Annotated in this window: 106 protein-coding genes, 4 tRNA genes and 1 rRNA gene; 25 read left to right on the plus strand and 86 right to left on the minus strand. The window is 59.0% G+C overall.

Annotated features, from left to right (window positions below; all coding sequences use genetic code 11):
- Positions 1-286 precede the first annotated feature (286 nt).
- Together PSJE_RS29540 and PSJE_RS29545 are read left to right on the plus strand one after the other, a co-directional pair.
- Positions 287-2,749, plus strand: a complete 2,463-nt coding sequence (locus PSJE_RS29540) for an AAA family ATPase (protein WP_090451623.1) — start codon at positions 287-289, stop codon at positions 2,747-2,749.
- Positions 2,746-3,513 carry an HNH endonuclease gene (locus PSJE_RS29545; protein ID WP_090451625.1) on the plus strand — a complete coding sequence of 256 codons (768 nt, stop codon included), beginning with the start codon at positions 2,746-2,748 and terminating at the stop codon, positions 3,511-3,513. Before PSJE_RS29540 ends, PSJE_RS29545 begins: the two co-directional genes overlap by 4 nt.
- A gap of 229 nt (positions 3,514-3,742) precedes the next feature.
- Here PSJE_RS29545 and PSJE_RS31860 read toward each other — a convergent pair whose 3' ends face one another.
- From PSJE_RS31860 to PSJE_RS29615, 14 genes are all read right to left on the minus strand, one after another.
- Positions 3,743-4,336 (minus strand): hypothetical protein, encoded by a 594-nt coding sequence (locus PSJE_RS31860; RefSeq protein ID WP_235863925.1) that lies wholly within the window; start codon positions 4,334-4,336, stop codon positions 3,743-3,745.
- Positions 4,333-4,905, minus strand: a complete 573-nt coding sequence (locus PSJE_RS29555; protein ID WP_090451627.1) for a hypothetical protein — start codon at positions 4,903-4,905, stop codon at positions 4,333-4,335. The genes PSJE_RS31860 and PSJE_RS29555 overlap by 4 nt, the downstream gene beginning before the upstream one ends.
- A complete protein-coding gene (locus PSJE_RS29560; protein ID WP_090451629.1) occupies positions 4,902-6,590 on the minus strand; it encodes a DUF3987 domain-containing protein in 1,689 nt (562 codons plus the stop codon). The genes PSJE_RS29555 and PSJE_RS29560 overlap by 4 nt, the downstream gene beginning before the upstream one ends.
- Positions 6,587-7,654 (minus strand): toprim domain-containing protein, encoded by a 1,068-nt coding sequence (locus PSJE_RS29565; protein WP_090451631.1) that lies wholly within the window; start codon positions 7,652-7,654, stop codon positions 6,587-6,589. Before PSJE_RS29565 ends, PSJE_RS29560 begins: the two co-directional genes overlap by 4 nt.
- A 3-nt stretch (positions 7,655-7,657) precedes the next feature.
- Positions 7,658-7,954 (minus strand): hypothetical protein, encoded by a 297-nt coding sequence (locus PSJE_RS29570; protein ID WP_090451633.1) that lies wholly within the window; start codon positions 7,952-7,954, stop codon positions 7,658-7,660.
- Positions 7,954-8,199, minus strand: a complete 246-nt coding sequence (locus PSJE_RS29575) for an AlpA family phage regulatory protein (protein WP_090451635.1) — start codon at positions 8,197-8,199, stop codon at positions 7,954-7,956. The genes PSJE_RS29570 and PSJE_RS29575 overlap by 1 nt, the downstream gene beginning before the upstream one ends.
- 111 nt (positions 8,200-8,310) lie before the next feature.
- Positions 8,311-9,207 carry a DUF6387 family protein gene (locus tag PSJE_RS29580; protein ID WP_090451637.1) on the minus strand — a complete coding sequence of 299 codons (897 nt, stop codon included), beginning with the start codon at positions 9,205-9,207 and terminating at the stop codon, positions 8,311-8,313.
- A gap of 99 nt (positions 9,208-9,306) precedes the next feature.
- Positions 9,307-10,551 carry a tyrosine-type recombinase/integrase gene (locus PSJE_RS29585; RefSeq protein ID WP_090451639.1) on the minus strand — a complete coding sequence of 415 codons (1,245 nt, stop codon included), beginning with the start codon at positions 10,549-10,551 and terminating at the stop codon, positions 9,307-9,309.
- Positions 10,552-10,790: 239 nt separating this feature from the next.
- On the minus strand, positions 10,791-11,603 hold the full coding sequence (locus PSJE_RS29590) for a YfaP family protein (RefSeq protein ID WP_090451641.1): 813 nt from the start codon (positions 11,601-11,603) through the stop codon (positions 10,791-10,793).
- Positions 11,604-11,606: 3 nt separating this feature from the next.
- Positions 11,607-13,226, minus strand: a complete 1,620-nt coding sequence (locus PSJE_RS29595; RefSeq protein WP_090451643.1) for a DUF2300 domain-containing protein — start codon at positions 13,224-13,226, stop codon at positions 11,607-11,609.
- Between the two features lies 1 nt (position 13,227).
- A complete protein-coding gene (locus PSJE_RS29600; protein WP_090451645.1) occupies positions 13,228-17,787 on the minus strand; it encodes an alpha-2-macroglobulin family protein in 4,560 nt (1,519 codons plus the stop codon).
- Positions 17,784-18,422, minus strand: coding sequence for a DUF1175 domain-containing protein (locus PSJE_RS29605; RefSeq protein WP_057713137.1), 639 nt, complete (start codon positions 18,420-18,422; stop codon positions 17,784-17,786). Before PSJE_RS29605 ends, PSJE_RS29600 begins: the two co-directional genes overlap by 4 nt.
- Complete coding sequence (locus PSJE_RS29610) at positions 18,419-20,131, minus strand: DUF2138 domain-containing protein (protein WP_090451649.1); 1,713 nt, start codon at positions 20,129-20,131, stop codon at positions 18,419-18,421. The genes PSJE_RS29605 and PSJE_RS29610 overlap by 4 nt, the downstream gene beginning before the upstream one ends.
- Positions 20,132-20,170: 39 nt before the next feature.
- Positions 20,171-20,959 carry a YfaP family protein gene (locus PSJE_RS29615; RefSeq protein WP_090451651.1) on the minus strand — a complete coding sequence of 263 codons (789 nt, stop codon included), beginning with the start codon at positions 20,957-20,959 and terminating at the stop codon, positions 20,171-20,173.
- Positions 20,960-21,368: 409 nt separating this feature from the next.
- Here PSJE_RS29615 and PSJE_RS29620 point away from each other — a divergent pair, with 409 nt between their 5' ends.
- The 4 genes from PSJE_RS29620 (at position 21,369) to PSJE_RS29635 (ending at position 26,526) form a co-directional block, all read left to right on the plus strand.
- The gene (locus tag PSJE_RS29620) at positions 21,369-21,611 is read left to right on the plus strand and encodes an exodeoxyribonuclease VII small subunit (protein ID WP_007970180.1); all 243 of its coding nucleotides are present in this window, start codon (positions 21,369-21,371) and stop codon (positions 21,609-21,611) included.
- Positions 21,608-22,495, plus strand: a complete 888-nt coding sequence (gene ispA, locus PSJE_RS29625) for a (2E,6E)-farnesyl diphosphate synthase (protein ID WP_057713134.1) — start codon at positions 21,608-21,610, stop codon at positions 22,493-22,495. Before PSJE_RS29620 ends, ispA begins: the two co-directional genes overlap by 4 nt.
- Before the next feature lie 91 nt (positions 22,496-22,586).
- Positions 22,587-24,485, plus strand: a complete 1,899-nt coding sequence (gene dxs, locus PSJE_RS29630; RefSeq protein WP_057713133.1) for a 1-deoxy-D-xylulose-5-phosphate synthase — start codon at positions 22,587-22,589, stop codon at positions 24,483-24,485.
- Positions 24,486-24,642: 157 nt separating this feature from the next.
- Positions 24,643-26,526, plus strand: a complete 1,884-nt coding sequence (locus tag PSJE_RS29635; RefSeq protein WP_090451654.1) for a TonB-dependent receptor domain-containing protein — start codon at positions 24,643-24,645, stop codon at positions 26,524-26,526.
- Between the two features lie 136 nt (positions 26,527-26,662).
- On the opposite strand, the gene PSJE_RS29640 is transcribed toward PSJE_RS29635, so the two are convergent.
- From PSJE_RS29640 to nrdR, 12 genes are all read right to left on the minus strand, one after another.
- The gene (locus PSJE_RS29640; RefSeq protein WP_090451656.1) at positions 26,663-27,463 is read right to left on the minus strand and encodes a cobalamin-binding protein; all 801 of its coding nucleotides are present in this window, start codon (positions 27,461-27,463) and stop codon (positions 26,663-26,665) included.
- Positions 27,463-27,882, minus strand: coding sequence for an MFS transporter (locus PSJE_RS29645; protein WP_090451658.1), 420 nt, complete (start codon positions 27,880-27,882; stop codon positions 27,463-27,465). The genes PSJE_RS29640 and PSJE_RS29645 overlap by 1 nt, the downstream gene beginning before the upstream one ends.
- Complete coding sequence (ribA, locus tag PSJE_RS29650) at positions 27,879-28,496, minus strand: GTP cyclohydrolase II (RefSeq protein WP_008053837.1); 618 nt, start codon at positions 28,494-28,496, stop codon at positions 27,879-27,881. Before ribA ends, PSJE_RS29645 begins: the two co-directional genes overlap by 4 nt.
- A gap of 163 nt (positions 28,497-28,659) precedes the next feature.
- Positions 28,660-29,400 (minus strand): substrate-binding periplasmic protein, encoded by a 741-nt coding sequence (locus PSJE_RS29655; protein ID WP_090451660.1) that lies wholly within the window; start codon positions 29,398-29,400, stop codon positions 28,660-28,662.
- 53 nt (positions 29,401-29,453) lie between these two features.
- On the minus strand, positions 29,454-29,957 hold the full coding sequence (locus PSJE_RS29660) for a phosphatidylglycerophosphatase A family protein (protein WP_007970166.1): 504 nt from the start codon (positions 29,955-29,957) through the stop codon (positions 29,454-29,456).
- A complete protein-coding gene (gene thiL, locus PSJE_RS29665; protein ID WP_057713128.1) occupies positions 29,954-30,919 on the minus strand; it encodes a thiamine-phosphate kinase in 966 nt (321 codons plus the stop codon). The genes PSJE_RS29660 and thiL overlap by 4 nt, the downstream gene beginning before the upstream one ends.
- Before the next feature lie 176 nt (positions 30,920-31,095).
- Entirely contained in the window at positions 31,096-31,596 is a 501-nt protein-coding gene (gene nusB / locus PSJE_RS29670) for a transcription antitermination factor NusB (RefSeq protein ID WP_057713127.1), read from the minus strand.
- On the minus strand, positions 31,593-32,069 hold the full coding sequence (gene ribH / locus PSJE_RS29675; RefSeq protein WP_003228649.1) for a 6,7-dimethyl-8-ribityllumazine synthase: 477 nt from the start codon (positions 32,067-32,069) through the stop codon (positions 31,593-31,595). Before ribH ends, nusB begins: the two co-directional genes overlap by 4 nt.
- Positions 32,070-32,160: 91 nt before the next feature.
- Positions 32,161-33,252, minus strand: coding sequence for a bifunctional 3,4-dihydroxy-2-butanone-4-phosphate synthase/GTP cyclohydrolase II (gene ribBA, locus PSJE_RS29680; RefSeq protein WP_090451662.1), 1,092 nt, complete (start codon positions 33,250-33,252; stop codon positions 32,161-32,163).
- 16 nt (positions 33,253-33,268) lie between these two features.
- A complete protein-coding gene (locus PSJE_RS29685) occupies positions 33,269-33,931 on the minus strand; it encodes a riboflavin synthase (RefSeq protein ID WP_007906836.1) in 663 nt (220 codons plus the stop codon).
- A 47-nt stretch (positions 33,932-33,978) separates the two neighbouring features.
- Positions 33,979-35,112 carry a bifunctional diaminohydroxyphosphoribosylaminopyrimidine deaminase/5-amino-6-(5-phosphoribosylamino)uracil reductase RibD gene (gene ribD / locus PSJE_RS29690; RefSeq protein ID WP_090451664.1) on the minus strand — a complete coding sequence of 378 codons (1,134 nt, stop codon included), beginning with the start codon at positions 35,110-35,112 and terminating at the stop codon, positions 33,979-33,981.
- Complete coding sequence (nrdR, locus tag PSJE_RS29695; RefSeq protein ID WP_003228656.1) at positions 35,109-35,573, minus strand: transcriptional regulator NrdR; 465 nt, start codon at positions 35,571-35,573, stop codon at positions 35,109-35,111. The genes ribD and nrdR overlap by 4 nt, the downstream gene beginning before the upstream one ends.
- Before the next feature lie 127 nt (positions 35,574-35,700).
- Here nrdR and PSJE_RS29700 point away from each other — a divergent pair, with 127 nt between their 5' ends.
- The 3 genes from PSJE_RS29700 to trxA all read left to right on the plus strand — a co-directional run bounded on the left by PSJE_RS29700 (position 35,701) and on the right by trxA (position 37,871).
- Positions 35,701-36,165, plus strand: a complete 465-nt coding sequence (locus tag PSJE_RS29700) for a YbaY family lipoprotein (protein WP_057713125.1) — start codon at positions 35,701-35,703, stop codon at positions 36,163-36,165.
- Entirely contained in the window at positions 36,162-36,815 is a 654-nt protein-coding gene (locus PSJE_RS29705) for a class I SAM-dependent methyltransferase (RefSeq protein ID WP_090451666.1), read from the plus strand. Before PSJE_RS29700 ends, PSJE_RS29705 begins: the two co-directional genes overlap by 4 nt.
- A 183-nt stretch (positions 36,816-36,998) precedes the next feature.
- Entirely contained in the window at positions 36,999-37,871 is an 873-nt protein-coding gene (gene trxA, locus PSJE_RS29710; RefSeq protein WP_090451668.1) for a thioredoxin, read from the plus strand.
- Positions 37,872-37,974: 103 nt separating this feature from the next.
- On the opposite strand, the gene PSJE_RS29715 is transcribed toward trxA, so the two are convergent.
- Positions 37,975-38,316 carry a hypothetical protein gene (locus tag PSJE_RS29715; RefSeq protein WP_057713122.1) on the minus strand — a complete coding sequence of 114 codons (342 nt, stop codon included), beginning with the start codon at positions 38,314-38,316 and terminating at the stop codon, positions 37,975-37,977.
- 135 nt (positions 38,317-38,451) lie between these two features.
- Between PSJE_RS29715 and PSJE_RS29720 the strand changes: the two genes are divergently transcribed.
- From PSJE_RS29720 to PSJE_RS29745, 7 genes are all read left to right on the plus strand, one after another.
- Positions 38,452-39,042: a DUF2796 domain-containing protein gene (locus PSJE_RS29720; RefSeq protein WP_090451670.1), complete on the plus strand. Its 591-nt coding sequence runs from the start codon at positions 38,452-38,454 to the stop codon at positions 39,040-39,042.
- Positions 39,043-39,177: 135 nt separating this feature from the next.
- Positions 39,178-39,888 (plus strand): ABC transporter ATP-binding protein, encoded by a 711-nt coding sequence (locus tag PSJE_RS29725; RefSeq protein WP_090451672.1) that lies wholly within the window; start codon positions 39,178-39,180, stop codon positions 39,886-39,888.
- Position 39,889: 1 nt separating this feature from the next.
- Positions 39,890-41,155, plus strand: coding sequence for an ABC transporter permease (locus PSJE_RS29730; RefSeq protein WP_090451673.1), 1,266 nt, complete (start codon positions 39,890-39,892; stop codon positions 41,153-41,155).
- A gap of 11 nt (positions 41,156-41,166) precedes the next feature.
- Entirely contained in the window at positions 41,167-41,685 is a 519-nt protein-coding gene (locus PSJE_RS29735; RefSeq protein WP_090451674.1) for a DUF3299 domain-containing protein, read from the plus strand.
- Between the two features lie 132 nt (positions 41,686-41,817).
- Positions 41,818-42,123, plus strand: a complete 306-nt coding sequence (locus PSJE_RS31865; protein WP_008047186.1) for an IS3 family transposase — start codon at positions 41,818-41,820, stop codon at positions 42,121-42,123.
- On the plus strand, positions 42,120-42,956 hold the full coding sequence (locus PSJE_RS29740) for an IS3 family transposase (RefSeq protein WP_235863926.1): 837 nt from the start codon (positions 42,120-42,122) through the stop codon (positions 42,954-42,956). Before PSJE_RS31865 ends, PSJE_RS29740 begins: the two co-directional genes overlap by 4 nt.
- 195 nt (positions 42,957-43,151) lie before the next feature.
- Positions 43,152-43,850 (plus strand): OmpW/AlkL family protein, encoded by a 699-nt coding sequence (locus PSJE_RS29745; protein WP_090451676.1) that lies wholly within the window; start codon positions 43,152-43,154, stop codon positions 43,848-43,850.
- 199 nt (positions 43,851-44,049) lie between these two features.
- On the opposite strand, the gene PSJE_RS29750 is transcribed toward PSJE_RS29745, so the two are convergent.
- Positions 44,050-44,979: an NAD-dependent epimerase/dehydratase family protein gene (locus PSJE_RS29750; RefSeq protein WP_090451678.1), complete on the minus strand. Its 930-nt coding sequence runs from the start codon at positions 44,977-44,979 to the stop codon at positions 44,050-44,052.
- A complete protein-coding gene (locus PSJE_RS29755; RefSeq protein WP_008053852.1) occupies positions 44,972-45,856 on the minus strand; it encodes a sugar nucleotide-binding protein in 885 nt (294 codons plus the stop codon). The genes PSJE_RS29750 and PSJE_RS29755 overlap by 8 nt, the downstream gene beginning before the upstream one ends.
- Before the next feature lie 355 nt (positions 45,857-46,211).
- Here PSJE_RS29755 and PSJE_RS29760 point away from each other — a divergent pair, with 355 nt between their 5' ends.
- Positions 46,212-50,528, plus strand: coding sequence for a DEAD/DEAH box helicase (locus PSJE_RS29760; RefSeq protein WP_090451680.1), 4,317 nt, complete (start codon positions 46,212-46,214; stop codon positions 50,526-50,528).
- Positions 50,529-50,680: 152 nt separating this feature from the next.
- Here the strand turns inward: PSJE_RS29760 and PSJE_RS29765 are convergent, their stop codons facing one another.
- Positions 50,681-52,810 (minus strand): mechanosensitive ion channel family protein, encoded by a 2,130-nt coding sequence (locus tag PSJE_RS29765; RefSeq protein WP_090451682.1) that lies wholly within the window; start codon positions 52,808-52,810, stop codon positions 50,681-50,683.
- Between the two features lie 231 nt (positions 52,811-53,041).
- Here PSJE_RS29765 and PSJE_RS29770 point away from each other — a divergent pair, with 231 nt between their 5' ends.
- The 5 genes from PSJE_RS29770 (at position 53,042) to PSJE_RS29790 (ending at position 58,115) form a co-directional block, all read left to right on the plus strand.
- Positions 53,042-54,253 (plus strand): MFS transporter, encoded by a 1,212-nt coding sequence (locus PSJE_RS29770; RefSeq protein WP_090451683.1) that lies wholly within the window; start codon positions 53,042-53,044, stop codon positions 54,251-54,253.
- Positions 54,254-54,456: 203 nt separating this feature from the next.
- Positions 54,457-55,059 carry a DUF72 domain-containing protein gene (locus tag PSJE_RS29775; protein WP_090451685.1) on the plus strand — a complete coding sequence of 201 codons (603 nt, stop codon included), beginning with the start codon at positions 54,457-54,459 and terminating at the stop codon, positions 55,057-55,059.
- Positions 55,056-55,853 (plus strand): endonuclease/exonuclease/phosphatase family protein, encoded by a 798-nt coding sequence (locus PSJE_RS29780; protein ID WP_057713111.1) that lies wholly within the window; start codon positions 55,056-55,058, stop codon positions 55,851-55,853. The genes PSJE_RS29775 and PSJE_RS29780 overlap by 4 nt, the downstream gene beginning before the upstream one ends.
- Positions 55,850-57,142 (plus strand): cardiolipin synthase ClsB, encoded by a 1,293-nt coding sequence (gene clsB, locus PSJE_RS29785; protein WP_090451687.1) that lies wholly within the window; start codon positions 55,850-55,852, stop codon positions 57,140-57,142. Before PSJE_RS29780 ends, clsB begins: the two co-directional genes overlap by 4 nt.
- Positions 57,129-58,115, plus strand: coding sequence for a lysylphosphatidylglycerol synthase domain-containing protein (locus tag PSJE_RS29790; protein ID WP_090451689.1), 987 nt, complete (start codon positions 57,129-57,131; stop codon positions 58,113-58,115). The genes clsB and PSJE_RS29790 overlap by 14 nt, the downstream gene beginning before the upstream one ends.
- Before the next feature lie 139 nt (positions 58,116-58,254).
- On the opposite strand, the gene PSJE_RS29795 is transcribed toward PSJE_RS29790, so the two are convergent.
- The 3 genes from PSJE_RS29795 to PSJE_RS29805 all read right to left on the minus strand — a co-directional run bounded on the left by PSJE_RS29795 (position 58,255) and on the right by PSJE_RS29805 (position 61,405).
- Positions 58,255-59,013 carry an alpha/beta hydrolase family protein gene (locus PSJE_RS29795; protein WP_057713108.1) on the minus strand — a complete coding sequence of 253 codons (759 nt, stop codon included), beginning with the start codon at positions 59,011-59,013 and terminating at the stop codon, positions 58,255-58,257.
- Positions 59,003-60,112 (minus strand): DUF3182 family protein, encoded by a 1,110-nt coding sequence (locus tag PSJE_RS29800; protein WP_090451691.1) that lies wholly within the window; start codon positions 60,110-60,112, stop codon positions 59,003-59,005. Before PSJE_RS29800 ends, PSJE_RS29795 begins: the two co-directional genes overlap by 11 nt.
- A gap of 300 nt (positions 60,113-60,412) precedes the next feature.
- A complete protein-coding gene (locus tag PSJE_RS29805; RefSeq protein WP_090451693.1) occupies positions 60,413-61,405 on the minus strand; it encodes a GlxA family transcriptional regulator in 993 nt (330 codons plus the stop codon).
- A gap of 101 nt (positions 61,406-61,506) precedes the next feature.
- Between PSJE_RS29805 and PSJE_RS29810 the strand changes: the two genes are divergently transcribed.
- The gene (locus tag PSJE_RS29810; RefSeq protein WP_057713105.1) at positions 61,507-62,067 is read left to right on the plus strand and encodes a cysteine hydrolase family protein; all 561 of its coding nucleotides are present in this window, start codon (positions 61,507-61,509) and stop codon (positions 62,065-62,067) included.
- A 221-nt stretch (positions 62,068-62,288) separates the two neighbouring features.
- Entirely contained in the window at positions 62,289-62,789 is a 501-nt protein-coding gene (locus tag PSJE_RS29815; RefSeq protein WP_057713104.1) for a YkgB family protein, read from the plus strand.
- A 30-nt stretch (positions 62,790-62,819) separates the two neighbouring features.
- On the opposite strand, the gene PSJE_RS29820 is transcribed toward PSJE_RS29815, so the two are convergent.
- From PSJE_RS29820 to PSJE_RS29830, 3 genes are all read right to left on the minus strand, one after another.
- A complete protein-coding gene (locus PSJE_RS29820) occupies positions 62,820-63,692 on the minus strand; it encodes an AraC family transcriptional regulator (RefSeq protein ID WP_090451695.1) in 873 nt (290 codons plus the stop codon).
- A 161-nt stretch (positions 63,693-63,853) separates the two neighbouring features.
- Complete coding sequence (locus PSJE_RS29825; protein WP_007984430.1) at positions 63,854-64,372, minus strand: single-stranded DNA-binding protein; 519 nt, start codon at positions 64,370-64,372, stop codon at positions 63,854-63,856.
- Positions 64,373-64,381: 9 nt separating this feature from the next.
- Positions 64,382-65,779 (minus strand): MFS transporter, encoded by a 1,398-nt coding sequence (locus tag PSJE_RS29830; RefSeq protein ID WP_090451697.1) that lies wholly within the window; start codon positions 65,777-65,779, stop codon positions 64,382-64,384.
- A 191-nt stretch (positions 65,780-65,970) separates the two neighbouring features.
- On the opposite strand from PSJE_RS29830, the gene uvrA reads away from it, so the two are divergent.
- Complete coding sequence (gene uvrA / locus PSJE_RS29835) at positions 65,971-68,805, plus strand: excinuclease ABC subunit UvrA (protein ID WP_057713101.1); 2,835 nt, start codon at positions 65,971-65,973, stop codon at positions 68,803-68,805.
- A gap of 65 nt (positions 68,806-68,870) precedes the next feature.
- Here the strand turns inward: uvrA and bfr are convergent, their stop codons facing one another.
- The 50 genes from bfr to rrf form a co-directional block, all read right to left on the minus strand.
- On the minus strand, positions 68,871-69,335 hold the full coding sequence (gene bfr, locus PSJE_RS29840; RefSeq protein WP_008053867.1) for a bacterioferritin: 465 nt from the start codon (positions 69,333-69,335) through the stop codon (positions 68,871-68,873).
- A 148-nt stretch (positions 69,336-69,483) separates the two neighbouring features.
- Positions 69,484-70,938: a catalase gene (locus tag PSJE_RS29845; RefSeq protein WP_090451699.1), complete on the minus strand. Its 1,455-nt coding sequence runs from the start codon at positions 70,936-70,938 to the stop codon at positions 69,484-69,486.
- Between the two features lie 237 nt (positions 70,939-71,175).
- Positions 71,176-71,562: a 50S ribosomal protein L17 gene (rplQ, locus tag PSJE_RS29850; RefSeq protein ID WP_007970429.1), complete on the minus strand. Its 387-nt coding sequence runs from the start codon at positions 71,560-71,562 to the stop codon at positions 71,176-71,178.
- A 42-nt stretch (positions 71,563-71,604) separates the two neighbouring features.
- Complete coding sequence (locus PSJE_RS29855) at positions 71,605-72,606, minus strand: DNA-directed RNA polymerase subunit alpha (protein WP_007970428.1); 1,002 nt, start codon at positions 72,604-72,606, stop codon at positions 71,605-71,607.
- Between the two features lie 22 nt (positions 72,607-72,628).
- On the minus strand, positions 72,629-73,249 hold the full coding sequence (gene rpsD, locus PSJE_RS29860; protein ID WP_003176404.1) for a 30S ribosomal protein S4: 621 nt from the start codon (positions 73,247-73,249) through the stop codon (positions 72,629-72,631).
- Positions 73,250-73,267: 18 nt separating this feature from the next.
- Entirely contained in the window at positions 73,268-73,657 is a 390-nt protein-coding gene (rpsK, locus tag PSJE_RS29865) for a 30S ribosomal protein S11 (protein WP_002555466.1), read from the minus strand.
- 30 nt (positions 73,658-73,687) lie between these two features.
- Entirely contained in the window at positions 73,688-74,044 is a 357-nt protein-coding gene (gene rpsM / locus PSJE_RS29870) for a 30S ribosomal protein S13 (RefSeq protein ID WP_009045849.1), read from the minus strand.
- A gap of 130 nt (positions 74,045-74,174) precedes the next feature.
- Positions 74,175-74,291 (minus strand): 50S ribosomal protein L36, encoded by a 117-nt coding sequence (gene rpmJ / locus PSJE_RS29875; protein ID WP_002555468.1) that lies wholly within the window; start codon positions 74,289-74,291, stop codon positions 74,175-74,177.
- Between the two features lie 24 nt (positions 74,292-74,315).
- Positions 74,316-75,644, minus strand: coding sequence for a preprotein translocase subunit SecY (gene secY / locus PSJE_RS29880; RefSeq protein WP_003210064.1), 1,329 nt, complete (start codon positions 75,642-75,644; stop codon positions 74,316-74,318).
- Positions 75,645-76,082: a 50S ribosomal protein L15 gene (rplO, locus tag PSJE_RS29885; RefSeq protein WP_003228720.1), complete on the minus strand. Its 438-nt coding sequence runs from the start codon at positions 76,080-76,082 to the stop codon at positions 75,645-75,647.
- Between the two features lie 3 nt (positions 76,083-76,085).
- On the minus strand, positions 76,086-76,262 hold the full coding sequence (gene rpmD, locus PSJE_RS29890; protein ID WP_003176408.1) for a 50S ribosomal protein L30: 177 nt from the start codon (positions 76,260-76,262) through the stop codon (positions 76,086-76,088).
- A 2-nt stretch (positions 76,263-76,264) separates the two neighbouring features.
- Entirely contained in the window at positions 76,265-76,765 is a 501-nt protein-coding gene (gene rpsE / locus PSJE_RS29895) for a 30S ribosomal protein S5 (protein ID WP_003186035.1), read from the minus strand.
- A 3-nt stretch (positions 76,766-76,768) separates the two neighbouring features.
- Positions 76,769-77,119, minus strand: a complete 351-nt coding sequence (gene rplR / locus PSJE_RS29900; RefSeq protein WP_003186037.1) for a 50S ribosomal protein L18 — start codon at positions 77,117-77,119, stop codon at positions 76,769-76,771.
- Between the two features lie 10 nt (positions 77,120-77,129).
- Positions 77,130-77,663 (minus strand): 50S ribosomal protein L6, encoded by a 534-nt coding sequence (gene rplF / locus PSJE_RS29905; protein WP_003176412.1) that lies wholly within the window; start codon positions 77,661-77,663, stop codon positions 77,130-77,132.
- Positions 77,664-77,675: 12 nt separating this feature from the next.
- Positions 77,676-78,068, minus strand: a complete 393-nt coding sequence (rpsH, locus tag PSJE_RS29910) for a 30S ribosomal protein S8 (RefSeq protein ID WP_003186040.1) — start codon at positions 78,066-78,068, stop codon at positions 77,676-77,678.
- A 209-nt stretch (positions 78,069-78,277) separates the two neighbouring features.
- On the minus strand, positions 78,278-78,583 hold the full coding sequence (gene rpsN, locus PSJE_RS29915; protein WP_003176414.1) for a 30S ribosomal protein S14: 306 nt from the start codon (positions 78,581-78,583) through the stop codon (positions 78,278-78,280).
- A gap of 13 nt (positions 78,584-78,596) precedes the next feature.
- Positions 78,597-79,136 carry a 50S ribosomal protein L5 gene (gene rplE, locus PSJE_RS29920; protein WP_003210069.1) on the minus strand — a complete coding sequence of 180 codons (540 nt, stop codon included), beginning with the start codon at positions 79,134-79,136 and terminating at the stop codon, positions 78,597-78,599.
- 22 nt (positions 79,137-79,158) lie between these two features.
- Positions 79,159-79,473, minus strand: coding sequence for a 50S ribosomal protein L24 (rplX, locus tag PSJE_RS29925; RefSeq protein WP_003176416.1), 315 nt, complete (start codon positions 79,471-79,473; stop codon positions 79,159-79,161).
- Positions 79,474-79,484: 11 nt separating this feature from the next.
- Positions 79,485-79,853 (minus strand): 50S ribosomal protein L14, encoded by a 369-nt coding sequence (gene rplN / locus PSJE_RS29930; RefSeq protein WP_002555479.1) that lies wholly within the window; start codon positions 79,851-79,853, stop codon positions 79,485-79,487.
- Positions 79,854-79,876: 23 nt separating this feature from the next.
- Positions 79,877-80,143 carry a 30S ribosomal protein S17 gene (gene rpsQ, locus PSJE_RS29935; RefSeq protein ID WP_003176419.1) on the minus strand — a complete coding sequence of 89 codons (267 nt, stop codon included), beginning with the start codon at positions 80,141-80,143 and terminating at the stop codon, positions 79,877-79,879.
- A gap of 2 nt (positions 80,144-80,145) precedes the next feature.
- On the minus strand, positions 80,146-80,337 hold the full coding sequence (gene rpmC, locus PSJE_RS29940; RefSeq protein WP_002555481.1) for a 50S ribosomal protein L29: 192 nt from the start codon (positions 80,335-80,337) through the stop codon (positions 80,146-80,148).
- Positions 80,337-80,750 carry a 50S ribosomal protein L16 gene (rplP, locus tag PSJE_RS29945; RefSeq protein WP_003228729.1) on the minus strand — a complete coding sequence of 138 codons (414 nt, stop codon included), beginning with the start codon at positions 80,748-80,750 and terminating at the stop codon, positions 80,337-80,339. The genes rpmC and rplP overlap by 1 nt, the downstream gene beginning before the upstream one ends.
- A 12-nt stretch (positions 80,751-80,762) precedes the next feature.
- Positions 80,763-81,449: a 30S ribosomal protein S3 gene (gene rpsC, locus PSJE_RS29950; RefSeq protein ID WP_007970424.1), complete on the minus strand. Its 687-nt coding sequence runs from the start codon at positions 81,447-81,449 to the stop codon at positions 80,763-80,765.
- 13 nt (positions 81,450-81,462) lie between these two features.
- Positions 81,463-81,795, minus strand: coding sequence for a 50S ribosomal protein L22 (gene rplV / locus PSJE_RS29955; protein ID WP_003103908.1), 333 nt, complete (start codon positions 81,793-81,795; stop codon positions 81,463-81,465).
- An 11-nt stretch (positions 81,796-81,806) separates the two neighbouring features.
- Positions 81,807-82,082 (minus strand): 30S ribosomal protein S19, encoded by a 276-nt coding sequence (rpsS, locus tag PSJE_RS29960; RefSeq protein ID WP_002555486.1) that lies wholly within the window; start codon positions 82,080-82,082, stop codon positions 81,807-81,809.
- Between the two features lie 16 nt (positions 82,083-82,098).
- Positions 82,099-82,923: a 50S ribosomal protein L2 gene (gene rplB, locus PSJE_RS29965; protein ID WP_008018194.1), complete on the minus strand. Its 825-nt coding sequence runs from the start codon at positions 82,921-82,923 to the stop codon at positions 82,099-82,101.
- Between the two features lie 14 nt (positions 82,924-82,937).
- Positions 82,938-83,237, minus strand: a complete 300-nt coding sequence (gene rplW / locus PSJE_RS29970) for a 50S ribosomal protein L23 (RefSeq protein WP_002555488.1) — start codon at positions 83,235-83,237, stop codon at positions 82,938-82,940.
- Positions 83,234-83,836 (minus strand): 50S ribosomal protein L4, encoded by a 603-nt coding sequence (gene rplD, locus PSJE_RS29975; protein ID WP_003228735.1) that lies wholly within the window; start codon positions 83,834-83,836, stop codon positions 83,234-83,236. The genes rplW and rplD overlap by 4 nt, the downstream gene beginning before the upstream one ends.
- A 12-nt stretch (positions 83,837-83,848) precedes the next feature.
- Positions 83,849-84,484: a 50S ribosomal protein L3 gene (gene rplC, locus PSJE_RS29980; RefSeq protein WP_007955641.1), complete on the minus strand. Its 636-nt coding sequence runs from the start codon at positions 84,482-84,484 to the stop codon at positions 83,849-83,851.
- An 80-nt stretch (positions 84,485-84,564) separates the two neighbouring features.
- Positions 84,565-84,876, minus strand: coding sequence for a 30S ribosomal protein S10 (rpsJ, locus tag PSJE_RS29985; RefSeq protein ID WP_003186070.1), 312 nt, complete (start codon positions 84,874-84,876; stop codon positions 84,565-84,567).
- Between the two features lie 157 nt (positions 84,877-85,033).
- Positions 85,034-86,227: an elongation factor Tu gene (tuf, locus tag PSJE_RS29990; RefSeq protein ID WP_008053875.1), complete on the minus strand. Its 1,194-nt coding sequence runs from the start codon at positions 86,225-86,227 to the stop codon at positions 85,034-85,036.
- Between the two features lie 30 nt (positions 86,228-86,257).
- A complete protein-coding gene (gene fusA, locus PSJE_RS29995; RefSeq protein WP_057713099.1) occupies positions 86,258-88,363 on the minus strand; it encodes an elongation factor G in 2,106 nt (701 codons plus the stop codon).
- Positions 88,364-88,393: 30 nt separating this feature from the next.
- On the minus strand, positions 88,394-88,867 hold the full coding sequence (gene rpsG, locus PSJE_RS30000; protein ID WP_007994653.1) for a 30S ribosomal protein S7: 474 nt from the start codon (positions 88,865-88,867) through the stop codon (positions 88,394-88,396).
- 108 nt (positions 88,868-88,975) lie between these two features.
- A complete protein-coding gene (gene rpsL, locus PSJE_RS30005) occupies positions 88,976-89,347 on the minus strand; it encodes a 30S ribosomal protein S12 (RefSeq protein ID WP_003186084.1) in 372 nt (123 codons plus the stop codon).
- A gap of 216 nt (positions 89,348-89,563) precedes the next feature.
- Positions 89,564-93,763, minus strand: coding sequence for a DNA-directed RNA polymerase subunit beta' (gene rpoC, locus PSJE_RS30010; RefSeq protein ID WP_008053876.1), 4,200 nt, complete (start codon positions 93,761-93,763; stop codon positions 89,564-89,566).
- Between the two features lie 64 nt (positions 93,764-93,827).
- Positions 93,828-97,901, minus strand: coding sequence for a DNA-directed RNA polymerase subunit beta (rpoB, locus tag PSJE_RS30015; protein WP_007984407.1), 4,074 nt, complete (start codon positions 97,899-97,901; stop codon positions 93,828-93,830).
- Between the two features lie 220 nt (positions 97,902-98,121).
- Positions 98,122-98,487 (minus strand): 50S ribosomal protein L7/L12, encoded by a 366-nt coding sequence (gene rplL / locus PSJE_RS30020; protein WP_007970414.1) that lies wholly within the window; start codon positions 98,485-98,487, stop codon positions 98,122-98,124.
- Positions 98,488-98,562: 75 nt separating this feature from the next.
- Positions 98,563-99,063, minus strand: coding sequence for a 50S ribosomal protein L10 (rplJ, locus tag PSJE_RS30025; RefSeq protein WP_007970413.1), 501 nt, complete (start codon positions 99,061-99,063; stop codon positions 98,563-98,565).
- Between the two features lie 198 nt (positions 99,064-99,261).
- The gene (gene rplA / locus PSJE_RS30030; protein ID WP_003186095.1) at positions 99,262-99,957 is read right to left on the minus strand and encodes a 50S ribosomal protein L1; all 696 of its coding nucleotides are present in this window, start codon (positions 99,955-99,957) and stop codon (positions 99,262-99,264) included.
- Positions 99,957-100,388 (minus strand): 50S ribosomal protein L11, encoded by a 432-nt coding sequence (gene rplK / locus PSJE_RS30035; protein ID WP_007933726.1) that lies wholly within the window; start codon positions 100,386-100,388, stop codon positions 99,957-99,959. The genes rplA and rplK overlap by 1 nt, the downstream gene beginning before the upstream one ends.
- A 117-nt stretch (positions 100,389-100,505) precedes the next feature.
- Entirely contained in the window at positions 100,506-101,039 is a 534-nt protein-coding gene (gene nusG, locus PSJE_RS30040; RefSeq protein WP_007984405.1) for a transcription termination/antitermination protein NusG, read from the minus strand.
- A 9-nt stretch (positions 101,040-101,048) separates the two neighbouring features.
- On the minus strand, positions 101,049-101,417 hold the full coding sequence (gene secE, locus PSJE_RS30045; protein ID WP_007984402.1) for a preprotein translocase subunit SecE: 369 nt from the start codon (positions 101,415-101,417) through the stop codon (positions 101,049-101,051).
- A gap of 45 nt (positions 101,418-101,462) precedes the next feature.
- Positions 101,463-101,538, minus strand: a tRNA-Trp gene (locus PSJE_RS30050).
- A gap of 174 nt (positions 101,539-101,712) precedes the next feature.
- Positions 101,713-101,788, minus strand: a tRNA-Thr gene (locus tag PSJE_RS30055).
- A gap of 26 nt (positions 101,789-101,814) precedes the next feature.
- Positions 101,815-101,888 (minus strand) — tRNA-Gly (locus tag PSJE_RS30060).
- A gap of 24 nt (positions 101,889-101,912) precedes the next feature.
- Positions 101,913-101,997 (minus strand) — tRNA-Tyr (locus tag PSJE_RS30065).
- 143 nt (positions 101,998-102,140) lie between these two features.
- Positions 102,141-102,581 carry a hypothetical protein gene (locus PSJE_RS30070; RefSeq protein WP_090451701.1) on the minus strand — a complete coding sequence of 147 codons (441 nt, stop codon included), beginning with the start codon at positions 102,579-102,581 and terminating at the stop codon, positions 102,141-102,143.
- A gap of 7 nt (positions 102,582-102,588) precedes the next feature.
- Positions 102,589-103,338 carry a pantothenate kinase gene (locus tag PSJE_RS30075; RefSeq protein ID WP_090451703.1) on the minus strand — a complete coding sequence of 250 codons (750 nt, stop codon included), beginning with the start codon at positions 103,336-103,338 and terminating at the stop codon, positions 102,589-102,591.
- Complete coding sequence (birA, locus tag PSJE_RS30080; RefSeq protein ID WP_057713096.1) at positions 103,328-104,287, minus strand: bifunctional biotin--[acetyl-CoA-carboxylase] ligase/biotin operon repressor BirA; 960 nt, start codon at positions 104,285-104,287, stop codon at positions 103,328-103,330. The genes PSJE_RS30075 and birA overlap by 11 nt, the downstream gene beginning before the upstream one ends.
- A 137-nt stretch (positions 104,288-104,424) precedes the next feature.
- Positions 104,425-104,499 (minus strand): 5S ribosomal RNA (gene rrf, locus PSJE_RS32355); the annotation flags it as partial.

Genomic DNA, 104,499 nt, shown 5'->3' on the forward strand with positions numbered 1-104,499 from the left:
ATAGTGCATAAAGACCTCGACTGGCGAGCCTTGGCCTGTTGCCTTGTCCAAACGCGACGGTGGTGGTTGTTTCGACAGCCATAACCGGCTATTTTTCATGCCGCTTTGCCTCCGCCCCGGCATTTGTAAGGCGCTGCGGCTCATCACGTGACTGTCCCCAGCCTCATTTTTACCGACGATCTTATCCCTGGATATAGCGGTTCCTGCAGCAACCAACCCGGGCTTGTGGGGCCACCCGCGGCGCAGGCCACTATCCATCTATAAGGCTATGCAAAGGTAATGCACGATGTTTGACGAAAAGGATTTTGCCGTCGCCCAATTCTGGAAGATGTTGAAGAAACGTATCGCCTCACACGAACGAAGCGACGATCGCCAGGTGGATAAGGCCCTGCTACAGATGCTATTTATCGTAGCTCTCGATCGGGGGCTGTTATCGATTTCTGCTCAGAAGCCTATCAACTTCAGGCATCTGTTGAGCGAGCGGCACGATCAGGAATTTGACCAGCAGTGGCGGGGCATCTGTGATGAGTTAATCGGCATTCTGGACTTGCCACCGCAGGCTGAGTTTTTTGGATCGATCATCGACAGATCCTTCTTCAAGGAAGCATTCGAAGCCATTGACCGAGAACTACCTCGTTCGCCGGACGAGGTGTTGAGACTGTTCGATTATCTGTTCTTCGCCAGTGCGGCCGCTGATCTTGGGGCCAGTCCACGCTACATGAGCATGGTCGCCAGATTTTCTAGCATGCTGGCTAGGCGAGCTGACAGACTAATCGAGGCATTCGCCTTGACGGGTGAGTTCCTGTCATTGAATCCCGACGGAACGCCTGCCATCCCACCTAGATGGGACACAGCCATTGTGCGATTCATCAAGGGGTGGGAGTTTGAGTTGCGGCTTCGCATGGCTTTTCTTCATGCCGGTACGAAACAACTCACTGAGAAGGACTTTGGCTTCATCAGGCCCCTGTCCGGGGATTTTTTCCTGATTGACGCTCCTCGGAAGCTGTCAAATCGTGCTTCAGGCGCTTTTCAGCAGCAGCGATCAGTATTCAATGCCGACAGCTCTGTGCAGATGGTGGAAGGGCTGCTGAACCACAATCTTTTTTTCGAAGGCGTGGTGATGGTTCGCGGATCAGAACGGATCGCTATCAAGCACGAGATTCAAAGAGTGCGAGAGTGGCTAGTGGAGTCGAAGATGCTGGTTGCAGTGATCGACTTTCCCTCGGGTAGCCGTAATCCGACTATTTCACATAGTGCGTGGGTGCTTCGCGCCCATCCGGCCTCGCCGCGAGAAGCGGTACTGATGGCGGACATGCGAGCGCTGCTACCTGCCAATCATCGTGATGGCTGGACCGCGCTGGCCGAGTTTGCGGCTCGTCTGGTCCTTGCGTGGGAAGGGGATCTACATCATGCCGACTGGTCGCTGCCCGAAAGGACCAACAGCAGCGACAAACGCCTGCACAATATATACCTGCGAGAATTCGGTGACGGCTATCGTGACGTGACTGGTGTGTGCGCTCGCGTGTCAAGGCAACAGCTGTTGGAAAATCATTCTCGCCTACAAGCCCGTGACTACCTGGCTTCTCAGACGCCCCGCATCTGGGCTTCCGGACTGGATAGCGCCGCTATCGCCCAACTACTAGCAGCAAAGCGAGCGCCCCGTGAGCCAATCTATGTGATTGGAAACAATGGTGAGGGTAAAAGCCTGCTACTGCGTGAAATTGCAGAACAGTCTGTAGACCAAGGGCGCGTCACGATTGGGGTGGCTTTTGGCTTTAGTGATCGGTTTGCCCATCGCGCTCAGAAGAATAAAGAGGACGTTTTTTTCCGTTATGAGGGTACCCGCAACGCCAATTCGACAGCGTCAGGCAAAAAGCTCGCATTGGACATGGGTAAGAAGATGTTTGACATTCATTGCGATCCTCATCGACTGGCGGCGTTCAGTATGGGATTGGAACTGTTGGATTTTAGGGCGCGGCGGTATTTGGTGCCTTTTACATCTGAATGGGACAGCCAGGATACCGATTTGCTGGTCAGCTCGACCGTTCTGCTGAGCGATCTTGCCAAGGATAATATAGGTTTAGTTGAACCGAGCGCGTTGGCGAGTATGCAGCCTGCGCTGGGGCGCATGAGCGCGCGCAGTGAGGTCGCGCCGTTCTCTGAGCTGAGTTCGGGAGAACAGCAAATGCTGGCTTTGCTGGTGAAACTGGCGGTTTCGGCGACGCCAAACGCACTTATATTGATCGATGAACCAGAGATTAGCCTGCATGTGAGTTGGCAGCGCTTGCTGCCCGTCATGCTGAGTAGGATGTGTGAGCACTTCGAGTGCGACATGGTGGTAGCGACACACTCTCCTCTCCTGGTAACGAGTGCGTTGACCGCCAGCAATCGTTGCTTTGTTGCCCGAGATCAGCAGTTGATCCCAATGCGAGTCCATGATCGCGGCTCTGTTGAGCGGGTGCTGTTCACTGGCTTTGGCACCCATACTGAAAATAACCGACAAGTACACGAACGCTGTGCTGCGATTGTCTCGGAGGCCATCAAAGCCGTGAACGCGGAGAATCAAAATCTACAGGCCGTCACCCGCTTAAAGGAGGAGCTGGTTGCGATGCGCCGTACCGTCCACTCGGCAACTGGGCAATTGCGCAGTTCATCCCTTGATAGCGAACTTGTGCTCATCGAAAAAACTCTCGAGGCATTGGGTCAGTTGCAAACCTGGGCTCAGGAGACTGGGGAGGGTGGGCGGTGAGTCTGTTACCCGCAGGTCGTGACCGGCAAGCAGAAGAAGCGGAGTATCTGGCGAAGAGCCACAAGAGGGTGAAGCGTCGGCCCCATGCGGCGAAAATCATGAAGAGCGAGAATTTCTTCGATGCTTCACGCAGGGAAAGCCGCGATGTCTGGGGCGAATTCTACGCGACTGAGTGGCAGACACCCGCAGGTCTAATAAAGGGAGCGGAGCTGATGGCTGCCCTTCGCGATCATTTGGCTGAGTTGCAGGACGAGCAGTGTTGCTATTGTCGGGAACCTCTCCTTAAAGGCGGTTACTCCCGCCCCATTGAACACGTCCTCCCCCGGTCCGAGCATCCAAGATTCACCTTGCATTTCTGGAATCTTGCAGTCAGTTGCGAGCGCTGCAACCGGCTCAAGGGCAAGACACAGTCCGAGACTTTTGCGCGTGTGCTCTCCAGTTACCCAGACCTTGCGGATTTCGTGTCTCAGTATCATCCAAGGTTGCATGATTATGATGTGCACATCAAATACACCGCCATTGTTCAGAATGGGGTCAATATTCCGTTGTATGCCGGACGGACCGTCCATGGTCGAAATCTTTGCTCGCAATTCCTTCACGCGGCCGCGCTCGAAATGACCCTTTTATCGCCCAAGTCAAAGTTTTATGGGGACGTGAACACCATTCAAAACTTTATCGTCAGTCATGACGAGGCTGCCATTGACAAGGTTCAGGCGGTTCAGACTGCATTGCTCGAGGCCATGGTCAATGCCGCCACCGGTTGAGAATGACGCGAGTGAAGTGACGAGATCGACCTGATCACAGGTCGGTGCTTGCAGAGGAGATCATCGAGCGATGAGGCGTCGCTCAGGCACTCGTGAGTAATGTTTCGCTCAATCCAGGATCTCACGACGAATCTTGTCCTGCTCTCGCAATTCCTCGGCCAGCTCTCGCAGCATCGGCCTCATCCCACCCGTCCAGGCATTGCGCGATGAAGCCGTCTTACCCTCGACGCTACGTGGTCCGGTGCTTTGCTCCCAAGGTCGCCATTGCCGGATCAGCTCCGCCTGCCTTGCCCGTCGCTCGGGTGTCCAGCCGTTCGCCATGCTCAACCTCCAATAGTTCGTTCTGCGCTTTTTTGGTTTTCCGCGTGCGCGCGGGCTTCTCTTGAATACCGTTGTTGACCTGGACCTGATTGCCGATATTCGCCTGCTTCACGAAAGCAACCTGCTTGGGGTTTTTGAGTTCGCCCAAGGTCTGCAAGGTGGCCCGGGCCTGGTTCTGAGCCTTTAGTGCGAGACGCATGTAGGACTCCAGCCCGCTCATTTGTTTAGCCGACAGTGCACGAGTCGTGAGCTGCGTAAAAAGAACGTTCAGAGTGTGCGCCTGCGCCACTAGCATGTTTTCTGCTTGAGTCATGTCACCGTTGTTGATTGCAGCCGTCTGCCGGCTCAATTCGAGGATGACCTCGGTAAACGGCGTCTCGCCGATCAGGTTGCTGCTGACAAGCAATGCGGCGCTCAGGCACTCCGGAGTCAGATAATTAATGGCGAGGGCCTGCTCCTCCGTCTCCGCCATAGCGAACTTCTTTGCCGGGATATTACTCATTCGCTCGTCTCCATCGGGGTGTTGTTATAACGCTGGCGCAGATCAACACCAGCCGCGCAGTAACGGCCCGTTGCCGAATAACATTCGTCGCAGCCCATCAAGTGGTTGGTGTGTGCCACGTCAGCCTCTCGCCATGCCTGTGACGCCGTAACAGCGGTGAGGATGATGTGCTGCGGCTTAACCTCCTCCACGGCGTGGACCTCGACCGATTGCTCGACCCGCCGCGGCCGGTCGATCCACGCCGGGCTAGTGCGGATGATGTTGGCCACCAGTACGACATCCGCATCGGCCAGTTCGACAAGGTCGTGCGACTCCAAATGCCGCTCTTCCAGCAGTACGGCTGAACGGGTCTCGAGCAGGTGTGCGACACGCGAAAGCCAGGGACTCCACGGCATCGAGTCGTTGGCCGCATTCAGAGCGATGATGATCTCGATCTTGTGCGCGGCCAACTCGACCAGAAGATCGTCAGACGGCGGATGAACCGCACGCAGTTGCAGGCAGCCATCCTGGCTGACCACCATCTCGACGCCGGCCGCACTCGCGCGGTGCATCAGCTCGGCGGCGCTCAAAGCTTCATCTCCCACATCTGTGCGCTTTTCGCATTTGCGGATGCAGGGAACTGCGGATTCTGCGGATTCTGCGGAAGGCCGAGCAAATGCTTGGCTTCAGCGTGCGGAAGCTCTGCGGAAGTTTGCGGAAGCGCTGCGGATGCTGGATGGACAGCGCGGGTAAACGGTGCAACTTCCGCAACGTTCCGCAGATCTTCCGCAATCGCAAAACCACGCAATTGCTGGGCTTCCGCAGAATCCGCAACTTCCGCAAGGGGGTTGATCTTGAATTGCTTGCCGTCGCTGCTCAGCAGGTGGTGGTGCTTCAGCAAAACGGCCAGAACCTTGTCACGCACCTTGGCCGAACGAACCGCAGGCGGCCCCGACTTGCCCAGATCATTAACGTGAAACTCTTGCCAGTCTGCCTTGTGCTTGTGACCGCGCAACCAGCTCATCAGCTCGGCGGCGAGCTTCATCTCGGGACCATTCGCGCCTGCGTCGATGTAGCGCAGCCACTCATCGAGGGAATAGCGCGCCAGCATGCAGGCGCGACGCATGCAGTCGGCATCGATCTGCTTGACACCCTCATAGCAGCCGAGCACCGCAGCCAGGCGCAAACCCTGTTCGGCGCTTCGGGCGGCGAACGGCTTCAGGCCAGCGAACATCCCGAGCGGCCCGCGCTCGCTTTCGATCTCGTTTCGGAAGTCCACCCATACCTGTTTAGCCTCTGCATCAGGCTCCAAAACGGGTGGGGCAACCTCACCGGTTTCCGGGTCGATATGTTCCGGGCTGGCGGCGATCTCTTTGCAGCGCGACCAATACGCTTGCAGACGCGGGTCTGCGTAGGCCTTGCGCTGCAGTGACTCAACAGAGATGAAGCAGGTGCCGGCCAGACTATCCGGCGCCGCGAGCAGGAAGCGAGCAAGGAAGCCCTGCCCGACCAACAACGGATTGCTTAATGCCTCCGCCACGGTTACAGCTTGCGCCATCAAGTGAATGCTCAGGCGGCGGTTGTAGGCTACGCCGGAGCCTTCCAGGTTGCCGCGCGAGCGGGTGCGCTCGAACTTCCCCGAACTGAAGGCTGTCGTCAGGCCGCCAAGGGTCGCGGCCACAGTGTCAGCCTTGAGCGAGTGACCGCCGAGCATTTGTCCGCCTTCGTCCGTGTCCCAGCTTGCAGCCGCCTTGCCCCGGATGAAATCACCAACCAGCGGCTCGAAAGTCGCATCGCTGTATTGGGTTTTCGGATCGGGCGGCAGTGGGTGAGCAGCCAAGAACTCTTCACGCGCCTTGCCCTTCAGGCCAGCAGCCATTGTCTCAATCTCCGCGCAGGCTTGGCGGTGGCGTGCGCGCGCATCCTTCTCCGCTTCGTCAATCGTCTTGAAGGCCAATTCACGCGCGCTCGACTTGCCCTCCCCCGAATCGAACAGCGACAGCATGAACAGCGAGCAGAGCGCGCCTTCAGGCTTGCCCTTTGGGTGCCAAGCGTTGACCCGGGTCTGCGCCAGATGGGTGGCCCCACCAATAACGCATTGCCCGGCGATGGCGGCAGGCACCATTGCATGCTCGACAATGGCTTCGACTGCGCCGCGCAGCACGTAGGGCAGGGCGTCCCAGGGATAAGACGTCGGCAGCGCGGTGTCCGGTAGCAGTGGCTTAGGCGCCAGTCCTGTCGGGGTCTGAATTTCGGTCATCAGGGGCGCATTCATTTCCGGCCCCCGAGCCAGACGGCCAAATCGTTGAAGTCGGACAGATGCAGCGGCGCATCCGCCGGCCAGGCCGGCAGGACATACCCGCAGTTGAGCATCGAAGCCGCATGGATGGCCGCCAGTTTGCCCGCGTTGGGCTTGCCCACCTCCTTGGCACGGTCGTCATCGCCGCCGACAATCAGCACGACATCGGGATAGCGGCGCTTCAGTTCCAAACCAGCCGGCAGCAAGTTACCGGCGCTCATTGCAGCGGCGACCGGCTTGCCGGTTAGCTCATGAAGCGTGGCAGCCGTGGCAATGCCCTCGACGATGAACAGCTCGACGCCGGGCTCGATATACCCGAACAGGCAATAGCAGCCTTTGAAACGACCTCCGCGAAGGAAAAGCTTGCCGCCATCGGCCTTGATACGCTGAAGGCTTACCAATTCGCCGCGCCAGAAGATCGGAGCAAGCAGCTCGCCGCCGCGCTGACGCAGATGGTGAGGCTTGATGCGCTTGCTGGCCAGGTAAGGATGGTTTGGATCAGCCTTGCCGGCGAGCGCCCAGTCGCGACGCGCACGACCGGAGGCCTGCTCCCACTTGGCCCGCGCTTCTTCATCGTCTTGCTGCTGAAGCTGTTCACGCCGGCGGGCCATACGCTGGCGCGCGACCTCCTCGTCAACAAGGTCACGCTTGTGGTCACCACCGAAGTGCAGCCCGAGTTGCCCGGCAAGGATGCGGGCAGCCTCGATCTGCGAGCAGCCGCGCAGGTAGGCCAGCAGCGACACAAGGTCGCCGCCTTTGTCGTCGCTGGCGAAGTCGTTCCATTTGCCGGTGTGCAAGTTGATGCTGAACGACCCGGGCTTACGGTCACCGCGTACCGGGTTGGTCGGCCAGTACTCTTTGCCCTTGCGAGTGCCATCCGGCAGCCAGTCGGCCAGCAGATTGTCGGCAGCGGGCAGAGCCGCACCGGCGATGCGCTGAATTTCAACATGGATAGATGCCAGTGCAGGCTGGCCAGCGCTGACTTTCTTCAGGCCGAACGCTGCCGGCCCGCGTTTATTCGCGGGTTGTTTGATGTGCATGGGTTACGCCTCCTGCGGGGTCAGGAAGTTGCCGAACACCACGGATTCGGACGAAATGCTGCTGCAGGCGTAGCCATCAAACAGCGAGAGAACCTCATCGAAGATAAAGTTCTCATCATCCTCGATACGGCAGTCGGTATTGGTCATCATCGCCCCCAGAACCAGCCAATACAGGGCGAACTGCGCCGTTGTAATCAGCAGGCTGGAGACGGAGCCACAAAGGAACAGGCGCTTGATCGGACTGACAATCCGGCCGCGAGTGCGGCCGCTCTGCCAGCAAAGGGGGTGGCCATTCTTCATTACTGGCCCTCCCCCAGTTGCTCGGAAATCCAGGCATCTACCTCCAGCGAGTCCCAGCCTACCGCATGGGCGCCAGCGATGCGCCGGGCCTTAGGAAAACGGCCCTCTTTCATCAGGTCATAGATTTTGGTGCGGCCCAGGCCCGTGACTTCTTTCACTGTCGGCAAGCGCAGGATGCGGCGCTGGGCGCGATCTGCACGTTGTGTGACTACTTGTGCGGCGTGTGCTTGGTTGGTTGCGGCCATCTTCGTCTTTCTCTCGACTTTGCAGCTCGCGCTGCGGATGGCTATGCATTGAATAGACCCAAGCGGGCGATTTCGATCCAAGTTTTATCGATCAAAAACTTACGGAAAATTTCAGTCCGCGAAAACTACCGAATCAGCCTGGGCTTGAGTCACAGCCTCGACGGCGGCTAGCGCTCTAAGTTCTGACAGGTCGCGCATCAGACCATTAGCCAGCGGAACGACTGTATTGTTGAACGAGCTGTCGCCTTTGACATAACCGACCGCATCGGCCATCACAACACGATTGATGCGGTTGCCGGTCAAAAGCTCCCAAATCCGAAGGTCAAGATACGGCAACAAGCCGTAGCGAACCCATCGTTCATACATCTTATTTTTCCCCTTCGGCCCGCAGGACTGCAAGGCCCTAGCCTCTTTTAGCAATGCCGCGAATGCTTTTTTCAGTACACTGTCTGGTACGCTTAGATCAACTTGTATAACAGGCGACGCAGGGGCACCTTTGTAATAGTCGATGGACAAAGGGGTTGTTTGGCCACTGGGAAGGACTCCGTGCAGGAGCGGAATTACTGGCGACCGCTCTGGCAGAGGTTGAATCTCAGAATTGATTGCCGCCCACTTATGGTACTGGCTCTTTTTCACCTTGCCGTCTCTCACAGCCTGCTTGTCTCGGGCCATTTGCTTGGCGAGATCATTCACACTGACTGGTTTGACAGGTAGACACGGACTATCTGAAATCCATTGGTTTGGCATGCTTTCTGGTTGATCCTCGATAGGAGTCTCCCAAATCTGACTTGCCCCTTCTTCCATGCCCCGCTGCCACGTCATGCAGAGAGTGTCTTGAAGGAATTCCGGTACATCTTGAGAGTAGTCACCCCCAGGGTAGTGCCTCAGAAGATCACTGCGTCGCTCAAGTTGTTTCATCCACTCAAACGCCCTGAACGATTCAGCTCCCTTGTATTTCTTTAGGTCGAACCACCTTGGCAGATTTTGCAGTCTTGTAATTTTGGCCACTGCTGCGCCTCCACAGGCAACCTACACAAAAAAGCGACCAGCCAACGAGGTAGGTAATCTCGCTTTTCGCCCCGTCGGGCTAGACTGGTCATAACTCGGTTAGGCGCGTTTGAAGTCGCCTTGAATGACGTTTGACGCTGGCGGAGTGGTAATGAATTTCGCCCAATCAGCCATCAAGGCGCGGCGCTTGTCGATGAAATCAGATCGAGAATAGGCGGCCTCGGTCTGGTCACGCTCGTCGTGGGCCAAGGCCAGTTCGCAGACTTCACGAGGATACTGAGTGTATTCGCTTGCCCAGTCACGGAAGCTCGACCGAAAACCATGACGAGTGACGTCATCATGCCCGAGGCCGTGCAACAGATTGCGGATGGCGTTGGCATGCATAACGCCTGTCTTGCCTTGACCAGGGAATAGGTGCGAGTTGTCCTCGTCGCGCGGCAGGCCTTCCAGCAGCTCGACAACCTCGGGAGCCAGGGGAATATTGAAGGCTTGGCGCATTTTCATCCGCTCGGCAGGCAGCGACCAGATACCGGCCTTCAAGTCGAACTCCGACCATTTTGCAAAGCGAACCATGAGCGCGCGCGCACCAGTTAGGATCAGCAGGCGGGCCGCCACAGAGGCTCGAGATTGGTCCACCGCCAGCCTGACCATAAGCGTCGGCACATCCTTCCACTTCATTGCGGGGAAATGCTGGCGCTGGCGGGCTTTCTTCTTTTCCACTTTGCTCAGCAGGCTGTCCAGATGCCCGCGCCAGCGTGCCGGGTTGTCGCCATCACGCAGCTTGTGCGCCTTGGCGGCATCTAGAATCTGCTCGATTTGTCCACGCACCTCGTCGGCGGTGCGGGTCTTGGTTACCCAGATTGGGCGAAGTACCTTCAGGACCTGCTCGGTCTGAACCTCAGCAGCAGGCAGCTTGCCGATGATAGGGAAGGCATACAGCTCCAGTTTTCGCAGCCAGCCTTTACGCCACTTTTCCGACCATGTGGAACCATGAGCGTTCCGGTATTCGGTCGCGAGCGACTCAAAAGTCACACGGCGCGATTGCGCTTGTCGCTCCGCTTCGCGCTTCACTTCTCGTTCGAAATCACGGGCGGCCAGAGGATCATTACCAGCAGCCAAGACCTTGCGTTGATCTGCAGCCAGTTCGCGGGCCTTCGCAAGAGTCACGGTTGGATACGGGCCGAGGCCCATTTCACGGGCTTTGCCTTCATGCTTGTAACGGAAAATCCAACTGGACACCCCAGCTTTGCTTATCTGGAAATACAGACCATCACCGTCGTTGGTTTTACCTGCGTCTCCAGACCGGACAAGTGATTCGATTGCCTTGATTGTCAGCTTGCCCATAAAGCCCCCGCCATTCCGACCCACACCCTGACCCACACCTAAATCGCGGCATGCTGCGATTTAGAACGGACATTTACGATCTGATAGTAGGCTTAAAGCCTTGTAAAATCTAGGCTTCGAGGAAATCTGCGAAAAGCTGCGGAAGAGAAGAATGCCGGCCACAAGCCGGCTTTTTAATGCCTGAAAAAAGTTAACTGCCCAGAACCTGCATTTGTCTCAGCAGCGCTGTCACTTCCCCCTCACGGATAACTAAACCCTTTCACCAATGTCAACTCCCCCACCGCACGCATCGGCACCAGGAACGTCTCCATCTTCTCGCTCGGCGTGCCTTCCTCGGTAATCACCGTTACCTGCGCGGTAGTCAGCGCTTGCACCGCATCTTCCTGCCCCTCCTCATCACTGCTGTACCCGCCACCGAAGTAGTTCACATACACCAGATATTGCCCCTTGATCGGCGCAGGCATGGCGAAGATTTCCGGGCCGTAGCCGGTGGTGACGTCGACGTCGAGCGCTGCGCCGTTGGGGACGACGCGGTCGCCGTACCAGATGTGCGCGCCGTCGGGGGTGATCAGGTGCAGGTCAAGGTCGGTGCCGTCGCTGTCCCAGGCCAGCAATACGCGCAATTTGGCCGGGGTCGCGCCGCCGCTGCTGTTGAGAAATTGCGTGCGCTGACGTTGTTGGCCATCAGGGCTGCGAACCTCGACGCTGTTGCTGCCGTTGGGGAATGAGAACGGGCGATCGAAGCGCCCCGCCGGGTCGATTTTCAGCGGCATGCTGACTCCGTTGACGATCAGACGGCCGGGCTCTGTGGATTTGGCTGTAGCTTTGATCTGCCCGCTGATGCGAGCCGTGTTGGCCTGCCCTGTCGGGGTATTCACCGATGAGGCCGGGTAGTTGACAGTCTGCCGGAAGTTTTCCCCTTCGCCCTCATGCGCGCCGGTGCGCCAGCCGCCTGCGGGGGTGTCGAGTTTGACGCTGTCAGCCGCCATCACCGATGGCAACGCCACCAGCGAACAGAGCAACAGCAAGACCTGTGGATAACGGAGTTTCATGGTCTATTCCAGCAAGAGGTGGCGGGCGAGCCCTTCGATGTAGGTTTCATCCTGGCCATTGGGGTGTGCTTCGAAGGCCAGGTGCAGGTATTCGTGGGTCAGGTCGAGGCGGTCTTGCAGTGTCTGCGCGCCACGCACGTAGATACGCTGGCGTTCGCGGTCGACATAGGGGCGGCCGAATGCCAGACGGCATACGGCGAAGGTGCTGACTTCGTTGTAGCCGGTTTCGCTTTCAAGTTTTTGGCGCCAGCCGCGCCGTTGTTTCTGCAGCCATTCTTGTGCGGCAGGTAACGCTTCGCAGGACGCGACCGGGTTGTCCCAGCGACTGAGACTGGCGCGTGGGTAGGCGTGCAGCAGGATGGCGTCGTAGCGCTGGCCGGCACGGGCCTGTTCGACGGCTTGCTGCCAGGACAGTTTGTCCGGGCCGGGTTGATCGGAATGGTAGGTGATGGTGCTGCCGGCCAGCACCAGGTCGCTGGTCCAGGCGGCGATGTCGCGAGACTCGGACGACGCCGGACGCGGTGCGACCCGCTGACGACTGCTGCTGTCGTCGATGCTCAGGCAGTCACCGCTGCGCGTGGCGTTTTGCAGCAGGTAAGTGCGGATGGCCACGGCCAGGGCTTTGGCGGCTTCGACCGGTTCGGTACTGGCTTCGCGCTGGAGCACACGGGCAACGTACTCTTCGCGATTCAGACGAGCCACGAGCTTGTCGCTCAGCAGAAACAGTTCACCGTCGCTGTGGATATCCAGCGCATTACCGTTGGCGAATTCGACGCGGTAGTCACCCTGCAATGCCCCGGAAGTCACTGCGGTGCCCCCTGACAGCACGCGCCGAAGTGGATAGCGAGAGAACAGGTCGACCTCTACGCACTGCCCTGCATCCACAGGCCATGCAACAGGAATCACGGTAGACAGTGCCTGCGCGTAATCACGCAGTACCCGTTGACTGGTACCGCGCCCGCCGGCCCAGACCGGTGTACCGTCCGCCGTCCAACCGGCAAACCCGCCCTGTCGCGATGTTGCATCCTGATCCGCCAGCCAGCTCCAGGTCTTCACCCGCAGACGGCTTCCGAGTTCGCCGACGACCTGGCCATCGGCGGCATTGAGCATCACATCGAGCAACACACGCCGGGCTTGATCCTGCGCCGGCAGCACGGCCAACATCTTCAACAGTTCCGCCACCGAAACCCGGGTAGCCGGTTGCAACGAAGGCAAATCCAGCAACCATTGCGGCGCCTGCCGCGTCTGCCAATAGGCTCGCCAGTCGGCATCGCTGATGCCCAACCGTGCGGGTTCGAAATACAGACCGCATGACTTCACCAACGCCTGATCACGCTCGATCCTGCCGCCCGCCGTGCAGCAATAAACCTCTTCCTTCGACTGGCCCCGGCATTCATAAGCCGGCTCACGTGCGCCGGTGTCCACCAGCCAGGCGTAGACGAACAACTTCCACACACTGCCCAATGGCGACTGCAACGTCTGCGGCAACGGCTCGCGGGTGATCACCTGCGTTCGACTCAGCGACAACAAATCGCCCTTGAAGGCCAGGCGCAAAGGTTCGTCCTGCGCCGTTGCCAGCACAGGGATCAAACACAACAACCAAGCTGTCAGCCGCCTGTGCACGTCAGTGAACCGTGACCTGGCCAAGGGCTGCCTTTTGTTCCATCGCCTGATGCTGCGGCGCATAAACCTGAGTGAAACGCACCGGCGGCAAGTTGAACTGCCCTTTCTGCGAGAAACGCACCAAATGCCTCAGGCGCAATTCACCACTCAAGGCATCGACCGGAATGGCGTAAGCCATTTGCCCCGGTTCGAAACGCGCCTTCTCCAGCGATGTCGGCTCGGTGCCGGCCTTGCCCATGAGTTTGATGCCCCAGGTCGTGCGCTCGACATCGGCGCCCGGTGGCAGCGGCACTTCCAGCATCCCGTAACGCAACGGTCTGGCGGCTTGGCTGGTGACGATCACCTCATCGAGATAGAGGTTGTCGCTGGACAGTGGCGCGTTGCCGACCGCTTCAAGTTTGAAGGTGAAAGCCTCATCCCCCGGCACCAATCGCGACAGGCGACGGGTGATGGTCACGGCCATCGGATCGACCGCCGGCTGTTGGCTGCGGTAACTCAATGCAGCGCGCAGCGGACGCTCTTGCGCGCCGGTCAGCGTCAATACCGTCGGCACTGGCGCAGCCCCCTGCCACGTCCAATACATCTCCCCAGAAGCCCCGTACTGCTTCTTCCAGCCCTCACCCGGCGCCAATGCAATGGTGGGCGATGCCTGCTCGATGCTGCGTTGCAGCCAGGTCAACGCCAACGCACGTTCCAGGGTCGATTGCTGAGGCAGCAAACGTTGCAGCAAGGCCTGGGCGTGAGCCTGATCGAAGGGTTGCAGCGACAGGTTCAGCGCTTCGGCAAACGGCTGGGAACTGACCGCCAGACGTTGCTGCGCGTCGGCCAGTTGCCGATTGAACGCGTCCGGTAAAGCGACCTTCGCTTGCCTGGCCAACGATGCCGTCAGCACGCGTGCAGCCGCCAGCCCCAAGGCTGAATCCGGATCACTCATGACGAGGCTGTCTTCGCCGTTCTCCATCAGGTTCGCCGCGGTGCCCTCGCCCGCTTTCGCCAGGTCGTCCATCAAGCCACTGAGCAAGGTGTTGACCGGCAACTGCATCTGTTTGGCGAACGACAGGATCAGCGCCCGCTGCAACAACGGCGTGTTCTTCGCCTGTTTGGCGTAGACCTCCAGCACCCGCTGCCAATGCTCCGGCGGCAGGCTCAGTTCCAGCACCTGGCTGGCGTGCCAGTCGGCGTAGTAGGCATAGGCGGTGAGGAATGCATCCGGCTCGCCATCCATGCCCCACCAGGTGAAGCTCGCCGAAGGGCCGGCCATTTGTACCAGACGCAAGCGACTGTTTTGCATGATCAGACGCAGGCGATCGCGGATCTGCGGATTCGCCGCCAGCGTCGGGTAGGCGATGCTCAATGGCAGCAGGCCGCTGGCGGTCTGCTCGACGCCACCGTAGGGGTAGCTCAACAGATCGTCGAGTGCAGAACGGAACAACGTTTGCGGACTGTCGTCCAGACGCAGGCGGATATCACTGGCGTCTGTCGGCAACGTCAGCGGCGTATCGCCCTCACCCACATCAAGGCTCTGGGTTTGAGTCACCTGCCAGCCTTCACCGGTCGCACTCAGGCGCACCGCCAGGGCATCAGCGATTTTGCCATCCTGCATCAGCTCGGCGCTCCACTCGCCATTGACCAGTTCAAAGGTCGGCAACGGGATGTAGTTGATGCCACTGTTCAGAGTTACAGGCACGCGCTGTTCGTTGCCGGCGTAACGGGTCACCAGTTCGGCCTTGACCGGTTTCTCGGCCTGACTGAAGGCGAACACACCGAGGTCCGGTTTGTCACCGGCGCGGAATCGGGTCGGCCCGCTCCACTTCAGGTACAGCGGTTTTTCCGAGCGTACGAACTGCTTCTTCTGCCCGACCTGACCGCCATCGGCGATGGCCCTGGCGGTGATGCGCCAGCGGGTCAGGGAGTCGGGCATCTTGAAGGTGAAGCGGGTTTTGCCGTTGGCATCGGTCAGCAATTCAGGTTGCCACGCCGCCGTGTCAACGTCCTCGCGACGCGGCCGCTCCAGCACTTTCACGCCGCGCTCACTGCGATTGGCCTTGCCCGGTGCGCCGGGGCTGCCCGGCAAGGCGACGTCATAACTGATGAACGACAAACTGGCGCTGGTGCGCACGTTGTTGCGCCGTGGGTGATAGAAGAACTGGTCGATGCTCGGCGCGACTTCCGGTTGCAGGGCGTAGACCATTTCATCGACCACGCTGACCGTCAGGTGCGCGGGGATCGCTTTGCCGGCGAACCCGGTGGTCAGGTCCACCGAGACGGTTTCACCCGGTAGGTAGGTTTCTTTGTCGGTGGCGATGGCCACGTCGATCTGTGGCGTTACCACCTTGATGCCGGCGTTCTGGAAACTGTATTGGCCGCCCTTGGTGTACAACACCGAGAAGGTCAGGTTCGGCGCGAAACCGTCTTTCACCGGGATGCGCGCGCGGTATTGGGTATCGCTGAGTTTTTCCATCGTCAGCCAGTCGCCGCCCTTGGAAAGTAGCGCAGTGGCTTCGACCTTGTCGCGTTCCAGAGATAACAGCGCATCACTCACTGGCTCGGGGAAAGTGATCAGCGCCAGCGCTTCATCGCCTGCGATGTACTCGGGCTTGTCGAGGACGATTTCCACGGTGCCGGGTACGGCTTTGACACCTTCGCCGGTCACCGAATGGCCGGTGGCGCCGACCGCCCGGCCATGATCATCCTTGAGCGTCAGGTTGTAGGTGCCTGGCCGGTCAAAGGCCAGGGTGAAACCTTTGTCGATTGCCGCGAGCTTGCCTTCGCCGGTGCTCTGGTCCTCCAAACGCACCCAGCCATAGCTGCCTGGCGTAACCGCATCGGCTTGCTCGCCTTCGCGGGCGTAGCTGAAGGCAACCTTGTCACCCACCGCGCTGAAGCGTTGAGGCGCGCTCAAGCGAAAATTCGCCGCGCCACGGTCGATGAGGATTTCCTTGGTGGTCTTGACCCGATACGCCGCACCGTCGCTGGCAAACACCGTGAGCATGTAGCGACTGGGCTTGTCCGCTGCCGGCAAGTCAAGGGACGCGCTGCCCTTGGCGTCGGTGGTCAATTCGGCGCTGGTCAGCTCCACCGGAAATTGCCCGAGGTATTGCAGTTCGTTGTCGACCATCGACAGCTGTTGGGCGCGCAGGCTCAGGCTCAGTTTCGCATTGGCCACCGGTTTTCCATCCGGGTACAGCAGCACCAGGCTGCCCTTGACCGGTTCGCCTGTGCGGTAATCCTGCTTGGCCAGGTTGAGCGAAATCTCGAAGTGCGGCTTGATGTATTCAGCCACGCGGAAGGCGCTGCTGTAAGCCTGATCCTTGTAGTTGAAACGCAGTTCATAGCCACCGGCCACAGCGTTATCGGGCAACTGGAATCGGCCCTGGGTGCCAGCCTTGGAATCGAGCTTCAGATCGAGGGATTGCAGCGCCGTGCCGGTCGCATCCAGCACGGTCACATTGACGTCGGCCGCGCTTGGCTGCACCGAGTCCCGCGCGTTCTTGAACTCCCGCCCGACGATTTTCAGCGACACCCAATCCCCCGGTCGATACAGCGGCCGGTCGGTGAAGGCATAGAGTTTGGTGTCGTAGATTTCGCTGTCGTAGTAGAAATTCTCGGAGACGAACACCCCGCCCTCTTCGTCTTCGCCGATCACGAACGAACGCTCGGGGCTGACGTGTTTCAAGCGCAGCAAGCCATCGGTATCGGTGGCGCCGCTGCTCATTACGCCCAGGCCATCGGTCCACAGCACATTGACCTTCGGCACCGAGCTGCCTTCGTGTTTGCGCGCGGCCCACACCAGCAATTCGTCACCGGCGATCTTGCTCACCGCCACGGTGTTGGAGACGAACACCATGGTGGTGGCGCGGTACTTGCCGATCAGCGCTTCCACCAGATAAAGACCCGGCTTGAGATTGCCCAACGGGATGTACACGTTGCCCGGCGCGACGCTGACGAACTCGCTGGAAGAACCGGCCAGGTTCACCCCGGCAGGTGGCTGGATCGGCTTGGCCTGCCACAACGGATAACGGAACTGGCTGACCACGGGCAAACCCGGTATCAGTGCAAATTGCGGCTGCGCATCGTAGGGCGTTGGCGCGGCCATCGCGTTGCCCATCTTCAGTTCCGGCACTTCCTCGGTGACTTGTTTACGCGACTCGTAGGAAAACGCCCGCTGCATCACCCGACGGGATTTGCGATACCAGTTGTCCCACAGGTAAGCGAGGGTGTTGGACAACCCTTCGCCCTTGAACTGGCCATCGCTGACCACTCGATGCAGGTTCTTCTGGCGCTTGAGGAAATCCAGCGGTTTGTCGATGCGATACACCCGAATATCGGCGCCGCCGTAGGGCTCCATGCGAAACCGACGATAGTCGCGACCCGGCGCTTCAAGGCGCACCATCGCCTGTTCATCGCTGGCAAAGCTGCTGTCGGCCAGCAGGAAAAAACTCTCGCCGGCCACTGGCGCATAGCCGCTGGCCGGGACCGAGTCTTCGGCGTTTACCGCCGAGAACGGCAGCACCAATACCAACATCAGAGACAGAAAACGCAGCATGCGGGCACCGGTCATTGGGAAAGAAAATTCAGTCGATAGACGCCGATGAAGTTGGGGTTGGCTGCGTCGGGTATCCATCGGGTGTCCTTCCATGTCATGAGTTGCTGCAGGCTTGCCGAACGCATGCCGTTGTCGGTGGGGGTGCTGGTGCCGGTGTGATAGGCGATGTAACGGCCCATCCAGATCATCAGGTGCTGGTCGTCGCCCTGGTCGAAAAACATCAGGTCGCCAGGGCGCGCTTGAGACACATCGCGGCTGACCAGATGGCTGTTGAACTGGATCAATTTGATCGCATTGACGTATGGCCCGACCTTGCCGCCGCCCTGCTGCCATTGCTGGGCAAGACCGCGCTGGGCGTCGCTCAATTGCAGTTCCGGCGGCAGGTAACGATTGGACAGGCCATTGCTGCGCAGCCATTTGTCGTCATGGACTTTCAGCGCTTCGTTAGCGGCGAAGCGCACCAGCCCGGCACAGTCTTGTTGATACCAGCGCGGGCTCGGGCCCTGGCTCAGTTGCTCCTGGGCAATGCGCACGAACCAGGCACGAAACACCTGGGATTGCTGTGGGTCGAGCGACGGTGCCTCGACAGCGCGGGCACCCGCGCTCAGCAACAACGCCAGCAGGCCGAGACTTCGGATCAATGCCGTCACAGGGCTTTCCACTCCAGCGGCAGCCACTGCCAGTGGCCGTCTGGCTCGCTGCCTTCGGGCAAGGTCAGGGCGTATTTACCGTAGCCGCCGAGCTTGCGCAGCTTCGGGATCAGGTAGGTTTGCGCGGCGTTATAGAACACCGGTTCCATGTCCTGGGGCAGGCTGTCGAGGGTTTCCTGCTGCATCAGTTGCGCCATGGAATCCGGGCCGAAATAGACCGGCATCAGCAGGTCTTTAGGTACCACGTCGGCCATCGGCGGGAAGCGTTTGTCGAGGGTGCCAAGAGCCTTGTCCACCAACTTGTCATCGAGGGAAAAAAGCAACGTCGAACCATGCCGCGCCAGGCTGACTTTCATGAACGTCTTGCCGGTGATCGCGTCGGGGTTTTCGGCCTCTTTGGCCGCATAGGGACCGAAACTGGAGCTGACCTGGCGTTGCCACTGGTGGCTCTGGCCTTCCTGTTTTTCCACCACCGGGAAGGCGCCGTCCTCGACCTTGCTCTCGTAGGCACCGACCATCGTGTCGAACAGGCTGCCCAGATCTCCATCGAGTTTGCCGCTGTCATCATCGTTGAGGCTGGCCACCAGCAAGGGTGTGTACAACCGCGAATCGGCATACCAGCACAAGCCCGCCACGCCGGCCATGTGTTCGGTCAGCGCCTGGGCCACTGACTCTTGCGCACCGAGCTTCACCAGCAGCGGTTTCTGTTGTTCGGCCGCCAGCGGCAACGCCACGCAAGCGCTGGCGCCCATGGGCATGGCTTGCCAGATCGGTTTGAAATCGAAGTCTGGCTGATTCTCCAGTTCATCCATGGCCAGGAAGCTGTGCCAGCCCTTGTCGTCCATGTCAAAACGCAGGCCGGCGAAGTTAGGGATGAAACGCTGGTAACCCATGGCCAGCACGCTGGCATTCACCGACAGGCGTTGTTTCACTTGCGGCTCACGAGGTGCCAGGCCGAAGGCTTCGGGAAACAGTTTGTCGCCATTGAGCAGCGCAGCAATGGCCGTGGTCGACACGCTGCCCGATTCTTCCGTTGCGCCACTTTGCGGGTCGTAGAGTTTCGCCGGATTGGACAACACCACCAGTTTGTCGCCATGGGACGCGAACAGCAGCGCCTTGCTCGCGTTGTAGTTGAGTTGATAGAGCGCCACGTCGTCGGTACCGACCTTCACGTCAGCGACCTTGCTCAGCTGCGAGTCGCCCAGCGCCACTTTGGCCAGCGGCTCCAGCACCTTGGCCAGCCCGCCGCGATCCATCACCAGCAGGAACTCCTTGAGCCGCCCATCCGCCCCGCGCCACAACGCTACATCGGCAGGCTGATCGAACAACTGCTCGATCAAGGTGTCCTGCAGTTTCAGGTCGTGTTCGTAGATGATCCGCCGCAAGCTGCCGATCAAGCCCAAGCGATCGGCATGGGTTTCGTAATAGAAGACGAAATCTTCGGTCAGGGTTTCCTTGAGGAACGGCACCGCCAGCAAGTCCTTGGGCAACTGGCTCAGGGAGTGGGTTTCCAATAGGCCATCCGGGCGGCTCATGCCCAGCTTGTCACTGGCCAACACGGGGGCCGGGGCCTTGGGCTTGTGCATGAACCACCCCAACCCACCGGCCACGACAACGACCAGGCATATTCCGATCAGCAGCGTCGGCCAATGCAGGGGAGGTTTGGCCGCGGGTGCGCCAGCGGCCGGAGTAACAGTGCTATCACTCATGTTCACAAAACCCGAATTTCATCCGTGGAGCGGGGATGCTTAGTAGTTGAAAGTCTTGACCAGCAGCAGATCGCCGATCGCACGCAGGGGCACGATGAACGTCTCGCGTTTTTCATCGACGGTGTTTTCGTTGAGCACCAGGTTGATCTGCGAGGTAATCACCTCGTTCTGGTTGCTGGTCTCATCGAAGTTATAGCCGCCGCTGCCGAAGTTGCCCCAATAGTTCACGTAAACCAGATAGGTGCCACGCAGCGGTGCGGTCATGGTGAACATTTCCGGACCCGGGCCATCGACGCCGTCGGGGTCGAGGCCGCCGCCATTGGTCAAGGCCGAATGCGCCCAGAAGGCATGCTGGCCATCAGGCGTGACAATATGCAGGTCGAGTTCGGCTTTCGGATCGTCCCAACCCAGCACCACGCGAATCCGCGCCGGGGTGCGAAGGTTGTTGGCTTCATAGAATTGAACACGCTTGAGAGACTGGCCTTCGGCGCTGCGCACTTCGACGCTGTTGGAACCGGCGCCAAACGCATAAGGTCGGGCGAAACGCCCTTGTTCGTCGGTATAGAGGTTCAGCGGATTGCCGTTGACCGCCAACGTGTGCGGCCCGCGCTGAGTGCCGAGGGCCTTGAGCCGGCCTTCGATCATCGTGCGATTGCGCTGAACGCCCCGGTCGATGGGTGGCGTGGGATAGGCGACTTGCGGGTTTTCCGTGCGGTCCAGCAACCCGTTGAAGCGCCAGCCGCCCACCGGCTCCGACACCTCGGCACTTGGCGCGGCCAGAACCGGCACACAGACCAACCCGATCAGCAGCAAAAGAAATGAGCGCATGTGACGCCTCCTGCCATGCATGACGAAACCTTGCGCCTGATCCTGAGCGCATTACAGATGTGGATACTGCGTTTCGTCTGAAAGACCCGTGATTGCCGAGTCGAATATGACGCGAAGGTTAGACGTGCAGGTGTTTTTTAACAATCGGGCGCATCTGGATTTGCGGGAGGAATCACAGCGCTGGGTGGACGGTGAGCCGAAAAGCATCTTCCACCCTGTAGGAGCGAGCTTGCTCGCGATGAACGCAAGGACACCGCGTCAAATCAGACAGTACGCGTCATCGTTAACGACCATCGCGAGCAAGCTCGCTCCTACAGGAATGGGCAGCACCAAATCCCCCGCTCATTTGCCCATACCCCCCCTATCTGCTAGTGTCGCGCCGGTTTAACGTCAACCGGAAATCGCCGCCATGGCCCGCAAAAAAGCTGCACTGGATTTCGAACAATCCCTCGCCGACCTGCAAACGCTGGTGGAGCGCCTGGAGAATGGCGAATTGTCGCTGGAGGACTCGCTGGCCGCTTTCGAGCAAGGCATTGGCCTGACCCGCGATTGCCAGGCGGCGCTGGCCCAGGCCGAGCAAAAGGTTCAGGTGCTGCTCGAGCGTGATGGCGAGTTGGCCGAGGAACCCTTCGACGCGGATCAGCCAGAATGATTGCAGCGTACTCGGCCACCAGCCAGGCCCGCGTCAATGCAGCGCTGGAAACCCTGTTCACCGCACCGAGCCCCGAGCTGGCGCGGCTGTACGAAGCCATGCGCTACAGCGTGATGAATGGCGGCAAACGCGTGCGTCCACTGTTGGCCTACGCCGCATGCGAGGCGTTGGGCGGTAAGGCCGAGCAAGCCAACGGTGCGGCCTGTGCGGTGGAATTGATCCACGCTTACTCGCTGGTGCATGACGATTTGCCAGCAATGGACGATGACGATCTGCGCCGCGGCCAGCCAACCACCCACAAGAAATTCGATGAAGCCTGCGCGATCCTCGCCGGCGACGGCTTGCAGAGCCTGGCTTTCAGCGCCCTGCTCGATCCACGCCTGAGCGCGTCGGATGCCGAAATCCGCCTGCAAATGGTCAGTGCCCTGGCGTTGGCGGCAGGCCCGGCGGGCATGGTTGGCGGTCAGGCCATCGACCTCGGCTCGGTCGGTCTGAAGCTCGACCAGAAAGCCCTGGAGTACATGCACCGGCACAAGACCGGCGCGCTGATCGAGGCCAGCGTCAAACTCGGCGCCCTGGCCAGCGGCCGTGCCGAGAAAGACGAACTCAAGTCCCTGCAGACTTATGCACAGGCCATCGGTCTGGCATTCCAGGTGCAAGACGACATTCTCGACGTCGAAAGCGATACCGAAACCCTCGGCAAACGCCAGGGCGCCGACATTGCCCGGGACAAACCGACCTACCCGTCCCTGCTCGGCCTCGACGCCGCCAAGGCCTATGCCCTGGAGCTGCGCGACCAGGCCCTGCACGCACTGCGACCGTTTGACGCAGCGGCCGAGCCGTTGCGTGATCTGGCCCGGTATATCGTCGATCGCCGCAGCTGACGGCGAATCCGCCAAAAAAGACCAACGCGTGGGCAGGGGACGATGCATCAGGTAAACTGCCGCATCTTTTATACCTATAACGATTCGCCTGATGCCCACGACGTTTCATGAGATTCCCCGCAAGCGCCCGACCACGCCCCTGCTCGACCGCGCGAACACGCCGGACGGCCTGCGCCGGTTAGGCGAAGCCGAGCTGGAAACCCTGGCCGATGAGTTGCGCCTGGAATTGCTCTACACGGTCGGCCAGACCGGTGGACATTTCGGTGCCGGCCTGGGCGTGATCGAGCTGACCATCGCGCTGCATTACGTCTTCGATACCCCGGACGACCGGCTGGTGTGGGACGTGGGTCATCAGGCTTATCCACACAAGATCCTCACCGGTCGTCGCGAGCGCATGGGCACCCTGCGCCAGAAGGACGGCGTCGCCGCCTTCCCGCGCCGCTCCGAGAGCGAGTACGACACCTTTGGCGTCGGCCACTCCAGCACCTCGATCAGTGCCGCGCTGGGTATGGCGATTGCCGCCCGCCTGCAAAACAGCGAGCGCAAGGCGATTGCTGTGATCGGCGACGGCGCGTTGACCGCGGGCATGGCGTTCGAGGCGCTGAACCATGCGCCGGAAGTGGACGCCAACATGCTGGTGATCCTCAACGACAACGACATGTCGATCTCGCGCAACGTCGGTGGCTTGTCGAACTACCTGGCGAAGATCCTTTCCAGCCGCACCTACGCGAGCATGCGCGAAGGCAGCAAAAAAGTGCTGTCGCGCCTGCCCGGTGCCTGGGAAATCGCCCGTCGGACCGAAGAATATGCCAAAGGCATGCTGGTTCCCGGCACGCTGTTCGAAGAACTGGGCTGGAACTACATCGGCCCCATCGATGGCCACGACCTGCCGACTCTGATCGCTACCCTGCGCAACATGCGCGATCTGAAAGGTCCGCAGTTCCTGCACGTCGTCACCAAGAAAGGCAAAGGCTTCGCCCCGGCGGAAGTCGACCCGATCGGTTACCACGCCATCACCAAACTCGAACCGCTGGACGCCCCGGCCGCCGCGCCGAAAAAGGCCAGCGGGCCCAAGTACTCCGGTGTGTTCGGCGAGTGGCTGTGCGACATGGCGGCGGCCGATCCGCGTCTGGTCGGGATTACCCCGGCGATGAAGGAAGGCTCGGACCTGGTCGCTTTCAGCGAACGCTTCCCGCTGCGCTACTTCGACGTCGCCATTGCCGAGCAGCACGCCGTCACTCTTGCGGCCGGCATGGCCTGTGAAGGGGCCAAACCCGTGGTGGCCATCTACTCGACCTTCCTGCAACGCGGCTACGACCAGTTGGTGCATGACGTCGCGGTGCAGAACCTCGACGTGCTGTTCGCCATCGACCGCGCAGGCCTGGTCGGCGAAGACGGCCCAACCCACGCCGGCAGCTTCGATTTGTCGTTCCTGCGCTGCATCCCCGGCATGCTGGTGATGACCCCGAGCGATGAAAACGAGCTGCGCAAGATGCTCACCACCGGCCACCTGTACGAAGGCCCGGCAGCGGTGCGTTACCCACGCGGCAACGGCCCGAACGCGACCATCGAGAAAGACCTCGAACCGATCGAGATCGGCAAGGGCGTAGTCCGCCGCCAGGGCAGCAAAGTCGCCCTGCTGGTGTTCGGTGTGCAACTGGCCGAAGCCCTGAAAGTCGCCGAGACGCTGGACGCGACCGTGGTCGACATGCGTTTCGTCAAGCCGCTGGATGAAGAACTGGTTCGCGAAATCGCTGGCAGCCACGAGCTACTGGTCACTGTCGAAGAAAACGCGATCATGGGCGGCGCCGGTGGCGCGGTCAGCGAATTCCTCGCCCGCGAAAACATCCTCAAGTCGATGCTGCACCTGGGCTTGCCGGACATTTACGTCGAACACGCCAAGCCTGCGCAAATGCTGGCTGAGTGCGGGCTGGATGAAGCCGGGATCGAGGCTTCGATCCGCGAGCGCCTGCAACTGCTGAACATCTAAACGCAAAACCCTGTGGGAGCGAGCTTGCTCGCGATGGCGGACTGTCAGTCAACTCAGATGCTGACTGATACACCGCTATCGCGAGCAAGCTCGCTCCCACAGTGGTTTTCAGCGCCTATCAAAACTGTATTCGCCTCAAAGCACCAACGGACTACCCATGAAACTCTCTCCCTTCGCCCTGACGCTGACCCTGCTGCCGGCCGGTCAATTGCTGGCCGACACCTTCGAACGCGACCAGGCCCTGAAGCTGCCCGACGTGTTGATCAGCGCCAACCGCCAGGTCGAAGCGCGCAATGACAGCAGCGCCGCCAACACCGTGTTCACCCGCGACGACATCGATCGCCTGCAACCCGATAGCGTCACTGACCTGTTGCGTCGAGTACCGGGTGTGCAAGTCTCGCAGTCCGGCGGGCGCGGCAGCATTCCGGGGGTCTATATCCGCGGCACCCAGTCGGCCCAGAGCCTGGTGTTGGTGGATGGCCAACGCATCGGCAGTTCGACCTCCGGCGACAGCAACCTGCAACACATCAATATCGAACAGGTCGAACGCGTGGAGGTGCTGCGCGGCTCCCGCTCGGTGATTTACGGCAGCGATGCGATTGGCGGGGTGATCCAGATCTTCACCCGCCGCGGCGGTGAACAAGGCCTGCAACCGCGCATGCACACCGGTTTTGGCAGTAATCAGACCTGGGAGCGCAGCCTTGGCCTGTCCGGTGGTGATGAGCGAACCCGCTTCAACCTCGGCGCCAGCCTCGATGAAACCGCCGGGATCAATCGCACCCACGAGTCGTATCCCAGTGATGGCGATCACGACGCCTACCGCAACAAATCCCTCAGCCTGAGCCTGAGTCACACCCTGACGGAAGACGTCGAAGTCGGCGCCAACGTGCTGGATAACCGTGGCAAGAGCGAGTTTGATAGTCCGTTCGGCCGTTACGATTACGTGACGGACAAGTCCTATCAACAGCAGCCCTACAACGACTTCAATGTGAGCAGCGTCAGCAGCTACATTGATGCACAGATCAATGAGGTATGGAAAACCCGCGTCGAACTCGGTCACAGCGAAAACCGCGAGACAACCCTCGACAAGCTCAGCGATGAGCGCAGTGTTTTCAATACTTACCGCGACTCGGTCAACTGGCAGAACGATCTGACGCTCAACGAGCGCAACAGCCTGATGCTCGGTGGCGACTGGTACGAAGACCGGATCAACAGCACCACAGCGTTCGACGAAGACAGCCGCTGGAACCGCGCCGTGTTTATCCAGCATCGCTTTCAGGCCGACAGTTTCTCTACGGAGTTGGGTCTGCGTCACGACGATAACCAGCAGTTCGGCAGCCAGAACACCTGGAGCGGCACCTTCACCGTGCCGCTGAACCCGGACAACGAAGTGCTGCTGACCTATAGCGAAGGCTTCCGCGCGCCGACGTTCAATGATCTGTATTACCCGGATTTCAGCAACCCGGATTTGAAACCCGAAACATCCAAGAGCTATGAGCTGCAATGGCGCAGCCAATTGACCGAGAGCAGTCGCCTGGAGACGTCGCTGTATCGCACCGACCTTGAAGACGCGATCATTTTCGGCAGCAACTCACGCCCCGAAAACGTCGCCTCGGCACGGATCAACGGCTTCGAAGCAGCGCTGAAGCAGGAACTGTTCGGCTGGCAGAGCCACCTTGGCGTGGCGATCATCGACCCACGCGACCGTGATACGGGCCACACCCTGGCCCGCCGTGCGCGGCGCACCTTGAGCCTGGACCTGGACCGACAGTTCGATCGCCTGGGCCTCGGCGCCAGCTGGCAAGCGGTCAGCAGCAGCTATGACGACTTGAACAATCAACAGCCGTTGGGTGGTTATGCCCTGTTGGGGTTGCGCAGCAGTTGGGAGCTCAATCGTGAAATCCAGCTGGAGCTGAAGGTCGATAACTTGCTGGACAAGGGTTACAGCCGGGCGCTGTACAGCTACCAAGGTAGCCAGTATGGGTATCGCGAGGAAGGTCGGGCGTGGATGTTCGGGGTGACGTGGACACCAGAGATCTGATCCAAAATAAGAGGTGTGTGGACCGGCCTCATCGCGAGCAAGCTCGCTCCCACAGGTTTTGCGGTTGAATTACAGTTTTTCGATCAAACCGGATCCCTGTGGGAGCGAGCTTGCTCGCGATGAAAGCACCTCGGTCTCAGCGGTCTGACGCAATCAAATGACAAAGCTTTGCCGTTGCCTCGATCATCTGCCCACTCGGCCGCTCAAGGCCCTTGTCCGTCACCAGGCGCAATTGCCCTTGTGATACCGCCGCCACCTGTGGCCAGGCTTTCCACGCATCAAGCTGCGCCTGATCGCTGGCCAGAATCACCTCGGGATTACGCTGCAACACCGCCTCCACACTGACTTGCGGTGCCGGCAGCTTCAGGTCGGCAAACACGTTTTGCGCACCGCAGGCCTCCAGCGCATCGCTGATGATCTGCTCGCCGCCAATCGTATACAGCGGCCGATCCCAGACCTGATAGAACACTCGTAACGGCTTGTCCCGGCGATAACGCTGGCGCAATTCATCCAGCCGCTGGCGTAGATCGCTGGCCAATGAAATTCCGCGTTCAGGCCGATCGAGCCGAGCAGCAATGGCTTCGATCTGCACCGTGAGCTGGTCCAGGCTGCGGGGTTCGGCGACGTAGGTGGGAATATTCAGTCGCTTGAGCTGGTCACGCTGGGCCGGGCCGACACTACCGGGCCATAGCAGCAACAGATCGGGCTTCAGGCTGAGCAAGCGCTCCATGTCCAGCTGGCCATAGCGGCCAACGGAGGGCAGGTCCTTGAGTTCGGCAGGTCGCTCACCGGCGTCCAGCACACCGACCAGGAGGTCGGCGGAGCCCAGTTCAACGACGATTTCAGAGAGCGACGGTGCGAGGCTGACAACCCGTTCGACCGCGACGGCCGAGCCACTGGCGGCCAGCAGCAACACCGCCAGCCAGAGCGCGCGCATCAACCGAGTTGACGCGGAATACGGTAGAGGTAGAACAACACGGCGGTCGACAGTGCCAGCAGCATCAGCGGCACGGCTTCGAGACCGACGAACACCGCCAGGGCAGCGATCCAGGCCGGCAGCCCGGCAGCCAGGAATGCCGTGCGCCGCTTGGCCGCCAGACTGATCCAGGCAGCAGGTTCTTCAGGGGTGTCGAGGGCTTTCTGGGTGGCGATCAGTGCGTGTTTGTAGGCGCCGAAAAGCTTCAGGCTGACAAACATCGAGGCAACTCCGGCGATGAACAACGGCATCGCCAGCACCGGCAGAATGGCTTCGCTCTGGCCGAACACCGCGTTGATCACAAACAGCGGCAACAAGGCCAGTGCCAGGTATTGCCACCAGTTGACGGACAGTCGCCGCCGCACCTGACCGCGGGTCACGCCCGGTCTACCTCGCCCTGATGCTCATTGCCCATCATGTGATCGAGCTTGCTGGCCTTGGTCGCCAGGTAGAGTCGGTTATGCGGGTTGTGGCCGGTGTGCAGCGGCACGCGCTCGGCGACCACGATACCCATGTCGGTCAAGGCTTTGACCTTGCGCGGGTTGTTGGTCATCAGGCGCAGTGACTTCACGCCCAGGTGCTCCAGCATCGGCAGGCACATGGCGTAGTCACGCTGGTCGGCGGCAAAGCCCAGGCGCTCGTTGGCTTCAACGGTGTCGGCGCCACCGTCCTGCAGCTCATAGGCGCGGATCTTGTTCAGCAGACCAATGCCCCGGCCTTCCTGACGCAGGTAGAGCAATACGCCACGACCTTCGCGGGCGATGGCCTGCAAGGCGGCCTCCAGTTGCGAGCCGCAGTCGCAACGCTGGCTGAACAGGGCATCGCCCGTCAGGCATTCGGAGTGCAACCGGCCGAGTACCGGGGCACCGTCGTCGAATTCACCCAGGCTCAGCACAACGTGCTCGCGGCCGGTGGCTTCATCGAGAAAGCCATGCATGGTGAATTGCGCAAAAGGCGTTGGCAGCTTGGAAGCGGCGACAAAAACGACAGGCACCGGTGTGCTCCTGATCTAAAAGTCTGAAGATTCGCAGAGCCGGCATTGTAACAGCAGGTTCCGGAGGACGCTTAGGCTGAATTATCGGCGATAACTATCAAAATGTTTGATATACGCCCTGAAGACACTCCCACAAGGTTCAGTATCAGTCCTTGAATCGGGGTCAATTATCTTCAAACGGATAAGGCTGTTTCCAGCGTTCAAAAATCGGTTTCAACTCGCCGCTTTTCACCAGTTGCTCCATGCGCTGGTCGAACAGGGCCATTAACGCGCGCGCCTTCGAGGTTTTGGCAAAGCACAGGTACAGCGGCAACTCGGCGATATGGGTGCGCCGCAGTTGGGACGGATCCTTGGCGCGCTTGATGACCTCATCGACTTCGGTCAGGGCATCGATGTAAAAGTCGGCACGATTGTGGATCAGCATCGACTCGATGCCGGTACGCCGCTGCACTTCGTCGAAGTGGCGCACATTGGGCAAGTAATCCTGGTAGTCGTAGCCACGAACCCAGGCCAGTCGATAATTGCCCAGGGTTTGCGGGGTGGGTACCGGACTGCTGGCCAGGCCCAGGGCATAGATGTGATCGGTGTCGAAGTTCCAATGGGGATAGAGCACACCCTCAGAATCGTCACGATAGGAGCCGACGCAGGCATCGACCTCGCCACGTTCGGCCAGGCCCAGCGAACGTACGTAGGGCTCGGTGCGGATGTCGACCTTGACGCCCGCCGGCTCGAACACTTGCCGTAGCACGTCCCAACCCAGTCCATGACCGTCAGCGGCGGTGTAGCCTTCCCACTCTTCGCTGGCCAGATGAATCACCGACGGCGGCGTAGCACCCCCTCCTCCCGCCTGGACAAAAGAGCAAAACATCGCGAACGCCATCACCATCAATCCGCGTACAGTCATCCCCCGCTTCCCCCGATAAACAGCTCTCATGATCAACGCCTGGAAATCCCCGGTCAGGCGAAAAACCACACCAGTCCCTGCATCGCCAACCAGGCGAACACCCCGGCCAGGACATCATCGAGCATGATGCCGACGCCGCCATGTACGTGCCGGTCAATCCAGCGAATCGGCCATGGCTTGAGAATGTCGAAGAAGCGGAACATCAGGAAACCCGCCAGCAACCACTGCCAGCCTTCCGGCACCAGCCACAGGGTGATCCACATCCCGACCATTTCGTCCCAGACGATGCCTTCATGATCGTGTACCCGCAAATCGTCGGCCACTTTGCCGCACAGCCAGAAGCCGAACAGCATGGTGATGCCCAGCATCAGCCAGTAACCCCAGTCGGGCAGCATCTGCCACAACGGAATAAAGGGCAGCGCAACCAACGACCCCCAAGTGCCGGGCGCCTTTGGCAAGGTGCCCGAGCCGAAGCCGAACGCCAGGAAATGCCATGGATTACGCCAGACCGACGGCGGTACGAATTCCGCCGGGACCTGTTTGGGATGATCTGTCACGGTGACTCCCGAAAATGTTGATAACCCCGGGTTTGCGGGGTGATGTCTTTGCCATCGGCGTCCAGCAGCTTCACGCCCTGCCCCGTCACCACTTGACCAATCACATGGATTGGCCAGCCATCGGCCAGCAATAGCGGCAACTCGACGGACGGCAAGGTGAAGGCCAGGACGTAGTCGTCGCCGCCGCTCAGGGCCGCAACCTGTGCGTCCGATTGGCCGAGAAAGTCGACCAGGCTCTGCGACAGTGGCAAACGATCCCGCTCGACTTCGATACCAACCTTCGACGCCAGCGCGATATGCCCGCAGTCAGCGAGCAGGCCGTCGGAGATATCCATCGCCGAAGTCGCCTTGCCCCGTAGCGCCTGCCCCAAACCGAGCTGCGGTTGCGGCGACCAGTAATGCGCCAGCAACGGCTCGGCAATGCGTGCTTCGGCCGTGCGCTGGCCGAGCACCAAGGGCAAGGCACCGGCGGCATTGCCCAGGTTGCCGCCGACACACAGCAGGTCGCCCGGTTGCGCACCGCTGCGGGTCAGCGCCTGACCGGCCGGCACGTGCCCGAACACGGTCATGGTCAGGCTCAGCGGCCCACGGGTCGTGTCACCGCCCACCAGCGCCACGCCGCAGCTTTGCGCCATCTGGTTCAAACCACGGGCATAGGCTTGCAGCCAATCGGCGGTCACCGTCGGCAAGGTCAGGGCAAGGGTAAAGGCAATCGGGGTGGCGCCCATGGCGGCCAGGTCGCTGACGGCCACGGCCAGCGAGCGCTGACCGAGCAGAAACGGATCGCAGGGATCGGCGAAATGCACGCCGGCCACCAACGTATCGGTAGAAATCGCCATCTGCTCCCCGGAGGGAACAGCCAGCAAGGCGCAGTCATCGCCAATCCCGAGGGCAACGCCTTCGCCGCCCTGCGCACAAGGCGCGGCGGCGAAGAAATTGCGGATCAGCTCAAACTCGCCCATCAGGTATCCTGTCTCACCAATACTGTTCATTTTTTAGCGGCGTCTGGTGTCGCCATACTGCGTTGCCGCTCCTCGCCATAGCACGCTATGACTCGTCGCGGCGCCTTGTCTGGCAACACCAGCCACTCGCTAAAAAACGAACGTATCGGCGAGACAGGACACTGTCCAAACGCCAATCAGCGCTTGAACGCCTTCACTTCAGCTTCACGCAGACGCGGGGCCAGCTTGTCGAGCACACCGTTGACGAACTTGTGGCCGTCGGTGGAACCGAAGACCTTGGCCAGTTCGATACCCTCGTTGATCACAACGCGGTACGGCACGTCGACGCGCTTGAGCAGTTCCCAGGTCGACAGGCGCAGAACAGCCAGTTCAACCGGGTCCAGCTCTTCGATGGTCAAGTCCAGGCATGGCGTGAGCGCGGTGTCGATTTCGGTCTTGAACTGCGGAACCCCGTGCAGGATTTCGCGGAAGTACGCGCCGTCGACATCGCTGAAATCGTTATCGACCCGGAACTGCGCTTCGATCTCGTTCAGCGACTGCTTGGCCATGTGCCATTGGTACAGCGCCTGGGTCGCGAGCTGACGGGCTTCGCGGCGCTTGGCGCTTTTCGATGGCTTGCCGGCATCCGCAGGCTTTGGATCGCGCGGGTTGAAACGATCGCTTTCGTCGCTAATCACTTGGCCTCCAACTGCGCCAGCAGGCTGACCATTTCCAGAGCGGACAGGGCAGCTTCAGCACCTTTGTTGCCGGCCTTGGTGCCGGAACGTTCGATGGCTTGCTCGATGGAATCAACGGTCAGGACGCCGAAAGCGACCGGAACGCCGAACTCCATGGACACCTGGGCCAGACCCTTGGTGCACTCGCCAGCCACGTATTCGAAGTGCGGAGTGCCGCCACGAATGACCGCGCCCAGGGCGATGATTGCCGCGAATTCGCCTTTCTGGGCGACTTTCTGCGCAACCAGCGGAATTTCGAAGGCGCCAGGTGCGCGGATGATGGTGATGTCGCTTTCGCTCACGCCGTGGCGAACCAGGGCATCAACTGCACCGCTGACCAGGCTTTCAACGACGAAGCTGTTGAAACGGCCCACTACCAGAGCGTAGCGGCCTTTAGGGGCGATGAAGGTACCTTCGATGGTCTTCAGGGTCATTCGTTAGATCTCTTAAAGAGCCGGGACGCGTCTTCTACGCGCCCCTCAGTGATTTATTTGCCGCGAATTCAAGGCCGGGAACAACCGGTCATTATTCGGAGGGCACGTATTCTACAACTTCCAGATCGAAACCGGATATCGCATTAAATTTCATCGGTGCCGACATCAGGCGCATTTTGCGTACGCCAAGGTCGCGCAGGATCTGCGAACCGGCACCGACAGTGCTGTAGGTGGTCGGTTTTTTCACTGCGGCGTGATCGGCGGTTTCGCGAATATGCGCCAGCAACACGTCGCCATCGAGCGGGTGACCGAGCAACAGCACCACGCCGCTACCGGCCTCGGCAACCGCGGACATGGCGGCGCGCAGGCTCCAGCGGCCCGGTTGCTTGACCATCAACAGGTCACGCAGCGGGTCCATGTTGTGCACGCGAACCAGGGTCGGCTCTTCGGCACACACGTTGCCCAGGGTCAGTGCCATGTGCACGTCGCCTTCCACGGAATCACGATAGGTCACCAGGTTGAATTGGCCCAGTTCGCTGTCCAGTGGCTGCTCGGCAATCCGCTGAACGGTACGTTCGTGGATCATCCGGTAGTGAATCAGGTCGGCGATGGTGCCGATCTTGATGTCGTGTTCGGCGGCAAAGGCTTCCAGCTCGGCGCGACGGGACATGGTGCCGTCGTCGTTCATCACTTCGCAGATCACCCCGCTAGGCTCGTAACCGGCCATGCGCGCCAGGTCGCACGCCGCTTCGGTGTGGCCGGCACGGGCCAGGGTGCCGCCGGCCTGAGCCATCAGCGGGAAGATGTGGCCCGGGCTGACGATGTCTTCAGCCTTGGCATCACGGGCGGCGGCGGCCTGCACGGTGCGCGCACGGTCTGCGGCGGAGATGCCGGTGGTCACGCCGGTGGCCGCTTCGATCGATACGGTGAACTTGGTGCCGAAACCGGACCCGTTGCGCGGCGCCATCAACGGCAGCTTGAGCAGTTCGCAGCGCTCGCGGCTCATCGGCATGCAGATCAGGCCACGGGCGTGCTTGGCCATGAAGTTGATGTGCTCGGGCTTGCAGCACTCGGCGGCCATGATCAGGTCGCCTTCGTTCTCGCGGTCTTCGTCATCCATGAGGATGACCATCTTGCCTTGGCGGATGTCTTCAACCAGTTCTTCGATGCTATTGAGCGCCACAAGGCACCCCCTTGGGTCAGGATTTGAGGTAGCCGTTGGCGGCCAGAAAGCTTTCAGTGATGTTACTGGAAGTTGGCTCCGCAGCCTTGTCGCCCAGTAGCAGACGCTCCAGGTAACGGGCCAGCAAGTCCACTTCCAGGTTCACCCGGCGGCCTGGCTGGTACGACGCCATGATGGTTTCGCTCAGGGTGTGGGGAATGATGGTCAGCAGGAACTCGGCGCCATCGACTGCGTTCACGGTGAGGCTGGTGCCGTCGACGGTGATCGAGCCTTTATGGGCGATGTACTTGGCCAGGTCCTTTGGCGCGCGGATGCGGAATTCCACGGCGCGCGCATTTTCGGTACGGGCAACCACTTCGCCCACGCCGTCGACGTGACCGCTGACCAGATGCCCGCCGAGGCGAGTGGTCGGGGTCAGGGCTTTTTCCAGATTGACCGGGCTGCCGCTTTTCAGGTCGTTCATGGCGGTGCAGTCGAGGGTTTCACGACTGACGTCCGCCGCAAAGCCATTGCCCGGCAATTCAACGGCAGTCAGGCACACGCCGTTGACCGCGATGCTGTCGCCCAGTTTGACATCGCTCAGGTCGAGCTTGCCGGTTTCGACGTGAACCCGCACATCACCGCCCTTTGGGGTCAATGCACGAATACTGCCGATGGATTCGATGATGCCGGTAAACATGAGGTTCTCCTCGAGAACAAAGCCAAAGCTTGCGCGATGGCCGGAAATTATACGCTTGCTGCTGGCAAAGGAATGGCGATGACTCGCCAGTCATCGCCAACGGCACGAATTTCGATGATTTTGAGCTCGGGCGCATCCTTCATTTGCACGAGCGGCCAGTCCAGCAGCGGCCGCGCCGAGGAACCCAGGAACTTGCCGGCAATGAAAATCTGGAACTCGTCCACCAGACCGAGTTGGGCAAAGGCACCTGCCATGCGCGGGCCGGCTTCGACCAGCACTTCATTGACGCCACGGGTTGCGAGTTCAACCAATAGCTGACGCAGATCGACCTGACCGTCGTAGCCCGGCACGATCAGGCACTCCGGACCGTTGGCATATTGCTCTTCAACCGCCACGCAGGTGGCGACCAGCGCCGGGCCTGCCTTGAAGAACGGTGCATCCAGCGGCACCCGCAGGCGGCCGTCGACCAACACCCGCAGCGGCGGACGGCTCATGGCCAAGGCTGTTTGCTCTGCATCCAGCCCCAACTCATCGGCGCGCACGGTCAACCGTGCGTTGTCCGCCAGCACCGTATCGGCGCCGGTCAGTACCACACTGGCTTGCGCGCGCAGACGCTGCACTGCCGAGCGCGCCGCCGGGCCGGTGATCCACTGGCTTTCGCCGCTTTCCATGGCGGTTCGCCCGTCGAGGCTCATGGCCAACTTGACCCGCACGAACGGCAAGCCGTGTTCCATGCGTTTCAGAAAGCCTTGATTAAGCTTGCGCGCCTCGCCTTCCAGCACGCCGCTTTCGGTGGCGATACCGGCCTGTGTCAGGCGTTGCAGACCGCGACCGGCGACTTCCGGGTTCGGGTCCTGCATCGCCGCGACCACGCGGGCCACACCGGCATTGACCAGTGCATCGGCACAGGGCGGCGTACGGCCGTGATGACTGCAAGGTTCAAGCGTCACGTAAGCGGTGGCGCCACGAGCCTGCTCACCAGCCGCGCGCAGGGCGTGGACTTCAGCGTGGGGCTCGCCGGCGCGCTCGTGCCAGCCTTCGCCGACAATCTGCCCGCCCTGCACGATCACGCAACCGACCCGCGGATTGGGGTGCGTCGTGTAATGCCCCTTGCGCGCCAGTTCCAGGGCACGGGCCATGAAATGGGCGTCGAGGATGGCTTGTTCGGCGCAAGTGGTCATTCTTTCACCGGTTCACGGGCCAGGCGATCGATCTCTTCGCGGAACTCGTTGAGGTCCTGGAAGCGGCGATACACCGAAGCGAAGCGGATGTAGGCGACTTCGTCGAGCTTCTGCAGCTCGGCCATCACCAGTTCGCCGACCACGAGGGATTTGACCTCGCGTTCGCCGGTGGCGCGCAGTTTGTGTTTGATGTGCACCAGCGACGACTCGAGGCGCTCGACACTCACCGGGCGCTTTTCCAGCGCGCGCTGCATACCGGCGCGGAGTTTTTCTTCATCGAACGGCTGGCGACTGCCGTCGGTTTTGATCAGGCGCGGCAACACCAGTTCAGCCGTCTCGAACGTCGTGAAACGCTCGCCGCAGGCCAGGCATTCACGCCGGCGGCGCACCTGTTCGCCCTCGGCGACCAGACGCGAGTCGATGACCTTGGTGTCGTTGGCACCGCAGAAGGGACAGTGCATGGTGGCAGGCAACAAAAAAAGGGAGGGCCATGGTAGCGCATCCCCGTGGCAAGACAAGCCATAGGGTTTGCGGTATACAGACGGGATGATCACTTGATCCATGGAATTCAGCGTTATGGAGCCACCAATGTCGTTACGTCCGCTCATATTGCTCAGTGTTTTCAGCCTGCTGGTGGCCTGCAGCAGCGATGCACCCAAGCCCCAGCCGCCAACGCCTGGCCCGGTGCCGCAGCAAGCGCAGAAGAAAGCCCGGGAGGCCGCCGCACTCGGCCCTCTGCCCGCCCATCAGCGTGAACTGAGCGGCACCTTGCAAGGCGTTCCAGCTGGCGCTGAAGTCGAACTGGCATTGCTGGTGATCGACGACAAGGACCGCCCGCAACAATTGCTCGCCAGTTCCAGCCTGATCGGCAACAACCAGGTTCTGCCGTTTCACCTGCGCTTCAATCCGGAATCCTTCCCGGCCGGGGCCCGCGTTGAACTGCGAGGTCGCGCCAGTCAGTCCGGGCAGTTGATCCTGCACCTGCCGTCGCAACTGATTACCCAGCCGACCACCCAGGCCCTGGGCCAACTGCAATTCGTCAAAGCCCCATGAGTGCACCGCTCGACCTGCAAAAGGCGTTGGGTGAACTGCTCGGTGATGCGCAATTGGTCGCCTGTGAGTTACCAGGGACCGACTTGCAGCTGTGGCTGATCGACGGCGACAACATGGACCGCGCCTTCAGCCCGGAAGAGACCCGGCGCATCCTGCATGAGCCGCCGTACTGGAGTTTCTGCTGGGCCAGCGGCCTGGCCGTGGCCCGCTATCTGGCCGAAAACCCCCATTGGGTCGAAGGCAAGCGGGTACTGGATTTCGGTGCCGGCTCCGGGGTGGCGGGGATTGCGGCGGCGAAGGCCGGGGCACTCGAAGTACTGGCCTGCGACCTTGACCCGCTGGCGATTGCCGCGTGTCGGGCCAATGCCGAGCTCAATAACGTACAGCTCAATTACTCGACGGACTTTTTCGCCGAGGCCGATCGCTTCGATCTGATCCTGGTGGCGGATGTGCTGTACGACCGGGCCAACCTGCCGCTGCTCGACCAGTTCCTCAGTCGCGGCCGAGAGGCGCTGGTGGCGGATTCACGCGTCAGGGATTTCCGTCATCCGTTGTACCGGCGCATCGAAATGCTCGAAGCCATGACCCTGCCGGATCTGGCCGAGCCCCACGAGTTTCGGCATGTGAGCCTGTACCACGCGCAGCGCTAGCTAAAAGCATCGCGAGCAAGCTCGCTCCTGCACTGGACCCGCGTCGTCCACAAATCCCCTGTGGGAGCGAGCTTGCTCGCGATGACGTCCTGTCAGACGAAACATCTCTAACGGCCACCCCGCTTCCGGCGCGCCCCCACCAAGTCGTATAGTTGCCCCATTCACGCTTTTACGAGATTGCCCATGAGTCAGGAAACGCCGTACATCTTCGACGCCACGACTGCCGATTTCGACCAGTCGGTGATCGAGAACTCTTTCCACAAACCAGTGCTGGTGGATTTCTGGGCCGAATGGTGCGCGCCCTGCAAAGTGCTGATGCCGATGCTGCAGAGCATTGCCGAGAGCTATCAGGGTGAGTTGCTGCTGGCCAAGGTCAACTGTGACATCGAACAAGACATCGTCGCCCGCTTCGGCATCCGCAGCCTGCCGACCGTGGTGCTGTTCAAGGACGGCCAGCCTGTCGATGGCTTTGCCGGTGCGCAGCCGGAGTCGGCCGTGCGTGCCCTGCTCGAACCCCATGTGCAGATGCCGCCACCGGCCGCCGCCGATCCGTTCGAACAGGCCCAGGCGCTGTTCGACGACAGCCGTTTTGCCGATGCCGAAGCGCAGCTCAAAGTGATCCTGGGTGAAGACAACACCAACGCCAAGGCACTGATCCTGTACGCCCGCTGCCTGACCGAGCGCGGTGAACTGGGCGAAGCGCAAACCGTGCTGGATGCGGTCAAGAGCTATGAGCACAAAGCCGCGCTGGCCGGCGCCAAGGCACAGATCAAGTTTCTCGGTCTGGCCAGGGACTTGCCGGATGCCGCCGACCTGAAGGCCCGACTGGCGAAAGACCCGCTGGACGATGAGGCGGTCTATCAACTGGCGATCCAGCAACTGGCCCGTCAGCAGTACGACGCCGCGCTGGATGCATTGCTGAAGTTGTTCACCCGCAACCGCAGCTACAGCGAAGGCTTGCCGCACAAGACCTTGTTGCAGGTGTTCGAATTGCTGGGCAACGATCATCCGTTGGTCAGCACGTACCGCCGCAAGTTGTTTGCTGCGATGTACTAAGCCGACCCTGTAGGAGCGAGCTTGCTCGCGAAAAACCTGAGAGCGCCGAGGTGAATCAGGTTTCCCGCGTTATCGTTGACGCCCATCGCGAGCAAGCTCGCTCCTACACCAACCAGCGATACAGCGGTGTATCCCCGCCGCTTTCCACCTTCACGTCCGAACTATGGCGCAAGCGCACCAACAGACGCTTGCCCGCCGCCGCGCTGCCAGTCAATCCTTCCAGTTGATCGAGCAGGTCCGGCCCGCTGAGCTGCCCAGCCTTGCGCAGCAAATCCCGAGCGATCTGCCACAGCGCATCATCCTGGTTCAACGGTTTCGCCGCTGGCACGCTGACCGGGGGTTTTTCCACCTGCAACTGCGCCCCTAGTCGCGCCCAGTCCGCGTCGTCCATCTCCAGGGTCAAATCCACCGGCCAGTCGCCGATGCTTCCGCGAATTCGCAACATAGGTCTGCTCCCGCACATTTCTTCCCGGCATGCTCCCATGGGACTTGTGCAACGCCAAGCAGACAGTCAAACTCTCCGCAATCACGTTATAAGATTACATAACATTTTCTTCATTTTACTTTTCGGAGACTCGTCATGCGTCGTCTGCTTCTCGCCCTGCCGTTTGCCATGTTGCCGCTGGCTGTCGCCCATGCCGCCGACGAACACGATCATGAGCATGGCAGCCTGGGTGCCCACGAACATGGCGTGGGACGCCTGAATGCGGTGCTGGACGGCAAGACCCTGGAGTTGGAACTGGAAAGCCCGGCGATGAACCTTGTGGGTTTCGAGCACGTCGCCACCAGCGACGCAGACAAAGCCAAAGTCGCCGCTGTCCGCGCTCAGCTCGAAAAACCACTGGCGCTGTTCAACCTTCCAACAGCCGCTGGTTGCGTGGTGGAGAACCAGGAACTGGAAAGCCCGCTGTTCGGCGACAAGCCCGATGCCGACGATGATCACGATGAAGACGCCAAGGACGAAGACGGCCACGAACATCACCATGATCACAGCGAAATCCACGCTCACTATCAGTTCACTTGCGCCACGCCAGCGGCACTGAAATCACTGGACCTGGCGAATATTTTCACCCGCTTCCCGGCCACCCAAAAAATTCAGGTACAACTGATCGGCCCGAGCGGGCAGCAAGGGGTTGAAGTGACGGCCAAGGCTGCTGCCCTTAAATTCTGACCCACTGTAGGAGCGAGCTTGCTCGCGATGGACGCCAACGATAACGCGGGCAACCTGATTCACCTCGGTGCTCTCAGGTTTTTCGCGAGCAGGCTCGCTCCTACAAGGGTTCACCACCAACCTGACCGGTTTCACATGACCCAAGCACTCATCGAACTGTCCGACCTGGGCTTCAGTTGGCCCGGTCACCCGCCGCTGCTGGACATCCCGGCGTTTCGCCTGGAGCGCGGCGAAACCCTGTTCCTCAAAGGCCCCAGCGGCAGCGGCAAGACCACCCTGCTCGGTCTGCTCGGCGGCGTGCAAAAGCCTGATCGCGGCAGCATCCGCCTGCTCGGCCAGGAGCTGACGCAACTCTCGGCCGGCGCCCGCGACCACTTCCGCGTCGATCACACCGGCTACATCTTTCAGCAGTTCAACCTGTTGCCGTTTCTGTCGGTACGTGAAAACGTCGAACTGCCCTGCCACTTCTCGAAACTGCGCGCCGAACGGGCGAAACAACGTCACGGCAGCGTCGACAAAGCCGCCGCCACACTGCTCGCCCATCTGGGTTTGAAGGATGAAAACATCCTCGGTCGCCGCGCCGATTCGTTGTCCATCGGCCAGCAGCAACGGGTCGCCGCCGCCCGCGCACTGATCGGTCAACCGGAACTGGTGATCGCCGACGAGCCAACCTCGGCCCTCGATTACGACGCCCGCGAGAACTTCATTCGCCTGCTGTTCGCCGAGTGCCGCGAAGCCGGCTCAAGCCTGTTGTTCGTCAGCCACGACCAGAGCCTGGCGCCGCTGTTCGACCACAACCTGTCGCTGGCCGAACTCAATCGCGCCGCTACCCTGTCCGAGGTCTGAGATGTATCTGTTTCGTCTAGCCATGGCCAGCCTGGCTAACCGTCGTTTCACTGCGATCCTCACCGCGTTCGCCATCGCCCTGTCGGTGTGCCTGTTGCTGGCAGTGGAGCGCGTGCGCACCGAAGCCAAGGCCAGTTTCGCCAGCACAATAAGCGGCACCGACCTGATCGTCGGCGCCCGCTCAGGCTCGGTGAACCTGCTGCTGTACTCGGTGTTCCGCATCGGCAACGCCACCAACAACATCCGCTGGGACAGCTTCGAACACTTCGCCAGCAACCCGAAAGTGAAGTGGGCGATCCCGATGTCCCTCGGCGACTCCCATCGCGGCTACCGGGTGATGGGCACCACCGAAGCCTACTTCGAGCATTACCAGTACGGGCGCCAGCAACACCTGCAACTGAGCGATGGCCGCGCCTTTGCCACTGACCCGTTCGAAGTGGTGCTCGGTGCCGAAGTGGCCGATGCACTGCACTACAAACTCGGTGACAAACTGGTGCTGGCCCACGGCGTGGCGGCGATCAGCCTGGTCAAGCACGACGACAAACCGTTCACTGTGGTCGGCATTCTCAAGCGCACCGGCACACCGGTGGACCGCACGCTGCACATCAGCCTCGGTGGCATGGAAGCGATTCACATCGACTGGCATAACGGCGTGCCGGCCCGGGGCGAGGGCCGCATCACGGCTGATCAGGCGCGCAACATGGACCTCACGCCGCAAGCGATCACCGCGTTCATGCTCGGCCTCAACAACAAGATTTCGACCTTTGCCCTGCAACGGGAAATCAACGAGTTCCGTGGCGAGCCGATGCTGGCGATCCTGCCAGGCGTGGCGTTGCAAGAGCTGTGGAGTCTGATGGGCACTGCGGAAAAAGCCTTGTTCGTGGTCTCGCTGTTTGTGGTGCTGACCGGATTGATCGGTATGCTCACAGCGATTCTCACCAGCCTCAACGAGCGCCGTCGGGAAATGGCAATCCTGCGCTCGGTGGGCGCACGCCCCTGGCACATCGCGACGCTGTTGGTACTCGAAGCCTTTGCCCTGGCGCTCTCGGGCGTGATCGCCGGCCTGGCGTTGCTGTATGTGTGCATCGCGGCGGCCCAAGGTTATGTGCAAGCCAACTACGGCCTGTTCCTGCCGCTGTCCTGGCCGAGCGAGTATGAATGGACGCTGCTCGGTGGCATCCTGATCGCCGCGTTGCTGATGGGCAGCGTGCCGGCCTGGCGCGCCTATCGCCAATCCCTGGCCGATGGCTTGTCGATCCGTTTATGAGGACGTTGAAAATGCCCCGCGCTGTACTTGCGCTGTTGATGCTGGTCGCCCTGCCCCTGTGGGCGGCCCAGCCAAAAGACCTGACCTGGTCGGAGATGATCCCGCCCGACGCGCCGAAAGAAGTGCCGAACATGACACCGTTGCATGATCTGTCGCAGATGAGCAGCACGCTCTCGGCAGAGTCGGCGCCAGCAGCCAAGCAGGACATGCCCAACGCACCGGTGGTCAAGACCCTCGACGGCCAGAACATTCGCCTGCCGGGTTACATCGTGCCGCTGGAAGTGAGCGAGGAAGGCCGTACCACGGAGTTTCTGCTGGTGCCGTATTTCGGCGCCTGCATCCATGTGCCGCCACCGCCGTCGAACCAGATCGTGCACGTCAAGAGCGAAGTCGGCGTGAAGCTGGACGAGTTGTATCAGCCTTACTGGATCGAAGGCGCGTTGCAGGTCAAGGCGTCCACCAGCGAGTTGGCGGATGCCGGGTATCAGATGGAGGCGGACAAGATTTATCTGTATGAACTGCCGGAGTGAATCAGGTCGTTTTGTGTCGACTGTCAGTCCGCCATCGCGAGCAAGCTTGCTCCCACAGGGGATCACATGAACTGGCCTAATAATTCCGGACACCTCTTAAGGGCGATATGATTTCGCCAACTTGGAGGTTCCATGAACGAAAGAAAGGTCTATACCCGCGAGTTCAAGCTGCATGCTGCCAGCATGGTGCTTGATGATAACTGCCCGGTTCCAGACGTTTGTGCATCGCTGGATATCGGGCCCACCGCTTTACGGCGTTGGGTCGATCAGGTTCGCAAGGAGCGCGAGGGGCAGCCAGTCAAAGGCACCAAGGCGATTACCGAAGATCAGCGCCAGATCCAGGAACTAAAGGCCAAGATCAAGCGCATGGAAATGGAAGCCGAGATCTTAAAAAAGGCTACCGCTCTCTTGATGTCGGATCCCGATCGTTTTCGATGATTGCGGAACTAAGAGAGTCGTTCCCGACAGCTGTCGTGTGTCGTGTTTTCGATGTGAAGCGCAGCAGCTTTTACGAGTGGCTTCAGCGGCGAGCCCAACCGCGGATCAGGCGCGAAGAGCTCAAGCTCAAAGTGGTTGAACTGCACAGCGAAAGCCGCGAAGCCATGGGCTCCAGAATGATCAGCAAGGGCCTGAAGTCCCAAAACATTGCAGTTGGAAGAGGCCTTGTCCGAGCGCTGATGAGGGAGGCCAACATTGTCAGTAAACAACGCCAGCCTCACCCATTCAGATCCAAAGGAGTGGAAGCGTTTGTCGCGCCCAATCGGCTCAAGCGCAACTTCAAACCGGCTGCAGTCGATCAGGTCTGGTGTGGCGACGTGACCAGCTTGATGGTGGGCGAGCGCTGGGTTCATCTGGCCATCGTCATCGATTTGTTTGCTCGCCGGGTCATCGGTTGGGCATTTTCGCTGGTCAATGACGCCAACTTGGTCAGCAAGGCGCTACGCATGGCGGCAGAGGTTCGAACGTGCCCTGCGGGGCTGATGTTTCACTCGGATCAGGGTTGTCAGTACACCAGCCGCAAGTTTCAAGAAGAACTGAAGCGTCGTGACATATTGCAAAGCATGAGCCATCGCGGGCAGTGCTGGGACAACGCTCCAACAGAGCGATTTTTCGGCACGCTGAAATCAGAATGGGTGCCTCGTAGTGGCTACAGCAAGATCGAGGAAGCCAAAACCGATATGGTGCGCTTCTTCATGTACTACAACCGCACCAGGCTCCACAGCTACAACAACTATCTGTCGCCAATAGCCATGGAGCAAAAAGCGGCATAAACACCGTAACCGGTGTCCGGGATTACTTGACCAGTTCAACATGCCTCCTGTGGGAGCGAGCTTGCTCGCGATGAGGCCATCAGAAACATCACAAATTCCAGTCCTTGCCACTTTCATTGAGCTGCATCAAAAGACCGAATAGTTAGCCGGCTTACCATTGGACATCGAACATTTTTAACGTCCTCTGGAGCCCCCATGAACAAGTCCATGCTCAGCGCTTCGCTGGTTGCCCTTGCGCTCGCAGCCCCGCTCGCCAATGCCTTCGAAGCCGGTGACATCCTCCTTCGTGCCGGCGCCATCACCGTCAACCCGGAAGCCGACAGCTCCAGCGTCAAGGTCGATCAAGGCCCGCTGGCGGGCGCCGACCTGGGCGGCAAGGCGACCATGAGCAGCGACACGCAACTGGGCTTGAACTTCGCCTACATGCTCACCAACCACCTGGGTATCGAGCTGCTGGCGGCCACACCGTTCGAGCATGACGTGAAACTCAAGGGCACGGCCCTGAGCGCGGCCAACGGCAAACTCGGCACCCTCAAGCACCTGCCACCGACCTTGAGCCTGGTGTACTACCCGCTGGACCCGAAGTCGGCCTTCCAGCCGTACGTCGGCGGCGGCATCAACTACACCTATATCTACGACGAACACGTTGGCAGCCAGGCCCAGTCCGCCGGTTTCAGCAACTTCAAGGCGGAAAACTCCTGGGGTCTGGCGTGGCAGGTCGGTGCTGACTACATGCTGACCGATAACATCATGATCAACGCCCAGGTGCGCTACATCGACATCGATACCCGCGCCACCGTCGAGAACAACTCGATCGCACCAGGCACCCGGGCACGGGTGGACGTCGATGTAGACCCGTTCATCTACATGGTGGGTCTGGGTTACAAGTTCTAAAGAACGTTCACGTGGTGGTGAATGAGGCTTGGTGGTGAGCAGACTTAAAAATGACGGCGACTGCTGCGCAGTCGAACGGGGCGATGCGGCGATCCGACGAGCCCCCTCGCCACAGGAATTACACAAGCTGTAAGTAAATTCCGGCCGTGAAAAAGGCGCCTGTAAAAAGGCGCCTTTTTCATGTCCGCATGGAAGAGATCTATCGCCCCAGCAACCGCGCCAGCCCCACACGCATCGGTGTCTGCTCTGTGGTACTGAAGCGTTCCAACAGACGCCGGTTGTTCGCCCGGGAATGACGAATGTCACCGGAGCGTGCCGGGCCGTAGCTCACCGGTGGCAAATTGCCGACCACGGCTTCGAGCGCTTCGAGCATTTGCTTGAGGGTCGTCGCCTGGTTCCAGCCAACGTTGACCGCACCGACTTCGACCCGGGGCATTTCGATGGCCTGCACCAGCAAGTCGACCAGGTCTTCGACGTAGACAAAATCCCGGGTCTGCTCGCCATCGCCGAACACCGTGATCGGCAAGCCCTTCAGTGCACGCTCGCTGAAAATGCTGATCACCCCGGAGTATGGCGAGGACGGATCCTGGCGTGGGCCGTAGATGTTGAAGAAGCGGAAAATCACCGGTTCCAGCCCATGCTGGCGATGGTAGAAGTCGAAGTATTGCTCGCTGGCCAGCTTGTCCACCGCATAAGGCGTCAACGGCGCCTTGGGCGTGTCTTCGTCGATCGACTCACCTTCGCCATTGTTGCCATATACCGCCGCACTGGAGGCAAACAGCACGCGTTTGACCCCGGTCTGGCGCATGGCTTCGCAGACGTTCAGCGTGCCGATGAAGTTGCTCTGGTGTGTGCGCACTGGATCGTCCACCGAGGCCTGCACCGAAGCCACGGCGGCCAGGTGCGCCACAGCGCTGCATCCGGCCATCGCCTGGGCAACCAAAGCCGCATTGGCCACGTCGCCGACGATCAGTTCGACCCTGGGATTATCCAGCGGCAGATTGCTGTGCTTGCCGGTGGACAGGTCATCGAGAATCCGCACCGCATGGCCCCTGGCAAGCAGGGCGTCAGTCAGGTGTGAACCAATGAAACCGGCACCACCGGTGATCAAAACGGGGCTGTCAGCCATGGCGATAGAACCTGTCCAGTAGACCGGGAAGCGCCGCACGCCAGGCGCGTGGTTTGATTCCAAAGGTGTGCAGAATTTTTTTGCAGGCCAGTACCGCGTGTTGCGGTTCTTCGGCGGCATCCGGACGCGCGGCGTGGGCCTGGGCGGTCGGGGCTTCGATGGCCAGCGGATGCAGGCTGCGGGCTTCGGTCAGAATCGCCTGCCCCAGCGCCAGCGGCGTGGTCGCCTCATGCCCGGCGTAGTGGTAGGTGCCCCACAGCGGCGCGGCGCAATCGAGTTGCTTGAGCACTGAAATGATCACGCGGGCGGCATCGTCGACCGGCGTCGGATTGCCCCGTCGGTCGTCGGCCATCAGCAGCTCTTCGGGTTGTTCTGCACGGGCGAGGAAGCGGCCAAGGGCACCGTCCGGGCTGTCGTCCAGCAGCCAGCCGAAACGCAGCAGCACGTGTTGCGGGCAGGTGGCGCGCACGCTTTGCTCGATCCGCCACAACGCCTGACCCCGCAGGCCCAGGGGCACCGGTTCGTCTTTTTCGCTGTAGGCGGTGGCACGGGAGCCGTCGAACACGCGATAGCTGGAGGGTTGCAGCAGGACGATGTTGTGGTGCTGGCACAGTTCCGCCAGACGCTCGATCGCGCGCTCCTGGCCGGCCAGGCGCGATTCGCTCACCGCCTCGGCCTGAAACCAGTCGAAGTAGTAGGCAAGGTTGATCAATGCATCGGGACGGGTGTCGTCGAGCAGTTGTGTCAGGCTCGCGGCATCCCAGCCGTCTTCGGGCGGGCGGGGGGCGAGGAAACCGATGTCTTCCTCCGCACCGAGGCGAATCAGCGCCTGCCCAAGGGCATTTCCGCCGCCCAGTAACATAAGGCGCATTCGCATAGAGTCAGCAGGCCCAGTCTGATTGAAACGATGGCTTTATCGACATCGCGCCCAGGCGATGTCGTTGATAATTGCCGGAATCGTTGCATTTTGCGGGTTTAGTGCGCAACCGTCACCCGTAAAGTGTAGATCCGGGGGATTTGTGGTGCTGTCACTGGCCTCATCGCGAGCAAGCTCGCCCCCACAATGGTTTTGTGTAAACCGCCCCCCTGTGGGAGCAAGCTAGCTCCCACAATGGTTTTGTGTAAGCCGCCCCTCTGTGGGAGCGAGCTTGCTCGCGATGGGGTCCTGTCAGTCAACAGAGATCCCCAAGCGGTACTTGCATCTTGGCCCACCCACCCGCATAACTTGCTGCATGAACCTGCCCATTCCCGCAGACAGTGCCCTGAGCGGCTTCCACCCTGCCGTCAGCGCCTGGTTCAGCCACACGTTCCCGGCGGTCACCGCCGCCCAGGCCCGGGCGTGGCCGTTGATCCGCCAGCGCCGCTCGACCCTGGTCGCCGCGCCCACCGGTTCCGGCAAGACCCTCACCGCCTTTCTCGCCGTCATCGATGACCTGGTGCACCGCGGCCTGGAAAGCCCCGAAGGCTTGCCCGACGCAACCCTGGTGGTCTACGTCTCGCCCCTCAAGGCACTGTCCAACGACATCCAGATCAACCTGCAAAACCCGCTGGCCGGCATTACCGAGCAATTGCGCGTGATGGGCCTGCCCGAACTGCAGATCAGCACCGCCGTGCGCACCGGCGACACACCGCAAAAAGATCGTTCGGCAATGCGCAAGACCGCACCGCACATTCTGGTGACCACGCCGGAATCCCTGTATGTGCTGCTCGGTTCCGACTCTGGCCGGCAGATGCTCGGCACCGCACAAACAGTGATCGTCGACGAGATCCACGCCATGGCTGCCAGCAAACGTGGCAGCCACCTGGCACTGAGCCTTGAACGCCTGCAAGCCCTCTGCCCGGAGCCACTGCTGCGCATCGGGCTGTCGGCCACGCAAAAGCCCATCGAAGCGGTCTCGCGCTTCCTTGTCGGTCGCGACCGCCCGTGCGAGATCGTCGACATCGGCCACGCCCGCCCCCGCGACCTGGACATCGAAGTACCGCCCGTGCCGCTATCGGCCGTGATGGCCAACGATGTCTGGGAGTTGGTCTACGACCGCCTCGCCGCCCTCGCCCGGGAACACCGGACCACGCTGATCTTCGTCAACACTCGACGTCTGGCCGAACGCCTGAGCCGGCACCTGAGCGAGCGCCTGGGCAAGGATGCCGTCGCCGCCCACCACGGCAGCCTGGCCAAGGAATTTCGCCTGGACGCCGAGCAGCGACTCAAGCGCGGTGACCTGCAAGTGCTGATCGCCACGGCGTCGCTGGAACTGGGGATCGACATCGGCGACGTCGACCTGGTGTGCCAGATCGCCTCGCCGCGTTCGATTGCCGGGTTTCTGCAGCGGGTCGGCCGTTCCGGGCACCAGGTCGGCGGCACGCCCAAGGGCCGTTTGTTCGCCACCACCCGGGACGACCTGATCGAATGCGCCGCGCTGCTCGACTGCGTGCGCCGGGGCGAACTCGATACCTTGCTGATCCCGCAAGCGCCGCTGGACGTGCTGGCGCAGCAGATCATCGCCGAGGTCAGTTGCCAGGAGTGGCCGGAACAAGCGCTACTGGAGATGCTGCGCCGCGCCTCGCCCTACGCCGGACTCGACGACAAACACTACCAGGCGCTGCTGAACATGCTCGCCGAGGGTTACAACGGTCGTCAGGGCATCCGTAGCGCCTACCTGCATCGCGACGCTGTGAGCCGCACCCTGCGCGGCCGCCGGGGCGCGAAACTGACGGCGGTGACCAGTGGCGGGACCATTCCGGACAACGCCGACTACAGCGTGCTGCTGGAGCCTCAAGGGCTGAACATCGGCACCATCAACGAAGACTTCGCCGTGGAAAGCATTGCCGGGGATATCTTCCAGTTAGGCAACACGTCCTATCGGATCCTGCGGGTGGAAACCGGCAAAGTCCGGGTCGAGGATGCCCAAGGCCAACCGCCGACCATTCCGTTCTGGCTCGGTGAAGCACCGGGGCGCAGTGCCGAATTGTCCTCGGCGGTGGCGCGCTTGCAGGCACAACTCGATGACCTGCTGGGGGCTGCGCCAGGTAACTTGCAGCCAGCGCTCGACTGGCTGACCGAGACCCTGGGTTTGAACATCGCCAGCGCCGAACAACTGGTGGATTACCTGGCCCGTGCGCGGCAAACGCTGGGTGCCCTGCCATCCCAAGACACATTGCTGATGGAGCGCTTTTTCGACGAGTCCGGCGGCACGCAACTGGTCATTCACACGCCGTTCGGCAGCCGCATCAACCGCGCCTGGGGCCTGGCCCTGCGCAAGCGTTTCTGTCGCACCTTCAATTTCGAATTGCAGGCCGCCGCCAGCGAAGACGCCATCGTGCTGTCGCTGTCCACCAGCCACAGTTTTGAACTGGACGACGTCTGGCGCTACTTGCACAGCAACAGTGCCGAACACATCCTGATTCAAGCCGTGCTCGACGCGCCGCTGTTCGGCGTGCGCTGGCGCTGGAATGCCGGCGTGGCCCTGGCGCTGCCGCGCTACAGCGGCGGGCGTAAAGTCCCGCCGCAAATCCAGCGGATGAAAAGCGAAGACCTGATCGCCAGCGTGTTTCCCGATCAGATCGCCTGCGTGGAAAACCTCGCCGGCGAACGGGAAATTCCCGACCATCCGCTGGTAGAGCAAACCCTCGACGACTGCCTGCACGATGCCATGGACAGCCAAGGCTGGCTGGCCTTGTTGCGGCGCATGGAACGCGGCGACATTCGCCTGATCAGCCGCGACTTGCCTGCGCCCTCGCCGCTGGCGGCGGAGATTCTCAGCGCCCGGCCCTATACCTTTCTCGACGATGCGCCGCTGGAGGAACGTAGAACCCAGGCAGTGCTCAATCGGCGCTGGAGCGACCCGCAATCCACCGACGACCTCGGCGCCCTGGACGCCGAGGCGATTGCCGCCGTGCGCGACGAAGCCTGGCCAGTGCCTTGCGGGGTCGACGAAATGCACGAGGCCTTGATGAGCCTGGCGTGCATCACCGATACCGAGGCCGGCGCCAATCCGCAGTGGTTCGACTGGCTCAACACCCTGGCCGACAGCGGCCGCGCGAGCCGTTTGCAGATCAACGCCGGGCAATCGCTGTGGCTGGCGCTGGAGCGTCTGACCTGCCTGCGGGCGATTTATCCACAGGCCGAACTGACGCCGTCGCTGCAAGCGCTGCCGGACTTCGACGAGGTCTGGGAAGCCGACGACGCCATCCTCGAACTGATCCGCGCGCGGCTCAGTGCATTCGGGCCGCTGGCGCTCGATCGCATTGCCGAACCACTCGGCTTGCCCGCTGCGCAGGTCAACCAGGCCCTGGCGCAACTGGAACGCGAAGGCTACGTGCTGCGCGGTCGCTTTACCCCGGGTGCCACCCGGGAAGAATGGTGCGAGCGGCATTTGCTGGCGCGGATTCACCGCTATACGGTCAAGCGCCTGCGCCGGGAAATCGAACCGGTGGCGTTGCAGGATTTCATGCGATTCCTGTTCGACTGGCAGCATGTGTCGAGCGCAAGCCAGGGTCAGGGCGCCGCGGTACTGCCAGCCGTCGTCGCGCAATTGGAAGGCTACCCTGCTGCCGCTTCAGCCTGGGACAGCGACATCCTGCCGGCGCGGATCAAGGACTACTCGCCGACCTGGCTCGATGAGCTGTGCCGCAGCGGCAGACTGGTGTGGACGCGCCTGACTGCGCACAACAAAAGCGCCAGCACCGCGCTGCGCAGCACGCCGATTTTGTTGCTGCCGCGCAACCGGGTCGGCCTCTGGAGCGGCTTGACCGAACAGACGCCGGTCAGCGAACTGTCGCCGAAAACACAAAAGGTCCACGCCGCCCTCAGCCAGCACGGCGCGCTGTTTTTCGATGAGCTGATCCATGAGGCCCATCTGCTGCGTTCGGAACTGGAAATCGCCCTGCAGGAACTGGTGGGCGCGGGGCTGGTGAACGCCGACAGCTTCGCCGGGTTGCGTGCACTGATCACCCCGGCCAGCAAGCGCCAGCCACGCAACAGCCGGCGTGGGCGCGGAGCATTCATCGGAGGCATGGACGATGCCGGGCGTTGGGCTCTGTTGCGACGCGTGCCTGCCGCGCCGGTAGTGGAAAACCAGCGTCCCGCGCCAGCACCGGCCGAAACGCTGGAACACATCGCCATGACCTTGCTGCGCCGTTACGGCGTGGTGTTCTGGCGTTTGCTGGAGCGTGAGGCGGACTGGCTGCCGAGCTGGCGCGAACTGCTGCGTACTTTCCATCGCCTGGAGGCTCGCGGCGAGATTCGTGGCGGGCGTTTTGTCAGTGGCCTGGCGGGCGAGCAATTCGCCTTGCCTGAGGCGATTCCATTGTTGCGGGAGGTACGGCGTCGGCCTCATGACGGGGGCCTGGTCGCGGTGTGCGGGGTCGATCCGCTGAACCTCGCCGGCACGCTATTGCCCGGCGCGAAAGTCCCGGCACTGGCGAGCAATCGGCTGGTGTATCGCGACGGGTTGGCGGTTGCTGCCGAGATTGCCGGCAAGCAGCAGTTCTGGTTGGAGCTGGATGAACGGGCGATGGCTGAAGTGCGTAGTAAGCTTATCCGGCATTAATGTCGTCTGGACCGGCCCCATCGCGAGCAAGCTCGCTCCCACAGTGATCTCTGTTGTGCCGAAAATTTGTAATCACAGAAGATCCCCTGTGGGAGCGAGCTTGCTCGCGATGGGGCCAGACCAGCCACTGAAAGCCTCAAGTACAAAACTGACTATTGAGACCGCGGCCGCTCCGGCATCAACACCGCCGAATGCTCCGGTGCGGTATCTCCCTCCTTCAGTGGCTCGACAGCATGCCTGGGCACCAATGCCTGCTGTGGATAAGTTTGCGCGAAGTTCACCCACGGACAGTTATCCACAAGCTTTTTCAAACGTTGGTTGAAAGCCCGGCTCACCGCATATTGACCACCGGACACCGTACGGAATTGCGCGGTCAGCACCACACCGTTGAGGTCCATCTTGTCGACGCCAAACACATCCAGCGGCCCTTGCAGGTTGTAGCGCAGGAACGGGTCGTTGCTGATGGAGTGCCCGGCCTCGCGGATCAGCTCGATGGCCTTGTCGACATCGGTTTCGTAGGTGAACTGCACCGAGAAAAACGCATAGGCGAATTGCCGCGATTGGTTGGTCACGGCCTTGATCTGCCCGAACGGCACCGAGTGCACGAAGCCCTTGCCATCGCGCAGGCGCAAGGTACGGATGGTCAGGCCTTCGACGGTGCCGGCATGCCCGGAATCGAGCACCACCCAGTCACCGATGGACAGGGTGTCTTCGATGATGATGAACAGCCCGGTGATCACGTCCTGCACCAGTTGCTGGGAGCCGAAACCGATCGCCAGGCCGATGACCCCGGCACCTGCCAGGAATGGCGCGACGTTGATCCCCAGGTTGGCCATGGTGGTGATCGCGCAAATCACCACCAGGATGATTTTGATCGCGTTGCGCAGCAGCGGCAGGATGGTTTTCACCCGCGTACTCGGCTGGCGCGCCGAGCGCTTGTTGGTTGGCGGTTTCAGGGCTTCCTGAATCGCCGTGTCGAGCACCACCCAGACCATCCAGGTCACCAGCAGGATCAGACCGATGTGGCCCAGGGAATCACTGATCGCCCGGCCCACGGCATTGGTCACCGCGAATTCGAACAGCGACACGCCCCAGATCCGCCCGAGGATATCGATGAACACGATGGCCATGGCGATGCGCAACAAGGCATGTGACAAATTGAGAAAGCGCTCCTTGTAGGCGCTGCCGCGGCGCAGGTCCGCTTCGCTGCGCGTCTTGAACAGATGATGCAGCGTGGTGCTGAGAAACACCGTGGCGATCAGCAGCACCGTGGTGAACAAGGCGCTGCGCAGCACTCTCTGGTTGTCCACCCCGGCGCCGATCAGGTTGATGATCGAAACCAGTACCATCAACAGAATCGGCCAATACCAGAGCCCGGAAAATATCCGCAGGGTTTCACGCAACGCCGGCTGGCTGAGGCGCTGGGCCAGCGGCAGGATACGGATCACATGGGCGACCGGGCGACGCATGCGGATCACCAGCAAGCCGAAGGAAATCGACGCTGCCAATCCAGTGAACACGGCGATGCTGCTGGTGAGATTACTGCCCAGTTGATGGGCGATCTGCGGGCTGGTCAGGGCATCGCTCAGGGCCACCAGAAAACCGATGCCGAACAGCGGTCGTGGGCTGTGTTGTCGAATAATCTGCACCGCCCGCCGCTTGTGTCCGGCATTGAACATCACCACCAGCGACAGCACCAATGACGCGGCAAAGATCCCGGCACTGGTGGCATAGGCAAAACACAACGCCAGCGCCCGTCCCGCCGATATCGGCAAAAGCTGGCTGGCATAAATCGTCAACGGCAGACTGATCACCGCCGGAAGGGTGTAGGGCAACACGTAACCGAGCAACGCCTGGCCCCGTTCGCGACTGAGCAGCAGACGGTGCTCGCACAGGCGCCTGGCGACCATCCGCCCAAGCAGCCAAAGACAGGCAAACACGGCCGCCCACACGCAGGTCAGCAGCAGGAAATCGCCGGCGACGCGCCAGGGCGAACGGGCCGATGGCTTATTGACCAACTGATCCACTTCATCGGCCGCGAGGTCGGCACGCAGGCGCCAGACGTCGAGGAAGTTTTCGTTGAGATCGAGTTTGGTCTGGACCTCGTCGATGCTTGAACTGATGGCCCCCAGTAATCCGCCTTGCACCAGCGGTTCGGGATGGGCCGGCGGAGTCGCGGCGGTCGCGGTGGTCGGCAGCCCCGGTATCGCGGCGGCTTCCAGTTGCTCGCTACCCACAAACAGCAACGCTCCCAGCAGTATCGCGGTCTTGAGCCTGATCAAAACACCCGCTCCTTTGGCTGTGTCGGTAAGGAACTGATCGAGAAATGTCGGGCAAGTTCGGATATTGCCCGCAGATAGCAGGACGGCGATGCCTTCCTGTGCCACAGACTAACACTCGCGCTCGCGATCTTTGCGCCCAAGGCAAATATCAAATGCTCGTCCCTGTATTTTTCCGCACGACCCGAACCACGACACTGCGCTCCATCGAATGAATCCACCGGAGTTGCAGCCATGCCCATTGCCTTGCTCGCGCTGACCCTCAGCGCCTTTGCCATCGGGACGACCGAGTTCGTCATCGTTGGCCTGTTACCCACCATTGGCGCCGACCTCGGCGTCAGTCTGCCATCCGCCGGCCTGCTGGTCAGCCTGTATGCCCTTGGCGTTGCCGTCGGCGCCCCGGTGCTGACCGCCCTCACCGGCAAGGTTCCGCGCAAATTGCTGCTGTTGTCGCTGATGGTGCTGTTCACCCTCGGTAACCTGCTGGCGTGGCAAGCACCGAGTTACGAGTCGTTGATCCTCGCACGGATCGTCACCGGCCTGGCCCACGGGGTGTTTTTCTCGATCGGCTCGACCATCGCCACCAGTCTAGTGCCGAAGGAAAAAGCCGCCAGCGCGATTGCCATCATGTTCACCGGCCTGACCGTGGCGCTGGTCACCGGCGTGCCGCTGGGGACATTCATCGGCCAGCATTTCGGCTGGCGTGAAACCTTCCTCGCCGTTTCGGCCTTGGGCGTGATCGCCTTCATCGGCAGCTTGATCTACGTGCCGAAAAACATCGCCCACAGCAAACCCGCATCACTGTTGCAGCAATTGCAGGTGCTCAAGCAACCACGCCTGCTGCTGGTGTATGCGATGACGGCCGTCGGCTACGGCGGCTCGTTCATTGCCTTTACCTTCCTCGCGCCGATTCTTCAGGACCTCTCCGGCTTCAGCGCCAGCACCGTCAGCCTGGTGTTGCTGGTCTACGGCATCTCCGTGGCCGTCGGCAACATCTGGGGCGGCAAACTGGCGGACAAGCGCGGCCCGATCAGCGCCCTGAAAATCATCTTTGCCCTGCTCGCCGCCGTGTTGTTCCTGCTGACTTTCACCGCCGGTAATCCTTGGCTCGCGCTGGCCACCGTGCTGGTCTGGGGCGCCGTGGCATTCGGCAACGTGCCGGGGTTGCAGGTGTATGTGGTGCGTCAGGCTGAGCATCACACCCCGCAGGCGGTGGACGTGGCGTCCGGCCTGAACATCGCGGCGTTCAACCTCGGCATTGCCGGTGGCGCGTGGGGCGGTGGCCTGATCGTCGCCCACATGGGGTTGATTCACACTGCATGGATCGGTGGCCTGGTGGTGTTGGTGGCGCTGGCATTGACCGCGTGGAGTGGACGTCTTGATCGCCTCGGCCCAGTGTTCGCCGAACCAGCTGAGGACTCTGCCCGCGTTATTACTGCCCACTGATAACCCCTGTGGGAGCGAGCTTGCTCGCGATGACGGCGGTCCATTCAACATGGATGTGACTGATAAACCGCCATCGCGAGCAAGCTCGCTCCCACACTTGTTCGGTGTTGTTCCGTAGAAAATTTACCGTCCGTAGCCCCATCGAAACTTTTGCCGCCGCAGCGCAGTCACCCAAAGACATGGGTAGGTAGTCCGGAGGCGACATGGCGGCGATTCATATCGGTATTTCAGGCTGGCGCTACACGCCCTGGCGGGGAGACTTCTACCCCATTGGCCTGACCCACAAGCGCGAATTGCAATTCGCCTCGCGGGCGGTCAACAGCATCGAAATCAATGGATCGTTCTACGCACTGCAGCGCCCCGAACGCTATGCCGTGGAAATCCGCCATGACAGCTTTGTCGATCCGCTGTTCGTCCGCTTGCTCAAGCGCTACAACACGGCCCTGGTCATCGCCGACACCGCAGGTAAATGGCCGTATCGCGAAGACATCACCAGCGATTTCGTCTACCTGCGTCTGCATGGCGCCGAAGCACTCTATGCCAGCGGTTACACCCCGCAGGCACTAAAACGCTGGGGCGAACGAATCGAAGCCTGGCATCACGGCCAACAACCGGATAATCCACAATTGATCGCACCCCGGCAGAAGCCAAAGGCGTGCAAATCCCGGGAGGTGTTCTGCTATTTCGATAACGACATCAAAGTCCGCGCCCCCTTTGATGCACGCCACTTGCTGCAACGCCTGCACCTCGAAAAAAACCTCGCCACCGTCCCCGGTGAGCCAGCGGCCGAGGGCGTGTTGCCATGAGCATTCCAGAGCCGGTCGGCGTCACGGACGAGCAGACCCCCATCAACACGACAGTGCAACGCTTCACCGTGCTGACGGTCAACACCCATAAAGGTTTCACCGCACTCAACCGGCGCTTCATCCTGCCGGAACTGCGTGAAGCGGTGCGCAGCGTGTCTGCCGATGTGGTGTTTTTGCAGGAAGTCCACGGCACCCACGAACAGCATCCCAGGCGCTACACCAACTGGCCGGCGATGCCGCAATACGAATTCCTTGCCGACAGCCTGTGGCCGCAGTTCGCCTATGGCCGCAATGCGGTGTATCCGGCGGGCGATCACGGCAATGCGCTGCTGTCGAAGTTCCAGATCATCCGCCACGACAACCTCGACGTGTCCATCAGCGGCCACGAGAACCGCGGGCTTTTGCATTGCGTATTGCGCTTGCCCGGTGACGGCCAGGAGGTACATGCGATTTGCGTGCATCTGGGGCTGCGCGAAACCCATCGCACCGCGCAACTGAAGCTGCTCGCCCAGCGCCTGGACGCCCTGCCCGGCGACGCCCCGGTGATTGTCGCCGGGGACTTCAACGATTGGCGCCAGCGCGCCGATGCATTGCTCACACCCAGCGGTTTGCGCGAAGTCTTCGCCGAGCACCATGGCAAACCGGCGCGCAGTTTCCCCGCGCGCTTGCCGGCATTGCGCCTGGACCGCATCTACGTACGCAACCTCAAGGCCAGCCATCCGCAAGTGCTGACCTCCCGGCCCTGGTCGCACCTTTCCGACCACGCCCCGCTGTCGGTGGAGATCGAGCTATGAGCAGCCAGTTGATGGAAAAAAACACGCTGGAACACATCCCCGCTCCGCCCACCCGCGAGCCGACAGCGGTCGATGTCGAATACGGCTGGCAAGGCAGCAATCGGGTCGAGTTGCTGGAAAATGGCGAGGCGTATTTTCCCCGGGTGTTTGAAGCCCTGCGCCGGGCGCAAAATGAAATCCTGTTGGAGACCTTCATTCTGTTCGAGGACAAGGTCGGCAATGAGCTGCAACAGATTCTGATCGAAGCCGCCCAGCGTGGCGTGCGCATCACCGTGAGCCTCGACGGCTTCGGCTGCGGCGAACTGAGTACCGGGTTCCTGAACGCCCTGACCGCGGCCGGCGTGCACCTGCAAATATTCGATCCGGCACCGAAACGCCTGGGCATCCGCACCAACTGGTTCCGGCGCCTGCACCGCAAGATCGTGGTGGTCGATGGCACCGTCGCGTTCGTCGGCGGGATCAATTTTTCCGCCGATCATCTGGCCGACTTCGGCCCCGAGGCCAAACAGGATTATTCCGTAGAAGTTCAGGGTCCGGCCGTTGCCGACATCCATCACTTTGCCCTGCTGCAATGCGGTCGCCCGGCGCGCGCCAAATACTGGTGGCACCGCCGTCGGCAGCGGCGTTCGGAACTGGCCTTCAGCGATCACGATGGTCAGGTGCGGCTGGTGTACCGCGACAACGGGGAACACCAGACCGACATCGAGGAGGTTTACCGCCAGGTATTGCGCCAGGCGCAGCGCCGGGTGGTGATCGCCAACGCCTACTTCTTTCCAGGGTTCCGCTTGTTGCGCGAGATCCGCAACGCGGCCCGCCGAGGGGTGGATGTGCGGCTGATCCTGCAGGGCCAGCCAGACATGCGGGTGGCCAGGCTTGCGGCGCGCATGACCTACGATTACCTGCTCAAGTCCGGGGTGAAGATCTACGAATATTGCGACCGTCCGCTGCACGGCAAGGTCGCACTGGTGGATGAAGACTGGAGCACCGTAGGCTCCAGCAACCTAGACCCGTTGAGCCTGTCGATGAACCTGGAGGCCAACGTACTGATCCGCGACCGTGGCTTCAATCGAGTTCTGTTCGATCGCCTGGAAGACCTCAGCGACAACCATTGCAAGGTCATGTCTCACGACATCGCGCCACGCGGGCGTGTCTGGCACATGACCGTCGGTTTTCTGGTGTTTCACTGCTTGCGGCATTTCCCGGCGTGGGCCGGTTGGTTGCCGGCGCATAAACCTCGCCTGAAACACATTCCTCCTCCGACCGGGGCCGCTGACCATGAACCGCACTGAGCCCCACACGGCAACTCACGCCAAAAGCCCTGGAAAGGCGCACTGGAACCGCTGGAAACGACCGCTGACGATGCTGTTTTTCCTGATGCTGATCGTGCTCTTCACGATGCTCGCCCAGCGCATCGAATGGTACGAAGTGTTCGATACCCTGGCCGATTTCAAGGTGCGCACACTGATCATTGCCTCGGGGCTGACCCTGGTGAGTTTTCTGGTGTACGCCTGCTTCGACCTGATCGGCCGCACCTACATCCGCCAGAACCTGACCTGGAAGCAGATTCTGCCCGTGGGGATCATCAGCTACGCCTTCAACCTGAACCTGAGCGCCTGGGTCGGTGGCATCGCCATGCGATACCGGTTGTATTCGCGGCTCGGGGTCAGCAAGAGCAACATCGCGAAAATCCTCGGTCTGAGCCTGGCGACCAACTGGTTCGGTTACATGGTCATTGCCGGCGCCATGTTCAGCAGCGGGCTGGTGCGCATGCCGCCGGGGTGGAAGCTCAGCAGTAGCGCGCTGCAAGGCGTGGGGGTTTTGTTATTGCTGCTGAGCGCCGGATACCTGGTGGCGTGCCGGTTTGCCAAACGTCGGGAGTGGGTGATTCGTGGTGTGGAGATTGACCTGCCGTCGCCGCGCATGGCCGTGCTGCAACTGGCCCTCGGTGCCCTGAACTGGTCGCTGATGGCAGCGGTGATCTTCACCTTGCTACCGAACAAACTGGACTATCCACTGGTGCTGGGTGTGCTGTTGATCAGCGCCATCGCCGGGGTCATCACTCACATCCCGGCCGGGCTCGGCGTGCTGGAAGCCGTGTTTGTGGCGCTGCTGCAACACGAGGCTTCGCGGGGCAGCCTGGTGGCGGGACTGCTGGCCTATCGAGCGATATATTTCATCCTGCCGTTGTTGATTGCCCTGGTGATGTACCTGCTGGTGGAAGCCAAGGCCAAGTCATTGCGGATTGCGAAGAAACCCAAGTGATTTTGTGCTGGTTGTGAGGACGCCTTCGCGGGCAAGCCCGCTCCCACAGTGCCTGTTGGTGGATGCAGATTCCATGTACACCCTCGATCCTTGTGGGAGCGGGCTTGCCCGCGAAGGGGCCCGCAAGAACACCCCAATATCAGGATGATTGAATAATGCTCAAACGCTCCCCCACTACCATCTCGGTAATCCAGCCGACAAGGATCGAGGTGTAGGCCTGCTGCGAAACCGGGTCGCTCAGCGCATGGTCGGCGCCATCGATAATGCGATGGGTCAGCGAGTGAGTCTGCTGGCACGCCGCGCGGTAACTCATGATCGTCGAATGGGGCACGTAGTCGTCGGTCTCGGACTGCACCAACAGGACATCCCCGGTGAATTGCGAGCAGGCGTGCAAGGCACGATTGCTGTCGGCACGCACCAGGGTGCTTCGGTAATCACGCAGATCCAGCTTGTCCAGGTCGCGTTTCGGCGCGTGCCATTGCTCGTCTCGATACAGCGCCGGCACCCGCAGCGCCAGCCAGCGCACGGGCCTCAGCGAGGTCAGAATCGAGGCCAGATAACCCCCGTAACTGGTGCCGACCACGGCAATCGCCGAGGTATCGAGGGCCGGGTGCGCGAGCAAGCGGTCATAGGCCGCCAGCAGGTCGCGCAAATTGTCTTCCCGGGTCACCCGGGACAATGGAATGCCGGTGCCACCGGTGTGCCCGCGCAGGTCAAAGGTCAGGCACACGCACCCCAACCCGGCGATACCTTTGGCGCGTTCCAGATCCCGCTCCTGGCTGCCGCCCCAACCGTGCACAAAGAGCACGCCGGGGACTTTCGATTTGGGACTCAGGAAGGTCCCGCTCATCTGTTCGTCGTCGATGTCGATCTGAATGGATTCGCTTCTAGCCGTCATAGGGTTTAACCGTCACGTACTTGAGGAGAAAGTCACTGGCCTGCGCCGGCCCGCGGTACACCTCGATGGCGTCCGCCGGCAGCGGCTGGTCGATGTAGGTTTCCACCGAAGACACACGAATCGCGCATATCCCCGGATCGTTGACGAAATTCTGCAAGGCCGCGACCTCGGCGCTGCTGGCACCGCCCATGCGCCAGGACTGTTCGAGCACACCGCTGCGTGGCCGGCCATCGCTGCCGACGCCCTGGGCGATGTCGTAGTTGCGCCGCGAGGCATAGAAACCTGGGTAGGCTTCATCCGCCGCGCTGTCGAACACCTGTGCCTGGCGGATCGCCAGTTGCACGTCTTCCGGCAGATCCAGCTTCAACAATTCGTCATAGCCGCCTGGCACCACCAGCAGGTTGGACCCGCCATACACCTGTTCACCCTGAGCGTCCTCGGTCAAGTATTGATCACCGCAGTAACTGAGTACCTTTGCGCCGATAAAACTCTGGCCGACGCTGTGGGTAATCACCTGGTCCAGGTCCTGTTCGAGCACCACGCCTTCGGTGAACATCGCCTCGGCCTCGGGCTGGGCAAGCAGCTCATCGAACTCTTCGAGGCTTTTGATCACTTCCTGACCACGTCCGGCACAGGCATGAATCGGTTTCAGGCGGATCGGCCCGGTGTACAGCAAATGCTCCGCCGCCGGGCGCGCATCCTTCAGGGAGAACACGCTGAGACCGTCGAGCACCACGCTGCGCACCCGCTCGGAAAACAACGGAGCCCAGCCTCGCGGCGCATGGGCATGGTGGTTGAGCAATCCGTGACTGATGGCTTTGGTGCAGATGAAGTCGTGGTCGACATAACCGCCCCACAAATCCTCCGGGCCCTTGACCCCCAGTTGCCGGGCAGCCGCAGCGCCCACAAGGGTCTGGGTCGGCAACAGGTAGAGGTCTCGCCCTGCATGCAGTTGCGGGTCGTAGCTGCCGCCGTAGTTGAGCCCCAGTATCTGCGCCAGCCAGCGGGCCAGTGCGCGGTTGGTTTCAACTTCATGCACTGGCGCGTCGGCGAGCACCGAATGGGCGACCACCAGTTTCCTGCGGTTTGCCGGGGTCATGCATCCCCCTTCAATCGACGTTTGATGAATGTAGCTGAAGGGGTGCAGAGATCAGGCCAAGGCCCGTTGAGGGAAAAGGGGTTTTAAATCAGCCCGTTGCGCAGGAAGTGATGGCATGTGGCCTGTTTTATTCTGCACGACGCCCTTTGATACTCCGGCATTTTGCACGATTCCAGCCCGCACGCCCGACCCTGTGGGAGCGAGCTTGCTCGCGATGAGGGAATGACATTCAACATTTATGTAGCAGACACACAGCTATCGCGAGCAAGCTCGCTCCCACAGGGAATCGAGGTGATGCGACTACCGTGGGACCGATCCAGAGTTCACCCCAAACCGTGTCCGATAATCACTCGGCGCCAACCCGGTGATTTTCCTGAACGTTGCGCGAAACGCCCCGGGGTCCTGATAACCCACGGTCCAGGCGATGTGGTCGATGGTGCCGTTGGTGAACTCAAGCATTTCCCGGGCCTTGCCAACTCGCAGGTGCTGGCAGTATTCGGTGGGTTTGAGCCCGGTGGCCGCGCGAAAGCGTCGCAGGAAGGTGCGTTCTTCCAGCCCTGCCTTTTCGGCCATCGCCGCCAGCGACACATCGGTCGCTCCGGTACTTTGCAGCCAGTGTTGCACCTTGAGGATCGTCGCATCGCCATGACTGAGGATCGGCGCAAAGTTGCTGCCGCACTCACTGGCGCTATCGCTGTGTTCCACCACCAGAAAACGCGCGGTGTTGGTGGCGATGCTCGGCCCCAGCAACCGGTTGACCAGGCGCAGACCCAGTTCCGACCAGGCCATCAGCCCGGCGGTGGTAATCAGGTCGCCGTCATCGACAATCGGCGTATCGGCCTTGAGCCGGATCGCCGGATAACGTTCGGCGAAAGCTTTGGCCGAGGTCCAGTGAGTGGTGGCGCTACGACCGTCGAGCAGACCGCTTTCGGCCAACAGGATAGAGCCCACGCAAACCCCGCCCAGTGTCGCGCCGCTGGCATGTTGCTCACGCAACCAGCGAATCAATCCCTTTGGCGCCTGGCCTTCGGAAAAACCGCCGATCGACGGCGGAATCAACACGGCCACCAGGGCGCGCTCCAGGCCAGGATGGCTGTCGAAGACCCGAACCGGCGCCTGATCACTCTCGACCTGCCAATGGCTGACCCGCAACAGCGGCAACTGCACAGACTGATGTTCGGCGGCGATCCGGTTGGCCACCCCGAACAAATCCGTCAAACCATGCACCGCCGCCATCTGCGCGCCGGGATAGATCAGTACACCGAGTTCGGCGATTGCCCTTTCTGCGTCCATTGTCAGTTTTCCCCCTTCTATTGTCGGTGCGGCCAATCCTCGGATCGCCTGCCAGAGCCAATACTTCATTCCACACCAACACACACTTCGAGGAAACAGTCATGGCCAAGCAAGCGCTCATCGTAGTCGATATCCAGAACGACTACTTCCCCCAAGGCAAGTGGCCGCTGGTCGGTGCCGACGCCGCCGCCGACAACGCCGTACGCCTGATCAAGGCCTTCCGCGACGCAGGGGATTCAGTGGTGCACATTCGCCACGAATTCACCTCTGAAGATGCGCCGTTTTTCACCCCGAACTCCGAGGGCGCGAAGTTGCACCCGAAAGTGCTCAACCGTGCCGACGAACCGGTGGTGCTCAAACACTTCGTCAACTCGTTCCGCGAAACCGAACTGAAATCGATCCTCGACGAACAAGGCATCAAGGAACTGGTGGTCGTGGGCAGCATGAGCCACATGTGCGTCGACGGCATCACCCGGGCGGCGGCGGATTTTGGTTATACGGTCACCGTGATCCACGACGCCTGCGCCACCCGTGACCTGGAGTTCAATGGCGTGACGGTTCCGGCGGCGCAAGTTCATGCGGCGTTCATGGCGGCCCTGGCGTTTGCCTATGCCAGCGTGGTCTCGACCAACGAGTACCTGACAAGAAGCCGGAAGCTGTAAACCTTATTCGGGACAAGACAGCAAAAATGAAAAAGCCCATGGCCTCACCTGCCATGGGCTTTTAATTGCCGGTGAGTCTGGACGATCTGCATCAAACGCAATACCGCCAGAATCCTGAAAAGTCATGCAGAAGCCAACAATCACTCCACTCCCAACGCATACGCGGGGGATGTTGCTTTCACCCATGCCACTTTCTGGATAACTCACTGGAAGCCTGAACAATGAACAGCATGAATATCAGCACTGACAGCCTGTCGAAAAAAACATCCCTCGGACTCACCACCATGGCGCTAGGGACCTACGGCATTTACTTCGCCCTCGCCGTTATCTACTTCTGGTTCGGGGGAATGAAATTCACCCACTATGAAGCAGAGGGGCTGGTGCCGCTGGTGAGCAACAGTCCCTTCCTGGGATGGGTCTATAACATTTTCAGTGTCGATCTGTTTTCCAGTTTGCTTGGCGTTCTGGAGATCTCCATCGGTGTACTGATTGCGGGTCGCCTGCTGTCGCCAAAGCTTTCCTTGATCGGGGGCGCCTTGTCGGCCGGGCTGTTTTTCACCACCTTGAGCTTTATGTTCTCGACCCCCGGCGTGATTGAGCCCGGCCTTGGTTTCCCGGCCATTTCGGTCGCGCCAGGCCAGTTCCTGCTCAAGGACATCGGCTTGCTTGCCGCCTCCCTGTTCGTGGCGGGCCATTCGCTGACCCGACTGGAAACCCCTTGAGCTGACAACTTCACCCGCCGATGGCCTGAATCAGCTCGATGCATTCAGGTCATCGCCATCACCCGCCAGTACGCGGCCCTCAAGGGCCAGGGATTTCATCCAGTCCCGTGGACTGCAGCCGGTCTTGCGGCGAAACGCACGGGCAAGGGCCGACGGACTTTCATAGCCCACCTCATCGGCGATCAGCGTAATCGGCCGCCCCTCCCGCAGGCGCTTCTGCGCCAGACTGATCCGCCAGCTCAGAAGATAATCCAACGGTGTTTGCCCCAGGACCGCGCGGAAATGCACCGCAAAAGCGGCGCGGGACATGTTCGATTCATTTGCCAACTCGGCCACTGACCAGGCCCGCTGAGGTTGGTTGTGCATCTGTATCAGCGAGCGCGACAGCCGCACATCGGCCAACCCGGCCATCATGCCGGTGCTCAACTGATGGTGGTCGAGCAAATGCCGGAACAGCAGGATGATCAACAGTTCGAACAAACGATCAAGCACGGCCTCCCTGCCGCAATGGCCAGCGCCAGCTTCACCGAACAGCCATCTCAGGGTGTCGGCCAGCAACGGCAGCTCATCCAGGGGCAACACCAGAAGATCGGGGAGCGAAGCAGATATCGGATTGCTGGCGCCGCCATCGAACAGCATCGACGCACATAACAGCTGAGCACCTTCAGTCTCACTGGCGATGAGCTGATGTCGACTGGGGCGCGGCAGGAAAATCAGGCTGGGGCGAGTGATCAACAACTCACTCCTCCCTGGGCCTTTCAAAGTGACAGAGCCGGCCTGCAACAAGTGAATATGACCGCGCTGGTCGGCGCCATCGTAGGACGCCACGCCGCAAAGCATGCCGCTGTAGAACAGGTTCGCGCGCACGCCGAACTGTGACAACAACGTAGACAGGCGATCCATAGGGCAACTCTGCACAGGGTCTGGACCCATAGCAGAGTATCACTGCGCGCTGACGGCTGGACGATCCTCGATCCCGGCGAGGAATGCCCAGGTAAAATGCAAAAAGCCCGGCATTCATAGGGAGGCCGGGCTTTTTCAGGCTCTATTCTTTGGTGAAAGAATCAGAACGGGATATCGTCATCAAAGCTGTCGAAATCCGGAGCCGGCTGAGGAGCGGCCTGCTGTGGAGCCGGGCGCGACTGTTGCGGCGCCGACTGCTGTGGACGTGGAGCCTGCTGGCGTGGCGCGGACTGCTGGTAGTTGTTACCACCGCCCTGGCCTTGCTGGTCGCCCTGTGGACGGCCGCCCAGCAGTTGCATGGTGCCTTGCATGTCGACCACGATTTCGGTGGTGTAACGCTTGATACCGTCTTTTTCCCACTCGCGGGTCTGCAGCTTGCCTTCGATGTAGACCTGAGAACCTTTACGCAGGTATTCGCCAGCGATTTCTGCAACCTTGCCGAACATCGACACACGGTGCCATTCGGTCTTTTCAACTTTCTGACCGGTTTGCTTGTCGGTCCACTGTTCGCTGGTCGCCAGACTCAGGTTGGTCACGGCGTTACCGTTAGGCAAGTAGCGAACTTCGGGATCCTGGCCGCAAGTGCCGACCAATATGACTTTGTTAACCCCACGGGCCATAACGTTCTCCTAGGCTACGCACGCTGCCCCGGCCGGGTTGTTCACCAGGCGCTCAAGGGTGGTGCGATCCAATAGTTCGGTGTCCAGTTTGATGTAAATCGCCGCCTCTTCCGCGACGATGACTGCATCTGTTACCCCTACGACCGCCTTCAGGCGCTCGACCAGACCCGCTTCGCGGATCGCCTCGGGCGACAACGGCAAGCGCAGGCTCGTGACGTAGGGAGGTTCGCGCATGGTAACAGCAAAGGCCAGCCAGAGGGCAGCCAGACCGGCGCATCCGAGGAACACAACCGACAGACCGCCATGCTGGAACAGCCAACCGCCAAGAATGCCGCCCAATGCCGACCCGAGGAACTGGCTGGTGGAATAAACCCCCATCGCCGTGCCCTTGCCGCCGGCCGGTGAAACCTTGCTGATCAGCGATGGCAACGAAGCTTCCAGCAGATTGAACGCGGTGAAGAACACCACCGTACCGATCACCAGAGCCCGCAAGCTGTCGCCGAACTGCCAGAAGAATAGCTCAGTGAACATCAGCGTCACGACGGCGCCGAGTAAAACTCGTTTCATTTTGCGTTTCTTCTCGCCGTAGATAATGAACGGGATCATGGCGAAGAAAGAAATCAGCAACGCGGTCAGGTACACCCACCAGTGCTGCTCTTTGGGCAGCCCGGCTTTCTCGACCAGCGCCAGCGGCAAGGCGACGAAGCTGGACATCAACATCGCGTGCAACACAAAAATACCCAGGTCCAGCCGTAGCAGGTCCGGGTGCTTGAGCGTCGGCATCAATGCCTGGCGCGCAACACCGGACTCGCGATGCTGCAATGTCCCGGTAGAGCGCGGCACCATGAACATGACGATCACAATGCCGAGCAGCGCCATGCCGCCCGTGGCGAGGAACAACCCGGACAGACCAAAAGCGCGGGTCAGCAACGGGCCGACCACCATGGCGACGGCGAACGACAGACCGATGGTCATGCCGATCATGGCCATGGCTTTGGTCCGATGCTGCTCCCGGGTCAGGTCTGACAACAAGGCCATGACCGCGGCTGAAATCGCCCCGGCACCTTGCAGGATTCGCCCGGCGATCACGCCCCAGATCGAATCGGCATTGGCCGCCAGCAGACTGCCGAGGGCAAACACGATCAGGCCCAGGTAAATCACCGGGCGGCGACCGATCCTGTCGGAAATGAAACCGAAAGGAATCTGGAAAACTGCCTGGGTCAGGCCATAAGCGCCAATCGCCAGACCGATCAGGGCCGGCGTGGCTCCGGCCAGGTCCATCCCATAGGTCGCCAAAACCGGCAACACCATGAACATGCCAAGCATACGGAAGGCGAACACCAGGGCCAGACCGCTTGCCGCGCGGGTCTCGCTGCCGCTCATGCGCTCGCTGTGGGGATCGTGCATGGAAAAACCTCATGTGAACCGGCGGCGATTCTACCAGTCCCATCGATTGGCAGGGTATATCGCGACGCTTTGACGCGTGTAGATGACAGAGCTTTCATGCAAGGCAGCAATAGCAGCATTCGATAGTGTGCATCCATCCAGTATTTGGCCGTATACTCCTACGTTTTCGACGCCCGCCGAGCGAGGCCACCTTGGACAAGATCCTGATTCGTGGGGCTCGAACCCACAACCTGAAGAACATCGACCTGACCCTGCCACGGGACAAGCTGATCGTCATCACCGGCCTGTCCGGCTCCGGCAAGTCGTCCCTGGCTTTCGATACCCTGTACGCCGAAGGTCAGCGCCGCTACGTCGAATCGCTATCGGCCTACGCCCGGCAGTTCCTGTCGATGATGGAAAAGCCCGACGTCGACACCATCGAAGGCCTGTCGCCGGCGATCTCCATCGAACAGAAGTCGACCTCGCACAACCCGCGCTCGACGGTCGGCACTATCACCGAAATCTACGACTACCTGCGCCTGCTTTATGCACGTGTGGGTATTCCCCGTTGCCCGGATCACGACATCCCGCTTGAAGCGCAGACCGTCAGCCAGATGGTCGACCTGGTCCTCGCCGAACCGGAGGGCAGCAAGCTGATGCTGTTGGCGCCGGTCATCCGCGAGCGCAAAGGCGAGCACCTGTCGGTTTTCGAAGAGCTGCGCGCGCAGGGTTTTGTCCGCGCCAGAATCAATGGAAAGCTCTATGAGCTGGACGAAGCTCCCAAGCTCGACAAGCAGAAAAAACATACCATCGATGTCGTGGTCGACCGCTTCAAGGTTCGCGCCGACCTGCAACAACGCCTGGCCGAATCCTTCGAGACCGCGCTGAAACTGGCGGACGGCATCGCCCTGGTGGCGCCGATGGACGACGAGCCGGGTGAAGAGATGATCTTCTCCGCACGCTTCGCCTGCCCGATCTGCGGCCACGCGATCAGCGAACTGGAACCCAAGCTGTTCTCCTTCAACAACCCGGCCGGCGCTTGCCCGACCTGCGATGGTCTGGGGGTGAAGCAGTTCTTCGACATCAAGCGCCTGGTCAATGGCGAACTGACCCTGGCCGAAGGGGCGATTCGTGGCTGGGACAGGCGTAACGTCTATTACTTCCAGATGCTCGGCTCGCTGGCCTCGCACTACAAATTCAGCCTGGAAGTTCCGTTCAACGAATTGCCGGCCGATCAGCAGAAATTCATCCTGCACGGCAGTGGTTCGCAAAACGTCGACTTCAAATACCTGAACGACCGTGGCGATATCGTCAAACGCTCGCACCCGTTCGAAGGCATCGTGCCGAACCTGGAACGCCGTTACCGCGAAACCGAATCGGCATCGGTGCGCGAAGAACTGGCCAAGTTCCTCAGCACCCAGTCGTGCCCGGATTGCCGTGGTACCCGCCTGCGGCGTGAAGCGCGGCATGTGTGGGTCGGCGAGAAAACCCTGCCGGCAGTGACCAACCTGCCGATCGGCGATGCGTCCGATTATTTTGGCGGGCTCAAGCTCACCGGACGACGTGGCGAAATTGCCGACAAGATCCTCAAGGAAATCCGCGAGCGCCTGCAGTTCCTGGTCAACGTCGGCCTCGACTACCTGTCGCTGGATCGCAGCGCGGACACCTTGTCCGGTGGCGAGGCCCAGCGTATTCGTCTCGCGAGCCAGATTGGCGCCGGCCTGGTGGGCGTCCTGTACATCCTCGACGAACCCTCCATCGGTCTGCATCAGCGCGATAACGACCGGCTGCTGGGCACCCTCAAGCACCTGCGCGATATCGGTAACACGGTGATCGTGGTCGAGCACGACGAAGACGCGATCCGCCTGGCCGACTACGTGGTGGACATCGGCCCGGGCGCTGGCGTGCACGGCGGGCATATCGTCGCCGAAGGCACACCGGCCGAGGTCATGGCTCACCCGGACTCGCTGACGGGTAAATACCTGTCGGGCCGAGTGAAGATCGAAGTCCCGGCCAAACGTACACCGCGCAACAAGAAGCTGACGCTGTCGCTCAAGGGCGCGCGTGGCAACAACCTGCGCAATGTCGACCTGGAGATTCCGATCGGCCTGCTGACCTGTGTGACCGGCGTGTCCGGCTCCGGCAAGTCGACGCTGATCAACAACACCCTGTTCCCTTTGAGCGCCACGGCGCTGAATGGCGCCACTACCCTCGAAGCGGCCGTACACGACAGCATCAAGGGCCTGGAGCACCTGGACAAGGTCGTCGACATCGACCAGAGCCCGATCGGCCGTACACCGCGCTCCAACCCGGCGACCTACACCGGTTTGTTCACGCCGATCCGCGAGTTGTTCGCCGGCGTACCGGAGTCCCGCTCCCGGGGCTACGGTCCGGGGCGTTTCTCCTTCAACGTCAAGGGTGGCCGCTGCGAAGCTTGTCAGGGCGACGGCCTGATCAAGGTCGAGATGCACTTCCTGCCGGACATCTACGTGCCCTGCGACGTGTGCAAGAGCAAGCGATACAACCGCGAAACCCTTGAGATCAAGTACAAGGGCAAGAGCATCCACGAAACCCTCGAGATGACGATCGAGGAAGCACGGGTGTTCTTCGATGCCGTACCGGCCCTGGCGCGCAAGCTGCAAACATTGATGGACGTCGGCCTGTCGTACATCAAGCTGGGGCAATCGGCGACCACGCTGTCCGGCGGTGAAGCCCAACGGGTGAAACTGTCCCGCGAGCTGTCCAAGCGCGATACCGGCAAGACCCTGTACATCCTCGACGAACCCACCACCGGTCTGCACTTCGCGGATATCCAGCAACTGCTGGACGTGTTGCATCGCCTGCGCGACCACGGCAACACCGTGGTGGTGATCGAACACAACCTGGACGTGATCAAGACCGCTGACTGGCTGGTGGACCTGGGGCCGGAGGGTGGTTCCAAGGGCGGGCAGATCATTGCCGTCGGCACCCCGGAAGAAGTGTCAGAGATGAAGCAATCCCATACCGGTTACTACCTCAAACCGCTGCTGGAGCGCGATCGGGCTTGACCGGCCCCCATGAAAAAGCCCCTGTCACTTCATCAGTGACAGGGGCTTTTTTGTATTCGCAGCAATCAGGTGTGGGATTGCAGGTAGTTCTCTAGCCCGATCAACTTGATCAGACCCAACTGCTTCTCGAGCCAGTAGGTGTGATCTTCTTCGGTGTCATGCAATTGAACCCGCAGCATTTCGCGGCTGACGTAGTCCTTGTGTTGTTCGCAGAGCTTGATGCCCTTGCACAACGCAGCCCGTACCTTGTATTCCAAGCGCAAATCCGCTTCGAGCATCTCTGTCACCGTGGTGCCGACGTCGAGATCGTCCGGACGCATGCGCGGCGTGCCTTCGAGCATCAGAATCCGGCGCATCAGGGCATCAGCGTGCCCTGCTTCCTCTTCCATCTCGTGGTTGATTCTTTCGTAGAGCTTGGTGAAACCCCAGTCCTCATACATCCGCGAGTGGACGAAATATTGATCACGCGCGGCCAGTTCGCCGGTCAGCAACGTGTTGAGGTAATCGATCACATCTGGGTGGCCTTGCATCGCCCTACATCTCCCTGCTTTAAAATTGTAGTTTGAACCAACATGCCCTTATCGTCACTCGCAAGACGCAATAAAAGCGAAGATATTCTGAGAAAACTGGCTGAAATAACGCAAAAACCGCCCAAACAAGGGCGGTTCTGCTTCTCATTTAGACTTCGTTAAGCTGTACGTTGAGCAGCTTTGCGATTGCTTCTCCATACGCCGGGTCAGCCTTGTAGAAATGCTGCAACTGGCGATCAACCACATCACTCGATACACCCGCCATCGCACCGGCGATGCTGCTAACCAGCAATGATTGCTGCTCCCCAGTCATCAAGCGAAACAACGCGCCGGCGTGGCTGTAGTAGTCGGTATCCTCGCGGTGATCGTAACGATCAGCCGCACCGCTCAGTGCCAATGGCGGCTCTGCATAGCGAGGCGCTTGCTTCGGCGACTCAACGTAGCTGTTCGGCTCGTAGTTTGGTGCCGCACCGCCGTTACTGCCAAACGCCATCGAACCATCACGCTGGTAGCTGTTCACCGGACTGCGAGGCGCATTAACCGGCAATTGCTGGTGATTGGTGCCAACACGGTAGCGGTGAGCATCCGCGTAAGCGAATACTCGACCTTGCAGCATGCGGTCAGGCGATAAGCCAACACCTGGGACCATGTTGCTGGGACCGAATGCCGCTTGCTCGACTTCAGCAAAGTAGTTCAGCGGATTGCGATTGAGCTCCAGCTCTCCGACCTCAATCAGTGGAAACTCTTTCTGCGACCAGGTCTTGGTGACATCAAAGGGGTTCTCGTAGTGCGCCGCTGCCTGAGCTTCGCTCATGATCTGGATGCATACGCGCCATTTCGGGAAATCACCCTGCTCGATGGCATTGAACAGGTCGCGCTGGGCGTAATCCGGATCAGTGCCCGCCAGGCGCGCTGCCTCCGCTGGAGCAAGGTTCTTGATCCCCTGCCTGGTCTTGTAGTGCCACTTCACCCAGTGACGCTCACCTTGAGCGTTGATGAGGCTGTAAGTGTGGCTGCCGAAGCCATGCATGTGACGGTATCCATCAGGGATACCCCGGTCGGAGAACAGGATGGTGACCTGGTGCAGCGCCTCGGGCGAATGCGACCAGAAGTCCCACATCGCCTGGGCACTCTTCAGGTTGCTTTGCGGCAAACGCTTCTGGGTGTGGATAAAGTCCGGGAACTTCAGTGGATCGCGAATGAAGAACACGGGGGTGTTGTTGCCGACGATGTCCCAGTTGCCTTCCTCGGTATAAAACTTCAAGGCGAACCCACGCGGATCACGCTCGGTATCAGCCGAACCCCGCTCACCGCCCACGGTGGAAAACCGCAGGAAAGTCGGGGTTTGCTTGCCGACTGTCTCAAACAGCTTCGCGCTGGTGTATTGAGTGATATCGCGCGTCACGGTGAACGTACCGTAGGCACCCGAGCCTTTGGCGTGTACACGGCGCTCAGGGATGTTTTCACGGTTGAAGTGGGCAAGCTTCTCGATCAGGTGAAAGTCGTCGAGCAGCAGCGGGCCACGAGGGCCGGCGGAACGGGAATTCTGGTTATCGGCAACAGGAGCGCCACTGGCGGTGGTAAGCGTTTTGTTTTGGCTCATGCGATCTTCCTTCCTCTGTCGGTCTTGAACTGCCGGCTATCGGCTGAGAGGGAGTATTGATCATCAATATGACAGCTACAAATTCATTAACTTGCAGACATCGATAGATAAAAACTAATGATCATCCCCATCACATAATGACGACGAGGACGCGGGAAACGCTTGTACAGAGGGCGCGTTTCTTACAGGCACAAAAAACCGGGCACTAGGCCCGGTTCTTTGTTTCAGACTGACGTCTTACTCGGCAGATACAGCTTCGCCAGCAGTAGCACGATCAACCAACTCGACGTACGCCATAGGCGCGTTGTCGCCAGCGCGGAAACCGCACTTGAGGATGCGCAGGTAGCCACCCTCACGGGTAGCGTAACGCTTGCCCAGGTCGTTGAAGAGCTTACCAACGATAGCTTTCGAACGAGTACGGTCGAAAGCCAGACGGCGGTTAGCAACGCTATCTGTCTTGGCCAAAGTGATCAGCGGCTCGGCAACGCGGCGCAGTTCTTTAGCTTTTGGCAGAGTAGTTTTGATCAGCTCGTGCTCGAACAGCGACACCGCCATGTTTTGGAACATGGCCTTGCGGTGCGAGCTGGTGCGGCTCAGGTGACGACCACTTTTACGATGACGCATGGTTCATTCCTTACCAAACACTACGTTCGGTGATTACGACGATCAGGCAGTCGCCTTGTCGTCCTTCTTAAGACTTGCAGGCGGCCAGTTGTCGAGGCGCATGCCGAGGGACAGACCGCGGGAGGCCAGAACGTCCTTGATTTCAGTCAAGGATTTCTTGCCCAGGTTCGGAGTCTTCAACAGCTCTACTTCGGTACGCTGAATCAGGTCACCGATGTAGTAGATGTTTTCCGCCTTAAGGCAGTTAGCCGAACGTACAGTCAGTTCCAGATCGTCAACCGGGCGAAGCAGGATCGGATCGATCTCGTCTTCCTGCTCGACAACCACTGGCTCACTGTCACCCTTGAGGTCGACGAACGCAGCCAACTGCTGTTGCAGGATGGTTGCAGCGCGGCGAATTGCCTCTTCAGGATCCAGAGTACCGTTGGTTTCCAGATCAATAACCAGCTTGTCCAGGTTAGTACGCTGCTCGACACGGGCGTTTTCCACCACGTATGCGATACGGCGAACCGGGCTGAACGAAGAGTCAAGCTGCAAGCGACCGATGCTGCGGCTTTCGTCTTCATCGCTCTGACGCGAGTCTGCCGGTTCATAACCACGACCACGAGCTACTACGAGCTTCATGTTCAGGGCGCCGTTAGACGCCAGGTTAGCGATTACGTGATCGGGATTAACGATCTCGACATCATGATCCAGCTGAATATCGGCAGCGGTAACCACCCCCGAACCCTTCTTCGACAAGGTCAGCGTAACTTCGTCACGACCGTGCAGCTTGATAGCCAGACCTTTAAGGTTCAACAGGATTTCAATTACGTCTTCCTGTACACCTTCGATGGCGCTGTACTCGTGGAGCACACCGTCAATCTCGGCCTCGACTACTGCACAGCCGGGCATTGAGGACAACAGGATGCGGCGCAGCGCGTTGCCCAGGGTATGGCCAAAGCCACGCTCGAGAGGCTCGAGAGTGATCTTGGCGCGGGTTGGACTGACAACCTGCACATCAATGTGGCGGGGTGTCAGGAACTCATTTACCGAAATCTGCATGGATGCACCTATTTTCTAGCCCTTACTTGGAGTAGAGCTCGACAATCAGGCTTTCGTTGATGTCGGCGGACAGATCACTGCGAGCTGGAACGTTCTTGAAAACGCCCGACTTCTTCTCAGTGTCTACTTCTACCCATTCTACGCGGCCACGTTGGGCACACAGATCGAGAGCTTGGACAATGCGAAGTTGATTTTTTGCTTTCTCGCGAACAGCGACCACGTCACCAGCACGAACCTGGTAGGACGGAACGTTAACGGTCTGACCGTTTACGCTGATCGACTTGTGCGATACCAGCTGACGGGATTCGGCACGAGTCGAACCAAAGCCCATACGGTATACAACGTTGTCCAGACGGCATTCGAGCAGTTGCAGCAGGTTTTCACCGGTTGCACCTTTCTTGCCAGCAGCTTCTTTGTAGTAGCCGCTGAATTGACGCTCGAGAACGCCGTAGATACGACGGACCTTCTGCTTTTCACGCAGTTGGGTGCCGTAGTCGGACTGGCGACCGCGGCGTTGGCCGTGGATACCAGGTGCTGCTTCAATGTTGCACTTCGATTCGATCGCGCGCACGCCGCTCTTCAGGAAGAGATCGGTGCCTTCGCGACGAGCGAGTTTGCATTTTGGACCAATGTAACGAGCCATTCTTTACAATCTCCTGGATTACACGCGGCGCTTCTTCGGCGGACGGCACCCGTTGTGCGGGATTGGCGTCACGTCGGTGATGCTGGCGATCTTGTAGCCACAGCCGTTCAAAGCGCGGACTGCGGATTCACGACCTGGACCTGGACCTTTGACGTTGACGTCGAGGTTTTTCAGGCCGTATTCCAGCGCAGCTTGACCAGCACGTTCAGCAGCTACTTGAGCAGCAAACGGGGTGGACTTGCGGGAACCGCGGAAACCCGAACCACCGGAGGTAGCCCAGGAAAGAGCGTTACCTTGACGGTCGGTGATGGTCACGATGGTGTTGTTAAAAGATGCATGGATGTGGGCGATGCCATCAACCACTGTCTTTTTAACTTTTTTACGAGGACGAGCAGCAGGTTTTGCCATGATTAAATTCCTGTCGATTCGCTGGGGCGATTACTTGCGGATCGGCTTACGCGGACCTTTACGGGTACGCGCGTTGGTCTTGGTACGCTGACCGCGTACTGGAAGACCGCGACGATGACGCAGACCGCGATAGCAACCGAGGTCCATCAAGCGCTTGATTTTCATGTTGATTTCGCGACGCAGGTCACCTTCAGTGGTGAACTTCGCCACTTCGCCACGCAGCTGTTCAATTTGCTCGTCGCTCAGATCTTTGATCTTTGCTGCTGGGTTTACCCCAGTCTCTGCACAAATTTTCTGTGCAGTAGTGCGACCAACACCATAGATGTAGGTCAGCGAGATAACAGTATGCTTGTTATCTGGAATGTTAACGCCTGCAATACGGGCCATTCAGTGGGACTCCAATTGACAGCTACCTACGCCCCGGAAGCCAAGAAATAGGGCGCGAGATAATATCGCTGTAATAACAAATAATCAACCCGGCAGCGCACTAGCTGCCGGGCTTGAAGCACAATCACACTCAGCCTTGGCGCTGTTTGTGACGCGGTTCCGCGCTGCAAATTACTCGAACAACACCTTCGCGGCGAATAATCTTGCAGTTACGGCACAGCTTTTTCACCGATGCACGAACTTTCATCACCAACTCCTCGAACCTTATGGGTCAGCGCAGCATGCCGCTGCCGTAACCCTTCAGGTTGGCTTTCTTCATCAGGGATTCGTACTGGTGCGAAACGAGGTGCGATTGTACTTGGGACATGAAGTCCATCACAACCACGACGACGATCAGCAACGAGGTCCCGCCAAGGTAGAACGGTACGTTGGCTGCAACCACCAGGAACTGGGGCAACAGGCAGACGGCCGTCATGTAAAGAGCACCGAACATGGTCAAGCGAGTCAGAACGCCATCAATGTAGCGCGCAGACTGCTCACCTGGACGGATGCCCGGAATAAAGGCACCGGACTTCTTCAGGTTTTCCGCTACGTCTTTCGGATTGAACATCAACGCCGTATAGAAGAAGCAGAAGAAAATAATCCCTGCACTAAACAGCAGAATATTCAACGGCTGACCAGGAGCGATCGACTGCGAGATGTCCTGCAACCAGCCCATACCTTCAGACTGACCGAACCAGGCACCCAACGAAGCCGGGAACAGCAAAATGCTGCTCGCGAAAATAGCCGGAATAACACCGGCCATGTTCACCTTCAGCGGCAAGTGGCTGGTCTGCGCAGCGAAGACCTTGCGGCCCTGCTGACGCTTGGCGTAGTGAACAGCAATACGACGCTGACCACGCTCAATGAACACCACAAAACCGATAATCGCTACTGCCAGCAAACCGATGGCAACCAGGGCGAAGATGTTGATATCACCCTGACGTGCAGACTCGAAAGACTGCCCGATCGCTCTCGGAAGACCGGCGACGATACCTGCGAAAATCAACATCGAGATACCGTTGCCAACACCACGCTCAGTAATCTGCTCACCCAGCCACATCATGAACATCGCACCAGCCACAAACGTGGATACCGCGACGAAATGGAAGCCAAAGTCACCAGTGAACGCAACACCCTGCCCCGCCAGGCCAACGGACATGCCGATAGCCTGAACCAGGGCGAGGATGACAGTGCCGTAGCGGGTGTACTGGCTGATCTTGCGACGGCCAGCTTCACCTTCCTTCTTCAACTGCTCCAGCTGCGGGCTGACGGCGGTCATCAGTTGCATGATGATCGATGCCGAGATGTACGGCATGATCCCCAGTGCAAAGATGCTCATCCGCTCCAGCGCGCCGCCGGAAAACATGTTGAACAAGCTAAGAATGGTCCCCTCATTCTGTCGAAACAGGTCCGCGAGTCGGTCCGGGTTGATACCTGGAACCGGGATGTGTGCGCCTATTCGGTAGACGATAATCGCCAGGAACAGAAAACGCAGACGAGCCCAGAGTTCAGACATACCGCCTTTGCCGAGCGCAGAGAGAGCACCTTGCTTAGCCATTTATTCCTCGAACTTGCCGCCAGCTGCTTCGATAGCCGCACGCGCACCCTTGGTGGCGCCGATTCCCTTGCCGATAGTGACAGCGCGAGTCACTTCACCGGACAGCATGATTTTCACACGCTGTACGTTGACATTGATCACGTTGGCATCTTTCAGGGACTGCACGGTGACGATGTCGCCTTCCACTTTAGCCAGCTCGGACAAACGCACTTCTGCGCGATCCATGGCTTTCAGGGAAACGAAACCGAACTTCGGCAGGCGACGATGCAGCGGCTGTTGACCGCCTTCAAAGCCTGGAGCAATGGTGCCACCGGAGCGGGAGGTCTGACCTTTGTGACCACGGCCACCAGTCTTACCCAAACCGCTACCGATACCACGGCCCGGACGATGCTTTTCGCGACGGGAACCCGGCGCTGGACTCAGATCATTGAGTTTCATCGATTAACCCTCGACACGCAGCATGTAGTAAGCCTTGTTGATCATCCCGCGATTCTCGGGAGTATCCTGGACTTCTACAGTGTGACCGATGCGACGCAGACCCAGACCCTTAACGCACAGTTTGTGGTTAGGGATGCGGCCGGTCATGCTTTTGATCAGCGTTACTTTTACGGTAGCCATGATCAGAAGATCTCCTTGACGCTTTTGCCACGCTTGGCGGCAATGGATTCAGGAGACTGCATTGCTTTCAAACCCTTGAAAGTGGCGTGAACCACGTTTACAGGGTTAGTCGAGCCGTAGCACTTGGCCAGAACGTTCTGAACGCCAGCAACTTCGAGGACAGCACGCATAGCGCCGCCAGCGATGATACCGGTACCTTCAGAAGCAGGCTGCATGTACACCTTCGAAGCGCCGTGAGCGGACTTCATTGCGTACTGCAGGGTGGTGCCGTTCAGATCAACCTGGATCATGTTGCGGCGAGCAGCTTCCATTGCCTTCTGGATCGCAGCAGGCACTTCACGCGACTTGCCACGGCCGAAGCCAACACGGCCCTTACCATCACCAACCACGGTCAACGCGGTGAAGGTGAAGATACGGCCGCCTTTAACGGTTTTGGCTACGCGGTTAACTTGAACCAGCTTCTCGATGTAGCCTTCGTCGCGCTTTTGGTCGTTATTTGACATAACTTAGAACTCCAGCCCAGCTTCACGAGCAGCATCAGCCAGCGCTTTAACGCGGCCGTGGTACTTGAAGCCAGAGCGGTCGAAAGCCACTTGCGAGACGCCAGCGGCCTTAGCACGCGTAGCGACCAGCTGGCCAACCTTAGTGGCCGCGTCGATGTTGCCGGTGGCACCATCACGCAGTTCTTTATCCAAAGTCGAGGCGCTTGCCAGGACTTTGTTGCCGTCGGCCGAAATGACCTGGGCGTAGATGTGCTGCGAAGAGCGGAACACGCAGAGACGCACGACTTCGAGTTCGTGCATTTTCAGGCGTGCTTTGCGAGCGCGACGCAGTCGAGTAACTTTTTTGTCGGTCATTTGCTATGCCCTACTTCTTCTTGGCTTCTTTACGACGGACGACTTCGTCCGCGTAGCGCACACCTTTGCCTTTGTACGGCTCTGGTGGACGGAAGTCGCGGATCTCGGCGGCCACTTGACCTACCAGCTGCTTGTCGATGCCCTTGATCAGGATATCGGTCTGGCTAGGAGTCTCAGCGGTGATGCCTTCCGGCAGTTCGTAATCCACTGGGTGCGAGAAGCCAAGAGCCAGGTTCAGCACTGTGCCTTTTGCTTGCGCTTTGTAACCAACACCGACCAGCTGGAGCTTGCGCTCGAAGCCTTGGCTTACGCCCTGGACCATGTTGTTTACCAACGCACGAGTGGTACCAGCCATCGCGCGAGTCTGTTGATCGCCATTGCGAGCAGCGAAACGCAGCTCACCAGCTTCTTCAACGATCTCAACGGACGAGTGGATGTTCAGTTCGAGAGTGCCCTTGGCACCCTTCACCGAAAGCTGTTGGCCTGCGAATTTTACTTCGACACCGGCTGGCAGCTTAACGGGGTTCTTAGCGACGCGAGACATGCTTATCCCCCCTTAGAACACAGTGCAAAGAACTTCGCCGCCGACACCGGCAGCGCGCGCAGCACGATCAGTCATCACACCCTTGTTGGTGGAGACGATAGACACACCGAGACCGCCACGAACTTTTGGCAGATCATCGACGGACTTGTACTGACGCAGGCCTGGACGGCTAACGCGCTTCACTTCTTCGATAACCGGACGGCCTTCGAAGTACTTCAGCTCGATGGACAGCAGTGGTTTGATTTCGCTGCTGATCTGATAACCCGCAATGTAACCTTCGTCCTTCAGGACTTTGGCAACAGCTACCTTCAACGTGGAAGATGGCATGCTTACGACGGACTTTTCAGCCATCTGGGCATTACGGATACGAGTTAGCATGTCCGCTAACGGGTCCTGCATACTCATGGGCTAGACGCTCCTAATACAAAAAAATTAGCCTTGCGGCTATTACGTGTCGCCGAGAATCTCCGAGCATGAAAAACACGGGCTCAGGCGAGCCGGGTATTCTAGACACACCCCGGAAATGAATCAAGCCCCAAAAGGGGCTTGATCCAGATTCAAGGCCACCGGTGGTCAGGATCTTGCGATCCTGGACACCGAGACTTTGACAGTACTTACCAGCTGGCTTTAACCAGACCCGGTACGTCACCACGCATGGCAGCTTCACGCAGCTTGTTACGGCCGAGGCCGAACTTGCGGTAAACGCCGTGTGGACGACCGGTCAGGCGGCAGCGGTTACGCATGCGCGAAGCGCTTGCGTCACGTGGCTGCTTCTGCAGGGCTACTGTAGCTTCCCAACGCGCTTCTGGACTTGCGTTCAGATCAACGATGATAGCTTTCAGTGCTGCACGCTTCTTGGCGTACTTGGCAACCGTGAGCTGACGCTTCAGCTCGCGGTTTTTCATGCTCATCTTGGCCATGGTCCTACTCCAATCAGTTGCGGAACGGGAATTTGAACGCACGCAGCAGAGCGCGGCCTTCATCATCGTTCTTGGCAGTGGTGGTCAGGGTGATGTCCAGACCGCGGAGAGCATCGATTTTGTCGTAGTCGATTTCCGGGAAGATGATCTGCTCTTTCACGCCCATGCTGTAGTTGCCACGACCATCGAAGGACTTGGCATTCAGGCCGCGGAAGTCGCGAACCCGAGGCAGGGAGATCGACAGCAGACGATCCAGGAACTCGTACATACGCTCACGGCGCAGGGTCACTTTGACGCCGATCGGCCAACCTTCACGGACTTTAAAGCCAGCGATGGATTTGCGAGCGTAGGTCACAACGACTTTCTGGCCGGTGATCTTTTCCAGGTCAGCAACAGCGTGCTCGATGACTTTTTTGTCGCCGATCGCTTCGCCCAGACCCATGTTCAGGGTGATTTTGGTAACGCGCGGAACTTCCATCACGTTCGAAAGCTTAAGTTCTTCCTTAAGTTTCGGAGCAATTTCCTTCCGGTAAATCTCTTTTAGTCGTGCCATGGTCTCATCTACCTAGCAGTGTTCAAGCATCAACCGCTTTTTGGGTCGACTTGAAGACACGAATTTTCTTGCCATCTTCTACTTTGAAACCAACGCGGTCAGCCTTGTTGGTTTCGCCGTTGAAAATGGCGACGTTAGAAGCATCCAGTGGAGCTTCTTTTTCGACGATACCGCCCTGCACGCCCGACATCGGGTTAGGCTTGGTATGACGCTTGACCAGGTTCAGACCACCAATAACCAAACGGTTGTTAGCGAGAACCTTAAGCACCTTACCGCGCTTACCTTTGTCTTTGCCGGCGATCACGATGATCTCGTCGTCACGACGAATCTTTTGCATGTCGGATCTCCTTACAGCACTTCTGGGGCGAGCGAGACGATCTTCATGAACTTCTCAGTACGAAGTTCACGGGTCACTGGCCCAAAGATACGGGTGCCGATCGGCTCTTGCTTGTTGTTCAGAAGAACAGCAGCGTTGCCATCAAAGCGGATAATGGAGCCATCAGCACGACGTACGCCGTGACGAGTGCGGACTACAACAGCAGTCATCACTTGGCCTTTTTTCACTTTACCGCGAGGAATTGCTTCCTTCACGGTAACTTTGATGATGTCACCGATACCAGCGTAACGACGATGGGAGCCACCCAGCACCTTGATGCACATAACGCGGCGAGCGCCGCTGTTATCGGCCACATCGAGCATGGATTGAGTCTGAATCATATAATTTCTCCGACCCCTAGTCCTTAGACTTCCACAGCGCGTTCGAGAACATCAACCAGCGCCCAAGACTTGGTCTTGGCCAAAGGACGAGTTTCACGAATAGTGACTTTGTCGCCGATGTGGCACTGATTGGTTTCGTCGTGCGCGTGCAGCTTAGTCGAACGCTTAACGTATTTACCGTAGATCGGGTGCTTAACGCGACGCTCGATCAGAACGGTGATGGTTTTGTCCATCTTGTCGCTGACAACACGGCCAGTCAGCGTACGGACAGTTTTTTCGGCTTCAGCCATGATTACTTACCTGCCTGCTGGTTGAGCACAGTCTTCACGCGAGCGATGTCACGCTTAACTTGCGAGAGCAGATGAGACTGCCCCAACTGGCCAGTTGCTTTCTGCATACGCAGATTGAACTGGTCGCGCAGCAGGCCGAGCAGTTGCTCGTTCAGCTGCTGTGCGGATTTTTCACGAAGTTCATTCGCTTTCATCACATCACCGTCCGTTTAACAAAGGAGGTGGCGAGCGGCAGCTTTGCAGCAGCCAGGGCGAAAGCCTCACGCGCCAGCTCTTCAGAAACACCCTCGATTTCATACAGGACTTTGCCTGGCTGAATCTGGGCAACCCAGTATTCCACGTTACCCTTACCTTTACCCATCCGAACCTCGAGAGGTTTTTTGGAGATCGGCTTGTCCGGGAATACACGGATCCAGATCTTGCCGCCACGTTTTACGTGACGGGTCAGAGCACGACGCGCTGACTCGATCTGACGAGCGGTGAGACGACCACGAGCAACAGACTTCAGCGCGAACTCGCCGAAGCTGACTTTGCTACCGCGCAATGCCAGGCCACGGTTGTGACCAGTCATCTGCTTGCGGAACTTCGTACGCTTTGGTTGCAACATTTGGCGTACCCCTTACTTAGCAGCTTTTTTACGAGGCGCTGGTGCTTGTGGTTTCAGTTCTTCTTGGCGACCACCAATTACTTCGCCTTTGAAGATCCAAACCTTTACACCGATCACACCGTAAGTGGTGTGAGCTTCGTAGTTGGCATAGTCGATGTCGGCACGCAGGGTGTGCAATGGCACACGACCTTCGCGATACCATTCAGTACGTGCGATTTCAGCACCGCCGAGACGACCGCTCACTTGGATTTTGATGCCTTTGGCACCAATGCGCATGGCGTTCTGTACTGCGCGCTTCATAGCGCGACGGAACATTACGCGACGCTCCAGCTGCTGAGCTACGCTCTGCGCAACCAGCATACCGTCGAGCTCCGGCTTGCGGATCTCTTCGATATTGATGTGCACAGGCACACCCATTTGCTTGGTCAGGTCCTGACGCAGTTTCTCAACATCTTCACCTTTCTTCCCGATAACGATACCTGGACGAGCGGTGTGGATGGTGATGCGTGCAGTTTGGGCCGGACGATGGATATCGATACGGCTTACGGACGCGCTTTTTAGTTTGTCTTGGAGGTACTCACGCACATTCAGATCTGCGAGCAAATAGTCCGCATAAGTCCGACCGTCTGCGTACCAGACGGAGGTGTGCTCCTTGACGATTCCCAGGCGAATGCCAATGGGATGTACTTTCTGACCCATCTCTTCGACTCCGTTACTTGTCAGCAACCTTGACAGTGATATGGCAAGACCGCTTGACGATGCGATCAGCACGGCCTTTGGCACGTGGCATGATGCGCTTCAGCGAACGCCCTTCGTTGACGAAAACAGTGCTGACCTTCAGGTCATCAACGTCTGCGCCTTCGTTATGCTCGGCGTTGGCTACGGCCGACTCCAGCACTTTCTTCATGATCTCGGCGGCTTTCTTACTGCTGAAAGCCAACAGGTTGAGCGCTTCGCCCACCTTCTTCCCGCGGATCTGGTCGGCGACCAAGCGGGCTTTCTGGGCGGAGATTCGAGCGCCCGACAACTTAGCGGCTACTTCCATTTCCTAACCCCTTAACGCTTGGCTTTCTTGTCTGCCACGTGCCCGCGATAAGTGCGGGTACCGGCGAACTCGCCCAGTTTGTGGCCGACCATGTCTTCGTTCACGAGAACTGGGACGTGCTGACGACCGTTGTGTACTGCGATGGTCAGACCGACCATTTGTGGCAGGATCATCGAACGACGCGACCAGGTTTTCACCGGTTTGCGATCGTTCTTTTCCGCCGCCACTTCGATCTTCTTCAGTAGGTGAAGATCGATAAAAGGACCTTTTTTCAGAGAACGTGGCACTGTCGTATCCCTCTATTTACTTGCGACGACGGACGATCATTTTGTCGGTACGCTTATTACCACGAGTCTTCGCGCCCTTAGTCGGGAAGCCCCATGGCGATACCGGATGACGACCACCAGAGGTACGACCTTCACCACCACCATGTGGGTGGTCAACCGGGTTCATGGCAACACCACGAACGGTTGGGCGAACGCCACGCCAGCGTTTGGCACCAGCTTTACCCAGCGAACGCAGGCTGTGCTCGGAGTTCGAGACTTCGCCCAGGGTCGCACGGCATTCAGCCAGGACTTTACGCATTTCACCGGAACGCAGACGCAGGGTAACGTACACGCCTTCACGAGCGATCAGCTGAGCCGAAGCACCAGCGGAACGAGCGATCTGTGCGCCTTTACCTGGCTTCAGTTCGATGCCGTGTACGGTAGAACCGACTGGAATGTTGCGCAGTTGCAGAGCGTTACCTGGCTTGATTGGAGCCAGAGCGCCTGCGATCAGCGTGTCGCCAGCACTCACGCCTTTAGGGGCGATGATGTAGCGGCGCTCGCCGTCTGCGTAGCAGAGCAGTGCGATGTGAGCAGTACGGTTTGGATCGTATTCGATACGCTCGACAGTGGCGACGATGCCATCTTTGTCGTTGCGACGGAAATCGACCATACGGTAATGCTGCTTATGACCACCACCGATGTGACGAGTGGTAATACGGCCATTGTTGTTACGACCACCAGTCTTCGATTTCTTCTCGAGCAGCGGTGCGTGAGGAGCGCCTTTATGCAGCTCCTGGTTGACCACCTTGACCACAAAACGGCGGCCAGGGGAAGTCGGTTTGCATTTAACGATTGCCATGATGCACCCCTTCCTTACTCAGCACTGCTGCTGAAATCGAGATCTTGGCCTGGCTGAAGGGAGATAACTGCCTTCTTCCAGTCATTACGCTTGCCCAGACCGCGAGCAGTGCGCTTGCTCTTACCCAGAACATTCAGGGTAGTAACACGCTCTACTTTCACGCTGAACAGGCTTTCGACGGCCTTCTTGATTTCCAGCTTGGTTGCGTCGGTAGCAACCTTGAAAACGAACTGGCCTTTCTTGTCTGCCAGAACCGTAGCCTTCTCGGAAACGTGCGGGCCAAGCAGAACTTTAAATACGCGTTCCTGGTTCATCCCAGCAGCTCCTCGAATTTCTTCACGGCCGACACGGTGATCAACACCTTGTCGTATGCGATCAGACTAACTGGATCGGAACCTTGCACGTCACGTACATCTACGTGTGGCAGGTTACGAGCAGCCAGGTACAGGTTCTGATCAACAGCGTCGGACACGATCAGAACGTCGGTCAGGCTCATGTTGTTCAGTTTGCCCAGCAGGTCTTTGGTTTTCGGCGTTTCAACGGCGAAATCCTGAACCACGACCAGACGATCAGTACGCACCAGCTCAGCAAGGATGGAACGCATTGCTGCGCGGTACATCTTCTTGTTCAGCTTCTGGGAGTGATCCTGAGGACGAGCTGCGAAAGTGGTACCGCCGCCACGCCAGATTGGGCTACGGATAGTACCGGCACGAGCACGGCCAGTACCTTTCTGACGCCATGGGCGCTTACCGCCACCACGAACGTCGGAACGGGTCTTTTGCTGCTTGGAACCCTGACGACCGCCAGCCATGTAGGCTACGACTGCTTGGTGAACCAGCGTCTCGTTGAATTCGCCGCCAAATGTCAGTTCGGAAACTTCGATCGCTTGAGCGTCATTTACATTTAATTGCATGTCAGCTTCCCCTTAACCGCGAGCCTTGGCTGCTGGACGTACAACCAAGTTGCCGCCAGTAGCGCCAGGAACAGCGCCCTTGACCAACAACAGATTGCGTTCAGCGTCCACGCGCACTACTTCGAGGGACTGCACGGTCACGCGCTCAGCGCCCATATGACCGGACATTTTTTTGCCCTTGAATACACGACCAGGAGTCTGGCACTGGCCGATAGAGCCTGGAACGCGGTGGGATACGGAGTTACCGTGGGTGTTATCTTGCCCGCGGAAATTCCAACGCTTGATCGTACCCTGGAAGCCTTTACCCTTGGACTGACCGGTTACATCAACCAGTTGACCAGCGGCGAAGATTTCAGCGTTGATCAGATCGCCGGCCTGGTACTCGCCTTCTTCAAGGCGGAATTCCATTACGGTACGACCAGCGGCAACGTTCGCTTTAGCGAAGTGGCCAGCCTGAGCTGCTGTTACACGCGAAGCACGACGCTCGCCGACAGTGACTTGCACTGCACGATAGCCATCGGTCTCTTCAGTTTTGAACTGGGTGACGCGATTCGGTTCGATCTCAATGACCGTGACCGGAATGGAGACACCTTCTTCGGTGAAAATACGGGTCATACCCGCTTTACGACCGACTACACCAATAGTCATGTTGTAAACCTCATGAGTGTACGGGGCTTTCACCCGCTATGGCCGCCCATTTCAGAGCGTTACACGACTAAGACCGAGTCTTAGCCGAGGCTGATCTGCACTTCCACACCGGCCGCAAGATCAAGCTTCATAAGAGCATCAACGGTTTTATCCGTTGGCTGGACGATGTCCAGAACGCGCTTATGAGTACGGATCTCGTACTGGTCACGCGCGTCTTTGTTGACGTGCGGGGAGACCAGAACGGTGAACCGCTCTTTACGGGTAGGCAGTGGAATTGGACCACGCACTTGAGCACCAGTACGTTTCGCGGTTTCCACGATTTCCTGGGTTGATTGGTCGATCAGGCGATGGTCGAAAGCCTTCAACCTGATACGGATTTGCTGATTTTGCATTGGATTTCAGACTCCGGCTGCTATTCCCACCGGGCGCAATACGCCCGTTAAAAGGAGGCGCAATTCTATAGACGCCCCAGATGGGTGTCAACCCAATAAAAAAGCCCCCGCTGAGCGGGGGCCTTTCAAAGCATCGAAGCTATCTCAAAAGAGATGCTTACTCGATGATTTTGGCTACGACGCCAGCGCCGACGGTACGACCGCCTTCACGGATAGCGAAACGCAGGCCGTCTTCCATTGCGATGGTCTTGATCAGGGTAACTTCCATCTGGATGTTGTCACCTGGCATTACCATTTCAACGCCTTCTGGCAGCTGGCAGTTACCAGTCACGTCAGTAGTACGGAAGTAGAACTGTGGACGGTAGCCTTTGAAGAACGGAGTGTGACGACCGCCCTCTTCCTTGCTCAGAACGTAAACTTCTGCGGTGAACTTGGTGTGCGGCTTAACCGAACCTGGCTTAACCAGAACCTGGCCACGCTCAACGTCGTCACGCTTGGTACCACGCAGCAGAACGCCGCAGTTCTCGCCAGCACGACCTTCGTCGAGCAGCTTGCGGAACATTTCAACACCGGTGCAGGTGGTGGTGGTGGTGTCACGCAGACCAACGATTTCCAGTGCATCTTGAACGCGAACGATACCGCGCTCGATACGACCAGTCACAACAGTACCACGACCCGAGATCGAGAATACGTCTTCGATTGGCATCAGGAATGGCTTGTCGATAGCACGCTCTGGTTCTGGGATGTAGCTGTCCAGGGTTTCAACCAGTTTACGAACGGCAGTGGTGCCCATTTCGTTGTCGTCTTTGCCTTCCAGCGCCATACGAGCCGAACCGATGATGATTGGAGTGTCATCGCCCGGGAAGTCGTAGGTGGACAGCAGGTCGCGAACTTCCATCTCGACCAGTTCCAGCAGCTCAGCGTCGTCTACCAGGTCAGCCTTGTTCAGGAAAACCACGATGTACGGAACGCCTACCTGACGGGACAGCAGGATGTGCTCACGGGTTTGTGGCATCGGACCATCAGCGGCCGAGCAAACCAGGATCGCGCCGTCCATCTGGGCAGCACCGGTGATCATGTTCTTCACATAGTCAGCGTGACCTGGGCAGTCAACGTGAGCGTAGTGACGGATCTTCGAGTTGTACTCGACGTGCGCGGTGTTGATGGTGATACCACGAGCTTTTTCTTCTGGCGCGCTGTCGATTTTATCGAAATCAACGATTGCGGAACCGAAAACTTCGGAGCAAACGCGAGTCAGAGCTGCGGTCAGAGTGGTTTTACCGTGGTCAACGTGACCGATGGTGCCAACGTTGACGTGCGGTAGGGAACGATCAAATTTTTCTTTAGCCACGACAATTAACTCCTTGCCTAAAGGACTGAATCAGCCTTGTTTTTTGGTTACAGTTTCGACGATGTGCGACGGAGCTGTATTGTATTTTTTGAATTCCATAGAGTAGCTTGCGCGACCCTGGGACATCGAACGAACGTCGGTCGCATAACCGAACATCTCGCCCAACGGAACTTCAGCACGGATCACCTTACCGGAGACCGTGTCTTCCATACCCAGAATCATGCCGCGACGACGGTTAAGGTCGCCCATCACGTCACCCATATAGTCTTCAGGCGTAACAACCTCTACCGCCATGATCGGCTCGAGCAACTCACCACCGCCCTTCTGGGCCAGTTGCTTGGTCGCCATGGAAGCAGCCACCTTAAACGCCATCTCGTTCGAGTCGACGTCGTGGTAAGAACCATCAAACACGGTAGCCTTCAGGCCGATCAGCGGATAGCCGGCAACTACGCCGTTCTTCATCTGCTCTTCGATACCCTTCTGGATAGCCGGGATGTATTCCTTAGGAACCACACCACCCACTACTTCGTTCACGAATTGCAGACCTTCCTGACCTTCGTCAGCAGGAGCAAAACGGATCCAGCAATGGCCGAACTGGCCACGACCGCCGGACTGACGAACGAACTTGCCTTCGATTTCGCAATTCTTCGTGATGCGCTCACGATACGAAACCTGAGGCTTACCGATGTTGGCTTCGACGTTGAACTCACGGCGCATCCGGTCAACCAGGATGTCCAGGTGCAACTCGCCCATGCCAGAGATGATCGTTTGACCAGTCTCTTCATCAGTCTTGACGCGGAAAGACGGGTCTTCCTGAGCAAGTTTGCCCAGAGCGATACCCATTTTTTCCTGGTCATCCTTGGTCTTAGGCTCTACGGCAACCGAAATAACCGGCTCCGGGAAGTCCATGCGAACCAGGATGATTGGCTTGTCAGCGTTGCACAAGGTTTCACCAGTGGTGACGTCCTTCATGCCGATCAGGGCCGCGATGTCACCAGCGCGTACTTCCTTGATCTCTTCACGGGCGTTTGCGTGCATTTGCACCATACGACCCACGCGCTCTTTCTTGCCTTTGACCGAGTTGATCACGCCGTCGCCGGAGGCCAACACGCCCGAGTAAACACGGACGAAAGTCAAGGTACCCACGAATGGGTCGGTAGCGATCTTGAACGCCAGAGCCGAGAACGGCTCGTTGTCGTCTGCATGACGCTCCATCTGCTTTTCCTCGTCATCCGGGTCAGTACCCTTGATGGCAGGAATGTCGGTTGGAGCCGGCAGGTAGTCGATAACGGCGTCGAGAACCAGGGGAACACCCTTGTTCTTGAAGGAAGAACCGCAAACAGCCAGAACGATCTCACCAGCGATAGTACGCTGACGCAGAGCACCCTTGATTTCCTCGACGGTGAGTTCTTCACCCTCAAGGTACTTGTTCATCAGCTCTTCGCTGGCCTCGGCCGCAGCCTCAACCATGTTGTTGCGCCACTCTTCAGCCAGTTCCTGCAATTCAGCAGGGATGGCTTCACGACGAGGGGTCATACCCTTGTCGGCATCGTTCCAGTAAACGGCTTCCATGGTCATCAGATCGATCTGACCCTGGAAGTTGTCCTCGGAACCGATAGCCAGCTGGATAGGCACCGGAGTGTGACCCAGACGCTGCTTGATCTGAGCGATCACGCGCAGGAAGTTCGCACCGGCACGGTCCATCTTGTTCACGTAAACGATACGTGGAACACCGTACTTGTTGGCTTGACGCCATACGGTTTCGGACTGAGGCTCAACGCCGGAAGTACCGCAGAACACAACGACCGCGCCGTCGAGTACACGCAGGGAACGTTCAACTTCAATGGTGAAGTCTACGTGGCCCGGGGTATCGATGACGTTGAAACGGTACTGGTCTTTGTGCTGCTTGGCGGAACCCTGCCAGAAGGCGGTAATGGCAGCAGAAGTAATGGTAATACCACGCTCCTGCTCCTGCACCATCCAGTCTGTGGTCGCGGCGCCGTCATGCACCTCGCCCATTTTGTGACTTTTGCCAGTGTAAAAAAGGACGCGCTCAGTGGTGGTGGTTTTACCAGCATCCACGTGTGCAACGATACCAATGTTACGGTAGCGATTAATCGGTGTTGTACGAGCCATAAAGCCCTCGCAAAATTAGTGACGCTAAAATTAGAAGCGGTAGTGCGAGAAAGCCTTGTTGGCTTCAGCCATACGGTGAACGTCTTCACGCTTCTTAACTGCAGCACCTTTACCTTCGGCAGCGTCCAACAGTTCGCCAGCCAAACGCAGAGCCATAGACTTCTCGCCGCGCTTGCGGGCGTAGTCTACCAACCAGCGCATTGCCAGAGCGTTACGACGGGAAGGACGAACCTCGACCGGAACCTGGTAAGTAGCACCACCAACGCGGCGCGACTTCACTTCGACCAGCGGAGCGATGGCGTCGAGTGCTTTTTCGAAGAGTTCCAGGGGATCGGTGCCGGCCTTACGAGCCTTCACGGTATCCAGGGCACCATAAACGATACGCTCGGCAACGGCTTTCTTGCCGCTTTCCATTACGTGGTTCATGAATTTGGCGAGGATTTGGCTTCCGTATTTCGGATCGTCCAGAATCTCACGCTTGGCTGCTACGCGACGTCTTGGCATTGATAAGCCCTCAAACGGTCTTCAGGTTAGCCCGGGACAGCTCCTATGGATGCGTGCCCGACCTTACTCTTATCGACTCAATAAAATGAAAAACTGCAAAACGGCCGATTACTTCGGACGCTTGGTACCGTACTTCGAACGACCCTGGTTACGACCTTTAACACCGGAAGTATCCAACGAACCGCGAACGGTGTGGTAACGAACACCTGGCAAGTCTTTTACACGACCGCCGCGGATCAGTACCACGCTGTGCTCTTGCAGGTTGTGGCCTTCACCACCGATGTACGAGGAAACCTCGAAACCGTTGGTCAGGCGCACACGGCATACTTTACGCAGTGCCGAGTTAGGTTTTTTCGGCGTGGTGGTGTACACACGGGTGCACACGCCACGGCGTTGCGGGCAGTTCTGCAGCGCAGGCACGTCGGATTTCTCGACGATACGCTTACGCGGCTGACGTACCAGCTGGTTGATAGTTGCCATCTACTAGCTCCACTGTTGTCTTGCGACGCTATTGTCTTGCAAGAAAAGCAAAATGGCAGGAACGAGTTCCCGCCAAATTTAGGGGTACAAGAGTCTAAAGAGGATCTTGTCCCCAGTCAAGGCAAGGCCCCGCCCTCCCCGCTCATCCAATCTCGACAATTTGTCTCGATTCGATGAACGGAGTGACCAGGGCCTCACACTCATTTACCGCAGAACTCAGTTACCGCTCGAGTTCAGCGCTTCGGTCAGTGCAGCTTCCACTTCACTGGCGCTGACGCGCAACGGCTTGTCTGCATCACGGCGGCGCTTACGCTCGCTGTGATAAGCCAGGCCGGTACCAGCCGGGATCAGACGACCCACGACCACGTTTTCTTTCAGGCCGCGCAGGTAATCGCGCTTGCCGGTTACCGCCGCTTCGGTCAGTACGCGAGTGGTTTCCTGGAAGGAAGCCGCCGAGATGAACGATTCGGTGGACAACGACGCCTTGGTGATACCCAGCAGAACACGAGTGAACTTGGAGACAAACTTGTCTTCGCCGCTCAGACGCTCGTTCTCTACCAGTACGTGAGTCAATTCCATCTGGTCGCCCTTGATGAAACTGGAATCGCCGGATTCAGCGATCTCAACTTTACGCAGCATCTGACGCAGGATGGTCTCGATGTGCTTGTCGTTGATCTTCACGCCTTGCAGACGGTAAACGTCCTGGATCTCGTTGACGATGTACTTGGCCAGCGCACTCACACCCAGCAGACGCAGGATGTCGTGTGGATCGCTCGGACCGTCGGAGATAACTTCGCCGCGGTTTACCTGTTCGCCTTCGAACACGTTCAGGTGACGCCACTTCGGAATCAGCTCTTCGTACGGATCGCTACCGTCGTTCGGGGTGATAACCAGACGGCGCTTGCCCTTGGTCTCTTTACCGAACGCGATGGTGCCGCTGACTTCAGCCAGAATCGACGCTTCTTTCGGACGACGTGCTTCGAACAAGTCGGCAACACGCGGCAGACCACCGGTGATGTCTCGAGTTTTCGAAGTCTCTTGCGGGATACGAGCGATAACATCACCGATCGCGATCTTCGCACCATCCGCTACACCGACCAGGGCGTTGGCTGGCAGGAAGTACTGAGCGATAACGTCAGTGCCTGGCAGCAACAGATCCTTGCCGTTGTCGTCGACCATCTTCACGGCAGGACGGATGTCTTTACCGGCAGCTGGGCGATCTTTGGCGTCGAGTACTTCAATGTTGGTCATACCGGTCAATTCGTCAGTCTGACGCTTGATCGTGATGCCTTCTTCCATGCCCACGTAGGTCACGGTACCTTTCATTTCGGTAACGATCGGGTGAGTGTGCGGATCCCACTTGGCCACGATGGCGCCAGCTTCGACCTTGTCACCTTCTTTAACCGAAATCACGGCACCGTACGGCAGCTTGTAACGCTCACGCTCACGACCGAAGTCATCAGCGATAGCCAGCTCACCGGAACGGGACACGGCAACCAGGTGACCATCCACTCGCTCAACATGCTTCAGGTTGTGCAGACGGACGGTACCGCCATTCTTCACCTGAACGCTGTCGGCTGCGGAGGTCCGGCTTGCCGCACCACCGATGTGGAACGTACGCATCGTCAGCTGGGTACCCGGCTCACCAATGGACTGGGCAGCGATAACGCCGACCGCTTCACCGATGTTCACCTGGTGACCACGAGCCAGATCGCGACCGTAGCACTTGGCGCAAATACCGAAACGGGTTTCGCAGCTGATCGGCGAACGCACGATCACTTCGTCGATGCTGTTCAGCTCGATGAACTCGACCCACTTCTCGTCTACCAGGGTGCCGGCAGGAACGATGACGTCCTCGGTACCTGGCTTGAATACGTCACGGGCGATAACTCGACCCAATACGCGCTCACCCAGCGGCTCTACAACGTCACCGCCTTCAATGTGCGGAGTCATCAGCAGACCGTGTTCGGTGCCGCAATCGATCTCGGTTACAACCAGATCCTGCGCCACGTCTACCAGACGACGGGTCAGATAACCCGAGTTCGCCGTTTTCAACGCGGTATCCGCCAGACCTTTACGAGCACCGTGAGTGGAGATGAAGTACTGGAGTACGCTCAAACCTTCACGGAAGTTCGCGGTAATCGGCGTTTCAATGATGGAACCGTCCGGCTTGGCCATCAGACCACGCATACCGGCCAGCTGACGAATCTGTGCTGCGGAACCCCGCGCACCCGAGTCGGCCATCATGTACATCGAGTTGAAAGACTCTTGGTCGACTTCGACGCCATGACGGTCGATGACTTTCTCTTTCGAGAGGTTGGCCATCATCGCCTTGGAAACTTCGTCGTTCGCCTTGGACCAAAGGTCGATCACTTTGTTGTACTTCTCGCCCTGGGTTACCAGGCCGGAGGCGTACTGACTTTCGATCTCTTTCACTTCGTCGGTGGCTGCACCGATGATGCGGGCTTTTTCATCCGGGATAACGAAGTCGTTAACACCGATGGAAACGCCGGAAATGGTCGAATAGGCAAAACCGGTGTACATCAACTGGTCAGCGAAGATCACGGTCTCTTTCAGACCAACCACGCGGTAGCACTGGTTGATCAGCTTGGAGATCGCCTTTTTCTTCATCGGCAGGTTGACGACGTCGTACGACAGACCTTTTGGTACAACCTGGAACAACAGCGCACGGCCGACAGTGGTGTCGACGATACGGGTGTTGGTCACGCTGCCGCCATCACGGTCGTTGACGGTTTCGTTGATCCGCACCTTGACCTTGGCGTGCAGTGCGGCTTCGCCGGCACGGAACACACGGTCAACTTCCTGCAGATCCGCGAACACACGACCTTCGCCCTTGGCGTTGATCGCTTCACGAGTCATGTAGTACAGACCCAATACAACGTCCTGCGACGGAACGATGATTGGCTCACCGTTGGCTGGCGACAGAATGTTGTTGGTCGACATCATCAACGCACGCGCTTCGAGCTGGGCTTCCAGCGTCAGCGGTACGTGCACGGCCATTTGGTCGCCGTCGAAGTCGGCGTTGTACGCGGCGCAGACCAGAGGGTGCAGCTGGATAGCCTTACCTTCGATCAGTACCGGTTCAAACGCCTGGATACCCAGACGGTGAAGGGTCGGTGCACGGTTGAGAAGAACCGGGTGTTCGCGAATCACTTCAGCGAGAACGTCCCAAACCTCTGGCAGTTCGCGCTCGACCATCTTCTTGGCAGCCTTGATGGTGGTAGCGAGACCACGCATTTCAAGCTTGCCGAAAATGAACGGCTTGAACAGCTCGAGAGCCATTTTCTTCGGCAGACCGCACTGGTGCAGACGCAGGGTCGGACCTACGGTAATTACCGAACGGCCGGAGTAGTCAACACGCTTACCGAGCAAGTTCTGACGGAAACGACCCTGCTTACCCTTGATCATGTCAGCCAGGGATTTCAGAGGACGCTTGTTGGAACCGGTGATAGCGCGGCCACGACGACCGTTGTCGAGCAGTGCGTCGACGGCTTCCTGCAACATACGCTTTTCGTTGCGCACGATGATGTCCGGAGCGGACAGATCCAGCAGGCGCTTCAAGCGGTTGTTACGGTTGATCACTCGACGATACAGATCGTTGAGGTCGGAAGTCGCGAAGCGACCGCCATCCAGCGGGACCAGTGGACGCAGATCTGGCGGCAGAACCGGCAGAACGGTCAGCACCATCCACTCTGGCAGGTTGCCGGAACCCTGGAAGGCTTCCATCAACTTCAGACGCTTGGACAGCTTCTTGATCTTGGTTTCGGAGTTGGTTTGCGGAATCTCTTCACGCAGACGGCCAATCTCGTGCTCCAGGTCGATAGCGTGCAGCAGTTCGCGGACAGCTTCGGCACCCATGCGGGCATCGAAATCGTCGCCGAACTCTTCCAGCGCTTCGAAGTACTGCTCGTCGTTGAGCAGCTGACCTTTTTCAAGGGTGGTCATGCCTGGATCGATAACGACATAGCTCTCGAAGTAGAGAACGCGTTCGATATCACGCAGGGTCATGTCCATCAGCAAGCCGATACGGGACGGCAGCGATTTCAGGAACCAGATGTGGGCAACTGGCGAGGCCAGTTCGATGTGCGCCATGCGCTCACGACGAACTTTTGCCAGCGCGACTTCAACGCCGCACTTCTCGCAGATCACACCACGGTGCTTCAAGCGCTTGTACTTACCGCACAGGCACTCGTAATCCTTTACCGGGCCAAAGATCTTGGCGCAGAACAGGCCGTCACGCTCAGGTTTGAACGTACGGTAGTTGATGGTTTCCGGCTTTTTAACTTCACCGAACGACCACGAACGGATCATCTCAGGCGATGCCAATCCGATACGGATGGCGTCGAACTCTTCGACTTGACCCTGGTTTTTCAGCAAATTCAGTAGGTCTTTCAAGGCCTTTCCTCCTGGCGGAGCAGAGAGCGGGCAATCCTGCCCCGCTCTCGATTCGCGTCACGTGTTATTCGGTTTCCAGATCGATATCGATGCCGAGGGAACGAATTTCCTTGATCAACACGTTGAAGGACTCGGGCATGCCCGGCTCCATACGGTGATCGCCATCCACGATGTTCTTGTACATCTTGGTACGGCCGTTCACATCGTCCGACTTCACTGTGAGCATTTCTTGCAGAGTGTAAGCGGCACCGTATGCTTCCAGTGCCCAGACCTCCATCTCCCCGAAACGCTGACCACCGAACTGCGCCTTACCACCCAGCGGCTGCTGGGTAACCAGGCTGTACGAACCGGTAGAACGAGCGTGCATCTTGTCGTCTACCAAGTGGTTCAGCTTCAGCATGTACATGTAGCCAACGGTAACCGGGCGCTCGAACTTGTTGCCGGTACGGCCGTCGGTCAGCTGCATCTGGCCGCTTTCTGGCAGGTCCGCCAGTTTCAGCATGGCCTTGATTTCGCTTTCCTTGGCACCGTCGAACACTGGAGTGGCCATTGGAACGCCGCCACGCAGGTTTTGAGCCAGATCCAGGATTTCCTGGTCCGAGAAGTCATCGAGGCTTTCCTGACGACCGCCGATCTCGTTATAGATCTCGTGCAGGAACTTGCGAAGCTCGGCGACCTTGCGCTGCTCTTCAACCATGCGGTTGATCTTCTCGCCCAGACCTTTGGCCGCGAGGCCCAGGTGGGTTTCAAGGATCTGACCAACGTTCATACGCGAAGGTACGCCCAACGGGTTGAGGACAACGTCGACCGGGGTGCCATTGGCATCGTGCGGCATGTCTTCAACCGGCATGATCACGGAGACCACACCCTTGTTACCGTGACGACCGGCCATCTTGTCGCCCGGCTGGATGCGACGACGGATTGCCAGGTAAACCTTGACGATTTTCAGCACGCCTGGAGCCAGGTCATCGCCCTGCTGCAGTTTGCGCTTCTTGTCTTCGAACTTGTCGTCCAGCAGACGGCGACGATCAACGATGTAGGCCTGGGCCTTCTCGAGCTGCTCGTTCAGAGCATCTTCAGCCATGCGCAGTTTGAACCACTGGCCGTGCTCAAGACCGTCGAGAACTTCGTCGGTGATGTCCTGGCCTTTCTTCAGACCGGCGCCGCCTTCGGCTTTGTGGCCGACCAGAGCGGAACGCAGACGTTCGAAAGTAGCACCTTCAACGATGCGGAACTCTTCGTTCAGGTCCTTGCGGATCTCGTCCAGCTGGGACTTCTCGATCGACAGGGCACGAGCATCACGCTCAACGCCGTCGCGGGTGAAGACCTGTACGTCGATGACAGTACCTTTGGTACCGGTAGGTACACGCAGGGAAGTGTCTTTAACGTCGCTGGCTTTTTCACCGAAGATCGCACGCAGCAGTTTTTCTTCCGGAGTCAGCTGGGTCTCGCCTTTCGGAGTGACCTTACCGACCAGGATGTCGCCTGCGCCAACTTCAGCACCTACGTAAACGATACCGGCTTCGTCCAGCTTGTTCAGAGCCGCTTCACCCACGTTCGGGATGTCGGCAGTGATTTCCTCTGGGCCAAGCTTGGTGTCACGGGCCACACAGGTCAGTTCCTGGATGTGGATCGTGGTGAAACGGTCTTCCTGAACAACACGCTCGGACAGGCAGATGGAGTCTTCGAAGTTGAAGCCGTTCCATGCCATGAACGCGATGCGCATGTTCTGACCCAGTGCCAGTTCACCCATGTCGGTGGACGGGCCGTCGGCCATGATGTCGCTACGCTGAACCCGATCACCCTTACGCACCAGCGGACGCTGGTTGATGCAGGTGTTCTGGTTGGAGCGGGTGTACTTGGTCAGGTTGTAGATGTCGACACCGGCTTCACCGGTTTCAACTTCGTCATCGGCAACACGAACCACGATACGGCTGGCGTCGACGGAGTCGATCACGCCGCCACGACGAGCCACGACGCAAACGCCGGAGTCACGGGCTACGTTACGCTCCATGCCGGTACCTACCAGCGGCTTGTCAGCGCGCAGGGTTGGTACAGCTTGACGCTGCATGTTCGAACCCATCAACGCACGGTTGGCGTCGTCGTGCTCGAGGAACGGAATCAGCGACGCAGCAACCGAAACTACCTGCTTCGGCGATACGTCCATCAAGGTGACGTCTTCCGGCGCCTTGACGGTGAATTCGTTCAAGTGACGAACAGCTACCAGCTCGTCGATCAGGACTTTCTTGTCGTTCATCGTGGCCGAGGCCTGAGCGATCACGTGATCGGCTTCTTCGATGGCGGACAGGAACACGATCTCGTCGGTGACCAGAGCGTCTTTCACCACACGATACGGGCTCTCGAGGAAGCCGTACTGGTTGGTGCGCGCATAAGCGGCCAGGGAGTTGATCAGACCGATGTTCGGACCTTCCGGCGTTTCAATCGGGCATACACGACCGTAGTGAGTCGGGTGTACGTCACGCACTTCAAAGCCGGCACGCTCACGAGTCAGACCGCCAGGGCCGAGTGCAGAAACACGACGCTTGTGGGTGATCTCGGACAGCGGGTTGTTCTGGTCCATGAACTGGGACAGCTGGCTGGAACCGAAGAACTCTTTCACCGCCGCAGCCACTGGCTTGGCGTTGATCAGGTCTTGCGGCATCAGGCCTTCGCTTTCAGCCATCGACAGACGCTCTTTGACCGCACGCTCAACACGTACCAGGCCAACGCGGAACTGGTTCTCGGCCATTTCGCCTACGCAGCGAACACGACGGTTACCCAGGTGGTCGATGTCATCGACGATGCCTTTACCGTTACGGATGTCGACCAGGGTCTTCAGTACCGCGACGATGTCTTCCTTGCACAGCACGCCCGAACCTTCGATCTCGGTACGACCGATACGACGGTTGAACTTCATCCGGCCGACCGCAGACAGGTCATAGCGCTCAGGGCTGAAGAACAGGTTGTTGAACAGGGTCTCGGCAGCGTCCTTGGTTGGCGGCTCGCCAGGACGCATCATGCGATAGATCTCGACCAGCGCTTCCAGTTGGTTGCTGGTGGAGTCGATCTTCAGGGTGTCGGAGACGAACGGACCGCAGTCGATATCGTTGGTGTACAGAGTTTCGATGCGAACAACCTGAGCCTTGGCGATTTTGGCCAGGATCTCGGTGTTCAGCTCGGTGTTGCACTCTGCCAGGATTTCGCCGGTTGCCGGGTGCACGATGACCTTGGCGGTTGTACGACCCAGGACGTAGTCCAGAGGCACATCCAGCTCTTTGATCCCGGCTTTTTCCAGCTGGTTGATGTGGCGAGCGGTGATACGACGACCCTGCTCGACAATAACCTTGCCTTTGTCATCCTGAATATCGAGGACAGCGATTTCACCGCGCAGGCGCTGAGGCACCAGCTCCAGGCTCAGGGTCTCGCCCTTCACGTGGAATACGTTGGTGGTATAGAACGCGTCCAGCACTTCTTCAGTGGTATAGCCCAGCGCGCGCAGCAGTACCGAGGCAGGCAGCTTGCGACGACGGTCGATACGCACGAATACGCAGTCTTTCGGGTCGAACTCGAAGTCCAGCCACGAACCGCGGTAAGGGATGATGCGCGCGGAGTACAGCAGTTTGCCGGAGCTGTGCGTCTTGCCACGGTCGTGGTCGAAGAACACGCCTGGCGAACGGTGCAGCTGGGAAACGATTACACGCTCGGTACCGTTGATTACGAAGGTACCGTTCTCAGTCATCAGGGGGATTTCACCCATGTAGACTTCTTGCTCTTTGATGTCCTTGATCGCTTTGTTCGACGACTCTTTGTCGAAAATGATCAGGCGCACTTTTACCCGCAAAGGTACGGCGTAAGTTACACCGCGCAATACGCATTCTTTGACATCAAATGCCGGTTCGCCCAGGCGATAACCGACGTACTCCAGCGCAGCATTGCCGGAGTAGCTGATGATCGGGAAAACGGATTTGAAGGCCGCATGCAGGCCCACGTCGCGGAACTGATCTTTAGTCGCTCCCGCTTGCAAGAATTCACGATACGAATCCAGCTGGATGGCCAGGAGGTACGGCACATCCATGACGTCCGGCAACTTGCTAAAGTCCTTGCGGATACGTTTTTTCTCAGTATATGAGTAAGCCATCAGCGTTCCCCAGCTTGGTCACCTGCTTGTTTGGCCCCTCCCGACGGGAGCAGCCAGAAAATCGTGCAAACCCCATGGTTTGCGCCACCGCATCGGGTGGTTACAGCACGTTATCAGCGCCGACCCAGTCGGCTGCCAATAACGGAAAAAGGCCGGTGGCAAGAGCCACCAGCCATCAGCCTGTCGCTTAACGCTCGGGCTGGAGGAGCAAAGTCGATGCTTACTTCAGCTCGACTTTAGCGCCTGCTTCTTCCAGAGCTGCTTTGGCTTTGTCAGCTGCGTCTTTGGCAACAGCTTCCAGAACCATGGCAGGTGCGCCGTCAACTACAGCCTTGGCTTCTTTCAAGCCCAGACCGGTCAGTTCACGTACAGCCTTGATCACGTTAACTTTCTTCTCGCCAGCTTCGGTCAGCATGACGTTGAATTCGGTTTGCTCTTCAGCAACGGCAGCAGCAACAGCTGGACCAGCCGATGCAGCAGCAGCGGTAACGCCGAATTTTTCTTCGAAAGCTTTGATCAGCTCAACAACTTCCATTACGGACATGTTGCCAACTGCTTCAAGGATATCGTTCTGAGAGATAGACATGAATCTAATTCCTGATATTGGGGACGGCCTACGCGACCATCGAAAAAAACAAAAAACGCGAGAAGTTGACGAGCCTTAGGCTGCAGCAGCTTCTTTCTGGTCGCGAATTGCCGCCAGAGTACGAGCCAACTTGCTGGTAGCGCCTTGAATCACGCTCATCAGCTGAGAAATTGCTTCGTCACGGGTCGGCAGAGTTGCCAGTACGTCGATTTGGTTAGCTGCGAGGAACTTGCCCTCGAACGCAGCTGCCTTGATCTCGAACTTGTCCTGACCCTTTGCGAATTCCTTGAAGATCCGGGCAGCAGCGCCTGGATGTTCTTTGGAGAACGCAATCAGGGTAGGGCCAGTGAACACGTCGTTGAGGACACTGAATTCAGTGTCAGCAACAGCGCGCTTGAGCAGGGTGTTACGTACAACACGTACGTAAACGCCAGCTTCACGAGCCTCTTTACGGAGTCCGGTCATCGCGCCTACTGTTACGCCACGGGCATCAGCCACGACAGCGGACAGAGCGACTTTGGCAGCCTCGTTGACTTCAGCGACGATGGCCTTCTTGTCTTCGAGTTTAATTGCCACGGGTTTAACTCCTGCTTGTTACCGTTTCATCTGGTCGAAACCGGATGTCGTTTTGGTGTCTGATTCGGTAAGGAACCGGGAGCACCATCTGCGTAGGCTTGTGGTTTAAGACTTGCGTCGCCTACGGTCTTGGATAGCCCCCGCCAGGCAGGGACCCCAATTTTTCAATTGGCGCAATCGCTTGCACCAATCTGTGTCTTACGCGTCGAGCGAGCTTTGGTCGATGACCAGACCTGGGCCCATAGTGGTGCTCAGGGTAACGCGCTTGACGTAAATGCCTTTCGAGGAAGCTGGCTTGATACGCTTCAGATCAGCGATCAGGGCTTCAACGTTTTCCTTCAGCTTGACGGCGTCGAAGCCGATCTTGCCAACGGAAGTGTGGATGATGCCGTTTTTGTCGGTGCGATAACGAACCTGACCAGCCTTGGCGTTTTTAACCGCGGTAGCTACGTCTGGGGTTACGGTGCCGACTTTAGGGTTAGGCATCAGGCCACGTGGACCGAGGATCTGACCCAACTGACCTACAACGCGCATTGCATCCGGGGATGCGATCACTACGTCATAGTTCAGGTCGCCGCCTTTCATTTCGGCAGCCAGGTCGTCCATGCCTACGCGGTCAGCGCCGGCAGCCAGAGCGGCTTCAGCAGCTGGACCCTGGGTGAACACAGCAACGCGAACGGTCTTGCCAGTGCCGTGCGGCAGCACAGTAGCGCTACGAACGACCTGGTCGGATTTACGCGGGTCAACACCCAGGTTTACAGCTACGTCGAACGACTCGCTGAACTTGACAGTCGACAGCTCGGCCAGCAGGGCAGCAGCGTCTACAAAGTTGTAGGCCTTGCCTGCTTCGATTTTGCCGGCGATAGCCTTTTGACGCTTGGTCAGCTTAGCCATTACACACCCTCCACGTTAAGGCCCATGCTACGAGCAGAACCGGCGATGGTACGCACGGCTGCTTCCATATCAGCTGCAGTCAGATCCGCGTTTTTGGTTTTCGCGATTTCTTCCAGCTGAGCACGGGTCACGGTGCCAACCTTAACGGTGTTCGGACGAGCGGAACCGCTGGTCAGACCGGCCGCCTTCTTCAGCAGAACCGAAGCAGGGGTGGATTTGGTTTCGAAAGTGAAGCTACGGTCGCTGTAGACAGTGATGATCACTGGAGTCGGCAGACCTGGCTCAAGACCCTGAGTACGGGCGTTGAAAGCCTTGCAGAATTCCATGATGTTCACGCCGTGCTGACCCAGAGCAGGACCAACAGGTGGGCTTGGGTTAGCCTGAGCGGCCTTCACTTGCAGCTTGATGTAAGCGGTAATCTTCTTGGCCATGAGGCACTCCAATTACGGGTTCGAACGCCTCGAGAGGCTCCCCGGTTACTTGCGCGTTTATCCCAGTGACGACAAAACCCCACAGCCTACGGCTGCGGGGTTGGGATTTTTGTTCAACTAGACCTTTTCGACCTGGCTGAACTCGAGCTCCACCGGAGTAGAGCGACCGAAAATGAGCACTGCGACCTGAATCCGGCTCTTTTCGTAGTTAACTTCTTCAACAACACCGGTAAAGTCCGCAAACGGACCGTCGTTGACGCGCACCGACTCACCCGGCTCGAACAACGTCTTCGGCTTCGGCTTGTCGCTACCATCGGCAACGCGACGCAGAATGGCTTCTGCTTCTTTATCGGTGATTGGCGCAGGCTTATCAGCAGTACCGCCGATGAAACCCATCACCCGAGGAGTATCCTTGACCAAGTGCCAAGTACCCTCGTTCATATCCATCTGCACCAGCACATAGCCAGGGAAGAATTTGCGCTCGCTTTTGCGCTTCTGGCCATTGCGCATTTCAACCACTTCTTCAGTGGGAACCAGAATCTCGCCGAAGCCATCTTCCATACCGGCCAGCTTTACGCGCTCGATCAGCGAGCGCATTACATGCTTCTCGTAACCGGAGTAAGCATGCACAACATACCAACGCTTAGCCACGGGACACCCTTAGCCGACGATCAAGGAAACAAGCCAGCCGAGCAGGGAATCAAGCCCCCACAACAGCAACGCCATAACCAGGACAACAGCCACAACGATCAACGTGGTCTGCGTGGTTTCTTGGCGAGTTGGCCAAACGACTTTACGAATTTCGGTGCGCGCTTCCTTAACCAGTACAAAGAAAGACTTGCCCTTGACCGTCTGCAGGCCTACAAAGGCAGCTACAGCAGCAATAGCAAGCAATGCGAGTACGCGGTACAGGATCGGCGAAGCAGAAAAGTACTGATTGCCAACAACACCAACAACCACCAGAGCGACTACTACAAGCCACTTGAGGAGGTCGAAACGAGAGCCTTGAGCTTCAGCTTTAGGAGTCATCTATGAAGATCCTGTGAAAAGAAAGCCAGACACACCGAGTGAATCTGGCAGGTCAGGAGGGAATCGAACCCCCAACCTACGGTTTTGGAGACCGTCGCTCTGCCAATTGAGCTACTGACCTAAAACAAAATCAGGCCGACCATTATGCCGACCCGAAAAAGACTTTACAACACTTACCAGGCAATCCTGGCTGCAACACCGGCATTCTCGACACCGGCAACCTTCAGAAACACAATCAGGCGCAACCACTACCACCTAAAACAAAGGCAGATATTTTCATATCTGCCTTGTTATATGGAGCTCTTGAGCGGATTTGAACCGCTGACCTCACCCTTACCAAGGGTGTGCTCTACCAACTGAGCTACAAGAGCGTAACACTGTGCAAAACCTGTAAACTTGGAGCGGGTAGCGGGAATCGAACCCGCATCATCAGCTTGGAAGGCTGAGGTTCTACCACTAAACTATACCCGCGAGGCTTACAGCTCTCGCTAAAAATGGTGGAGGGGGAAGGATTCGAACCTTCGAAGTCGTAGACGTCAGATTTACAGTCTGATCCCTTTGGCCGCTCGGGAACCCCTCCTAAGCGAGCCGGCATTCTACATCATGCCAGCCTTCTGTCAAGCATTTTTCTCATTAAAAACCTGAGCTTAGCTGCGTTGACCTCGCCTCACACCGTTAACCGTTTCCGGTGTTCGCTGTGGAGCGGGCGCCATTCTATGCAAACTATTCGATGGGTGCAACCCCCTCGCACGGCATTATTTTATGTTTTAACTCATTGAATTCTTTAGAAAGGTTTATCAGCTGCAAATCGTCCAGCCAACGCCGGCTTTCCGGCGCGATACGCACCCAATACCCTGCCCCTTCGGTCGCAGCTTTCGGCAGGGACTGATACTTGACCTCCATCCCGCTCAAACGACGCTCAACCGCCTGCGCGGCCTCCTGGCGCGTATAGCCGCCCAGATAAAGGCAGCCATTGTCTGTCGAGACAGCCTTACCCTTATCCTTGGAGACGTCACCTGCTTCGCTCAACAAGCGGATATCTTGTTGAGACCCGCGATACAGACTCAAAGGCGTGACATCCTTCGCGCGCAGAGGAGCCTCTTGTTGATGCCAGATGTAGTAGAAGCCATTGAGGACAAGCAGCAGCAGAAACAACCAACGCATAAAAACCTCAGGACAAGGGACAGGCCATGGCCAATCCGACAAACACCAAGTCCGGAACAACCCTGGCCTGAGGCACGGCCTCAGTAACCAGGCTCGCATCCCCCCCGGTGAGGAATACGACAAAGTCCTCACCCCAATAGCTGCGCGCCAACTCGAGCTGAGTCATTACGAAGCCGCGCAACATCAACAGACAGCCACGCTCTACAGCCTCGACAGTCGCGCGCCCCGGGACAAGACTTTCCAGAGCCTGCTCGGCCGCCAGATCCCCATAACGAATTTTGCGAGTGTGGGTGCGCAATTGGTTTCGCATCAACGGCATCCCCGGACAGATGAAACCACCCAGGTGCTCTCCATCCGCCGCAATAAAGTCAGCAGTCACCGCCGTACCAAAGTCGAGCACCAGGCACGCACCCGAAGCCAGATGAAAGCCTCCGAGCATTGCAAGCCACCGGTCCAGACCCAGCCGCTCAAACTCCTCATACCCATTGCGCACACCTGACATTTCGCGCGCTGGCGTTGCGCACACAACCGGCACATCAAAGGTATCCCTGAGCAAAGACGTAAGCGCAGCGGTTTCCTCCGCGGTCCTGACGCTCACCAGCCGGCAAAACGTGAGGGTAAGCCCTTTGAGCCCCCCCAACCCCTCCAGCAATGCGAGATTGGAATCGACGACTCCCTCACCAAGCACATGCCCGGCATCAACGGCAAGCACACGCCACTTGATGAAACTATTCCCACAATCGAGCTCAAGAATCATCACGCAACCTCAAGCTCAACTCACCACCACTGAAGACTTTCTCCACACCATCCACCTTCAGGCGCAAGGCGCCTTGGCCATCGATACCAAGTACCTCACCATCAATTTGATTGACACCGGCAATCAACGACACGCTTCGCCCCTGCCACAGATGATTTTGCTCCCACTCCGACTGGATGGCCAAAAAACCACCAGCCTGGTGACGAGCCAGGTATCGCTGCAGCATCTCCCCCAACACCGCGACCAATTGGTTGCGATCAAACAATTTGCCTGACTCGAGCCGCAGGGATGTCCATTGCTGGTCCACTTCGTCAGCGGACTGCATGTTCACATTGATTCCCACTCCCAGGACCACGTGACACACATCTGCAGGATCACCAACCAACTCGAGCAGTATCCCCGCGATTTTTTTCTGACCTACAAGGACATCGTTAGGCCATTTCAATCCAGCGGCTGCAATACCGAGTTCACGCAACGTCTGCAAGACAGCGAGCCCAACGACGAGACTCAAGCCCTCCAACTGACGCATCCCACCATCAATGCGTAGCACCAGGCTGTAATAGACGTTTTCTGCGAATGGACTAACCCACTTGCGACCACGTCGCCCACGCCCGGCTGTCTGCCGCTCCGAAAGCACCACAAACGGCGCCGCTTGCCCACGCTCAATAGCGCGCAGCGCCTCGGCATTAGTGGAGTCGATTGAATCGTAAACCCGGACGGGCCAGTTGCAAGAAAGCGCCTGAGCGCTTATCTCGGCAGGATCGAGCAGCGCCAATGGCGCGGACAATTGATAGCCGCGTCCACGAACCTTATGAATAGACAAACCCAGCTCAGCTTCCAAATGCTGAAGCTGCTTCCACACAGCACTACGGCTGACGCCCAGGGCAGCACCCAATGCTTGACCCGAATGGAATCGGCCATCTTTAAGAAGCTTTAACAACGTCAGCATGCAGGTCTCGCCTCACAATGAGGCCCGCATGATAGCCACGCACCGAGCGATTGCATAGAAATCCAGTAGCCGTGACTTTCCCGCGGACAAAAACAAAACCCCTACCTGCATACGCAGATAGGGGTTTCGGAATTTAATCTTGACGATGACCTACTCTCACATGGGGAAACCCCACACTACCATCGGCGATGCATCGTTTCACTGCTGAGTTC

It is taken from the genome of Pseudomonas jessenii (genome assembly GCF_002236115.1).
Taxonomy (GTDB): Bacteria; Pseudomonadota; Gammaproteobacteria; order Pseudomonadales; family Pseudomonadaceae; genus Aquipseudomonas; species Aquipseudomonas jessenii.

Excerpts from the sequence above, each read along its gene's own strand:
- dxs (WP_057713133.1), top strand. The coding sequence starts at position 22,587 with ATGCCCACGACGTTTCATGAGATTCCCCGCAAGCGCCCGACCACGCCC.
- rplR (WP_003186037.1), bottom strand. The coding sequence starts at position 77,119 with ATGACCGACAAAAAAGTTACTCGACTGCGTCGCGCTCGCAAAGCACGC.
- rplF (WP_003176412.1), bottom strand. The coding sequence starts at position 77,663 with ATGTCTCGCGTCGCTAAGAACCCCGTTAAGCTGCCAGCCGGTGTCGAA.
- PSJE_RS29725 (WP_090451672.1), top strand. The coding sequence starts at position 39,178 with ATGACCCAAGCACTCATCGAACTGTCCGACCTGGGCTTCAGTTGGCCC.
- nrdR (WP_003228656.1), bottom strand. The coding sequence starts at position 35,573 with ATGCACTGTCCCTTCTGCGGTGCCAACGACACCAAGGTCATCGACTCG.
- rpsK (WP_002555466.1), bottom strand. The coding sequence starts at position 73,657 with ATGGCAAAACCTGCTGCTCGTCCTCGTAAAAAAGTTAAAAAGACAGTG.
- PSJE_RS29790 (WP_090451689.1), top strand. The coding sequence starts at position 57,129 with ATGAACCGCACTGAGCCCCACACGGCAACTCACGCCAAAAGCCCTGGA.
- PSJE_RS29845 (WP_090451699.1), bottom strand. The coding sequence starts at position 70,938 with ATGAGCCAAAACAAAACGCTTACCACCGCCAGTGGCGCTCCTGTTGCC.
- rpoB (WP_007984407.1), bottom strand. The coding sequence starts at position 97,901 with ATGGCTTACTCATATACTGAGAAAAAACGTATCCGCAAGGACTTTAGC.
- PSJE_RS29585 (WP_090451639.1), bottom strand. The coding sequence starts at position 10,551 with ATGGGCAAGCTGACAATCAAGGCAATCGAATCACTTGTCCGGTCTGGA.
- PSJE_RS29830 (WP_090451697.1), bottom strand. The coding sequence starts at position 65,779 with ATGCACGATCCCCACAGCGAGCGCATGAGCGGCAGCGAGACCCGCGCG.
- PSJE_RS29705 (WP_090451666.1), top strand. The coding sequence starts at position 36,162 with ATGAGTGCACCGCTCGACCTGCAAAAGGCGTTGGGTGAACTGCTCGGT.
- PSJE_RS29770 (WP_090451683.1), top strand. The coding sequence starts at position 53,042 with ATGCCCATTGCCTTGCTCGCGCTGACCCTCAGCGCCTTTGCCATCGGG.
- PSJE_RS29620 (WP_007970180.1), top strand. The coding sequence starts at position 21,369 with ATGGCCCGCAAAAAAGCTGCACTGGATTTCGAACAATCCCTCGCCGAC.
- rplX (WP_003176416.1), bottom strand. The coding sequence starts at position 79,473 with ATGCAAAAGATTCGTCGTGACGACGAGATCATCGTGATCGCCGGCAAA.
- rpmJ (WP_002555468.1), bottom strand. The coding sequence starts at position 74,291 with ATGAAAGTTCGTGCATCGGTGAAAAAGCTGTGCCGTAACTGCAAGATT.
- rpsM (WP_009045849.1), bottom strand. The coding sequence starts at position 74,044 with ATGGCCCGTATTGCAGGCGTTAACATTCCAGATAACAAGCATACTGTT.
- rplD (WP_003228735.1), bottom strand. The coding sequence starts at position 83,836 with ATGCAATTAAATGTAAATGACGCTCAAGCGATCGAAGTTTCCGAACTG.
- PSJE_RS29570 (WP_090451633.1), bottom strand. The coding sequence starts at position 7,954 with ATGAAGAATGGCCACCCCCTTTGCTGGCAGAGCGGCCGCACTCGCGGC.
- rplK (WP_007933726.1), bottom strand. The coding sequence starts at position 100,388 with ATGGCCAAGAAGATTACCGCTTACATCAAGCTGCAAGTGAAGGCCGCT.
- rplV (WP_003103908.1), bottom strand. The coding sequence starts at position 81,795 with ATGGAAGTAGCCGCTAAGTTGTCGGGCGCTCGAATCTCCGCCCAGAAA.
- PSJE_RS29575 (WP_090451635.1), bottom strand. The coding sequence starts at position 8,199 with ATGGCCGCAACCAACCAAGCACACGCCGCACAAGTAGTCACACAACGT.
- rplA (WP_003186095.1), bottom strand. The coding sequence starts at position 99,957 with ATGGCTAAGCTGACCAAGCGTCAAAAGGCTATCGCCGGCAAAATCGAA.
- PSJE_RS29755 (WP_008053852.1), bottom strand. The coding sequence starts at position 45,856 with ATGCGAATGCGCCTTATGTTACTGGGCGGCGGAAATGCCCTTGGGCAG.
- PSJE_RS29815 (WP_057713104.1), top strand. The coding sequence starts at position 62,289 with ATGAACAGCATGAATATCAGCACTGACAGCCTGTCGAAAAAAACATCC.
- rplC (WP_007955641.1), bottom strand. The coding sequence starts at position 84,484 with ATGACTATTGGTGTAGTCGGTCGTAAAGCGGGTATGACCCGTATTTTC.
- PSJE_RS29740 (WP_235863926.1), top strand. The coding sequence starts at position 42,120 with ATGATTGCGGAACTAAGAGAGTCGTTCCCGACAGCTGTCGTGTGTCGT.
- rpsC (WP_007970424.1), bottom strand. The coding sequence starts at position 81,449 with ATGGGTCAGAAAGTACATCCCATTGGCATTCGCCTGGGAATCGTCAAG.
- PSJE_RS29780 (WP_057713111.1), top strand. The coding sequence starts at position 55,056 with ATGAGCATTCCAGAGCCGGTCGGCGTCACGGACGAGCAGACCCCCATC.
- rpmD (WP_003176408.1), bottom strand. The coding sequence starts at position 76,262 with ATGGCTACCGTAAAAGTAACGCTGATCAAAAGCATGACCGGCCGCATC.
- trxA (WP_090451668.1), top strand. The coding sequence starts at position 36,999 with ATGAGTCAGGAAACGCCGTACATCTTCGACGCCACGACTGCCGATTTC.
- PSJE_RS29540 (WP_090451623.1), top strand. The coding sequence starts at position 287 with ATGTTTGACGAAAAGGATTTTGCCGTCGCCCAATTCTGGAAGATGTTG.
- PSJE_RS29715 (WP_057713122.1), bottom strand. The coding sequence starts at position 38,316 with ATGTTGCGAATTCGCGGAAGCATCGGCGACTGGCCGGTGGATTTGACC.
- PSJE_RS30070 (WP_090451701.1), bottom strand. The coding sequence starts at position 102,581 with ATGCGTTGGTTGTTTCTGCTGCTGCTTGTCCTCAATGGCTTCTACTAC.
- PSJE_RS29560 (WP_090451629.1), bottom strand. The coding sequence starts at position 6,590 with ATGAATGCGCCCCTGATGACCGAAATTCAGACCCCGACAGGACTGGCG.
- PSJE_RS29600 (WP_090451645.1), bottom strand. The coding sequence starts at position 17,787 with ATGACCGGTGCCCGCATGCTGCGTTTTCTGTCTCTGATGTTGGTATTG.
- rplB (WP_008018194.1), bottom strand. The coding sequence starts at position 82,923 with ATGGCAATCGTTAAATGCAAACCGACTTCCCCTGGCCGCCGTTTTGTG.
- PSJE_RS29590 (WP_090451641.1), bottom strand. The coding sequence starts at position 11,603 with ATGAAACTCCGTTATCCACAGGTCTTGCTGTTGCTCTGTTCGCTGGTG.
- rpsJ (WP_003186070.1), bottom strand. The coding sequence starts at position 84,876 with ATGCAAAATCAGCAAATCCGTATCAGGTTGAAGGCTTTCGACCATCGC.
- PSJE_RS29615 (WP_090451651.1), bottom strand. The coding sequence starts at position 20,959 with ATGCGCTCATTTCTTTTGCTGCTGATCGGGTTGGTCTGTGTGCCGGTT.
- rpsH (WP_003186040.1), bottom strand. The coding sequence starts at position 78,068 with ATGAGTATGCAGGACCCGTTAGCGGACATGCTAACTCGTATCCGTAAT.
- rpsN (WP_003176414.1), bottom strand. The coding sequence starts at position 78,583 with ATGGCCAAGATGAGCATGAAAAACCGCGAGCTGAAGCGTCAGCTCACG.
- clsB (WP_090451687.1), top strand. The coding sequence starts at position 55,850 with ATGAGCAGCCAGTTGATGGAAAAAAACACGCTGGAACACATCCCCGCT.
- PSJE_RS29565 (WP_090451631.1), bottom strand. The coding sequence starts at position 7,654 with ATGCACATCAAACAACCCGCGAATAAACGCGGGCCGGCAGCGTTCGGC.
- birA (WP_057713096.1), bottom strand. The coding sequence starts at position 104,287 with ATGCTGACGTTGTTAAAGCTTCTTAAAGATGGCCGATTCCATTCGGGT.
- PSJE_RS31860 (WP_235863925.1), bottom strand. The coding sequence starts at position 4,336 with ATGAGTAATATCCCGGCAAAGAAGTTCGCTATGGCGGAGACGGAGGAG.
- PSJE_RS29640 (WP_090451656.1), bottom strand. The coding sequence starts at position 27,463 with ATGCGCGCGCTCTGGCTGGCGGTGTTGCTGCTGGCCGCCAGTGGCTCG.
- rpsE (WP_003186035.1), bottom strand. The coding sequence starts at position 76,765 with ATGTCAAATAACGACCAAAAGCGCGACGAAGGCTACATCGAGAAGCTG.
- PSJE_RS29820 (WP_090451695.1), bottom strand. The coding sequence starts at position 63,692 with ATGGATCGCCTGTCTACGTTGTTGTCACAGTTCGGCGTGCGCGCGAAC.
- PSJE_RS29685 (WP_007906836.1), bottom strand. The coding sequence starts at position 33,931 with ATGTTTACCGGCATCATCGAATCCATCGGCAGTATTCGTGCATTGACC.
- rplP (WP_003228729.1), bottom strand. The coding sequence starts at position 80,750 with ATGTTGCAACCAAAGCGTACGAAGTTCCGCAAGCAGATGACTGGTCAC.
- rpsG (WP_007994653.1), bottom strand. The coding sequence starts at position 88,867 with ATGCCAAGACGTCGCGTAGCAGCCAAGCGTGAGATTCTGGACGATCCG.
- bfr (WP_008053867.1), bottom strand. The coding sequence starts at position 69,335 with ATGCAAGGCCACCCAGATGTGATCGATTACCTCAACACGTTGCTGACC.
- ribD (WP_090451664.1), bottom strand. The coding sequence starts at position 35,112 with ATGACCACTTGCGCCGAACAAGCCATCCTCGACGCCCATTTCATGGCC.
- PSJE_RS29805 (WP_090451693.1), bottom strand. The coding sequence starts at position 61,405 with ATGGACGCAGAAAGGGCAATCGCCGAACTCGGTGTACTGATCTATCCC.
- PSJE_RS29855 (WP_007970428.1), bottom strand. The coding sequence starts at position 72,606 with ATGCAGATTTCGGTAAATGAGTTCCTGACACCCCGCCACATTGATGTG.
- PSJE_RS29810 (WP_057713105.1), top strand. The coding sequence starts at position 61,507 with ATGGCCAAGCAAGCGCTCATCGTAGTCGATATCCAGAACGACTACTTC.
- rpsL (WP_003186084.1), bottom strand. The coding sequence starts at position 89,347 with ATGGCAACTATCAACCAGCTGGTACGTCAGCCGCGTAAGCGTATCGTC.
- PSJE_RS29700 (WP_057713125.1), top strand. The coding sequence starts at position 35,701 with ATGTCGTTACGTCCGCTCATATTGCTCAGTGTTTTCAGCCTGCTGGTG.
- ispA (WP_057713134.1), top strand. The coding sequence starts at position 21,608 with ATGATTGCAGCGTACTCGGCCACCAGCCAGGCCCGCGTCAATGCAGCG.
- rpsD (WP_003176404.1), bottom strand. The coding sequence starts at position 73,249 with ATGGCTCGTTACATTGGTCCAAAATGCAAACTCGCTCGTCGCGAAGGC.
- rplN (WP_002555479.1), bottom strand. The coding sequence starts at position 79,853 with ATGATTCAGACTCAATCCATGCTCGATGTGGCCGATAACAGCGGCGCT.
- PSJE_RS31865 (WP_008047186.1), top strand. The coding sequence starts at position 41,818 with ATGAACGAAAGAAAGGTCTATACCCGCGAGTTCAAGCTGCATGCTGCC.
- PSJE_RS29800 (WP_090451691.1), bottom strand. The coding sequence starts at position 60,112 with ATGACCCCGGCAAACCGCAGGAAACTGGTGGTCGCCCATTCGGTGCTC.
- fusA (WP_057713099.1), bottom strand. The coding sequence starts at position 88,363 with ATGGCTCGTACAACACCGATTAATCGCTACCGTAACATTGGTATCGTT.
- PSJE_RS29610 (WP_090451649.1), bottom strand. The coding sequence starts at position 20,131 with ATGAGTGATAGCACTGTTACTCCGGCCGCTGGCGCACCCGCGGCCAAA.
- PSJE_RS29745 (WP_090451676.1), top strand. The coding sequence starts at position 43,152 with ATGAACAAGTCCATGCTCAGCGCTTCGCTGGTTGCCCTTGCGCTCGCA.
- rplW (WP_002555488.1), bottom strand. The coding sequence starts at position 83,237 with ATGAACCAGGAACGCGTATTTAAAGTTCTGCTTGGCCCGCACGTTTCC.
- PSJE_RS29795 (WP_057713108.1), bottom strand. The coding sequence starts at position 59,013 with ATGACGGCTAGAAGCGAATCCATTCAGATCGACATCGACGACGAACAG.
- rplQ (WP_007970429.1), bottom strand. The coding sequence starts at position 71,562 with ATGCGTCATCGTAAAAGTGGTCGTCACCTGAGCCGCACCAGCTCGCAC.
- rplL (WP_007970414.1), bottom strand. The coding sequence starts at position 98,487 with ATGTCTATCTCTCAGAACGATATCCTTGAAGCAGTTGGCAACATGTCC.
- PSJE_RS30075 (WP_090451703.1), bottom strand. The coding sequence starts at position 103,338 with ATGATTCTTGAGCTCGATTGTGGGAATAGTTTCATCAAGTGGCGTGTG.
- PSJE_RS29655 (WP_090451660.1), bottom strand. The coding sequence starts at position 29,400 with ATGACTGTACGCGGATTGATGGTGATGGCGTTCGCGATGTTTTGCTCT.
- PSJE_RS29825 (WP_007984430.1), bottom strand. The coding sequence starts at position 64,372 with ATGGCCCGTGGGGTTAACAAAGTCATATTGGTCGGCACTTGCGGCCAG.
- PSJE_RS29735 (WP_090451674.1), top strand. The coding sequence starts at position 41,167 with ATGCCCCGCGCTGTACTTGCGCTGTTGATGCTGGTCGCCCTGCCCCTG.
- PSJE_RS29750 (WP_090451678.1), bottom strand. The coding sequence starts at position 44,979 with ATGGCTGACAGCCCCGTTTTGATCACCGGTGGTGCCGGTTTCATTGGT.
- PSJE_RS29720 (WP_090451670.1), top strand. The coding sequence starts at position 38,452 with ATGCGTCGTCTGCTTCTCGCCCTGCCGTTTGCCATGTTGCCGCTGGCT.
- PSJE_RS29775 (WP_090451685.1), top strand. The coding sequence starts at position 54,457 with ATGGCGGCGATTCATATCGGTATTTCAGGCTGGCGCTACACGCCCTGG.
- PSJE_RS29730 (WP_090451673.1), top strand. The coding sequence starts at position 39,890 with ATGTATCTGTTTCGTCTAGCCATGGCCAGCCTGGCTAACCGTCGTTTC.
- secE (WP_007984402.1), bottom strand. The coding sequence starts at position 101,417 with ATGACTCCTAAAGCTGAAGCTCAAGGCTCTCGTTTCGACCTCCTCAAG.
- thiL (WP_057713128.1), bottom strand. The coding sequence starts at position 30,919 with ATGGGCGAGTTTGAGCTGATCCGCAATTTCTTCGCCGCCGCGCCTTGT.
- secY (WP_003210064.1), bottom strand. The coding sequence starts at position 75,644 with ATGGCTAAGCAAGGTGCTCTCTCTGCGCTCGGCAAAGGCGGTATGTCT.
- PSJE_RS29760 (WP_090451680.1), top strand. The coding sequence starts at position 46,212 with ATGAACCTGCCCATTCCCGCAGACAGTGCCCTGAGCGGCTTCCACCCT.
- rplE (WP_003210069.1), bottom strand. The coding sequence starts at position 79,136 with ATGGCACGACTAAAAGAGATTTACCGGAAGGAAATTGCTCCGAAACTT.
- rpmC (WP_002555481.1), bottom strand. The coding sequence starts at position 80,337 with ATGAAAGCGAATGAACTTCGTGAAAAATCCGCACAGCAGCTGAACGAG.
- rpsQ (WP_003176419.1), bottom strand. The coding sequence starts at position 80,143 with ATGGCTGAAGCCGAAAAAACTGTCCGTACGCTGACTGGCCGTGTTGTC.
- PSJE_RS29635 (WP_090451654.1), top strand. The coding sequence starts at position 24,643 with ATGAAACTCTCTCCCTTCGCCCTGACGCTGACCCTGCTGCCGGCCGGT.
- ribH (WP_003228649.1), bottom strand. The coding sequence starts at position 32,069 with ATGACCCTGAAGACCATCGAAGGTACCTTCATCGCCCCTAAAGGCCGC.
- rplO (WP_003228720.1), bottom strand. The coding sequence starts at position 76,082 with ATGAAACTCAATGATCTGAGTCCAGCGCCGGGTTCCCGTCGCGAAAAG.